113 protein-coding genes and 2 pseudogenes (2 of these 115 running past the window's edge) are annotated in these 114,941 nt (G+C 45.1%); 69 read left to right on the top strand and 46 right to left on the bottom strand.

Annotated elements, in window-relative coordinates; all coding sequences use genetic code 11:
- The 20 genes from ABEW32_RS03120 to ABEW32_RS03025 all read left to right on the top strand — a co-directional run.
- Nucleotides 1-30: the end of a DUF2232 domain-containing protein gene (locus ABEW32_RS03120; protein WP_430184603.1), read on the top strand. It extends 888 nt beyond the left edge of the window; only the last 30 of its 918 coding nucleotides appear in the window; its start codon lies off the left edge, out of view; the stop codon is at nt 28-30.
- Nucleotides 31-41: 11 nt separating this feature from the next.
- On the top strand, nt 42-2,030 hold the full coding sequence (locus ABEW32_RS03115; RefSeq protein ID WP_430184601.1) for a DHH family phosphoesterase: 1,989 nt from the start codon (nt 42-44) through the stop codon (nt 2,028-2,030).
- Nucleotides 2,027-2,470 carry a 50S ribosomal protein L9 gene (rplI, locus tag ABEW32_RS03110; protein ID WP_016822463.1) on the top strand — a complete coding sequence of 148 codons (444 nt, stop codon included), beginning with the start codon at nt 2,027-2,029 and terminating at the stop codon, nt 2,468-2,470. Before ABEW32_RS03115 ends, rplI begins: the two co-directional genes overlap by 4 nt.
- A gap of 2 nt (nt 2,471-2,472) precedes the next feature.
- Nucleotides 2,473-3,831: a replicative DNA helicase gene (gene dnaB / locus ABEW32_RS03105; protein WP_430184599.1), complete on the top strand. Its 1,359-nt coding sequence runs from the start codon at nt 2,473-2,475 to the stop codon at nt 3,829-3,831.
- 377 nt (nt 3,832-4,208) lie between these two features.
- On the top strand, nt 4,209-5,495 hold the full coding sequence (locus ABEW32_RS03100; RefSeq protein WP_430184597.1) for an adenylosuccinate synthase: 1,287 nt from the start codon (nt 4,209-4,211) through the stop codon (nt 5,493-5,495).
- Nucleotides 5,496-5,690: 195 nt separating this feature from the next.
- On the top strand, nt 5,691-6,515 hold the full coding sequence (locus ABEW32_RS03095) for an ABC transporter permease (RefSeq protein WP_068505271.1): 825 nt from the start codon (nt 5,691-5,693) through the stop codon (nt 6,513-6,515).
- 54 nt (nt 6,516-6,569) lie between these two features.
- On the top strand, nt 6,570-7,601 hold the full coding sequence (locus ABEW32_RS03090) for an ABC transporter ATP-binding protein (protein ID WP_430184595.1): 1,032 nt from the start codon (nt 6,570-6,572) through the stop codon (nt 7,599-7,601).
- A 103-nt stretch (nt 7,602-7,704) separates the two neighbouring features.
- Nucleotides 7,705-8,874: an extracellular solute-binding protein gene (locus tag ABEW32_RS03085; protein ID WP_430184593.1), complete on the top strand. Its 1,170-nt coding sequence runs from the start codon at nt 7,705-7,707 to the stop codon at nt 8,872-8,874.
- A gap of 2 nt (nt 8,875-8,876) precedes the next feature.
- Nucleotides 8,877-9,719, top strand: coding sequence for an ABC transporter permease (locus ABEW32_RS03080; protein WP_430184591.1), 843 nt, complete (start codon nt 8,877-8,879; stop codon nt 9,717-9,719).
- Nucleotides 9,720-9,750: 31 nt separating this feature from the next.
- Entirely contained in the window at nt 9,751-11,238 is a 1,488-nt protein-coding gene (locus ABEW32_RS03075) for a hypothetical protein (protein ID WP_430184589.1), read from the top strand.
- Nucleotides 11,235-11,702 (top strand): hypothetical protein, encoded by a 468-nt coding sequence (locus ABEW32_RS03070; RefSeq protein ID WP_430184587.1) that lies wholly within the window; start codon nt 11,235-11,237, stop codon nt 11,700-11,702. The genes ABEW32_RS03075 and ABEW32_RS03070 overlap by 4 nt, the downstream gene beginning before the upstream one ends.
- Entirely contained in the window at nt 11,695-12,705 is a 1,011-nt protein-coding gene (locus ABEW32_RS03065; RefSeq protein ID WP_430184585.1) for a CehA/McbA family metallohydrolase, read from the top strand. Before ABEW32_RS03070 ends, ABEW32_RS03065 begins: the two co-directional genes overlap by 8 nt.
- Nucleotides 12,706-12,764: 59 nt before the next feature.
- Complete coding sequence (locus ABEW32_RS03060; RefSeq protein WP_430184583.1) at nt 12,765-13,460, top strand: GntR family transcriptional regulator; 696 nt, start codon at nt 12,765-12,767, stop codon at nt 13,458-13,460.
- Nucleotides 13,461-13,603: 143 nt separating this feature from the next.
- The gene (locus ABEW32_RS03055; RefSeq protein WP_430184581.1) at nt 13,604-14,257 is read left to right on the top strand and encodes a hypothetical protein; all 654 of its coding nucleotides are present in this window, start codon (nt 13,604-13,606) and stop codon (nt 14,255-14,257) included.
- A gap of 298 nt (nt 14,258-14,555) precedes the next feature.
- Complete coding sequence (locus ABEW32_RS03050; protein ID WP_430184579.1) at nt 14,556-16,079, top strand: peptidoglycan DD-metalloendopeptidase family protein; 1,524 nt, start codon at nt 14,556-14,558, stop codon at nt 16,077-16,079.
- Between the two features lie 232 nt (nt 16,080-16,311).
- Nucleotides 16,312-17,043 (top strand): response regulator YycF, encoded by a 732-nt coding sequence (yycF, locus tag ABEW32_RS03045; protein WP_430184577.1) that lies wholly within the window; start codon nt 16,312-16,314, stop codon nt 17,041-17,043.
- On the top strand, nt 17,040-18,869 hold the full coding sequence (walK, locus tag ABEW32_RS03040; RefSeq protein ID WP_430184575.1) for a cell wall metabolism sensor histidine kinase WalK: 1,830 nt from the start codon (nt 17,040-17,042) through the stop codon (nt 18,867-18,869). Before yycF ends, walK begins: the two co-directional genes overlap by 4 nt.
- The gene (locus ABEW32_RS03035) at nt 18,866-20,203 is read left to right on the top strand and encodes a YycH family regulatory protein (protein WP_430184573.1); all 1,338 of its coding nucleotides are present in this window, start codon (nt 18,866-18,868) and stop codon (nt 20,201-20,203) included. The genes walK and ABEW32_RS03035 overlap by 4 nt, the downstream gene beginning before the upstream one ends.
- 21 nt (nt 20,204-20,224) lie before the next feature.
- Nucleotides 20,225-20,989 carry a two-component system regulatory protein YycI gene (gene yycI / locus ABEW32_RS03030; RefSeq protein ID WP_430184571.1) on the top strand — a complete coding sequence of 255 codons (765 nt, stop codon included), beginning with the start codon at nt 20,225-20,227 and terminating at the stop codon, nt 20,987-20,989.
- A 6-nt stretch (nt 20,990-20,995) separates the two neighbouring features.
- Entirely contained in the window at nt 20,996-21,802 is an 807-nt protein-coding gene (locus ABEW32_RS03025; protein WP_430184569.1) for an MBL fold metallo-hydrolase, read from the top strand.
- Here the strand turns inward: ABEW32_RS03025 and ABEW32_RS03020 are convergent.
- Complete coding sequence (locus ABEW32_RS03020; protein WP_013373883.1) at nt 21,771-21,977, bottom strand: hypothetical protein; 207 nt, start codon at nt 21,975-21,977, stop codon at nt 21,771-21,773. The genes ABEW32_RS03025 and ABEW32_RS03020 overlap by 32 nt on opposite strands.
- A gap of 503 nt (nt 21,978-22,480) precedes the next feature.
- Here ABEW32_RS03020 and ABEW32_RS03015 point away from each other — a divergent pair.
- Nucleotides 22,481-23,716, top strand: a complete 1,236-nt coding sequence (locus ABEW32_RS03015; protein WP_430184567.1) for a S1C family serine protease — start codon at nt 22,481-22,483, stop codon at nt 23,714-23,716.
- 86 nt (nt 23,717-23,802) lie between these two features.
- On the opposite strand, the gene ABEW32_RS03010 is transcribed toward ABEW32_RS03015, so the two are convergent.
- A complete protein-coding gene (locus tag ABEW32_RS03010) occupies nt 23,803-25,524 on the bottom strand; it encodes a cellulase family glycosylhydrolase (RefSeq protein ID WP_430184565.1) in 1,722 nt (573 codons plus the stop codon).
- Nucleotides 25,525-25,736: 212 nt separating this feature from the next.
- Between ABEW32_RS03010 and ABEW32_RS03005 the strand changes: the two genes are divergently transcribed.
- The 4 genes from ABEW32_RS03005 (at nt 25,737) to ABEW32_RS02990 (ending at nt 28,313) form a co-directional block, all read left to right on the top strand.
- The gene (locus ABEW32_RS03005; RefSeq protein ID WP_430184563.1) at nt 25,737-26,501 is read left to right on the top strand and encodes a class I SAM-dependent methyltransferase; all 765 of its coding nucleotides are present in this window, start codon (nt 25,737-25,739) and stop codon (nt 26,499-26,501) included.
- 104 nt (nt 26,502-26,605) lie between these two features.
- The gene (locus tag ABEW32_RS03000; RefSeq protein ID WP_013373879.1) at nt 26,606-26,773 is read left to right on the top strand and encodes a CxxH/CxxC protein; all 168 of its coding nucleotides are present in this window, start codon (nt 26,606-26,608) and stop codon (nt 26,771-26,773) included.
- A gap of 82 nt (nt 26,774-26,855) precedes the next feature.
- On the top strand, nt 26,856-27,797 hold the full coding sequence (locus ABEW32_RS02995) for a DUF6597 domain-containing transcriptional factor (protein WP_430184561.1): 942 nt from the start codon (nt 26,856-26,858) through the stop codon (nt 27,795-27,797).
- Nucleotides 27,798-27,824: 27 nt separating this feature from the next.
- A complete protein-coding gene (locus ABEW32_RS02990) occupies nt 27,825-28,313 on the top strand; it encodes a DinB family protein (protein ID WP_193189552.1) in 489 nt (162 codons plus the stop codon).
- A gap of 79 nt (nt 28,314-28,392) precedes the next feature.
- On the opposite strand, the gene ABEW32_RS02985 is transcribed toward ABEW32_RS02990, so the two are convergent.
- Nucleotides 28,393-28,737, bottom strand: coding sequence for a helix-turn-helix domain-containing protein (locus tag ABEW32_RS02985; protein WP_107733636.1), 345 nt, complete (start codon nt 28,735-28,737; stop codon nt 28,393-28,395).
- A 177-nt stretch (nt 28,738-28,914) separates the two neighbouring features.
- On the opposite strand from ABEW32_RS02985, the gene ABEW32_RS02980 reads away from it, so the two are divergent.
- Nucleotides 28,915-29,775, top strand: a complete 861-nt coding sequence (locus tag ABEW32_RS02980) for a DNA-binding protein (RefSeq protein WP_430184559.1) — start codon at nt 28,915-28,917, stop codon at nt 29,773-29,775.
- A gap of 150 nt (nt 29,776-29,925) precedes the next feature.
- Nucleotides 29,926-30,405: a 23S rRNA (pseudouridine(1915)-N(3))-methyltransferase RlmH gene (gene rlmH / locus ABEW32_RS02975; protein WP_044786744.1), complete on the top strand. Its 480-nt coding sequence runs from the start codon at nt 29,926-29,928 to the stop codon at nt 30,403-30,405.
- 683 nt (nt 30,406-31,088) lie between these two features.
- On the opposite strand, the pseudogene ABEW32_RS02970 reads toward rlmH, so the two are convergent.
- Nucleotides 31,089-31,472: pseudogene (locus ABEW32_RS02970) on the bottom strand (recombinase family protein).
- Between the two features lie 705 nt (nt 31,473-32,177).
- Here ABEW32_RS02970 and ABEW32_RS02965 point away from each other — a divergent pair.
- Nucleotides 32,178-32,993 (top strand): hypothetical protein, encoded by an 816-nt coding sequence (locus tag ABEW32_RS02965; RefSeq protein WP_430184557.1) that lies wholly within the window; start codon nt 32,178-32,180, stop codon nt 32,991-32,993.
- A 53-nt stretch (nt 32,994-33,046) separates the two neighbouring features.
- Here ABEW32_RS02965 and ABEW32_RS02960 read toward each other — a convergent pair whose 3' ends face one another.
- Both ABEW32_RS02960 and ABEW32_RS02955 read right to left on the bottom strand, forming a co-directional pair.
- A complete protein-coding gene (locus ABEW32_RS02960) occupies nt 33,047-34,273 on the bottom strand; it encodes a DNA cytosine methyltransferase (RefSeq protein WP_430184555.1) in 1,227 nt (408 codons plus the stop codon).
- A gap of 19 nt (nt 34,274-34,292) precedes the next feature.
- Nucleotides 34,293-34,847: a tyrosine-type recombinase/integrase gene (locus ABEW32_RS02955; protein WP_430184553.1), complete on the bottom strand. Its 555-nt coding sequence runs from the start codon at nt 34,845-34,847 to the stop codon at nt 34,293-34,295.
- Between the two features lie 613 nt (nt 34,848-35,460).
- On the opposite strand from ABEW32_RS02955, the gene ABEW32_RS02950 reads away from it, so the two are divergent.
- Complete coding sequence (locus tag ABEW32_RS02950; protein ID WP_430184551.1) at nt 35,461-35,904, top strand: cell wall hydrolase; 444 nt, start codon at nt 35,461-35,463, stop codon at nt 35,902-35,904.
- Between the two features lie 466 nt (nt 35,905-36,370).
- Here the strand turns inward: ABEW32_RS02950 and ABEW32_RS02945 are convergent, their stop codons facing one another.
- Nucleotides 36,371-36,793, bottom strand: a complete 423-nt coding sequence (locus ABEW32_RS02945) for a tetratricopeptide repeat protein (protein ID WP_430184549.1) — start codon at nt 36,791-36,793, stop codon at nt 36,371-36,373.
- 183 nt (nt 36,794-36,976) lie between these two features.
- Here ABEW32_RS02945 and ABEW32_RS02940 point away from each other — a divergent pair, with 183 nt between their 5' ends.
- The 4 genes from ABEW32_RS02940 to ABEW32_RS02925 all read left to right on the top strand — a co-directional run bounded on the left by ABEW32_RS02940 (nt 36,977) and on the right by ABEW32_RS02925 (nt 41,357).
- Nucleotides 36,977-37,312 carry a hypothetical protein gene (locus ABEW32_RS02940; protein WP_430184547.1) on the top strand — a complete coding sequence of 112 codons (336 nt, stop codon included), beginning with the start codon at nt 36,977-36,979 and terminating at the stop codon, nt 37,310-37,312.
- 154 nt (nt 37,313-37,466) lie between these two features.
- The gene (locus tag ABEW32_RS02935; protein ID WP_430184545.1) at nt 37,467-39,431 is read left to right on the top strand and encodes a GTP-binding protein; all 1,965 of its coding nucleotides are present in this window, start codon (nt 37,467-37,469) and stop codon (nt 39,429-39,431) included.
- Nucleotides 39,432-39,602: 171 nt separating this feature from the next.
- Nucleotides 39,603-40,982, top strand: a complete 1,380-nt coding sequence (locus tag ABEW32_RS02930; protein WP_430184543.1) for an FAD-binding oxidoreductase — start codon at nt 39,603-39,605, stop codon at nt 40,980-40,982.
- Between the two features lie 138 nt (nt 40,983-41,120).
- Entirely contained in the window at nt 41,121-41,357 is a 237-nt protein-coding gene (locus ABEW32_RS02925) for a uracil-DNA glycosylase family protein (protein WP_430184541.1), read from the top strand.
- A gap of 138 nt (nt 41,358-41,495) precedes the next feature.
- Here the strand turns inward: ABEW32_RS02925 and ABEW32_RS02920 are convergent, their stop codons facing one another.
- On the bottom strand, nt 41,496-42,062 hold the full coding sequence (locus tag ABEW32_RS02920) for a DUF4062 domain-containing protein (RefSeq protein ID WP_430184539.1): 567 nt from the start codon (nt 42,060-42,062) through the stop codon (nt 41,496-41,498).
- 164 nt (nt 42,063-42,226) lie between these two features.
- Nucleotides 42,227-42,918: pseudogene (locus ABEW32_RS02915) on the bottom strand (DUF421 domain-containing protein).
- Nucleotides 42,919-43,156: 238 nt separating this feature from the next.
- Between ABEW32_RS02915 and ABEW32_RS02910 the strand changes: the two are divergent.
- The 3 genes from ABEW32_RS02910 (at nt 43,157) to ABEW32_RS02900 (ending at nt 45,048) form a co-directional block, all read left to right on the top strand.
- Entirely contained in the window at nt 43,157-43,717 is a 561-nt protein-coding gene (locus ABEW32_RS02910; RefSeq protein ID WP_430184537.1) for a DUF4303 domain-containing protein, read from the top strand.
- A 33-nt stretch (nt 43,718-43,750) separates the two neighbouring features.
- Nucleotides 43,751-44,392 carry a hypothetical protein gene (locus tag ABEW32_RS02905; RefSeq protein WP_430184535.1) on the top strand — a complete coding sequence of 214 codons (642 nt, stop codon included), beginning with the start codon at nt 43,751-43,753 and terminating at the stop codon, nt 44,390-44,392.
- Nucleotides 44,393-44,511: 119 nt separating this feature from the next.
- On the top strand, nt 44,512-45,048 hold the full coding sequence (locus tag ABEW32_RS02900; protein WP_430184533.1) for a hypothetical protein: 537 nt from the start codon (nt 44,512-44,514) through the stop codon (nt 45,046-45,048).
- 72 nt (nt 45,049-45,120) lie between these two features.
- Here the strand turns inward: ABEW32_RS02900 and ABEW32_RS02895 are convergent, their stop codons facing one another.
- A complete protein-coding gene (locus ABEW32_RS02895) occupies nt 45,121-45,501 on the bottom strand; it encodes a hypothetical protein (protein ID WP_430184531.1) in 381 nt (126 codons plus the stop codon).
- A gap of 189 nt (nt 45,502-45,690) precedes the next feature.
- On the opposite strand from ABEW32_RS02895, the gene ABEW32_RS02890 reads away from it, so the two are divergent.
- Nucleotides 45,691-47,025 carry an SMI1/KNR4 family protein gene (locus tag ABEW32_RS02890; RefSeq protein ID WP_430184529.1) on the top strand — a complete coding sequence of 445 codons (1,335 nt, stop codon included), beginning with the start codon at nt 45,691-45,693 and terminating at the stop codon, nt 47,023-47,025.
- Between the two features lie 112 nt (nt 47,026-47,137).
- Here the strand turns inward: ABEW32_RS02890 and ABEW32_RS02885 are convergent, their stop codons facing one another.
- Nucleotides 47,138-47,377, bottom strand: coding sequence for a hypothetical protein (locus ABEW32_RS02885; protein WP_430184527.1), 240 nt, complete (start codon nt 47,375-47,377; stop codon nt 47,138-47,140).
- Between the two features lie 212 nt (nt 47,378-47,589).
- The gene (locus ABEW32_RS02880) at nt 47,590-48,678 is read right to left on the bottom strand and encodes a GntR family transcriptional regulator (protein WP_430184525.1); all 1,089 of its coding nucleotides are present in this window, start codon (nt 48,676-48,678) and stop codon (nt 47,590-47,592) included.
- Between the two features lie 291 nt (nt 48,679-48,969).
- Here ABEW32_RS02880 and ABEW32_RS02875 point away from each other — a divergent pair, with 291 nt between their 5' ends.
- The 5 genes from ABEW32_RS02875 to ABEW32_RS02855 all read left to right on the top strand — a co-directional run bounded on the left by ABEW32_RS02875 (nt 48,970) and on the right by ABEW32_RS02855 (nt 55,373).
- Nucleotides 48,970-50,583: a xylulokinase gene (locus ABEW32_RS02875; RefSeq protein WP_430184523.1), complete on the top strand. Its 1,614-nt coding sequence runs from the start codon at nt 48,970-48,972 to the stop codon at nt 50,581-50,583.
- Nucleotide 50,584: 1 nt separating this feature from the next.
- A complete protein-coding gene (locus ABEW32_RS02870; protein WP_016822497.1) occupies nt 50,585-51,280 on the top strand; it encodes an L-ribulose-5-phosphate 4-epimerase in 696 nt (231 codons plus the stop codon).
- Nucleotides 51,281-51,321: 41 nt separating this feature from the next.
- Complete coding sequence (gene araA / locus ABEW32_RS02865; protein ID WP_430184521.1) at nt 51,322-52,746, top strand: L-arabinose isomerase; 1,425 nt, start codon at nt 51,322-51,324, stop codon at nt 52,744-52,746.
- A 95-nt stretch (nt 52,747-52,841) separates the two neighbouring features.
- A complete protein-coding gene (locus ABEW32_RS02860; RefSeq protein WP_430184519.1) occupies nt 52,842-53,705 on the top strand; it encodes a P-loop NTPase family protein in 864 nt (287 codons plus the stop codon).
- 93 nt (nt 53,706-53,798) lie between these two features.
- Nucleotides 53,799-55,373: a sigma-70 family RNA polymerase sigma factor gene (locus ABEW32_RS02855; RefSeq protein ID WP_430184517.1), complete on the top strand. Its 1,575-nt coding sequence runs from the start codon at nt 53,799-53,801 to the stop codon at nt 55,371-55,373.
- 35 nt (nt 55,374-55,408) lie between these two features.
- On the opposite strand, the gene ABEW32_RS02850 is transcribed toward ABEW32_RS02855, so the two are convergent.
- Entirely contained in the window at nt 55,409-55,765 is a 357-nt protein-coding gene (locus tag ABEW32_RS02850) for a hypothetical protein (protein WP_430184515.1), read from the bottom strand.
- A 638-nt stretch (nt 55,766-56,403) separates the two neighbouring features.
- Between ABEW32_RS02850 and ABEW32_RS02845 the strand changes: the two genes are divergently transcribed.
- The 3 genes from ABEW32_RS02845 (at nt 56,404) to ABEW32_RS02835 (ending at nt 59,692) form a co-directional block, all read left to right on the top strand.
- A complete protein-coding gene (locus ABEW32_RS02845; RefSeq protein ID WP_430184513.1) occupies nt 56,404-57,903 on the top strand; it encodes a malate:quinone oxidoreductase in 1,500 nt (499 codons plus the stop codon).
- A gap of 369 nt (nt 57,904-58,272) precedes the next feature.
- The gene (locus tag ABEW32_RS02840; protein WP_430184511.1) at nt 58,273-58,851 is read left to right on the top strand and encodes a TetR/AcrR family transcriptional regulator; all 579 of its coding nucleotides are present in this window, start codon (nt 58,273-58,275) and stop codon (nt 58,849-58,851) included.
- 130 nt (nt 58,852-58,981) lie between these two features.
- Nucleotides 58,982-59,692 (top strand): SDR family oxidoreductase, encoded by a 711-nt coding sequence (locus tag ABEW32_RS02835; RefSeq protein ID WP_430184509.1) that lies wholly within the window; start codon nt 58,982-58,984, stop codon nt 59,690-59,692.
- 100 nt (nt 59,693-59,792) lie between these two features.
- Here the strand turns inward: ABEW32_RS02835 and ABEW32_RS02830 are convergent, their stop codons facing one another.
- Together ABEW32_RS02830 and ABEW32_RS02825 are read right to left on the bottom strand one after the other, a co-directional pair.
- The gene (locus ABEW32_RS02830) at nt 59,793-60,857 is read right to left on the bottom strand and encodes a DUF4367 domain-containing protein (RefSeq protein WP_430184507.1); all 1,065 of its coding nucleotides are present in this window, start codon (nt 60,855-60,857) and stop codon (nt 59,793-59,795) included.
- Complete coding sequence (locus ABEW32_RS02825; protein ID WP_430184505.1) at nt 60,818-61,408, bottom strand: RNA polymerase sigma factor; 591 nt, start codon at nt 61,406-61,408, stop codon at nt 60,818-60,820. The genes ABEW32_RS02830 and ABEW32_RS02825 overlap by 40 nt, the downstream gene beginning before the upstream one ends.
- Before the next feature lie 241 nt (nt 61,409-61,649).
- Here ABEW32_RS02825 and ABEW32_RS02820 point away from each other — a divergent pair, with 241 nt between their 5' ends.
- Nucleotides 61,650-62,729, top strand: coding sequence for an elongation factor G (locus ABEW32_RS02820; RefSeq protein WP_430184503.1), 1,080 nt, complete (start codon nt 61,650-61,652; stop codon nt 62,727-62,729).
- A 61-nt stretch (nt 62,730-62,790) separates the two neighbouring features.
- Here ABEW32_RS02820 and ABEW32_RS02815 read toward each other — a convergent pair whose 3' ends face one another.
- Complete coding sequence (locus ABEW32_RS02815) at nt 62,791-64,236, bottom strand: DEAD/DEAH box helicase (RefSeq protein WP_430184502.1); 1,446 nt, start codon at nt 64,234-64,236, stop codon at nt 62,791-62,793.
- Nucleotides 64,237-64,580: 344 nt separating this feature from the next.
- Between ABEW32_RS02815 and ABEW32_RS02810 the strand changes: the two genes are divergently transcribed.
- From ABEW32_RS02810 to ABEW32_RS02800, 3 genes are all read left to right on the top strand, one after another.
- Nucleotides 64,581-65,537 carry an endo-1,4-beta-xylanase gene (locus tag ABEW32_RS02810; protein ID WP_430184500.1) on the top strand — a complete coding sequence of 319 codons (957 nt, stop codon included), beginning with the start codon at nt 64,581-64,583 and terminating at the stop codon, nt 65,535-65,537.
- 187 nt (nt 65,538-65,724) lie between these two features.
- Entirely contained in the window at nt 65,725-66,276 is a 552-nt protein-coding gene (locus ABEW32_RS02805) for a TetR/AcrR family transcriptional regulator (protein ID WP_430184498.1), read from the top strand.
- Nucleotides 66,276-66,647, top strand: coding sequence for a DMT family transporter (locus tag ABEW32_RS02800; protein ID WP_430184496.1), 372 nt, complete (start codon nt 66,276-66,278; stop codon nt 66,645-66,647). The genes ABEW32_RS02805 and ABEW32_RS02800 overlap by 1 nt, the downstream gene beginning before the upstream one ends.
- A gap of 108 nt (nt 66,648-66,755) precedes the next feature.
- Here the strand turns inward: ABEW32_RS02800 and ABEW32_RS02795 are convergent, their stop codons facing one another.
- Genes ABEW32_RS02795 through ABEW32_RS02785 form a run of 3 tightly spaced genes read right to left on the bottom strand, consistent with a single transcriptional unit; the run spans nt 66,756 to nt 70,390 of the window.
- On the bottom strand, nt 66,756-68,102 hold the full coding sequence (locus ABEW32_RS02795; RefSeq protein WP_430184494.1) for a GntP family permease: 1,347 nt from the start codon (nt 68,100-68,102) through the stop codon (nt 66,756-66,758).
- 25 nt (nt 68,103-68,127) lie between these two features.
- Complete coding sequence (gene gntK / locus ABEW32_RS02790) at nt 68,128-69,666, bottom strand: gluconokinase (protein WP_430184492.1); 1,539 nt, start codon at nt 69,664-69,666, stop codon at nt 68,128-68,130.
- Nucleotides 69,659-70,390 carry a GntR family transcriptional regulator gene (locus ABEW32_RS02785; protein WP_430184490.1) on the bottom strand — a complete coding sequence of 244 codons (732 nt, stop codon included), beginning with the start codon at nt 70,388-70,390 and terminating at the stop codon, nt 69,659-69,661. The genes gntK and ABEW32_RS02785 overlap by 8 nt, the downstream gene beginning before the upstream one ends.
- Before the next feature lie 215 nt (nt 70,391-70,605).
- Between ABEW32_RS02785 and ABEW32_RS02780 the strand changes: the two genes are divergently transcribed.
- Complete coding sequence (locus tag ABEW32_RS02780) at nt 70,606-71,901, top strand: GntP family permease (RefSeq protein WP_430184488.1); 1,296 nt, start codon at nt 70,606-70,608, stop codon at nt 71,899-71,901.
- A 21-nt stretch (nt 71,902-71,922) separates the two neighbouring features.
- Nucleotides 71,923-73,068, top strand: a complete 1,146-nt coding sequence (locus ABEW32_RS02775; RefSeq protein ID WP_430184486.1) for a glycerate kinase — start codon at nt 71,923-71,925, stop codon at nt 73,066-73,068.
- A gap of 163 nt (nt 73,069-73,231) precedes the next feature.
- Here ABEW32_RS02775 and ABEW32_RS02770 read toward each other — a convergent pair whose 3' ends face one another.
- Together ABEW32_RS02770 and ABEW32_RS02765 are read right to left on the bottom strand one after the other, a co-directional pair.
- Nucleotides 73,232-74,227 carry a CdaR family transcriptional regulator gene (locus ABEW32_RS02770; RefSeq protein WP_430184484.1) on the bottom strand — a complete coding sequence of 332 codons (996 nt, stop codon included), beginning with the start codon at nt 74,225-74,227 and terminating at the stop codon, nt 73,232-73,234.
- Between the two features lie 269 nt (nt 74,228-74,496).
- Nucleotides 74,497-75,615 (bottom strand): RDD family protein, encoded by a 1,119-nt coding sequence (locus ABEW32_RS02765; protein WP_430184482.1) that lies wholly within the window; start codon nt 75,613-75,615, stop codon nt 74,497-74,499.
- Between the two features lie 244 nt (nt 75,616-75,859).
- On the opposite strand from ABEW32_RS02765, the gene ABEW32_RS02760 reads away from it, so the two are divergent.
- Complete coding sequence (locus tag ABEW32_RS02760; protein WP_430184686.1) at nt 75,860-76,426, top strand: GNAT family N-acetyltransferase; 567 nt, start codon at nt 75,860-75,862, stop codon at nt 76,424-76,426.
- Here the strand turns inward: ABEW32_RS02760 and ABEW32_RS02755 are convergent.
- Nucleotides 76,398-77,282: a GNAT family N-acetyltransferase gene (locus tag ABEW32_RS02755; protein WP_430184480.1), complete on the bottom strand. Its 885-nt coding sequence runs from the start codon at nt 77,280-77,282 to the stop codon at nt 76,398-76,400. The genes ABEW32_RS02760 and ABEW32_RS02755 overlap by 29 nt on opposite strands.
- 161 nt (nt 77,283-77,443) lie before the next feature.
- On the opposite strand from ABEW32_RS02755, the gene ABEW32_RS02750 reads away from it, so the two are divergent.
- Together ABEW32_RS02750 and ABEW32_RS02745 are read left to right on the top strand one after the other, a co-directional pair.
- Nucleotides 77,444-79,396: a BglG family transcription antiterminator gene (locus tag ABEW32_RS02750; protein WP_430184478.1), complete on the top strand. Its 1,953-nt coding sequence runs from the start codon at nt 77,444-77,446 to the stop codon at nt 79,394-79,396.
- Nucleotides 79,397-79,571: 175 nt separating this feature from the next.
- Complete coding sequence (locus ABEW32_RS02745) at nt 79,572-81,569, top strand: fructose-specific PTS transporter subunit EIIC (RefSeq protein ID WP_430184684.1); 1,998 nt, start codon at nt 79,572-79,574, stop codon at nt 81,567-81,569.
- 89 nt (nt 81,570-81,658) lie between these two features.
- Here the strand turns inward: ABEW32_RS02745 and ABEW32_RS02740 are convergent, their stop codons facing one another.
- Nucleotides 81,659-82,558 carry a DMT family transporter gene (locus ABEW32_RS02740; protein WP_430184476.1) on the bottom strand — a complete coding sequence of 300 codons (900 nt, stop codon included), beginning with the start codon at nt 82,556-82,558 and terminating at the stop codon, nt 81,659-81,661.
- A gap of 109 nt (nt 82,559-82,667) precedes the next feature.
- Here ABEW32_RS02740 and pdxR point away from each other — a divergent pair, with 109 nt between their 5' ends.
- Nucleotides 82,668-84,041 carry a MocR-like pyridoxine biosynthesis transcription factor PdxR gene (gene pdxR / locus ABEW32_RS02735; RefSeq protein WP_430184474.1) on the top strand — a complete coding sequence of 458 codons (1,374 nt, stop codon included), beginning with the start codon at nt 82,668-82,670 and terminating at the stop codon, nt 84,039-84,041.
- 82 nt (nt 84,042-84,123) lie between these two features.
- On the opposite strand, the gene ABEW32_RS02730 is transcribed toward pdxR, so the two are convergent.
- Nucleotides 84,124-84,465: a DUF3243 domain-containing protein gene (locus tag ABEW32_RS02730; RefSeq protein WP_013373818.1), complete on the bottom strand. Its 342-nt coding sequence runs from the start codon at nt 84,463-84,465 to the stop codon at nt 84,124-84,126.
- A gap of 116 nt (nt 84,466-84,581) precedes the next feature.
- Complete coding sequence (locus tag ABEW32_RS02725) at nt 84,582-85,496, bottom strand: phosphatidate cytidylyltransferase (RefSeq protein WP_430184472.1); 915 nt, start codon at nt 85,494-85,496, stop codon at nt 84,582-84,584.
- A gap of 97 nt (nt 85,497-85,593) precedes the next feature.
- Here ABEW32_RS02725 and ABEW32_RS02720 point away from each other — a divergent pair, with 97 nt between their 5' ends.
- A complete protein-coding gene (locus tag ABEW32_RS02720) occupies nt 85,594-86,136 on the top strand; it encodes a hypothetical protein (protein ID WP_430184470.1) in 543 nt (180 codons plus the stop codon).
- 13 nt (nt 86,137-86,149) lie between these two features.
- On the opposite strand, the gene ABEW32_RS02715 is transcribed toward ABEW32_RS02720, so the two are convergent.
- Nucleotides 86,150-87,040 carry a diacylglycerol/lipid kinase family protein gene (locus ABEW32_RS02715; protein ID WP_430184468.1) on the bottom strand — a complete coding sequence of 297 codons (891 nt, stop codon included), beginning with the start codon at nt 87,038-87,040 and terminating at the stop codon, nt 86,150-86,152.
- 146 nt (nt 87,041-87,186) lie between these two features.
- On the opposite strand from ABEW32_RS02715, the gene ABEW32_RS02710 reads away from it, so the two are divergent.
- Nucleotides 87,187-88,056, top strand: a complete 870-nt coding sequence (locus tag ABEW32_RS02710) for an SDR family oxidoreductase (RefSeq protein ID WP_430184466.1) — start codon at nt 87,187-87,189, stop codon at nt 88,054-88,056.
- Nucleotides 88,057-88,205: 149 nt separating this feature from the next.
- On the top strand, nt 88,206-88,547 hold the full coding sequence (locus tag ABEW32_RS02705; protein ID WP_430184464.1) for a zinc ribbon domain-containing protein YjdM: 342 nt from the start codon (nt 88,206-88,208) through the stop codon (nt 88,545-88,547).
- A 118-nt stretch (nt 88,548-88,665) separates the two neighbouring features.
- Here ABEW32_RS02705 and ABEW32_RS02700 read toward each other — a convergent pair whose 3' ends face one another.
- Nucleotides 88,666-89,421 (bottom strand): AIM24 family protein, encoded by a 756-nt coding sequence (locus tag ABEW32_RS02700; RefSeq protein WP_430184462.1) that lies wholly within the window; start codon nt 89,419-89,421, stop codon nt 88,666-88,668.
- Between the two features lie 250 nt (nt 89,422-89,671).
- Between ABEW32_RS02700 and ABEW32_RS02695 the strand changes: the two genes are divergently transcribed.
- The gene (locus tag ABEW32_RS02695) at nt 89,672-90,724 is read left to right on the top strand and encodes an LLM class flavin-dependent oxidoreductase (RefSeq protein WP_430184460.1); all 1,053 of its coding nucleotides are present in this window, start codon (nt 89,672-89,674) and stop codon (nt 90,722-90,724) included.
- Between the two features lie 118 nt (nt 90,725-90,842).
- On the opposite strand, the gene ABEW32_RS02690 is transcribed toward ABEW32_RS02695, so the two are convergent.
- The 4 genes from ABEW32_RS02690 to ABEW32_RS02675 form a co-directional block, all read right to left on the bottom strand.
- On the bottom strand, nt 90,843-91,358 hold the full coding sequence (locus ABEW32_RS02690) for a DUF1036 domain-containing protein (RefSeq protein WP_430184682.1): 516 nt from the start codon (nt 91,356-91,358) through the stop codon (nt 90,843-90,845).
- Nucleotides 91,359-91,438: 80 nt separating this feature from the next.
- Nucleotides 91,439-92,947, bottom strand: a complete 1,509-nt coding sequence (locus ABEW32_RS02685) for an aminotransferase class V-fold PLP-dependent enzyme (RefSeq protein ID WP_430184458.1) — start codon at nt 92,945-92,947, stop codon at nt 91,439-91,441.
- Between the two features lie 135 nt (nt 92,948-93,082).
- On the bottom strand, nt 93,083-93,559 hold the full coding sequence (locus tag ABEW32_RS02680) for a DsrE/DsrF/DrsH-like family protein (protein WP_430184456.1): 477 nt from the start codon (nt 93,557-93,559) through the stop codon (nt 93,083-93,085).
- Between the two features lie 115 nt (nt 93,560-93,674).
- Nucleotides 93,675-94,127, bottom strand: coding sequence for a phosphoinositide-specific phospholipase C-related protein (locus tag ABEW32_RS02675; protein ID WP_430184454.1), 453 nt, complete (start codon nt 94,125-94,127; stop codon nt 93,675-93,677).
- Between the two features lie 76 nt (nt 94,128-94,203).
- On the opposite strand from ABEW32_RS02675, the gene ABEW32_RS02670 reads away from it, so the two are divergent.
- From ABEW32_RS02670 to ABEW32_RS02660, 3 genes are all read left to right on the top strand, one after another.
- Nucleotides 94,204-94,716, top strand: a complete 513-nt coding sequence (locus ABEW32_RS02670; protein WP_430184452.1) for a hypothetical protein — start codon at nt 94,204-94,206, stop codon at nt 94,714-94,716.
- A gap of 295 nt (nt 94,717-95,011) precedes the next feature.
- Nucleotides 95,012-95,974, top strand: coding sequence for a radical SAM protein (locus ABEW32_RS02665; RefSeq protein WP_430184450.1), 963 nt, complete (start codon nt 95,012-95,014; stop codon nt 95,972-95,974).
- Nucleotides 95,975-96,139: 165 nt separating this feature from the next.
- Nucleotides 96,140-97,114 (top strand): aldo/keto reductase family protein, encoded by a 975-nt coding sequence (locus tag ABEW32_RS02660; protein WP_430184448.1) that lies wholly within the window; start codon nt 96,140-96,142, stop codon nt 97,112-97,114.
- Nucleotides 97,115-97,199: 85 nt separating this feature from the next.
- Here ABEW32_RS02660 and ABEW32_RS02655 read toward each other — a convergent pair whose 3' ends face one another.
- The 5 genes from ABEW32_RS02655 to ABEW32_RS02635 all read right to left on the bottom strand — a co-directional run bounded on the left by ABEW32_RS02655 (nt 97,200) and on the right by ABEW32_RS02635 (nt 102,269).
- Nucleotides 97,200-97,583, bottom strand: coding sequence for a hypothetical protein (locus ABEW32_RS02655; protein WP_430184447.1), 384 nt, complete (start codon nt 97,581-97,583; stop codon nt 97,200-97,202).
- A gap of 199 nt (nt 97,584-97,782) precedes the next feature.
- Nucleotides 97,783-99,723 (bottom strand): ABC transporter permease, encoded by a 1,941-nt coding sequence (locus ABEW32_RS02650; protein WP_430184445.1) that lies wholly within the window; start codon nt 99,721-99,723, stop codon nt 97,783-97,785.
- Entirely contained in the window at nt 99,713-100,474 is a 762-nt protein-coding gene (locus tag ABEW32_RS02645) for an ABC transporter ATP-binding protein (RefSeq protein ID WP_430184443.1), read from the bottom strand. Before ABEW32_RS02645 ends, ABEW32_RS02650 begins: the two co-directional genes overlap by 11 nt.
- A gap of 102 nt (nt 100,475-100,576) precedes the next feature.
- Nucleotides 100,577-101,581: a sensor histidine kinase gene (locus ABEW32_RS02640; RefSeq protein WP_430184441.1), complete on the bottom strand. Its 1,005-nt coding sequence runs from the start codon at nt 101,579-101,581 to the stop codon at nt 100,577-100,579.
- Nucleotides 101,574-102,269: a response regulator transcription factor gene (locus ABEW32_RS02635; RefSeq protein ID WP_430184439.1), complete on the bottom strand. Its 696-nt coding sequence runs from the start codon at nt 102,267-102,269 to the stop codon at nt 101,574-101,576. Before ABEW32_RS02635 ends, ABEW32_RS02640 begins: the two co-directional genes overlap by 8 nt.
- A gap of 166 nt (nt 102,270-102,435) precedes the next feature.
- On the opposite strand from ABEW32_RS02635, the gene ABEW32_RS02630 reads away from it, so the two are divergent.
- Complete coding sequence (locus tag ABEW32_RS02630) at nt 102,436-103,065, top strand: YfbR-like 5'-deoxynucleotidase (protein ID WP_430184437.1); 630 nt, start codon at nt 102,436-102,438, stop codon at nt 103,063-103,065.
- 207 nt (nt 103,066-103,272) lie between these two features.
- Here the strand turns inward: ABEW32_RS02630 and ABEW32_RS02625 are convergent, their stop codons facing one another.
- Entirely contained in the window at nt 103,273-104,454 is a 1,182-nt protein-coding gene (locus ABEW32_RS02625; RefSeq protein WP_430184435.1) for an RCC1 domain-containing protein, read from the bottom strand.
- Nucleotides 104,455-104,569: 115 nt separating this feature from the next.
- Between ABEW32_RS02625 and ABEW32_RS02620 the strand changes: the two genes are divergently transcribed.
- Nucleotides 104,570-105,061: a hypothetical protein gene (locus ABEW32_RS02620; protein WP_430184433.1), complete on the top strand. Its 492-nt coding sequence runs from the start codon at nt 104,570-104,572 to the stop codon at nt 105,059-105,061.
- 52 nt (nt 105,062-105,113) lie between these two features.
- Here ABEW32_RS02620 and ABEW32_RS02615 read toward each other — a convergent pair whose 3' ends face one another.
- Nucleotides 105,114-105,821 (bottom strand): phosphodiester glycosidase family protein, encoded by a 708-nt coding sequence (locus ABEW32_RS02615; RefSeq protein ID WP_430184431.1) that lies wholly within the window; start codon nt 105,819-105,821, stop codon nt 105,114-105,116.
- Between the two features lie 239 nt (nt 105,822-106,060).
- Between ABEW32_RS02615 and ABEW32_RS02610 the strand changes: the two genes are divergently transcribed.
- Entirely contained in the window at nt 106,061-107,047 is a 987-nt protein-coding gene (locus ABEW32_RS02610; protein WP_430184429.1) for an aldo/keto reductase, read from the top strand.
- A 114-nt stretch (nt 107,048-107,161) separates the two neighbouring features.
- On the opposite strand, the gene ABEW32_RS02605 is transcribed toward ABEW32_RS02610, so the two are convergent.
- The 6 genes from ABEW32_RS02605 to ABEW32_RS02580 form a co-directional block, all read right to left on the bottom strand.
- Entirely contained in the window at nt 107,162-107,461 is a 300-nt protein-coding gene (locus ABEW32_RS02605; protein WP_430184427.1) for a spore coat protein, read from the bottom strand.
- Entirely contained in the window at nt 107,458-107,670 is a 213-nt protein-coding gene (locus ABEW32_RS02600; protein ID WP_430184426.1) for a hypothetical protein, read from the bottom strand. The genes ABEW32_RS02605 and ABEW32_RS02600 overlap by 4 nt, the downstream gene beginning before the upstream one ends.
- Nucleotides 107,671-107,699: 29 nt before the next feature.
- The gene (locus tag ABEW32_RS02595; protein WP_430184424.1) at nt 107,700-108,836 is read right to left on the bottom strand and encodes a zinc-dependent alcohol dehydrogenase; all 1,137 of its coding nucleotides are present in this window, start codon (nt 108,834-108,836) and stop codon (nt 107,700-107,702) included.
- Entirely contained in the window at nt 108,833-109,213 is a 381-nt protein-coding gene (locus tag ABEW32_RS02590; protein ID WP_430184680.1) for a spore coat protein, read from the bottom strand. Before ABEW32_RS02590 ends, ABEW32_RS02595 begins: the two co-directional genes overlap by 4 nt.
- Nucleotides 109,214-109,253: 40 nt before the next feature.
- A complete protein-coding gene (locus tag ABEW32_RS02585; protein WP_430184422.1) occupies nt 109,254-109,505 on the bottom strand; it encodes a spore gernimation protein GerQ in 252 nt (83 codons plus the stop codon).
- 74 nt (nt 109,506-109,579) lie between these two features.
- Nucleotides 109,580-111,118 carry an FAD-dependent oxidoreductase gene (locus tag ABEW32_RS02580; protein ID WP_430184420.1) on the bottom strand — a complete coding sequence of 513 codons (1,539 nt, stop codon included), beginning with the start codon at nt 111,116-111,118 and terminating at the stop codon, nt 109,580-109,582.
- Between the two features lie 156 nt (nt 111,119-111,274).
- Between ABEW32_RS02580 and ABEW32_RS02575 the strand changes: the two genes are divergently transcribed.
- The 4 genes from ABEW32_RS02575 (at nt 111,275) to ABEW32_RS02560 (ending at nt 114,007) form a co-directional block, all read left to right on the top strand.
- Nucleotides 111,275-111,940, top strand: a complete 666-nt coding sequence (locus tag ABEW32_RS02575) for a ferric reductase-like transmembrane domain-containing protein (protein ID WP_430184418.1) — start codon at nt 111,275-111,277, stop codon at nt 111,938-111,940.
- Nucleotides 111,941-112,010: 70 nt separating this feature from the next.
- Nucleotides 112,011-112,367, top strand: coding sequence for a nucleotide excision repair endonuclease (locus ABEW32_RS02570; RefSeq protein WP_430184416.1), 357 nt, complete (start codon nt 112,011-112,013; stop codon nt 112,365-112,367).
- A gap of 109 nt (nt 112,368-112,476) precedes the next feature.
- Entirely contained in the window at nt 112,477-113,421 is a 945-nt protein-coding gene (locus ABEW32_RS02565; protein WP_430184414.1) for a helix-turn-helix transcriptional regulator, read from the top strand.
- Nucleotides 113,422-113,485: 64 nt separating this feature from the next.
- Nucleotides 113,486-114,007, top strand: coding sequence for a DinB family protein (locus tag ABEW32_RS02560; protein WP_430184412.1), 522 nt, complete (start codon nt 113,486-113,488; stop codon nt 114,005-114,007).
- On the opposite strand, the gene ABEW32_RS02555 is transcribed toward ABEW32_RS02560, so the two are convergent.
- The gene (locus tag ABEW32_RS02555) at nt 113,940-114,476 is read right to left on the bottom strand and encodes a Crp/Fnr family transcriptional regulator (protein ID WP_430184410.1); all 537 of its coding nucleotides are present in this window, start codon (nt 114,474-114,476) and stop codon (nt 113,940-113,942) included. The genes ABEW32_RS02560 and ABEW32_RS02555 overlap by 68 nt on opposite strands.
- 36 nt (nt 114,477-114,512) lie before the next feature.
- A protein-coding gene (locus ABEW32_RS02550; protein ID WP_430184408.1) for an SDR family oxidoreductase crosses the window boundary here: on the bottom strand, nt 114,513-114,941 show its 3' portion. It continues 312 nt past the right edge of the window; only the last 429 of its 741 coding nucleotides appear in the window; its start codon lies beyond the right edge, outside the window; the stop codon is at nt 114,513-114,515.

Below are 114,941 nucleotides of genomic sequence, written 5' to 3'. Positions count from 1 at the left end.
CGTGAAGCTATTACAAGATCAAAGAAATAGGGTGAACAGTCATGCCTAAATTTCTACAAAAACGCTGGCACGGCTATCAGACGGTCTGGGCGTTTTTATTGCTGCTGGTGCTTGTCATATGTATTTCCATGTATAACTGGGAACTGGGTGTGATAGGACTGCTGCTATCATTCTTGCTCGGCGGACTGATGCTGAAGACGGAGCTGGATTTTCGTCGGGAACTGAATCAATATATCAGTGGCCTTTCCTTCCGGATCAAACGGGTGGAGGGAGAAGCGATCAGCACACTGCCGTTCGGTATCATTTTATACAGTGAAAATCGAACGGTAGAATGGCACAATCGTTTTGCCAGTGAGATGTTTGAGGAGCAATCTTTGATTGGAGAGCCCCTTCAAGATTTGTTTCCTCAACTCGCAAACGCTCTAAGCACTAAAAAGGAAACGAAAGAGCCTGCTCGTGAACTAAAGGTGGAACTACAGCATGATGAACGTCATTATCAGTTTCTAATCGTGCCTGATGAGCGTTTGATATATTTGTATGAAGTGACGGAGCTTGCGGTACTGCGTAAGCAGTACGAAAACGAGCGGTTAGCGCTTGGTATCGTTATGCTCGATAATATGGACGAGGCCGCTCAGGGAATGGACGATCAGCAACGCACCGCGCTTATTGCGAAAGTTTCCAGCGAGATTACGTCTTGGGCTAATCAGTACAATATTTATTTGCGCCGGTTGTCATCTGAGCGTTATCTTATTATGCTGAATCATAAAGCACTTCAAGAACTGGAGCAAAGTCGATTCGTCATTCTGGATACCGTAAGGGAAATGACCGCGGATTTGAAAGTACCGATGACATTGAGCATTGGCTTGTCTTTCGGCGCAGAGAGTATCAAGGAGTTGGGCGAGCTGGCTCAATCCAGTCTAGATATGGCGCTTGGACGTGGGGGAGATCAGGCAGCAGTGAAAGCGGGACAGCGTCTTTCTTTTTACGGAGGCAAGTCCAATGCTGTCGAGAAGCGTACTAGGGTGCGAGCCCGAGTCATTGCGCATGCGCTACGTGATCTGATGCAGGAGAGCGACCGTGTGCTGATCATGGGACACAAAATACCAGACATGGACGCAATTGGAGCGGCTATCGGTGTGTGGAAGGCTGCGGCGCTTTACAATGTAGAGGCACATATCGTACTGGATAAATCCAATCCGTCTATTGACCGAATGATGGAGCAGGTAAACAAGGATGAGAAGCTGTCGCAGGCACTCATGACACCGGAGCAGTCGCTTCAGATGATGACTGAGCACAGCTTGCTGGTGGTGGTGGATACACACAAGGCCTCAATGACGATTGAGCCGCGTCTGGTGCAGACGGCCAGCCGGGTGGTGGTTGTGGATCATCATCGTCGGGGCGAGGAATTTATTAATGATTCTGTTCTGATCTATTTGGAGCCATATGCGTCATCGGCCTGTGAGCTGGTGACCGAGCTGCTGCAATATATTCATGAGAAGGTCCAGCTGACACCGCTGGAGGCGACATCACTGCTGGCGGGGATTACGGTGGATACCAAGCATTTCTCCCTGCATACAGGCTCACGCACGTTCGAAGCAGCAGGCTTCTTAAGACGTAGTGGAGCAGATACAGTGATGATCCAGCGCATGTTAAAAGAGGACCTGGATGAATATATTGCTAAGGCGGAAATTATTAAGCATGCTAAAATGATATACGGGCATATCGCAATTGCGGTGACCGAGCCCGGACAAAAAATACCGCAGCTCCTGATTGCTCAGGTGGCGGATTCATTACTCAATATGACGGATGTACTGGCCTCCTTTGTGGTCAGTGAACGTCCTGACGGCCTGGTGGGGATCAGCGCCCGTTCACTCGGACGCATGAACGTACAGGTCGTCATGGAACGGCTAGGCGGCGGAGGACATCTGACGAACGCAGCGGTTCAGCTGGATTGCTCGCTGGAGGAAGCTAAGCGCAGAGTGGTCGACGTACTGGCCGAAATCGATGGGGAAGAGGGGTTATTTGAATGAAGGTAATATTCATTAAAGATATGAAGGGCCAAGGTAAGAAGGGGCAAGTTAAGGAAGTATCCGACGGTTATGCAGCGAATTTTCTGTTACCGCGTGGTATTGCTCGTCCAGCAACGGAAGGAAATATGAAGACGCTGGAAAACCAAAATGCTGCTGAGGAAAAACGCAAGCAAGAGGAAAAGGAAGAGGCACAAGTACTCGGCAAAAAGCTGGAAGAGACTACAATTCAGCTCAAAGCAAAGGCTGGAGAAGGCGGACGTCTGTTCGGCGCGATTACAAGCAAGCAAATCGCAGAGGCTGTTGCTAAAACAGGTATCAAGCTGGACAAACGCAAAATCGAGCTGGAAGAACCGATTCGTACGTTGGGCGTGACTCAAATGACCGTCAAGCTTCATCCTGAGGTCAAAGCTACGCTGAAAGTACAGGTGACTGAAGAATAATTATGGGCGGCGAATTTTTTGATCGGATTCCTCCGCAAAATCTGGAGGCTGAACAGGCGGTTATCGGGTCTATTTTGCTTCAGTCTGAAGCACTGATTACCGCAATGGAGCGGGTGCAGACCGAGGACTTTTACGATAAAGCTCATCAGATGATTTACGAAGCAATGATTGAGCTGGGTGAATCCGGGCAGCCGATTGACTTGGTTACGCTGACCTCGAAAATTCAAGACAAAGGTCAGCTAGAGGATATCGGTGGTGTCAGTTATCTGGCGAAGCTGGCTCACGGGGTGCCGACAGCGGCTAACGTGGATTACTATGCCCAGATCATTGAAGAAAAAGCGATGCTTCGTCGCTTGATTCGTGCAGCTACGCAAATTGTGAGTGAAGGCTATAGCAACGGCGAGGATGTGGCCGGAATGCTGAGCGATGCCGAGCGCAAGATTATGGAAATCTCCAATGGTCGCTCTGGCAGTGGTTTTATCGCCATCCGCGATGTCGTGATGGAAGTGTTCGACCGCGTTGAATTGCTGCATCAGAACAAGGGCAACACAACCGGAATTCCATCCGGATTCGTTGACCTGGACAAGATGACGGCAGGTTTCCAGCGCAATGACCTGATCATTGTGGCTGCTCGTCCATCTGTAGGTAAAACAGCATTCGCTCTGAATATTGCACAAAACGTTGCAGTACGGGCAAAGGAGACAGTTGCCATCTTCAGTCTGGAAATGTCGGCGGCTCAGCTCGTGCAGCGGATGATCTGTGCCGAAGCTAACCTGGACGCGAATGTCATGCGGACAGGTGAATTTAAAGGCGACGAAGATTGGGCGAAGCTTACGATGGGCATTGCAGCCTTGTCGGAGGCAGAAATCTATATCGATGATACGCCCGGTGTCACCGTGGCTGATATTCGTGCCAAGTGCCGCCGTCTCAAGACGGAAAAGGGACTGGGCATGATCGTTATTGACTACTTGCAGCTCATTCACGGACGCGGCAAAGCGGGCGAGAACCGGCAGCAGGAGGTATCCGAAATTTCACGGACATTGAAACAAATCGCCCGTGAGCTTGAAGTGCCTGTAATTGCCCTTTCCCAGCTGAGCCGGGGCGTGGAGCAGCGTCAAGATAAGCGGCCAATGATGAGTGACTTGCGGGAATCGGGTTCCATTGAGCAGGATGCTGACATCGTTGCGTTTCTGTACCGGGATGATTATTACAATCAGGAAACAGAAAAGAAAAATATTATTGAGATTATCATTGCCAAGCAGCGTAACGGCCCGGTCGGTACGGTAGAGTTGGTATTTCTCAAAAATTATAATAAATTCGCTAATTACGAGCGTGCCCATTCAGATGCGTTCGCCGGTTAATATATTAGTATGATTAGAAAAGGCTCTTTCGACGCGGATATCGCGATTTCGAGAGAGCCTTTTTTATAGAATTTATATATTTTCATAGAACGATTGAAACTCTCAATTACGAACAATACTATTTTCATGTAATATAATGTTCGTTTTTTATTTGACTTTAAAAAATGGTACTGGTACACTTATAGTGCTGCTTCAACGCAGTGGGGAGATCATTACGCCCGGGACTTTCCGAACTTGTGGAATGTCTGCGACGGACGTTTTTTCCTGCTGTCCGAGAACGCTCCATATTTGCCCGCTGAGGCGGTTGAAGCCAGATATGCGTTAGCGCGTCAGCTCAAAATCAGAGTGTCTGTGGGCACTCCACGGAGGAATGAAACATGTCAACTGTAGTCGTTGTGGGGACACAATGGGGAGACGAAGGCAAAGGTAAAATTACGGACTATCTGGCGGAAAGCGCCGAAGTAGTGGCCCGTTACCAAGGCGGAAACAATGCTGGTCATACGATTCTCATTGACGGTAAAAAGTATAAGCTGAGCCTGATTCCATCCGGCGTTTTTTATGAAGATAAAAAGTGTGTTATTGGCAACGGCATGGTAGTGAATCCAGCCGCTCTTATTGAAGAAATTACTTATATTCATGATAATGGATTTTCCACGAAAAATTTGGTCATTAGTGACCGCGCACATGTCATTATGCCTTACCATATGACGCTGGATGTGCTGGAAGAAGACCGCAAGGGTCCTAACAAAATTGGTACCACCCGTAAAGGGATCGGTCCTGCTTATATGGATAAAGCTGCACGTAACGGTATTCGTATTGCTGATTTGATGGATGCAGAGGAGTTCGAGAAAAAGCTGCGCCATCTGACGAAGGAAAAGAATCAAGTGATTGAACAAGTATACGGCGGCGAGCCGTTGGATGTTGAAGAAATATTGAAGCAGTATCTGGAGTATGCTGAGTTTATCCGTCCTTATGTAGCTGATACGTCTGTAGTGCTGAATGATGCGATCGACGCTAATCGTAAAGTGTTGTTTGAAGGTGCGCAAGGCGTTATGCTCGATATCGACCAAGGTACGTATCCATACGTTACGTCCTCTAACCCATCGGCTGGTGGCGTATGTATCGGTTCTGGTGTAGGCCCATCCAAGATTCAACAAGTGATCGGTGTAGCCAAATCGTACACAACTCGTGTAGGGGATGGACCTTTCCCAACGGAACTACACGATGAAATCGGCGATTACATTCGCGAAACAGGCCATGAGTACGGTACGGTTACAGGTCGTCCTCGCCGCGTAGGCTGGTTTGACAGCGTCGTTGTACGCCATGCCCGTCGTGTTAGTGGATTAACGGGTCTTTCCCTGAACTCGCTGGACGTATTGACAGGTCTGAAAACAGTCAAAATCTGTACAGGCTACAAATATCGTGGTGAGATCATTACGCATTACCCAGCAAGTCTGAAAATGCTGGCAGAGTGCGAAGCGGTGTACGAAGAAATGCCGGGCTGGAGCGAAGACATTACGGGTGTGAAAACACTGGAGGAACTGCCTGAGACTACCCGTCATTATGTACAACGCGTATCTGAGTTGACTGGCATTCCAATTGCTATCTTCTCGGTTGGCCGTAACCGTGATCAAACAAACCAAGTGCTTCCGATTTATTTGTAAAATAAAATGCTATTCATACACGTTCAAGGAGAGAGGGCTATTAAAGCCCTCTCTTTTTTTATTGTTGAAGTGTAAATCCGTATTTTCACACTTTACATAATCTTATCTTCCCTGTCGATTTGTGATAACAAACCCTCTCTATAATCCAAAATGAAAAGAGATTCGGACGTCTAGACGTCTTGAGAGGGATGAATTATGAACTGGTATCTTCGCTCACTCGGCACACGCAAAATTGTGGAATTCATCGTGCTTGTCATTTTCGTCATTTTTTTCTTGGGGCCTCTGACCAATCTGCTCCTGTTGGCCGTCTCGGGCAAATGGCAATATCCTGCACCACTCCCGCAGAGCTTGTCCCTGGAATGGTGGAAGTTTGTACTTACCCAGGATGATGTGCTCAGTTCGATTTCCCTATCCTTCCTGATTGCTATTACCGTTACAGTCTGCTCGATTATTGTGTGTGTTCCTGCCGCTTATGCCTTTGCGCGGATTTCCTTTCCACTCAGTAAGTGGTTTCTGTTTTCCTTCTTGCTTACACATGCCTTTCCGAAGATGGGTTTGTATGTGTCCATCGCCGTATTGTTTTACCAGTTTGGGCTGATGAACACCTTTGCAGGCATTGTGCTCATCCACATGGTGAACACGCTCATGTATATGACCTGGATTCCATCCTCTGCATTCCGCAGTGTACATCGCGCCCAGGAGGAGTCAGCTAGGGATGCCGGAGCCGGCCCCTTTCGGGTGTTCTGGAAAATCACCTTTCCTATGGCACTGCCCGGCATTGTGGTTGCTTCCATCTTTACCTTTCTGGCTTCACTGGACGAGGCACAGGGGACGCTGCTGGTCGGCACACCAGATTATAAAACGATGCCAGTCATCATGTATTCGATCATTGCCGATTATCCGAGCACGACGGGGGCGGTGTTCTCGGTCATTCTTACGCTGCCCACGATTATTCTGCTTTTGGCCGCCAAGCGGTTTGTAAGTGCGGATGTACTGGCAGGCGGATTTCAGGTGAAATAACGTAATTGGTTAAAAGAGGAGTTTGCAAAAATCCTGAAAAAGGAGCCTAAGCTAATGCCTATTCAACTATCCATTCAAGAGTTAACCAAACGTTTCAAGACAGGAGACGGAGTCAAAGGCATTTCACTTGACGTGATGAAGGGAGAACTGGTGACCTTACTCGGGCCGTCCGGCTGTGGCAAAACAACCGTGCTTCGCTCGATTGGCGGTTTCCTGGAGCCGGATGGCGGTGATATCCAGATTCAAGGCAAAAGCGTACTGAAGCTCCCTCCCGAAAAGCGTCCGACAGCCATGGTGTTCCAAAGCTATAATCTGTGGCCGCATATGACGGTGTATGACAATCTGGCCTTCGGTTTGAAAATCCGCAAGGTGAAAAAGGCGGAAATCGACTGCCAGGTCAAGGAAGCGCTGGCACTGGTGCGACTGGAAACGGCGGAACGCAAAACGCCCGGCCAGCTCTCAGGTGGCCAGCAGCAGCGGGTAGCGCTCGCCCGTGCCTTGCTGCTAAAGCCGGATGTCTTGCTGCTGGACGAGCCGTTCTCCGCACTTGATGCCAAACTGCGGATGGAGATGCGAGAAGAGCTACGCGACATCCAGATGCGGACGGGGATGACTATGGTGTTTGTCACCCACGATCAGGAGGAGGCACTGTCGATTTCCGACCGGATTGTGGTTATGAATGCAGGCCGGATTGAGCAGCTGTCGACGCCGCAGGAGATTTACGACAATCCGCAATCGCTGTTTGTAGCTGGATTTATTGGGCGTATCAACTTATTAAGGGGGGTGAGCAAAGGTCGCAGTGTTTCCGTGAATGGAGTATCCTTTCCGCAAGAGCATGAATATACAGGTGAATCCATGGTAGGTGTAAGACCGGAGGATATTGTTCTGACGAATGAAGATGGTTCTTCGCTTTCTGGGACAATCCGACAGGTGATGGTACTTGGGCATTATGCCGAGGTGTCGCTGGACAGCGGGAGGGATCATCTGAAAATGTTCGTGCCGCGTGACCGGGCTGCAGAGCTGCGCAGTGGAGAGCAGATTAGATTCAGCTTCAATAAAATTATTACTTTTCCAGCAGCACAGTGAATGTGTACCTTCAATCTTCTACATCGTTTCAATGTCAATCCATCATGAACGCATCAGCTAGCGGTATTGCGAACTTGTGCAAACATCTAAAGGAGGAAACAACGTGTTTGGGAAAAAGAAGATGAGTCTGATTTTGGCTGGGGTACTCAGTCTGTCATTATTGGCCGGATGTGGGAACAGTGGCAAGGCCGCAACCACGACAGGAGAGGCCAAGGACACGAAAGCAGGGGCAGCTGCGGGCACGACGGAGATCTCTTTGTACACTGGCGGATCTTTGAACGTCAAAGAGTTGTGGGAAACGTTAATTCAAGATTTTGAGGCTAAAAACGATCATATCAAGGTGAAGCTGGTGTATCTGCCAGCTGGAACGGGGGGAGCATCTACGCTGGATCGTCTGATTGCAGCCAAAAAGAGCGGACAAACCGATGTAGATATCGATCTGTATGAGGGCAGTCTGGACGACATCACCAGAGGCGTAGGCGAACAACTGTGGGACACGATGGATACCAAGAAGGTTCCGAACCTAGCCAATGTGGATGAAACCTATCTAAAGCAAGTGAATAACCAGGCTATTCCATACCGGGCATCCTCGGTAGTGCTCGCCTACAATAGCGCAAAGGTGGCTACGCCTCCAAAAACAGCAGACGAGCTATATACGTGGATTCGTCAGCATCCCGGCAAGTTTGCTTATAATGATCCGTCCACGGGTGGGTCAGGGAGTTCATTTGTAAATACCGTCATCTATAACTTTCTTCCGCCAGAGGCCATGAACAGTAACGATCCGGCTAATATGAAAAAATGGGATCAAGGTTTCTCGCTGCTCAAGGAACTGGGGCCTTCTATGTATCAGAAGGGTGTGTACCCGAAGAAGAATCAGGGTACGCTTGATATTTTGGCAAGCGGAGAGGTGGATATGATTCCAGCATGGTCCGACATGGCCTTGGAGCAATTGGCAAAAGGGCTGCTGCCTGACACGATCAAGCTGACACAGATTGATCCTGCTTTTACAGGCGGTCCGTCCTATCTGATGGTTCCTTCTCTTTCCTCCAAGAAGGAAGCGACACAAGAGTTCCTGAACTATGTGCTGACACCAGACGCGCAGAAGGTTGTGATCAATAAAATGTATGGCTATCCGGGGATCAAGTGGAGTCTGATGCCAAAAGAATTGCAAGAGAAGTTCAATAGTGTATCTTCAGGCTACCGCAGCTTCAACAGCGGCGAGCTCCAGCAGGAGATCTATAAGCGCTGGCAAAGTGAAGTCGCAGGCGGCTAATCATGAGTTCATCTACTAAAAGAGGGATGTTGGGGCTTGCCCTAGTCATCCCGTCTTTTCTCATTTTGCTGATGGTCGTCATTATTCCTATTCTCTATGCCGTGAAGGAGAGCTTGATTGATCAGCATGGAACCGGCTACGGCCTGGCGAACTATATTCGGCTGTTTACGGAGCCTGCCATGCGCAAAAACATCATATATACGATCAATGTGACGCTAGTCTCGACCGCTCTTACACTGATTATCAGCTATGCCTTGGCGATTTACCTGAGATTTGGCAAAGGGATCGTCGTGAAATGGATAGGCCGATTGTATTTTATTCCAATGTTTGTTCCCGGTGTAATTGCAACGTATGCGATTATTACAATGTATGGAAATCACGGCTGGGCTGCACGTCTTTTGCTTCCCCTCGGCATGGAGACGATTCCAAGAATTATTTATGACTACAAAGGGCTGGTGCTGGCCAATTTGTGGTTCAACATCCCGTTCGCCACCATGCTGCTCAGCTCAGCGCTTGCCAGCATTCCGAACGCTGTGATTGAAAGCGCCAAAGATGCAGGAGCCAGCACACTCCAGCTGTTTGGACGCTTTATTTTACCCCTTTCCTACAAAACGATGTGGGTTGCGGTGACCTTTATCTTTATGGGGATCATGGGGAGCTTTACAGCTCCGTTCCTGATTGGTGCCAACTCGCCGCAGGTATTGGGTGTAGCCATGCAGCAGGTATTTTCCAGCTTCCAGGAAACACATACGGCAAGTGCAATGGCTGTGTTTATGTTTTTACTGTGTTCTTTTATGGGCTACTTTTATATTCGAACCATGGTAAAAGATGCGGATGTGGGCTAGGGTGCCGCTATACACTAAGGAGGTTACAAGGATGAACAGCCAAGCAGAAGTGCAGATGACCGGGTTCCGCGGGGAATTACAGGAAAAAGATCTGCTGGATTGCGGATATCGGATTGCCTTACACAAGGCCGAGGTCGAGCTTAGCACAGGAAACGGATTCCGATTTATGTTTTCCATGCCGGAGGACGGATTCGCAGAGCTCGATCTGCTGGCTCGATCGGAGAGCGACTGGGCTGCGACTGACCGGGAATCAGCCTTCGTGCGCCTCTACCTGAACGATGTCTATAATCAGGACGTTATTTTGTATTATGGCAGTAGTTTGGGTGTATACACTCGTTTGTTGGGGTATCTGAAGGAAGGCGAATATGAAGTGTATGCGGAATTCCGCGAATTGGAGTCTGCTCCGCTGGTGTCCAGAGCATGGATCGATGGGGTCGAGCTGCGCTGTGTGGCTGATTCATCGGCCAGATCGCTTATCTATCGCCACACTCCTCTTCTGTATGGCCGCAATCTGTCCCATCCTTATGAAAATCGTTTCACGGATACGCCGCTGGTTTTGTTTTATTCGGTGGCAGAGGAGGAAAAGCGGACGATCATCGAATATCAGATGATGTTCAGCCATGAAGATGAAGGAACGCCAGCCCCCTTGTTAATGAGCAAGTGGGGAAGAACAACAGATATTGAATGGATGTATCGTGTTGAGTTGGATGCTGATGGAAGCGTGTTGAGTGCTGTTTTTCAAGGCCCTCATCATATAACCACTGCCTTTCAGGGAAGCTATGATTTGGGAGGACACCCCATTCTTCAATCAGCGACGACCAATGGAAACTTTACCGATCATATTACGTCAGGCTACCGTTTTATGCTGACACCATCCTTCCAGTGGAAGCCAGAGGAAGAGCCGCGCGAGGCGGTCATGAGCCGTTTTCCTTTTGCCTATCAGGTCACACAGTGGGAAATGGAACGTCAACAGGAGCTGGAAATGCCAGCGCTTGCGTCATCCCTAGCGCTTGCTCCTCAGCGAAGCTATGTCTTTATCCAGACCTCCAAGTACCCTGTGCTTGGTACCGAAGGCGGACGTGCTTTGGCATCCAGACCTGGCTTTAATCGACGTGAAGAGGATGCTTGTGTCGATATTCAGCTTCGCCTGCATGGCTCCGATCAGTGGTATTCATCATGCCATTATGATCTGAGATTCGGGGATTTTAGAGCCGCCTATGAAGGGGCAGAATCATTCTTTTCCACAACGGTCAAGCTATCGGGAGAGCCTGCACTGGATGATATAGCGGAAATCAGAGCAGTGCTGCTGGAAGGTGGTGCCGATCGTATACAGGTAGCGGGGTTGTATGCTTTTATGCTGAGCGAGAATTATTTGCCGCAGCAGCCTGGGATTCGTACAGATCGGGTAATTGAGCTGACGAGGGATACCCCAACAGGTATTCTATGGACAGCGGCAGATGAGGCGGGATCTGTAGCTCACGCTGATGATTCCCAGGCAGGCAAGGATGAACAGATATGAGCAAGCTGCTGCATGTGGAAGGAACGGTTGATCGTTCCTGTACCCAGAGCCATATTACGTATTCTTTTCATATTTCACAGCAGCCAGAAATCATTCACATTCAGTTTTCGTACACTCCCAAGCTGCTGGAGGATCAGGAGCAGGCTCGAACAATAATTGAAGAAAGCATGAGCCGATACGGATACGATGAGCCGGGGCATACGGAGGAAGCGTGGAAGAAGTATACGCCATTGCAAAATTTATTAACGCTGTCTGTTGATGATCCTGTTCGCCATCGGGGCAATGCGCATCGACCCGAGATGCAACAGGAGCATCAATTGGGTTGTTCTGCGGCTTCGCCGGGATTTGTCGCCGGAGACAACCCCGCGGGAATGTGGAAGATAACCGTCAGTCTGCACGCGGTTGTAACAGAGTCGCTGACATACAGCATTCAGGTATGGGGGGAGGATGCTGTACATGGTTAAATGGATTTCGGCGGAGCTTCATACCCATACGCTTCATAGTGACGGCAAGCAAACACTGGAGGAGCTGGCCCAAAGCGCAGCCCATCTCGGGCTTGAATGCATCGCTATGACAGATCATAATACCCAGTCGGCACTTGTCGATCAAGAGCGGGTGCAACAGCAGTACGGTGTTCCAATCATTCCAGGGATGGAATGGACAACCTTTTACGGACATATGCTGACGCTTGGGGTAGACCGTTTTATCGACTGGCGTGTGTTGGGGCCGGATGATATCCACGAGGGGATTCGAAGGGTACATGAGCAGGGGGGAATTGCAGGAATTGCCCATCCGTTCAGGATCGGAAGTCCAATCTGCACAGGATGTTTTTGGGAGTACACCATTCAGGACTGGCATGAGATCGATTATATTGAGGTATGGTCAACGCTCATGCCGTCGATTAAGCGTGACAGCCAGCGGGCATTTGCGATGTGGACCGATCTGCTGAACCAGGGATATCGCATCACGGCGGTGAGTGGTCGGGACTGGCATGTATCCAAACCAGACGATGCCCTGCCAGCTGTCACCTATCTGGGTGTGCAGGAGGAAGCAGGCGAGCTAGACACCTTGGCAAACCGGGCTGTTGAGGCCATCCGCAACGGCTCTGTATCGGTTACGCTGGGACCGTTACTGACAATGCAGGCACAGGTGAAAGGGAAGGACAGACGCTATAAGATTGGAGAAGCTATAGAGTCGATGGTGGAAGAAGATTCACTGTCGGTGACGATACAGTTGGATGTAGAGACCAGAGCAGCCTACTATCGTCTGGAGCCGCAGAGCCTTCGGCTGCTGCTGACCAGCCATCAGGGCACATGCTCTGAAATCCACATTCCTGCACAATCAGGAGAATATACAATAACGCTGCAAGACCTAGCAGAAAAGGGCTGGATACGAGCCGAGCTGTATGGCTGTATGGAATACTGCGTGACCATGATTGCTTTTACGAATCCGATTTATATTGTTTGAATGTTAGGCCATTATGATAGAAAGGCTGGGCTTGGACGGTGTCGACCAAACAAGAGAGCGTGAAGTTGCTCATAGAAGAATATATTCAGGTTAACCAGATTGGTCCGGGTGACCAGCTGCCTTCGGAAGCCGTGCTTTCTCAATCGTTCCGAGTATCGCGCACGACGCTACGTGGAGCTATCCGGCAGTTGGAATCGGAGGGAAAGCTGCTGGTGAAGCACGGGAGTGGTACGTTTGCCACCCGCCCGCTTCCCAGCATTCCCAGTTCATTGGATCGCCTATACAGCATTGGGGATATGATTCGCTCGGCGGGGCTTCGGGAGGATGAGCAGTTAAAATCCATCCAGAGAATTTCGGCGTGCCCACCGGATATTGCGCAGCAAATGGAGCTTTCCGAGCATGAGCCGATGATTGTACTAGAGCGTACGCGTACCGCGGACGGAGAGGCGGTAGCACACTCTATTAACTGGATGCCGGAAAGATTAGCGAGTCCTATTGTGGAGGAAGGGTCTTTTTCGGGGTCTTTATTTCAGAGCCTGGAGCTTCAGGCTGGGGTACGAATTGTAGGGGCATATTCAGAGCTGACCGTTCCAGACGCTCATGATGCTCATGCCACACGTCTGCTTCAGCAATCGCAGGCTACGGTGCTACTGCTCAAGCAGCTTCATTACGATGAGCTGAACCGACAGGTGCTGTATTCACTGGATTACGTCCGCAATGATATTTTCCGTTTTTGGGTGCGCCGTACGCGCTGATCCACTGCCAGAATGCATCTACCATTCAATCGTGCTAGTTTTACATATTCCAAGGGTTAAAAATCGTCATATCTCGTCAATACTGGTCTATATGCACTTCATGATGTACACATGGCAAGATGCGTATAAGGAGGTAACGGGATATGAGGTGGCTTGGATGGCTGCTCAAAAAAGGAATGACGGTGGTGCTGGTGAGCGCGCTAACACTGGCTGTAACAGGTGTAGTCGTGAATGCTTATGTTCAATCGCTGCTGCGGCAATTTAACATTCAGCTCGATCAACAGCCGATATGGGGACTTGGTTGGCTCAATGGAAGCACAGGCGCAAATAAAAGCACGGAAACAGGGAAGAGCAAGACGACAGGGAGCGACTCTGGAAGCGCAACCCCTCCCGATCATGCTTTGCCTGTCATGGGACAGGACCTAGAAGAAAGCGGAAGTAAGATAGGTAGTGCACCCAATGACAAGGGATCTCAGGAGGGGTCCACCTCGGCGAGGACACCAGGCAGCGAGTCGCAGCAGGCAGGTGGTACAGCTACACCCGAAACGAGTATCGAAGGTCATGATTTGGTTATTACGCCTGATCATTTGACGGAGAAGAAGAACAATTTGCCGGCGGACCAGAAGCAGGAGATTTTTACGATTCTGATGAGTAAACTGCCGCCAGAAGAGATGCAGAAAATATCAGCCGCGATGGAAGGCGGTCTCACCGAGCAGGAGCTTCAAGATATTCAGCAGGTGCTAGCGAAGTATTTGACCAAGGAGGAATATAACAAACTGATGGGTATGCTTAAATAATATCGATGAATGTATGGGCAATGTTAATGCTCAAAATAGGACTGTGGAATCCGCGCCGGGCGCGGATTTTTTTGCGTGCAAGGAAGTAATTGGGGTGTAGTTGAATTCTTTGTAAAAGCTATGTTAAAGTAAACTGTGTTGTGAAAAGGTTAAATTTTTGAAACCTTTTACGTAACTATGCAATGATAGATAGCGACTATTATCATAGAAAAGCCTGCAAAATGGCTACTTTTATCGTGTGAAAAAGACAATAATGAACGCATTTATAGAGATAGGGTATGCTGAAAAGGAGAGAACCATGGAGGTTTCTAAGGGGAAGTTATCACCAGACCACGGGAATGGAAATTCAAGTGTTGAAGGCAATTCTGCTGGCAAAGCAGGGAAAATAGCAGCATGGTGGAGCGGACGGAAAAGATGGTTGAGTTGGACGGCAGGCGGCATTGTGATTGTTGGCGGTCTTATTTTTGCTAGCAATCAGTACGTTGGAGCCAATACAGTTCCTTATTATAAAGTATATGTTAAAGGCGTTGAGGTCGGCAGTATCCTGAATGAACAACAGCTTAAGCAGCTATACACAACGAAGAGCAAACAGTATAAAGACAAGTATCCTGACGTGCAAATGGTGCTCAATACGAGCGCGGTAACGACGAGCACGGAAAAGGCATATAAGGCAGATATCGATAGTGCAGCCACGCTGAAGAAGCTGGACGGCATGCTGACTGCCTATGCCAAAGGAGTAGAAATGAAGGTCAACGGACAGACGGTTGGCATTGTAAAGGATAAAGCGACTGCACAAGCGGCTTTAAAGCAAGTGCAGAAGAAATACACACCTGCGGGTGAAGGTACGGCGACAGGCATCAAGGGGCTGGTTCGCAAAACATCCGTGGGGAGTAGCCATGCCAGCGCCAGCACTAAGGCCCCTAAAGCTTGGCTGGAGTCTGCCAGTATCCGTGAAAAGATTGCCTATGAACCGGTAAAAGCAGATCCGAACAAGGTGCTGACGGAGGCAGAAGCGGTTAAGGTACTGACCGAGGGGCGTGAAGCTCCTACAACCTATACGGTGCAAGAAGGCGATTCTTTGTCGTCGATTGCTACGAAGTTCGATACGACGGCTTGGGAGATTAAGCAGAACAATCCCGGTCTGCGTGAGTTGTACTTGCAAATTGGGGACGAGTTAAAGGTCACGGCTCCCAAGGTTCCTGTCACCGTACGAACGGTAGAAAAGGTCGTCGAGCAGATTGCCATCGAGCCTGAGGTGGAGATTCGACAGAGTGATGAATTAAAGGCAGGAGCTACGAAAGTCGTCAGACCTGGACAAGCTGGTCTTAAAGAGATGGACTATCGTCTGACCAAAGAGAACGGTGAAGTTATACAAGAGGAATGGCTCGGTCAAAAGGTGCTGCAACCGTCTGTTACCGAGGTGGTCCTGAGAGGAACGAAAGTCGAGGGAGAAGGCTCGGGTCAATTTGCTTGGCCGACTGCGGGTGCGATCATGACGAGCAGCTTCGGAGGACGCTGGGGACGTATGCATGAAGGTGTTGACTTGGTCGGCAACCATTCGATTCAAGCTTCAGATGATGGCGTCGTCACATTTGCCGGTCAGCAGAATGGTTATGGTAATGTCATTATGATTGATCATCGCAATGGCTATCAAACGGTATACGGGCATTTGAACAGTATTGGTGTTCATGTGGGACAGGTTGTTCAGCAAGGTGAAGCGATTGGTATCATGGGAAGCACTGGACGCTCCACAGGCACACATGTTCACTTTGAGATTCGCAAAAATAATACGCCACAAAATCCAATGACGTATTTAAGATAGATTGGATGTTTAAATCGAGAGTTATGTGATTCGATGAGGATCAAGGAGAAAGACCATGTTTTCTGCATGCTTAACAGCCAGGTGCAGGCATGGTTTTTTCTGCGTAAAGAAAAGGGTCTGGAAAAGTAATGGAATAGCGTACGGGTATGATAGAATAGAATAAGCATCTTATGGGCGCTAACAAACAAAAGTTAATGATAGATGATGATCCGTGAGAAGAGGTGAACGCTGTATGCAGGGGACGATTCTAGTAGTGGATGATGAACAACCTATCGCTGATATTTTGAAGTTTAATTTGGAAAAAGAGGGCTACCAGGTGATTTGCGCCTTCGATGGAATCAGTGCGGTGGATATTGCGGTTAAGCAGCAGCCAGACCTGATTTTGCTAGACCTGATGTTGCCGGGCATGGACGGTATGGACGTATGCCGCGAGGTGCGTGGACATCAGCTTCAGACGCCAATTATTATGCTGACTGCCAAGGACGGGGAAATCGACAAAGTGCTAGGGCTGGAGCTGGGGGCAGACGATTATGTAACGAAGCCGTTCAGCACACGCGAATTGCTGGCACGGGTGAAGGCACAGATGCGTAGACAGCAACGCGGTGTGGGGGGCACATCGGAAAGCCGCCCACAAGAGGATAAACAGGGGCTACGCGTAGGCGATCTCTTTTTTGATGCGGATATGTATACAGCCTATAAAAACGGAACTCCACTTGACCTGACGCACCGAGAATATGAACTTCTATATTATATGGCGAAAAATGCAGGCAAGGTCATGACTCGCGAGCATTTGCTTCAAGCGGTATGGGGGTTTGAATACTACGGGGATGTACGGACGGTAGATGTGACGATCCGGCGGCTGCGCGAGAAGATTGAGGAAAATCCAAGCAAGCCGGAGACGATCCTGACACGGCGTGGCCTCGGATATATCGTTAGCGGGGGCAAAGGTGGCCTGCGGGCATGAGATGGCTGTCCTTCTTTCGCACCATTCATGCCAAGCTGATTATTATCTATGTGCTGCTGATCTTGGTGGCCATGCAGTTGATTGGAGTCTATTTTGTCAGCTCAATGAAGAACTCGTTGACGAGTAATTTTACGCAGGATTTGCAAGCGCGGGCAGAGATGCTGTCTGTGCTGGCGGAACAGGATCTGAGCGGAAGTGATGGCAAAATGGAAGAAGACAGCGTTGAAAGTCTGCGTGCACGCGTAAATAACTTGTTTGACTTTAGCGGCGCGGAAATTCAGGTGCTGGATGCCAGTGGCAAAGTACTGATTACTTCCCAAGGCTCTCATGCCGACTATGTCGGACGTAAAAATACGCAGACAGTGGTTAGCCGCGCACTCCAAGGAATACGTGATAACGAGGAATATATGGTGGACGAGGATAACATCCGCAAGAAGGTCGTCGCCAAGCCTGTCATCAGCCAAGGCAAAATTGTCGGTGCAGTGTACATCGCTGCTTCCATGGCTGAGCTGTACGATACGATGAAACGCATTAACAATGTGTTTCTCTCGGGTATGTTGATTGCGCTGGCGTTGACGGCTGTGCTGGGCGTGGTGTTGGCCCACACGATTACGCATCCAATCAAAGTAATGACACGGCATGCGACGGAGGTCGCTGAGGGCAAATTTGACCAGCAGATGCCAGTGTTTGGCGAAGATGAGATTGGCAGGCTGAGCGTGGCCTTTAACTATATGACAGGACGTCTGCGCGAGGCACTGTCGCAGAATGAGGAGGAGAAGGAAAAACTCTCCTCCATCTTGACCAATATGAGCGACGGCGTGGTCGCTACCGACGATCATGGCCGGGTCATTCTGGTCAATCGCCGGGCCAGCGCCATGCTGGGTGTGAACGAGAATGAGATGACCGGCAGACATATCGCGGTACTGCTCGGGATCGACCCGGAGGAAACCGAGGCCCTGTACAGCGGCTCGTCGGCTTCTACGCTCTTGCAGCTGGAGCCGGCTGGTCAGGATGAACCCATCGTCATCCGTGTGACCTTTACGCCGATTCATCGGCGCGAATTTGGCATTACGGGCACGATTGCTGTGCTTCAGGACGTGACGGAGCAGGAGGAGATGGAGACGACGCGGCGGGAATTCGTCGCTAATGTATCCCATGAGCTGCGCACACCGCTGACGACGATCCGCAGCTATGCGGAAGCGCTGGATGACGGCGCGATGGCTGAGCCGCAGCTTGCAGAGCGTTTTGTGGGTGTCATCCGCAACGAGACGGAGCGTATGATCCGGCTGGTTACGGATTTGCTGCATCTGTCGCGGCTTGATTCCAATGAGGCGCCTTTGCGGATGCAGCCTGCCGATGTGATGGAGATGCTGGACGAGGTCGCGGATCGGTTTTCTTTTCAAATGAAGCAAAAACATATTCGCTCAGGCATGTTCGTAGAGCAGGGGATCGGCAAGGTCGTGATCGACCGCGATCAGATTGATCAGGTGCTGGACAATTTGATGTCCAATGCACTGAAATATACACCAGAAGGTGGGAGTATCCGGATTGAAGCTCGCCGCAACCATGAGGGCATGCTGGCTATTTCGGTACAGGATACTGGAATTGGTATTCCCAAAAAAGATCTGGACCGGATTTTTGAACGGTTTTATCGTGTGGACAAGGCGAGATCGCGCAATATGGGTGGCACAGGACTGGGACTGTCGATTGCCCGGGAAATTGTAAAGGCCCATGGAGGCCAGATTTTCTTGGAGTCCGAATACGGTCAGGGAACGTGTACGACCTTTACGCTGCCTATGCCGGGTGAAGGGAGGGAAGCACAGTGAAAGAACGTTTGAAGTCATGGACGCTTATTCTGCTGGTGGCTTCCAGCCTGGTTCAGACTTATTTTTTGATCTACCGTCTTCCGGGCAGTGATTCTGTACTCACTTCAGAAACGAACTATGTCAAAACTGAAAGCATGGGACAGGAGAAAAAGATTGAGAACCTTGTATTTCCTGATAGAATGCTTATTCATCAAGGTGAGAAGAAACATACCGTTTTTTATCCGGGGGTTACTTTTTACGATTTGATTTATACACGGCTGGAAAGCCGAAGCTTTAACAATTTCCAACGCCGGAGTATCCAGTCAGCGGACTGGGCACGGATTCGCAGTGAGGATGAGGGGATTGAGTTATCATTTTCCGGCGGGGTTCCGGTTTCATTACTGGAGCGGGTCATGCGTCTGACGCCGGATTCAGTATTTCAGGGAGAGACCATTAACCGCATCTGGATCTATATCGACGAAAAGAATGCCAAGCCGCACGCACTCTTTTTCAGTGCCAGAGGCGATGTGGTGTATGAGGCCAACCAGTTCGATATGACTGTAGAAGACATTCGGCAGCATGTGAATTTTGGGAGAAATGCCCCGTTGTACAAGCTGGTGAATAATCAGTATTACATTCCCGTGGATGACCTGGAGACTGTACAGCCTGTGGTATATGCCGGGTTGTTTACAACAGAACAGATGCAGCGAAATTTATTTTTCGATCCGGGCATTACGCGCAATATTCAGGAAAAAGACGGTTCCCAGATTTATACAGATAGCAAGCGTAGCTTACAGATCAAGCAGGATCAACGTTGGATGAGCTATACCGATCCTAGTGCACCGGGAGCGGATGGAAGCAGCCCAATTAGGGACGTGTTGGCCGCAGTTGATTTTGTAAATCAGCATGGCGGTTGGGATGCCTCATATCAGATGAAATTGAGAAGCAGCGATGAAAATCGCACGAGTGTGATGTTCCAGCAGTATTATGGCGCTTATCCGGTGCTGGACACGCCATCGTTCCGATTTGGTACGATCTCATTGCAAATCCAGCAGGAAACGGCATCTGTCTATGATCGTTCGCTGCTGTATCTCAAGGGCGGCGAGCAATCATCGAAGAAGGTATTGTTGCCCGGTGGCGAGGCCTTGGAGAAGCAACTGCAAACGGTAGGCGAAGGCAAGACGATTAGAGATCTGACTCCTGTATATCAGCCGGAGTTGATCAATGACGGATTGAAGCTTGTCCCTGAGTGGCGTATTACATTCAGCGATGGTTCTGCTGCAGAGATTCATGCTGTTCCTGTAACGACAGCATCCAATACAACACCAGCGAAGTTAGGCCAAGAGACAAAGTGATGATAGGAAGGGGGAACGGGAATGGATTGGAGCCGCGCTAAAAACGTACTGATCTGTACATTTTTGCTGCTCAATGTGGTATTGGGTTATCAACTGTGGCATGATGCGCAGGAAACGGCTGGGCCGAATCTGGATTTTACTTCACTGGATGAAAACACGCAGCGTTTAATGGAAGAGAAAAGCATTCAGGTGTTGGCTCCGATTCCCGGAGATACCCCGCAGCTGCCCAAGCTGTCCTACACCTATGTCCATAGTGGAGAAAAAGTTGAACTTGTGCAGCTGCTGAGACCGGTGGACAGCAAGCTGGTATTCACTCACGATGCGCTAGTGGAGGCACTGGAGCCGCAAATCCAGGATATTGATAACTATCAGTATGATCCGCTGGATGTTCAGGAGGAGCTTGTATCCGGACAAGCAGATGCTTTTGTGCTGCATCCGTTGGTACAAGGCAAGTGGCCGCTCTTTAATGTGAAGCTGGCTCTGTTTTACAGCAATCAGAAGATTACAGGATATCGCAAAGTTCAGGTAGAGCTTCAGCCTTCGGATGAGGCCAAAAAAATGCTGCCTGCGTCCAAAGCCTTGGCCAGGCTAATCGACGGCTATTTGCCACGTGACTCCGTAGTGAAGGATATCCGGCTCGGATATTACGGACAGACCTTTAACTCCGATAGTCAGGTGGCTGCTCCGGTGTGGCGTTTTATGCTGGACAACGGAAAAGGTGTGTATTACGTGCAGATGAATGGAGATGTCATTAGTCCAAAGACAGAACATACAGAAGGGTCTTGAACAGATATGGGGATTTCTTTTACCGTGCTGTCGAGCGGTTCGACCGGCAACGCTACCGTTGTGCGGAACGAAGACACGACATTGCTCATTGATGCAGGTCTCAGCGCAAAGCGTATTGACGAATTGCTGAAAGAACGCGATCTGAGCGGAGAGGAATTGGATGGTATTTTGGTCACGCATGAGCATTCCGATCATGTTAAAGGACTAGGCGCCATGGCGCGTAAATATAATTTACCTATATACGCTAATGAGAAGACATGGTCTGCCATCAGCAACGCTGTTGGGCAAATCGTGGATGATAACCGCAGAATATTGGAGACAGGTGCGACACGAGAATTTGAGTCATTGCGTGTAGAGTCATTCGGCATCTCCCATGATGCGGCTGAGCCCGTGGGGTATAGCTTTTATGATGGGGCAGAGAAGCTTAGCGTAGCGACCGATCTCGGCTATGTTAGCGATAAGGTAAAACAAGCGATATCAGATGCAGATGTATTGGTGCTGGAGGCTAATCATGATGTAGAAATGCTGCGTATGGGCCGTTATCCTTGGAACATCAAACGCCGTATTCTCAGCGATATCGGCCACTTATCCAATGAGATGGCGGGTGCGATTCTTAGCGAGCTGCTGACAGGTCGGACCAAGCGAACGTACCTGGCACATTTGAGCCGCGACCACAATATGATGGAGCTTGCGAAGATGACCGTACGTGATGCGATGGAAGACCGCGGCTGTTTTTATAAGGATAGTGAGTTTCGATTGTGTGATACGTATTATGATCGTCCTACACCTTGGGATAAGGTAAGTGAGCCATAAAGCTGTCCAGCTCGGCGGCTTTGCGCTCAACTTCTTCACGGGTCACTATGCCTTTGTCCACCAGTAGTTCAATCAATGTACTTAGCGCCAGTGTATTACGGTAGTGCTCGTCTTTCAAATCCGCAAGCTTGGCTGCCATGCGAACTTCATCCATAGCGGAACGATGGGAATTCATCATATATTCCTCCTGTAAAAATATTTTTAAAATGGCGTGCAATAAGCTTGGTTCTGCCTGTGGTTTTTCCAGGTGCTGTGATACAATAAAGCTAACAACAGAAGGCTTTCTGAAGGAAGGCTCTCATCGAAAGTATAGGCTGCTTTAAGCGGACGGGAACAAGCCAGAACGTCTCTATGAGACGGTCAGTTTGTAATAGAATAGAAGACTTGTTACTATTGTAGTCCATTGGTTTGGAAATCATTCCTCTTTTTTCCTCTATTCGGAGCCAGATTCGGCGTGTATGCTAATTTATGAGATTTGGTTGCTTAGGAAGGCACCGTTTGTGGTGATTAATAAGTAGGCCGGAACGATTAGTTGCTGTAATTCCGATGGTAGGGGATATTCAATCCATTTGAGATGTTCAACGGAGCAGGTTCTCTGTAGCATAGGTTGGCGCAAGCCCGAATAGCCCTAATTTTTTAGTGAGTGTCGGTCATGACAACGAAGGGGAGAGGATTAGCATGGGCTTGTTTGATGATGATTTTTATTCAACGAAGGTGTCCACACGTGCGGCTAAAAAAACGGCATTTAAGGCGCGTCGCGGAGGACGGGGACGTTGGCCGCACAGGAATCGTCGGGTAAGTCCGGTGCAGGCAGCTGTCATTAGTGGTGCGGTTAGTGCAGTGGTTTCCGTGCTGCTGTTCAGCTTTATTACAGGTCTGCCCTCCACTACAGCGGTAACCGGAGCAAGTCATTATCCCTTGCGGCAAGCAGCGGGTGATCCGTATGATCGGATTGTGCAAGCGGCAGCCAAGGTACGCCCAGCCGTCGTCAGCATCGTAAATCTGAAGGGGGAAGACGGTAAAAGTACGGAGCAATCAGCGCTTGGATCGGGCGTTATTTTCCGAGTGAGTTCAGGCAAAGCCTTTATTATGACGAATAACCATGTCATCGAAGGATCGGATGATTTGGATATTGTAACCGTAGACGGTGTCAGAAAAGAGGCAAAGCTGGTCGGAAAGGATCGCATTAGTGATATCGCTGTATTGGCCGTTGATGATAAAGGCATTAGCACAGTGGCGGATATCGGTGACTCCAGCAAACTTCGTCTGGGCGAGACGGTCATTGCGATTGGCAACCCACTCGGATTGGGAGACACACTGACCTCCGGCATTGTGAGCTATACGAATCGCATCATTCCCATTTCCATTAATCAGGATGGCGTATATGATTGGGAGCAGCATGTGATTCAGACCGATGCAGCGATTAATGAAGGAAACAGCGGCGGAGCGTTGGTCGATCTGGACGGACGGGTGATTGGCATCAATACGATGAAAATCGCCGATACAGGTGTGGAAGGACTGGGCTTTGCCATTCCTGCTAATGAGGTAATGAAGACGGTGAATGAACTGGTTGAGGATGGCAAGATCACCCGCCCTTATCTGGGGGTGTACACGGTGGACCTCAATAATGAGTATGCACCTTTGGATGAAACTCAGCGCAAGGAACTCAAGCTGCCTGACAGCGTCAAGGATGGGGCCGTTGTTCTGGAGGCCCATGGTCCTGCCAAGGAGGGCGGCTTGAAGCTGAACGATGTCATTACAGCGTTTGATGGGGAACCGATTAACTCTACGCTTGATTTGCGTCGCTATCTGTATGATCACAAGAAGATTGGCGATGAGCTGAAGGTTACCTTTTACCGGGCAGGCAAGGAAGAGTCGGTGACGTTAAAATTAACAGATAAGCCGGAAGGCTAAGTTTGAGTGGTATACTTAACTATAAAGAAGGCGCTCGCCGGCTCATTTCCGGGAACGCCTTTTTTTGCTTTCTGCTGTGCCTTAGATTAAGATGTCACTCCCGTCACACGGGTTCCGCTCTTGGTAATTTTGTATGTCACTACATCTCCGCTCCAGAAGTGGAACTTCAACGTGACTTCACCATCCTTCACACTGTTGAAAAATTCAGGCAGCAGCTTGATGCCGTTCGTATCATAGGCAGGGGAAAAAGTATTGCCAAACTCTTTATAAGGTGTCCAATCCTGTGGACCGGCATTGCCTCCATTCGTATACACGGCTTCCATGGTCGCAAGCTGGCTACCACGGAAGTCTGTTGGAATGGTAAAGGCTTGTGTAGTCCCTTCGACGGCACTTAATTTTGGAGTATCATACACGACGACTTTAAAATTCCAATCCGCCCCCTTATTAAACTTGGCGTTAATAACGGCATTCTCACCATATTTACCGGAAGTAATTAGGCTGGTAAGTAAGCTGGCTTTAAAGGTTAATGAATCTCCACTCAACGTATAGTCGGTGCCCTGTTTCAGTTGCTTGCTGTCGGCATTGAGTGATTTCAATTGGTTGCCGTTCAGGTTTAAAGTGACCTTGGTATCCTGAACAGGAGAGCCTTTCTTCAAGTGAATGAGATCACTAGCTGCATTGGAGGAACGTCCTTTCAGGCTGGCCTTCATGACATTAAAGAGTTCAGGATCAGACCACTTGTAAGTGCTCCGATTCAAATGCTGGCCGTTATCCCAGAGCATACCTGTTACTTTCTTCTCTTTCATGTAATAAGTCAAAAACTCGAAGAATTTCAGCTTTTCGCCCTGTTCAATAACACCTGTATGTTTATCGAAACCGAGCAGGCCATATTCACCGACAATAACCGGGATTCCCTTGGCTACAAAGGTGTTATAGACATTATCAAAGGTTTGAACAATATCGTTTTGGGTAGCTTTATCAAATGTTGTATTCCCGGCAATGTTCACACTGAAAGGCCAAAAGCCATAATAGTGGACGGTCGCAATCAGATTGGGATCATTCAGCCCAGTAATTGTGTTGTAAAGTTGGCTGATCTTGGCTTGGGCAGGTGCAGCATCCAGACCGGATAGGACAAGGGGACGCGTGGCGTTCTTACCACCGGAGGCGCGAACGATTTTGTGGAAGGATACATTTAGCTCATGAAGCATCTGATTCATTTTCGCTTCATCCGTGGTTCCCCCTTCAGAAAACCGGGGCTCGTTAATACTTTCAAACATCAGTTTGTTAGGCTGGTCTTTAAAGCGATCTGCAATTTGTGTCCATAATGCGTTATAGCGAGCTAATACTTCATCATGCTTGGGCTCCATGCTGCTTACCCACGTCCATGAATCGTGATGGACATTAATCATAACATACAGATTGGCATCCAGTGCCCAGCGAACAACCTCTTCTACACGGTTCATGTAAGCAGACTCAACGGTATAATGGGGTGCTGCTCCAATATGCTTGTCCCAGGTGACGGGAATCCGGATACTTTTGTACCCTTGAGCAGCAATTTGCTGGATCAAAGCTTGGGTAATGCGCGGATTGCCCCAAGCTGTCTCATCCGCCCCGACAGCATCCAGCGAGTTTCCTAAATTCCATCCAGGCTGCATGGCTTCCACATATGACTGCATATTGCTTGTAGCAGCAGCTGGCTGTGCTTGTCCGTCCGTTTCAGCAGCAGCGGCCACGGATGCGAACGTGGATAACAATAGGGTAATGGCAAGCGTCAACGACAGCAATGAAATGGGTCTTCGTTTTAACATAACAGGCCCCTTTACAAAGTTATTTTGAAAGCGCTTTCCACTAAACATTACCATATTATTCTATTCTGCAATACCTGCATAATTCAAGTAAAAATCATGTGTGAATTAGTTATTTTACAATTGTAAGCGTTATTATTGAAAAAACACAGAAATGAGTGTAGAATCTATGACCCTACAAAATCCTCAAATACAAAAGAAAGAAGGAGATGAATATGAATAAGTGGAACACCGAAGAGGCCATTCGGCGCTGGAATATGCATGCCGAAAAATTTACTGCCAAGTACACCGAAGAAGGGGATCGGTCTCGTGAAGTGCTGCTAAATCCTGCTTTGCAAGAGTGTATGGGACTGATCGAAGGTAAAAAAGTGCTGGATGCTGGATGTGGCGAAGGTTACCTGAGTCGGAAAATGGTCAATGCAGGCGCGTTGGTGGAAGCTGTCGATTACTCGACAGAAATGCTGAAACTTGCAAAAGAGCGGACACCATCAGCGTTGGGAATTACATATCACCATGGCAATCTGGAGAAGCTGGAGATGTTCGGGGACCAGAGCTTTGATCTGATCGTGTCCAATATGGTCATACAGGACTTGGCTCATTATGAGCAGGCGATTGCCGAAATGCAGCGATTATTAGTTCCAGGAGGCCGCTTTATTTTTTCTATTCTGCATCCGTGCTTTCTGACGCCTCAGAGTGGATGGGTGAAGGATGAGACAGGGAAAAAGCTGTATTGGAAAGTGGATCAATATTTCAATGAAGGCCCATTGGAGCAAGCGATCCCTTATGATCAGGAGGAAAAGCTTTTGTATTTTCACCGTACGCTGGGCAGCTATGTACAGACCATTGTGGAGGCGGGCTTGTTGTTGGATGGGATGATCGAACCGAAGCCGTCTGTTGACATGCTGGAGAAATATCCCCATTTCTGTGAAGACCTGAACGTCAGTAATTTTCTCATTTTTAAGACCAAACGTCAGGGATAGTGGGCAAGCCCTTTCCTTTCTGCGTCAAGTGTGGTAGAACAAAAGAAGGCGGTTTTGACACACCTACAACAGGAAGAGCTTCAAACGGAAAGGGATGCAACGGAATGTACGTGGTATGTAAAGAGCATGTGGAACTGGCAATTGATATGTTCGTCGATGAATACGAGGATGCACCGGATGTCGTCGATCTCAAAGAAACGAAATTTTCGGATTGGGACCCTCCAGTGAAGTGCAAGGAATGTGAGAAAAAAGCAGAGTTTTTGGTCGTCTAAAAAAACAAGCACGGGCGTTTCGGGCAGAAACGTCCTTTTTGTATATATCCCCACCACGTACTGAGACAGGAGTGAACGTTGGATGGACCCTTTGCTGCATTCACTGTTTCGTCCGCTTCAGGTCAATGGAAGTGATCCCCATACATATTATATTGAGCAAAAGCCGACTGCTGCGCTGAGGGCTTACGTAGCCTGCTATTGGGAGTCGGGTCCGGCTACCAGAGAAGTTTCTGAACGGAATATGGCAGTATCGGATAGAGGTGAAGCTTCATTAGGCTGGCTGGAGGAAGAAGAGGCAGTGGACCGGGTATTACCTGATGGTTGTACGGATATTCTATTAGAATACGACCCGGTGAGTAAGCGTCAGGAACTCTCATACTGCGGGACATTTACGAATCCGTTCGTGTCTACCAGACAAGCAGGGTCCGGGACACGTATTTTTGCGGTGCGATTTTTCCCCGGTGGAGCACATTATTTTCATGGCATGCCGACTCATTTGTTTACAGGAGGTAATTACCACTTGGAAGACATATGGCCCGAGAATATTGAGATCATAGGTGAGCGTATTTTGGAGGCACGAGACTTTAATGAACGGGTGCGCCTAATGGATCAATATCTCAACCAGCTTCTACTGCGTCGTAGGACAAGCGATTGTGACCTGATGAAAAATCTGCTGCATCGCATCTTTGTGAGCGGCGGGAGTGTGGGGGTTAAGGAGCTTGCCGAGCGTGAGGCGATCAGTGAAAGACAGCTCAACCGCAAATTTGGGCAATGGATCGGGGTCAGCCCCAAAAAGTTCAGTGAAGTCGTCCGTTTCCAGAGCGTTCTGCACAGTATTCAGAATGGTGGTTATGTCGATGCGATGGAGCTGGCATTAAAGCACAGCTTTTTTGACCAAGCGCATCTAATCCGTGATTTTCGCAGATTTTATGGAGCTTCCCCGCTTACTGCGGCTAAAGACTTTCGGAAGTTGTCCGATTTTTACAATACACACCCAGAGGCTTCGGCTATACTCAAAATATGAAGAAGAATGCAAAGGAGAGATGAGGATATGAGTGGAACGCTGCAAGTTCGTGATCATCTGCTGAATGAGCTGGAGACTGGAGTACGGACGGGGGAAGCCTTGATTCGTAAAATACGTCCAGAGGATTGGAGCTTTCGCCCACAGGACAATTTCCGCTCGCTGCTGGAATTAGTGCACCACTTTGTGCTTATTCCAGCTTCGGATCTTGCGATTATGCAGGAGAAGTCCGAGGCAGAAGTGGGAAGCATTGAAAATAGCCTGTCCGGGGTGGAAGATCCCGAGCGCTTGGCTACGGCTTTCAGGCAGAATTTTGAGGTATATAAGGCTTACATTCTTTCGCTTAGCGAAGAAGATTATCTGAATCGTTCGACGAAAGCTTTCTATATGGAGCATGGGCATTTACAGGTTCAATGGCAGATTGAGACCGTGACCCATGTGTTCCATCACCGCTCGCAGATCTACAATTATCTGAAGCAACTGGGACATGAAGTGAGCTTTTTTATGTTGTATGCTTGAGTTTTTTATGGAGATTTATGAGGGCACCTGTGCGGTGCTCTTTTTTGGTTTTATTTAAGGCTTTTTAGGGTGGAATGACTTAGTCGAACGCGCGTGAAACTTCTTTACTAACACGTCTAAGAATCCCGATTTGCTCTTCATTCAATCGGCTGGTCAACGCAACAAACTCATCTATGGCCTCTTGCCGAATCATTTCGTCTGCAGTCATATGTTCTTCGGAAAACATTAACTCACTGATAGACACGTTTAAGGCGGTTAACACCTTCTCCAAGGTATCAATCGAAAAGTTTCTTTCTCCTCTTTCTAATGCACCAATATATCTATAGTCCAAGCTTGCAATGTCAGCTAGCTTTTGCTGTGTAAGTCCCTTTGCATTTCGAATAGCCCGGATTCTTGTACCGATTTGCTTGCGTAATTCAGCCATATTACCACCTCATAACAAGCTTATGGAAGATGAAGTGTAAAAGTCAGGTCAAAATATATAGTAAAAATGGTTTATATTGCGCTTTTTAAGTAGTATAATTAGTCTGTTTAGTCACTTCTCACGAGTGGTTGGCAACTCTAAATCGATAAAGAGGATATACTAGAGGAGGTAATATTTTTGCAGGAGGACATTCTTAAATCACTCAAACCAGATGTGATCGTACAACTGTTAAAAATGGCTTATTCCTTCGAAAGCTGGACTCAGGTAAAGACTACATCTGGCATTTTATATAGCCGTGTCCAGCGTATCTACGAAGAACGGCAGTATCATAAAGCAATGAAATTACCCATCCCGCATGTGAATCTAGAACGTCCGTTGGTATATTATTTTGGGCTCAGTCACCTGATGTGCGGAATGGCTCACCAGAATCAGGGTGCATATGAGCAGGCAAGGGAGTGCATCTATAAGTATGCTGAGCTAGGGTGGATGGAGGATTTAGAGGAAGAAGACAATCAAGTTGTCGAGGAATTCAGGTTTTTAGCCAAGACCAATTTATATGCAGTAGATATTTTATCTGGAAATATAGAGCTGATCGAGGAATATGTAGCCTTTTTGCAGGATAATCTAGAGGAAATATTACCGGGGCTAAATACCATATTACAGGCAGCGCTTATGTATCATTTGGATGTGGCAGATATCTTACATACGTTTGCAGAGCAGATTGATGAATTTGAGAGTTATGAAGACGCAGAGAACATATCTTACTATTATAGCTACTGCTATCATTTGGTTTTGTACTATCGGAAGTACGGCAGATTACAGGATGCAGTGGGACTTACTGTGCGGGCGATGCAACTAGCAGATCAGTCAGGTAACGATCGTAATTTTAAGAAATGTACAGCATTGTTCGAATCACTGCGCGGGTCAGCGACAGCGGAGCAAATCAGCGAATATCGACAGATAGTAATGCAGTCTCTTGATGAATACGAAACGAATAGGGATTTCATTGTGAAGAGCGTAAAGAATGATCCGCTATAATTTGAGCAGGGAATAGGCTCATAGTGGAGAGGAAATAGATAGGTAAGAGACGTTTCAGGTGCTAAAATAACTATGTTACAGTTATGTTTTTAGTTTGGGATCGTAAATACGATTTTACATTATCATTCGATATAGATAGGGGTATGGAATTTGTTTATTCAACTTATAGGTGTTGGCAAGTTAAAAGAGAAGTATTTGGTCATGGGCATTCAGGAATACGCAAAACGGCTAGGGCCATACATCAAGTTCCAAATGATCGAAGTAGCCGATGAAAAGGCTCCAGACACACTGAGCGAGGCGGAGGTTCGGCAGGTCAAGGAGCGAGAGGGCGAGCGTATTTTAGCCCATGTGAAAAGTGAGGCACACGTGATTGTACTTGCCATCGACGGCAAACTGTGGAGTTCGGAAGAACTCGCGGAGGAATTGGACAAGCTCGGCACCTACGGTACAAGCCATGTTATCTTCGTTATTGGCGGCAGCCACGGTCTCTCTGACGAAGTCCTCCGCCGCGCCCAACAGAAGCTAAGCTTCGGAAGGATGACTTTGCCTCATCAATTGATGCGATTGGTGCTGGTGGAACAGATTTATCGGGCGGTGAAGATTAATCGGGGGGAACCGTACCACAAGTAGAGGCAAGAAAGGTTGTAAATAAGGTGGGAGTTCGTTTGTTGAAACGGATAAATTAAGAGGGATATTATCTAATTTATCCGTTTTACGATACAATAAGTGCAGAAGTGTAAAAGTTTTTGAGATGTTTATTTCTGAAAAGCCAAATTCGAGTTCAACCTTATCGACTTTACGTGATTCTCCCTCACGATGCTTGATTAGAATATGGCGAATTAATAGTTGAAGTAACTGTTTTTGTTTCTCCCGTGGCGACTGTTCGTATAATATAAGAAATTGCTCCAGAAGTATTTTAATAAGATCAGGTTCAATAATTTTTAAATCACCAGAATTTCGGGTCGAACTTAAATTAATACTTTTTGTTCTAATTGCTCCTTTTCAATTTCAACTTTCTGCATCCGTTCTTGTAATACATTCATGGAAAGTGTCCTTTTCTCAAATGCATCTAAATATCGTTCTCGTAACTCTTGTATTTCTGATAGGCGATCGACATTTTGTTTTAGCAATTCCGTTAATGGAAAAATGACGGTTTCATTTTGTGCGGTATCCCTTCTTATTTAAGTGGTTCGCAATAGCTTTCAACCCCATGTTATTCTCATATGAAAAATAAGTTTGACTATATCCGCTTCGTTCTGATTTATGACAAGTTTCTTTTCGATTAAATCGTAACCCAAGATAATACCATCATTCTACGACCCTTCTAATGCCCTTTGTTTCATACCTAATTTAATATTTTCCGATAACGTGTTTCGTTCCATTTCTGCTATAGAGGTCATTATTTGAACTACTAAGCGCCCGATCGGGCTTACTGTGTCAAAGTTTTCCGAATAGGAAATGAATTTCACATTGTATTCTTCAAACTTATCTAACAGAACGAGAGTATCCAACATATTGCGAGAGAGACGAGAGATTTTCCAAACAAGAACCGTATCAAACTCTTTCTTTTCAATATCAGCCACAAGCCGCTACATTGCAGGACGACCCTTTATGGATTTTCCACTAATGCCTTCATTGATGTATTCTTCAACAATTTTCCAATCGTAAAGTTGTGTGAATTGGCGTAAGGTATCTATTTGAGCGGATATACTGTATCCCTCGGCAGCTTGTTCTTCTGTGGAAACACGAATGTACAGTCAAACTCTCCTTATTTCTACCATAGTAATAACCTCCTTTTCATATTAATAATTATGCACAATAAAAAAAGGAAAGGACGGGTCCTTTCCAGAAAACTACAAGGCTATTAATTTGGGTATATAGAAATTTGTTCGAAAATCCATCTCTATTCATAAATAAATGGAATAATAATTTTTAAAAAATAATTATCTTAAACTTAAGGAATATTTCGAATACCGGTTAGTATAACCGCCTGTCTCTAATTGTTCATCAAACTTATATACTGTAATGTTTAGTTTTCTAAGAAATTGCTTCATTAAATTGACTCTTCTTAAATAATAGATCATTTGAATGAAACATAGGGTTCGTTGTGTGAAAAGGTAATTTGAATAAGTAAACAACTCTTAATAATGCATTATAAGTGTTAATACTCCATCCAACAGATTACACACGAACACTATTTCCTAAGCTCATTTGTTTCCCCAATTTTAACACATGGAATAGTAGAAAATCTATTTTTAGTAGCAGCAATTCTTTCATATGATACCTTATCTGCTTTGTAGCAATACCATAGTGTGTTTTTCTTTCTTTTTAAGTAGTGCTACTATATAATCAGGGCATTTTGACTATAGGTAAAATGTACTACTTAGAGGGGTGGGTTCTATTTGTCTGCAAATACTGACCAATTCGAACGTGATATTGCGAAATCTATTAAGGGCGTTGGGATAATACCATTTGATATTCCACAGTGGATGAGGGATATAGGTATTCGTCCTGGCGCAAAAATTATTGGTATTGAGTGGGTAGGGAGCTCTGGAGCGAAAACTGATATTTTGATTCGTTTAGAAAACTCTGAACCAATTAAAATTTCGGCGAAATTAAGTAGTGCTGATTATTTTGGTAATTGGTATTCTCATGGTCGAGTTATTGAAGAGTTTGGAGCAGATGCTTTTTATAGACTTGTATCTGATTGTACGAAATGGTCTAATCGGTGGAAGACAAATCCGTCTGCATCTTTATTTGTTGGCGTGAGTATTTGTTTTGGAAGACGGAGCGGAAATACAGCAAGGGAGTTTACTGATGTATTTACATATAATGATATAGTGAAGATTGTGGCGGGATATGGTTCAGGCGATCATATTGCCAATTGTTTGTATGTCTCCTCAAGTGTTCCAAGAAGTATTAATGATTTGGTTTTAAAATTAAAGCCTATTGATAAAGAAACTATATTTCAATTAAGTAGTAACTTCAAAATTGCTTATCGACCTATCAATCCTATGACTGAGGGAACTAATAGAGGAAAAGCTATTTATACTCAGTTTAAACCGTACCAACGTCTGTCACAGAAGACTACTATTAAAACACTTTCTCAATTGATACAGCTTGGTGAGTATGTTGAAGTTGAGCCAAATAGTTTAAATCATAATCGCTTATTAAATGAGTTAGAAAGTAATTATAATATTTTTATACCACGTAAATAAATCATATTAGAGCCTTTTGATATAAAAAGGCTCTAATATTGAATTTTCTTTTTTTATCTATTTTCGTAAATCCATTTGGCAATCGGTTGAGCAATGATCCTGGCTAATTGAACTGGAACTGCATTTCCAATTTGTTTATAAATCTTGTCTAAACGACCGTTTTTAGACATTTCATCATTCTTTCCATCACTAAAATTATACCAATCAGGGAAAGTTTGAATGCGTGCGATTTCCTTTACCGATAGTCTGCGATTATTTTCTTCTCCGTCTTGGAAAATCCACTTGTTTTTATCGACCTTCTCCATTGGAAGTCCACCTGGATGAATAGGAGCTTGTCTACCACTTGCTTGAATAGTAAAACTCTGTTCATTCCAATTTTTTTTGCGATTTCGGCTCATAAAGATGGTGGAATATGAACCTGTGAAATATTCGCCAGGGTTTTCTTCTAAGTCTCCTATTGCTTCCGTTAAAGTTATATAAGGATTCAGGAATAAACCGTCTCCATGGGAAGGTTCAGGGAATTCATATTTGAATTTAATATCTTCTCGAACACCTACTAAGAATACCCTTTCCCGAAGTTGTGGAACACCATAATCCCTTGCATTTACAAGTTTGTGATACACACGGTATCCTGCAGCTTCAAAATCTTGACGGATTTGATGGAAAACTTCTCCTTTACCAAGAGTCAGCATCCCTTTTACATTTTCCATAATAAAGAACTTTGGTTGTACTTGCATTAAACAACGAATATAGTGGATATATAAAAAATTTCGAGGGTCATCAACCAATCGTGGTCCAGCCTCGCTAAATCCAGGGCATGGTGGTCCCCCTACGACAACATCAGCTTTTGGAAACTCCTTCACTTTTCGGATGTCTTTATTGTGTATAAAAACAGAATTAGGAAAGTTCTGTTTATAGGTTTCTAGGGCTTCTTTAAAGATATCGTTGGAATAGAGATGATGAAAAATACTCTCTTCTCGAATTGAGTTGAAAGTATCTTTATTTTTAAAAAGTTCGTTGGTTCTTTCTTCCCCAATAATTACATCTAATCCGGCTAATTCGAGACCAAGGTCAAGCCCTCCTGCCCCACAAAATAGACCTAAAACATTAGCTTTGTCAGTTTTAAAAAAAAGATTTTCCATATCGTAATCTTGCGGTTCGTCTATATTTAGATGAGTTTCCTCTTCAATTTTTTTTATAAGGAGATTTTTAACATCATTAATGTCATAATTGGGTGCTGGTTTGAATTTACCCCGCCCTCGTTCTTCCAGTTTTAACATGTTTCATCTTTCCTCCTGATTACAAACTAAAATCCTTTAGTGTATCCTCAATTTCATCCTGCAGAACACCAATATATTTTTTGGTGATACTTGGAGTTGAATGGGAAAAAAATTCTTGTAAGATTGCTAAATTTTTATATTTTTTATAGTGATGATATCCGAAAGTTTTCCGAAGTGTTCTGGAACCAACATGTTTGATTCCAGTTATTTCAGCGGCCTTTTGTAGTGTACGGTATGCTTGGGTAAGGGTGATGTATCCATCACCTTTTCTCGAAGGAAATAGAAGATTTTCAGGCTCCATAGAAGCTGTATATTTGTCTATTTCATTTCGTAAGTATTCATTCAAATAGATGGTACGAAATTCACCTGTTTTTTGCTCTTTTATACGAATATGAGTCTTATCTCGAATATCCTGAACCCGAAGGGGAAGAATATCGGACATTCTCAATCCAACATTAATTCCAAAAACAAAAAGAAAATAATCTCTATAAGAACAATAACGAATCAAAGAGTTTTTCATTTGCTGAATTTCTTCTAATGAACGTATGGGTTGTACGTTCTTTTCTTTTGTCATTTTTTTCACCACAAATAAATAATATGATACATTAAATGTATCATATTATTTATTAACCGTCTATATTACGGTCTATTTCTATTATATTAAGATGTTTAATGTACCAATACATATAAGTTCATACATTCATTGAAATAGAAAAAATCATCTGTTAGCCATAAGGTGGATTCATGAGTGCAAAAGGGGAAAGAGATATTCAAAAGTAAATTGAATTAATTATTAAAGACTTTCCTTTTACGGAAAAAGAGCGAAACAAGTTTCTTGCTTCGCTTTTTCCTTCATCTAATTCTCAATTAAAATAGGGGGTCTATCTCAATTTTGATTACAATTGTTTGCCTCTGTTAATGTTAGGGTGAACCGTACCATAAGTAGCGGCAAGTTTCTTTGGGCTTCGATAAAGGCTTTATATTTGAGAATTTATAAACTTGCCGTTACAGACAAAGCTGAGAACCATATCACATATTTCGGGGGGGAATTTTACCACTGGTACTCAACTAATGGGCTAAGGTTCAGTGAAATGGCTGTTTAATATCGTTTTCTATTTATTTAGCCAGAGTAACACATCCGCTTAGCCTAAAATATGATGAGTCTAGAAATCAAATGAGGTGAGCATATGGCAGTTGTAAAATCCAGGCAACAGGATATCGATATGTTGGCAAGGTTGCTTCGAGCTGAGGCTGAGGCCGAAGGCGAAATGGGCATGCTCCTTGTTGGAGCTGTTGGCATTAACCGAATAAGAGCGAATTGTTCCGATTTTAAAGGAATCCGGACAATTCCCCAAATGATTAACCAGCCGCATGCGTTCGAAGCGCTACAACATGGCATGTACTATCAAAGAGCAAGAGATAGAGAACGCCGTCTGGCACAACGGGTTGTGAATGGGGAACGGAATTGGCCAGCCAAATACTCGCTATGGTACTTCCGCCCAGGATCGTATGAAAACCCCGGACCATGTCCGCCAACTTGGTATAATCAGCCGTTTGTAGGTCGATGGAAGAAACATTGTTTTTATGAACCGACTGCGATTGAATGCGAAAATGTATATAGTACGTTTTAAAATCTGCATAATTGCATCAGACCAAGTTTTATTTCGGCGGGACTCATGCATGACTTTGTAGGTAAGGAATACCTGAATCACAACGCTCCGCCAACCTTACTAAAAACGAACATAACATACTTAGTGGGTGGTTTTTCAGTAACAGTTTGGTTTAATTAGTAAAAAGACAGTTAGGGCACATTGAGTAGCCTTAACTGTCCTTTTATTCATGACTCCAAACAGATTGCAGAAATCGTTAGAAATGACGCCAGCCGCTGTTGACAGCGCCTTGCAAAGAGCCAGAGAACGATGGATAGGGTGAAACTCTGTTCAGAAGAAGAATGGATACGATAGCTAACCAGAACTTTCATGCGGCAGACCTGCACAAGGATGGCATACAGGATGTTTATTCGTGCACCTGAAAAAGTTTACCAAAGCGATGGAGAGTGAGCTTTTTTGATTTCGCCGTTGAATTCGAAAATAAATTTCAAATCTCTATGTTTGTCTCCAAAAACTCAAGATATTTTGGGTCGTCTTCCATAAAAATCTCAATACCGGCGCCCATGTAAGCCCGGGTTAGCTCGTCAGCCGCCTTTTCAAATTTTTCCTGTTCATAATATAACTGCCCCAGCCGAAGATGAATATACGGATTACCCAACCCCTTCGGACACTGTACGGCATTAAAAAAGCACTTGAAGGCCTTATCGAAATTCTTCATACGATAGTGGACATCCCCAATAGCTACATATATCCAGGTAGCGGTCTCCCATTCTTGATGATTTTCAGGCAATAAACGGAGGGCGGCAATATAATTTTGCTTGGCGGCATCAAGATCGCCTACCTTCACTAAGTCATCGCCTTGTTTACATAGAGCCCTAATTGCGGAATAAGTGGAATCTGAGAGCTGCAAAGTGATCTCTCCTGTTCTATTCGATTGGATTAGGCATTCATATGAGAAGTCTACCAAATTTTTAAGCCTATTCATAGATTGAAGGCGCGTTCTAGTTTATGTGGGTACTATTTTCAAGAGGGCCATGTGTGGCATGTATTATTTTAATGGCTTGATTATGGTTTAGAAGAAAGGATGATAGAGATGCCAAATGATAATCAGCAGCTTCACAAGGAATCGATTAAGTACCTAACGACTGCGCCTCTTCGCGAGAATGATCCTAAGTTTATTTGCGCAATAAGTGATGTAGCCTATGAGTTTTTAAGATCTGCCTTCGGATTGCCTCTACTAATTAAAAAATACGGATATCCATGTTTAAAAAAAGTACTTCAACAAGTCGAGAAACAGTATCAGGATATGCCGGAAGCATTTAGGGGGCATTTTACCTTTGATGAAAATGGAAAGGCAGTTCAATTGAGAAGTCCAAGCGAAACGAAGCAAATGATTGAACGCTTTTTCGCATCACAGAACCGTTATTAATCAGCCGGATAAGGAGGTAATTCGGTATCACTCATCACAGTCAGATAACCCCAATCTTCTCCAATTTTAATTGGAGTGTTCCTACCCACTCTCCCAATTTCTATGCTTTAATAAAATGAGTAGTATCAACAAGAAGCGTTGAAAGTGGGATTCTATGAAGCGACTAACGATTGGCCTGTTCGCCCATGTGGATGCAGGTAAGACAACTTTTGCGGAACAGCTGCTGTACCATACGAACAGTATCCGGTCCCGGGGGCGGGTGGATCATCAGGATGCGTTTCTGGACAGCCACGACATCGAGAGGGCAAGGGGTATTACGGTGTTCGCAGATCAGGCGGTAATAGAATATAAAGGAGAAAGTTATTATTTAATTGACACGCCCGGACACGTCGATTTCTCCCCGGAAATGGAGCGGGCGATTCAGGTCATTGATTATGCCATCCTGATTGTAAGCGCAGTTGAAGGTGTCCAGGGTCATACGGAGACGGTCTGGCAGCTGCTGCGTAAGCATCGAATTCCGACGTTCTTCTTTATCAACAAGACGGATCGGATCGGCGCGGATGCAGGCAGAACCGAGGCCGAAATCCGTCAGCAGTTGACGGGGGAAGTATGCTGCATTACAGAAAGCTTCGCTGACGGCATGATCGGTGAGCCGCTGCGGGAAGCCATGGCGGAGCGGGACGAAGCCTTGCTGGAAGCATTTCTGGAGGGGAGAGAGGATGCCGACTTCTGGCTGGAGGCCTTGCAGAGGATGATAGCGGCGGGTCTTCTCTTCCCCTGTGCTTACGGCTCTGCGCTTCAGGATACGGGCATCATTGAATTTCTGGATCAGCTGCATCTACTGACGACATCTAGTTATGACGAGAATGCTTCGTTCCAGGGGCGGGTTTATAAAATCCGGCACGATGCAGGTGGAGCGAGACTCACGTTCATTAAGGCGCTCGGTGGTCGGTTAAAGGTGAGAGAACAGCTTCGTTACGAGAGTGGCGGCGTTCAATATGACGAAAAAGTTACGCGGATCTTCATGTTTAACGGCCTTAAATCGCAGCCGGTGGAACAAGTGGAAGCTGGCGATTTATTTGCAGTTGCCGGCTTGTCCGCCGCCGAGGCCGGACAAGGCCTGGGGGCAATATCAGACAAGTTAGCTTACGATTCGGAGCCGACGTTACAATCGAAGGTATTATTCGACAATTCGATACATGTACAGAAGGTGCTCGGTGCTTTTCGCACGCTGGAGGCGGAGGAGCCGTCTCTGAACGTCGTTTGGGATGAGAAATTGCAGGAGATTTCTATCCGCGTCATGGGGTTGATTCAACTGGAAGTGTTGGAGCAGCTTGTTAGAGAGCGGTTTGGCTTTGCTATCTCTTTTGGACAACCGGAAATCTTGTATAAGGAAACGATTCAATCAGCTGTAAAAGGGTACGGCCACTTTGAACCGCTCAGGCACTATGCGGAAGTACATCTGCTGATTGAACCGGGAGAAAGGGGCAGCGGCATCATGTTCGATAGCAGATGTCATGCCGATGATCTGAATGTCAGCTATCAGAATCTGATTCGGAATCATCTCTACGAACGGGAGCATCACGGACTGCTGACCGGCATGCCAGTCACCGACGTGAGCATTACGCTGCTGAGGGGCCGCGCGCATAAAGAACATACCCATGGCGGTGATTTCCGTGAGGCTGCCTTTCGAGCACTACGGCAGGGTCTGGAGAAGGCGGACAACGTGCTGCTGGAGCCCTATTACGATTTCAAAATCAAGGTCGCTATCGATGAAATGGGCAGGGTACTGTCCGATATTCAGCGTGCTTCAGGTACTTTTAATCCGCCGCAGACAATCGGGACGCAAGCGATGGTCACAGGCAGGGTACCCGTGTCGACCTTCATGAACTACAGTGCCGAATTTGCATCCTTTACGCATGGACGAGGCAGTATCCGTTGCGTGTTCAGCGGCTACGACCGCTGCCATAATACGGAGGAAGTTCTAGAACGAATGGGCTACCGCAAAGAGGCAGACCCACTGTATACATCCTCCTCTATCTTTTGCGCCAAGGGGGCGGGTTACTCGGTGCCATGGAATGAGGCAGAAGCCAAGATGCACCTTGAATTAGAACCTTGAATGATCTATTAGGAAACTAAGCAACTAAGAAATTGGCGTGAGTAGTAAACCTAATAATGTGCCACTTTTACGATTCAAACTGGGCAGTTGCCGTTACTAGGACAGATGTCCCTACATAGAAATAAGCTGATGAGAAAGGCTTATGTCATGAGCAGGGATGGTGTAAAGTAGATGGCACAAAAGCTGCAAAAGAAAAGTACACGATTAACCGGAAGGATCGTAATTCCGGGGAATCCGTCATACAATATGGCCAGAATGGAGTTCAATAGGCGTTTTTCCAAATTTCCAAGGGTCATTGTTTTTTGCCAACGAACTCAGGATGTGATCAACGCAGTCAAATGGGCTCGTGAGCGGGGCATAAGGCTGCGAGTGCGCAGCGGACGGCATAGCTATGAGGGCTTCTCAACTGTAAATGGCGGTATTATTATCGATGTGAGCGAGATGAATAAGGTTAAGGTTGATCGAAAAAATGGAGTGGCCATTGTCCAAACAGGAAATCCACTTGCCCGTGTGTACAAGAAGCTGTGGAATAAGCGTGTGGCCATTCCGGCGGGGACTGCACCCGACGTAGGCGTAGCTGGGCTCACTCTGGGAGGGGGCATTGGACTTCTTTCCCGCAAATATGGACTTACGTGCGATAACTTGAAACAAGTGAAGATGGTCGTAGCTTCGGGGCGGTATGGGGCAAAGACGATTGTGGCAGAGAGCAAGAAACATTCCGATCTGTTGTGGGCATCACGAGGCGGAGGGGGCGGAAACTTTGGTGTTGCTACCGAATTTACATTTCGGATTAGACCGATTTCGAAGGTTTCTATATACAGTATTACGTGGAAATGGAGTGACCTTGAGAAGGTATTACCGGCTTGGCAACGCTGGGCCCCATCGGTCACAAACCGCTTAACCTCAACCATTGAGGTGGCTGCCAAGCAGGTGGGAACGATTGTATCTACTGGGCAATTGCTTGGCGGTGCTGAGGAGCTGCGTCGATTGATTAGACCGCTCTTGCGAGCAGGCACTCCGGTGAAGGTGATGGTGAAGACAGTACCTTTTATTGAAGCAACCCAATTTTTTGCCGAGTCAGACCTGAATTTGGAACCAAAGTTTAAAATAACCGGGGCCTACGGGTTTCAACCTTTGCCGCCTGAAGGAGTACGAATTATACGCGACTTTTTAGCCAAAGCACCCAACAGGCATGCTAGCGTGTGGAGTCAGAGCTTAGGTGGTGCGGGAAGCGCGGTGAGTCGAGTATCGCCTACTGCAACGGCCTATCCTCATCGGAAGGCTGAGACAATCTACGAACTGTCAGCCCGCTGGAGAAATGATGGGGAGCAAGAGCGGAATATTCAGTGGGTGGAAAGGTTCCGTAAAGCGGTACGTCCCTTTGTTAAAGGGAATTATGTGAATTTTCCCGATCTGCAGATTAAGAACTGGCCCAAGGCGTATTATGGCGTGAACTTTGGCAGATTGAAGCAGGTGAAACGAAAGTATGACCCTCATAATGTATTTCGTTTTGCTCAGAGTATTCCAGTGGGTAAACAGGTCAGAAAATGACAATACACACACCATATCGAAAATAAAACAAGGAGCTGCCGGTGGCAGCTCCTTTAGCAATTCCACTGATAGCGACGATAAGTTGAACCGTATCATAAGAAGGACAAGTTTTTGCTTGAGGTGGGCATAATAGATTCATTGTGTGAAAGGAAGGAGCTGCACGACAAGGAAATGGACCGTCCCTATGTAATTTTACCTGAAGAACAAGCGCCCAATGGTATAGAGCATTGTGAAATTTGCGAGCTATCCAAGCAGCGGAATCGTGTCATCTGGGGTGAAGGAAATCCGAAAGCTCCACTTATGATGATTCTGGATAATCCCGGAGCCCGGGAGGATCGGGAAGGAGCAGCTTCACCTATCACCCGCTTGCAGTAAGAAGACGACCCAATTTACTTAGGTTCTTTGTAGCAGATTTAAAAGCTTTGAAGGAGAAGTGGAAGGAGATTCAACCCAAGCAGGAAATAGATTAACGAGAATATTATAGGAAAGGGGCTGGTCGTGCCAGCCCCTCTTTCATTTCATTTTCTCCAACTCCTCCTTTAATCTTGCATTCTCTTCCAACAGCTTTTGAACGTCCGGGACATCCTTGCCCGAAACCCAGCCATACAAATCATTTCTTGCTGCATACTCTGACAATTGATCACGAAGTACCATTTTAATGTGCCGTACATCTTCAACATAATAGATCGGGATATGTTCCATGACTGATTGCTTAAACTTTTGAAACTTCTGATAGTGTTCAATTGCTGCGAAGTCGTATGGCTTTTGTCTTAATGCTTCATCTGTGACAACAAAGGCAAACCTAGGTTTGCCTGCCTCTCCGGCATACTCATACTCCCAGTGCGTATAGCTCTTCGATTCATCAGGAAGCGTTAAACCATAGAATCCTCCGAGAATCAGAAGATATACATCGGACTCGTCAATCCATCTCTTCCTAATTTTCATTGGACTTTCCTTGAAAAATTGCTCGATTCCAGCAGGGATATGACCAGCTTGAAGTATGGCTTCAACAGCGGTATGTCTTTCCTCAATAAGATCGTTGAAAGTAGACGATATGTAAATTTGCAATTTTCTCCTCATAGGCCCACCCAAATTAAAGAATTAGTTTAAAAAGAATCTACCACTCTCTCACTTTATTTGTCAAAATGCAGAAGTAAAAGCCCCTCCGTTTTTTAGTTGGATGGGACTAATTTTTAAAGTTGTTGAAGGTTGGATTGAACTTAAGTATTCGCTACCGGGTATTTTTATGGGATTGAATCCTGGTATTTGTCGATATACAGCGTCCCGTCCAATTGAAGCTCTGCGTAAAATACTTGATCCAATGAATGAATGCTGGCTTTCTTTAATTGTTGGTTGAGCCAGGCAACGGAGACATCGATTTTTATAAGATTTTTTCTACGATTTTGCCATCAATGATAAGCTCAGTCGGAATTCTTTGAATAGGCGTAACAGTTGCTTGTATATCTTTTTTCGTTGCAGGCAGCAGTTCTTCTTTTTTTAACACACTGAGTTTACCGTCAGGTTCCAGAAGTGCGAATTCGACTTCTTCGGGTGAGAAGACATCCTTGTTCCGAAGCAACATGCTTAAATCATCAATGTTGAGGTGTTGTTTACCCAACGCCCTTTCCAAAATCTTTCCTTTCTTAATGAGAATCGTAGGCTGGCCGTCGAGAATTTCACGAGCTTTGACGGAGTGCAATCCGATCAATGCGATGATGAACGCCAAGAGCGACCATAAGACCAAGCTAGATATTCCTTGCAGTAGCGTGATTTGTCTGTTGACGATAATCTCGGCAGTGGTGGAGCCGAAGGTAATCCCTGTTACATAATTGAAAAACGTTAGATGTCCGACTTGTTTTTTACCGAGCAGACGTGTCAAAACGAGTAGAGCAACGAAGGATGTTGCCGTACGAAATAGAATTTCTCCATACGTCATGTGCTGAGCTCCTTGCATAACAGATAGTTTTAGATTGGCCTTTATTTCCATCTCCTATACTTGTTAAGTGAAATGAGCCTAATGAACATGAACGGCTGAAAGGTCGTCTTTTACAGCGTAACGAGGGAGTGAATCGCGCATATTCCAGGATTCAGGCAAAAGGTAGGTAGATTTAGGATGAACAATCTTTATAATGGAAATAAGATATAAACCTTTATAGGGCTAAGGGGCGATTGCCATGAAAACGACGCAAGAAATAGAGACACTGGCGGCAGAGATTGCCGGTGTGGCTAGGACGTCCTTTCGCACTCTTTTTGAAAATGGTGAACGTTACTATTACTGCACGCCATTTACGACTGGAGAGGGACATGCGCCAAGCATTTCCGCTTGGTCATGGGAGGCCTTGGAGAGGGAAGCCGCCAGGCAAGAAGACGAAAGCGAAACGCCGGGATCAACGATTGCAGAACTCATCAAATGGTCCTATGCCGATTCGCCTTATTGCTGTTTCAGGGATGAGGACTTCGATCATGTTAAACAATTGTTTATGGATCGCCCTTCCATTGCGGAGCTTGCGGCTGACGAATGGAATCGTGAATTTGATTCGAGGCTGAAGGCCATGGAGCTGGCGATGAAAATGCTCGATGATGAAGGCATGTTTGCCATGAATCAACCGCGAGATTCCGTGTGCGTCCTTGTCGAGGTCATGCCGCCGGATGAGATCAATACCCAAATCGCCTTGCGTTTGAATCGGGCGGAGTCTCCGGCTATGCAAGCATGGCTGGCAGAAGCGGCGGAGTAAGGGCATTCGTGTTTCTTGAGGGAGAGTTGTAAGATGCCTAATGAAAATCAAATGAATATTTTAATTGAGAGAACAGATTGTATTCTTTATTATGCGAGACCGGTCCTATCGAACGAACATAGTGCAGGCTGGATTGGCGGGAATGCACCCGAATTTTTTGATAATCAATCAGACCACATCCACGAAGGTAACCAAAAGTATGTTTTTTACTTGAGCCTCGTCCATCCCTTTAAACCCGAGAGCATGATTTCGATCTTTATCCCTGAATATTATGAGGAGTATTTAGAAAACAACATTTATCCTAATTGCTCGATCAAGGTGATTGAACATCCCATGTCAGCTGAGAGCGTTAAAAATATGTTTACTAACTCAGGCCTTGTAAAGCATGCAATTTCAGACGGGGAACTAAGTCATGACGAAAAATCGATGGATCAGCCTTTTTTGGTCAAAATAGGTGGAAACCCGAGACTTATTCAAAATGAAGACTATTATTTTACGAAGCTGAAGGATGAATCATTTTCTTTTTTCTTTCAAGTAGATGAAGATGGTTATCCTGAAACGTTGCTTCAGGAGGATTACAATTATCCTTTTGGTTTTGGATCACTATATGTTTTTGCCAAAATGGGGGCGACTGAGATACAACATCCAGTAGCAGGTTTTTGGCAATTCTCTTGATTTGGCGTGGGCTAACGAGCCCGTCAAGCGATTTTTGGCGTGCGTATGCCCCATTCGCACAAGCAGGCAGCCCGCCCCTGGCGTAAACTGAATTAAATCAGTGAGCGAGGTGAACTTCCATGGCACAATCGAAAGAGATGCGTGCACGGGCTAAGAAGTTTCAAGGCCGTCCGGTCTGTGTCACCCTGCACAGCGGAGAGACTTATGTCGGCTACATCACCGACGTGAATCGCGGCGGGTTGGTACTTTCCAGTGCTGGGGCTCCCGCGCGTGCTCCTTCCAGGAAACAAGACTCCCGACCTCTCAAACGCAGGGCTGGTGCGCATGGCCCGAGCGCCCGTCTTGGCAACCGGAGAAGCGGCGCACGCAAACCGTCTAGCCGTTCGCGCTCCCGCAAGCCGGATGCCAATGTATCTGCATTCCTACCGATGATGGGCTCGCTGTTGGGCGGGCTGGGTGGGCTTGGCGGTGCCACTGCGGGCGCAGGTGGGCTTGGAGGTATGCTCGGCGGCGGCCTGCGGCTGTTCGGCATGATCCAGAAGTTTGTTCCGGTCGTGAGAATGGGCTACGGCATGATCAAGTCCATTCGCCCGTTTCTCGGCGCTGTTAAAGGCTTGATGCCCTCGACTAGTCCGACCACGCCGAATAACGAATAATCGTACCCCTCTGGACTTTAAGCCCCCTTTGAGTGGTCAGATCAAAGGGGGCTAGCCCACAAGCCATTAGGACTACCACTGTCTAATCCAAATTGGATTTAGCTCGGAATAACCCATTTCTTTTAATAAATCCCAGGCATTATCCAGAACCTGAGGCTTCCCCTGGGTCCAAAGCTCTTGTCGCTTTGCCATCAAGTAAGAGATAATTTCAGCGATATGCTTGGGTTTACCCAGATGGAGGACAGTTTCCATGTTATTATTTTGTGCTGAAATATCATGAAAGGCCCAATAAGTACGAGGCTCTTCATCGGGAGGATCTGCCTGGAAGATGAGCGTGACTTTGATGTTTTTATTCTCTTTGGGAGATAGGTTTAAGACGAAGCGTGACCCGCCTGAATACCAATAAACGAATGCATAACCGTCGACCGTAATATTTCTTAATTGGCTTTTCATTATTTTCCCCTCACTATATGTTGGTTAAAAGTGATCTGCGTTTGATGAGTTAGTTAATGTAATCAGCGCGAGTGTACCCTATACAATAATACATAGGTTTGTAAAGAAATAAGATCCACAGAAAAAGTACTGCGTTGCTGGATAAGCAAACAACGGAAACCCAGCTATAGTCAACAGGAGGATTCAAATATGTGGTTTAGGAAGAATGAAACGCAACTGGATCGAATAAAAAACAAACTGAGTCAAGCCATGCACAAAGATGCGGATTTCTCAGTGTTTGGAGCATCCTCACATCAATATAGGGTTAAAGAGAAGCTTACAGCAAAAGAGCTGGCGGACTGGCAGGCACATAATCAGGTCACCCTTCCTGAGCCTTACGCGCTGTTTTTAACGAACGTCGGCAATGGTGGCGCCGGACCCTATTATGGAATTTATTCAATTGAAAAGGCAACTTCCTACACCGAGCGTCAGGCACTCCTTGCAAAATCCGTTCTGCATCCCGGAATGACCAAAGAGGAATGGAACCATCTGACGGAACCACTGACCTCGGATGAGGATATCCCCGATGAGGAATACGACGACGCCCGTAATCGGGTGCTGGGCGGCATGTTGTGCATAGGCACACAAGGCTGCGAATACGACATGTACCTCGTACTTGAAGGGAAATATAGAGGGAGAATTGTGTACACCTCCGATTTTCATCCCGATCACCCTTTTTTCTTTGTCTATGAAGATAGCTTTCTGGACTGGTATGAGCGCTGGCTGGATGAAATTATTTTGGATTATGATATCGGGTGGTTTGGCAGTCGAATGCCAGGTGATGAGAATGCGCTGATCCAGATTTATCAGAGCGCTTCAAACGAAGAAATCCAAGCCAAAGCGCTTGATGGAATGTTCAAGTTTAAGGAAGTCTCTCAGATCACTCTTGATTTCTTGAAAAGTATAGTGGAGCAAAGCTCAAAAAATCGGGCCACAGCCGTTCGGCTAATCTGCAAAACTTCTTTTGACACGGGTAGAAAATATATTCTGGAACTGTTGCAATCAGATGAATATGAGGATTTTCTGCAAGGTTTAATGATTCTGCACGCTTCCAGTAAAACAGCAAATTTAACGGAATTTATTCCAGTGATCTTGCAAAGACTTGACAGGATCGACGACCCAGAAACGTTGCGTTATGCAGGGTATATTTTGGAGATATACGGTGCGATTACGCTTCAGAACTTTGCGCCTTTCTTATGTCATGCCGACCTGAAAATGCAAACCACTGCCATCTATGCCGCACGCAGTTGCGAAAATAAGCTGGAAAGCTGGCAGATCATTGAGAAGATGTTAAAGAGCGGCGACCCGCAGGTTATGAAAAGCTCAATTCTATACTGGGGCGTTATTCCACATGAGAAGATGCTGCCTTACTATAAAGCGGTATGGCCAGAATATAGAACAAATCCAAATTTCATAGAAAAATTTATTGGTTGCTTGCGAGAACTGCATTTGCCAGATGATTATTTCGACAATGAGGAATCGTGAGGAAGGTGTACATGAATCACCCACTCGTCATTGAATGAGCGATTCATAAGAGCAAGAAAGGGCTGACTTTTCGGAGTGTCTGGGCACCGGAATCGTCAGCCTGTTGTGAAGATTATCCTACACCATCACTTTCTAACAAGGAATAGAAATGATCACGGTCTTCGTTATCAAATTTGCCAAGTGCCCGTACCCTAACAAATTCATGTCCGCCATACATATCTACTTCCTCACCGTACTTATTGTAGAGCGCGATCATATTGCCATCTGGATTCAATTCCAGATACCCGTAACATTTTGTTTCAGGCGCTTCACCGTAAAAAAGCGTAAATCTGATCTTGATCACTCTGTGCATGCAGATCCTCCTCTTTTGCCATTCGTATTGGCTTTGAATTTATACAGTATCCCCCACAAAATGTCAACAGATTTAGTTTTCACGTGATAATGGTGAATAAGTTATTTCGCTGCGCATCTGCCAAGGAATCCAAAAAAGGCAAAAACGCTACTGACATCTTGTCAGTAGCGTTTTTGTATATTACGAGTATGTGAATTTCGCAAATTTCCCCTTCACTTCAGTTTCTTCTTTACCGTCTCTCCTTCAATTAACACGGGCTGATAATAGGTTTGGTTGCTTAGATCCTTCTTCCCTTGCAGTTTCTTAATAACCCAATCGGCGGCATCCCGGCCCATTTGTTCCTGTGGGTGTGTCAATGTCGTTAGTTTGATGTTCGCATTTTTGGAGATATAGGAATTGTCTTGGCCAATAATGGACAAATCTTCGGGAACCGATATATCAAGCTGTCTGCATACATGTACAACTTCTAATCCCACCTCGTCGTTATAGCAGACAATTGCGGTTAAATCGTCCCTTTGTTCGGTCAGAAATTTCTTTAAGTTAGTGGACAGTTCCTGCTTCGTTTCAGTATAGAATGAGAGCACTTGCTCTGGGTGGAACCGTAATTTGGCTTCTCCAAGCGCTTTGATATAGCCCTTCATTCGATACTTTCCTTGTAAATCGTCCATTTTGGCAATGATGCCAATCTGTGTGTGCCCGTTAGCGATCAATTCTTTGGTTGCCAGATAGCTGGATTGTACGTCATCGAGACAGAAGTAAGGAACCTCCAACTCTTCATAATAGGCATTAATCATGATGAATGGAACATCCTGTTCCTTGAACGTCAGATAGTAAGCGATATTGGGATTATATAGATTGCTCTTCGTAGGCTCAATGATCAAACCATCGACACCAAAGGACAGCATCATCTCCAAAGCTTTCTTTTCCTGTGCGACATCATTATTGGTACTGGCTAATAGTAATGAATAATTATCTTCGTTCAATCTGGCTTCAATCCCACGAATAATAGAGGGGAAGATGTAATCAGAGATGTAGGTCGTGATGACCCCGATGGTTTTATTGGTGGAATTGCCACCGGTTTTTGATCGGAATTGGTTGCTGACATAGGTGCCAGATCCTTTTTCACTTCTTAAAAAACCTTCGTTGGATAGTTCCAAAATAGCCTTTCGAACTGTCTGGCGACTAACTTTATACTTATCCTGCAAAGCCAATTCCGTTGGAATTTGCTCTCCTACGCTGTATGCTCCTGAAAGAATGTTGCTTTTTATATCCTCAAGGATGACCTGATACTTTGGTTTCACTTTATTCCTTCTTTCCAAGTTGTTCTAATACTAATTGCCATAACCGTAATATTTGTATGTACATATTTTAGCATAATTATGAGCTTATTATAATCTATTGTCCTGTATGTATAAATACTAAGAATAAAATAGAAAAATACTCGGTTCACTATATTATTTGTAAGTATAACTATGGTTTTATGTTGACAAATGTACGCACAAAAAATTATACTAATGCTGTAAACAAAAGAAAGCGCCTTCTTTCAATTATTGCGATTATAACAGTTGTTCAGAGAGAGGAGTAACGTGAGCATGGATCAAGACATTAAACAAGCGATTACTAAGGGAGAAACTTCACTTGGTATCGAATTTGGATCCACACGTATCAAGGCAGTGCTGATTGATCATCGTTTTGAAACAATCGCATCTGGAAGCTATGAGTGGGAAAACCTCTTGGTAGATGGATATTGGACGTACAACTTAGAGAGCATTATTACAGGTCTACAAGAGGCTTATCGTGAAATGAAGCAAGAGGTTGAACAAAAATACGGAATCACCCTTCATACGGTTGGTTCCATAGGATTCTCTGCAATGATGCACGGCTATATGGCTTTTGACAGCAAGGGCGAGTTGCTTGTTCCGTTCCGTACTTGGCGGAATGCGACAACCGGTGCTGCAGCAAAAGCTTTAACTGATAAATTCCAATTCAACATTCCTGAGCGATGGAGTATTGCTCACTTGTATCAAGCGATATTGAACGAAGAACAACATGTTCCTCATATTGATTTTATTACGACGTTGGCTGGATATATTCACTGGCTGCTGACTGGCAACAAAGCCATTGGCATCGGAGACGCTTCGGGGATCTTCCCAATTGATGAGACTACACATGATTATAACGAGTCGATGGTTAAGCAATTTGATGAACTCATTGCAGCCAAAGGCTACGATTGGAAATTACAAGACATTATTCCTAAAGTTCATATCTCAGGCGAACAGGCAGGTGTACTAACCGCAGCGGGAGCCAAAATCTTAGATAAATCCGGAGATTTACAACCAGGTATTCCGCTTTGTCCTCCAGAAGGTGATGCGGGAACAGGAATGGTCGCTACGAATAGTGTGAGAAAACGTACTGGCAACGTGTCTGTGGGAACCTCAGTTTTTGCCATGATCGTATTAGAGAAGGATCTTTCGGCGGTATATCCGGAAATTGATCTGGTGACCACACCGAATGGTAATCCGGTCGGAATGGTTCATGCTAACAACTGTTCAAGTGATCTCAATGCTTGGCTGGGCTTGTTCCGTGAATTCTATGAGGCCATGGGGCAAAAGGCGGACCCGAATCAATTATTCAGCGTGTTGCTGAATAAGGCCCTGGAAGCAGATCCAGATGGCGGCGGCTTACTTAGCTACGGCTATTTGTCAGGTGAGAATATCACCGGAATAGAGAAAGGCCGGCCATTGTTTGTCCGTTCTCCTGAGAGTCGTTTCAATTTGGCCAATTTCATGCGCACTCATCTGTTCACTGCATTTGCTGCTTTGAAAATCGGGATGGATATTTTGACGAAGAGAGAAAATGTCGCAATTGACAGCATTCTGGCTCACGGCGGTTTATTCAAAACCCCTATCGTTGGACAAAAAATTGTCGCGGCAGCTATGGATGTTCCGGTGTCCGTGATGGCAACAGCTGGAGAAGGCGGAGCGTGGGGTATGGCTATTCTGGCTTCTTACATGATGAACAAGGATCAGCAAGAAAGTCTGGAAGACTTCCTCGACCAAAAAGTATTCAGAGATGTTGAGGGACAAGAAATTCATCCTGATCGTTCTGATGTTAAGGGATTCGAAACATTCTTGGAACGCTACACACAAGGCCTGGCGATTGAGCAGGCTGCTGTAGATAATCTAGTGGAAAACTGGAGGAATTGACGTGTTAGAGCAGCTGAAAGAAGAAGTATTTCAAGCCAATCTGGATTTGCCTAAACATGGACTCGTGAAATACACCTGGGGTAACGTAAGCGCGGTTGATCGTGAGCGTAGCTTATTCGTTATCAAACCGAGTGGTGTTAGCTATGACACGATGAAACCTAGCGATATGGTTGTTGTTGATTTTGACGGCAATGTTGTTGAAGGAGAGATGAGACCTTCATCGGATACACCGACTCATGCCGTACTTTACAAGCACTACGCTGAAATCGGTGGTATCGTGCACACGCATTCGACCTGGGCGACCGTTTGGGCTCAAGCCGGCCTGGATGTACCTGTAATGGGGACTACTCATGCTGACACCTTCTATGGTTCTGTTCCTTGCGCTCGTTTTTTGACACAAGAGGAGATTGATCGTGGCTACGAAGCCGAAACCGGCCGTGTCATTATTGAAACTTTTGAGCAGCGTGGGTTGGATATTTTAGCAGTGCCAGGTGTCCTGCTTAAAGGTCATGCTCCCTTCACTTGGGGAAAAGATGCGAAATCCGCAGTTATGAATAGCGTCGTATTGGAAGAAGTTTCGAAAATGAACCTATTCGCGCGGGAATTGAATCATTTTGCTGAAGAATTGCCGCAGCGTATTCTAGATAAACACTATTTGCGCAAACATGGGAAAGACGCTTACTACGGGCAAAAATAAGACCAACTAAACTAACAAACGAAGAAAAGAGGATGAATGTTATGTCAACAGTAGGTACAAAACAGTTCTGGTTTGTCGTAGGCTCACAACATCTGTATGGGGAAGAAGCATTAGCAGAAGTGAAAGCACACGCACAAGAAATGACCGATGCCTTAAATAAAAGCGGTGTTCTGCCTTATCCGCTCGTATTGCAGGATCTGGCAGTTAGTGCAGACAAAATCACCAGCCTCATGAAAGAAGTCAACTATCGTGACGAGGTTGCTGGTGTCATCACTTGGATGCATACTTTCTCACCTGCAAAAATGTGGATTCGCGGTACGAAATTGCTGCAAAAACCGCTGCTTCATTTGGCTACTCAGTATAATGAAAGCATTCCTTGGGCTACAATTGACATGGACTTCATGAACCTCAACCAGGCAGCTCATGGTGACCGTGAATATGGATTTATCAATGCCCGTCTGAAAAAACAGAATAAAGTGGTCGTAGGGTATTGGGAACGCGCGGAAGTGCAAAAGCAAATCGCAGAGTGGATGGATGTAGCGGTTGCTTATAACGAAAGCTTCAATATCAAAGTTGCCCGTTTTGGCGACAACATGCGTAACGTTGGTGTTACGGAAGGGGATAAAGTCGAGGCCCAGATCCAATTTGGATGGACCGTTGACTACTTCGGAATTGGCGATCTTGTTCAGTACGTCAATGCTGTGAAGGAAGAAGAAATTGATGCTTTATTCGCGGAATATTCCAAACTGTATGAATTTGATTATGGTACTTACAGCAAGGAAGCTTGGGAATCCAGCGTAAGAGTGCAAGCAAGCTATGAAATTGCTATTAAGCGATTCCTGGATGATGGCGGTTATACTGCCTTCACTACAAACTTTGAAGATCTCTACGGTATGAAGCAGCTTCCTGGTCTGGCCGTTCAACGTCTGATGGCACAAGGATACGGATTTGCTGGTGAAGGTGACTGGAAGACTGCAGCGCTCGATCGTCTGCTTAAAGTCATGAGCCATAACCAATCCACTGGCTTTATGGAAGACTACACCTATGAATTAGCAGCTGGTCAGGAATCGATCCTTCAATCCCACATGCTTGAAGTTGACCCAACGTTGGCAAGCAACAAGCCTAAAATCATCGTTTCTCCGTTAGGTATCGGCGATCGTGAAGATCCAGCCCGTCTAGTATTTGACGGCAAGGCAGGAGACGGTGTGGTTGTTTCCATGGCTGACTTTGGCACACATTATAAACTGTTGATCAATGAGGTTACTGCATTTGAACCAACAGTTCCTGCTCCCAAACTTCCAGTGGCCCGTGTACTGTGGAACGTGAAGCCAAACTTCCAAGATGGAGTTAAAGCATGGATTGAGAACGGCGGCGGTCACCATACTGTAGTTTCCTTGAATCTAACCACAGACCAAATTGTTACTTATGCCAAACTAGTTAACCTGGAATACGTAATTATTAAGTAATTATAATTCATCTATACAAGCATTGGGTCAGTCCTCAGGACCCAATGCTTTTTATTGTTTCTCAGAGGATTTTTAATTCATGAGGATGTGATACTATGGCGAATTTACCATCTGCGGCAACAAAATTGGTTATCGTTGAAGGGATACCTGGCTCTGGAAAATCTACATTATCCCAATATATACAGGACACCTTAAACACGCATCGAATAGAATCGGAGCTATTTTTAGAAGGGAACTTACGACATCCCGCTGATTATGAATCGGTTGCATGTGTGCCGAATGAGGAACTTAATAGGCTCCGGTCTAGCTATGCCGATGTATTTCATGATATTGATCCATTTGTATCGCTAAGCGGTAACGAATCATTAATCGCATACGCGCTTGCGCAGCAATCAGCTCAAAATGAAATTCCCTCTAGTTTGTATGAGGAAATACGGCGCTATGAAATCTACGATGGGATACCTGTAGAAAAATATTGCGAGTTGGTGGTTCAACGTTGGAGTTCTTTTGCTAAAGATCAGCGAGAAAAGGAAAAGCTGGTCATACTCGAATGCTGTTTTTTACAGAACCCAGGGTGTGCATTACTCGCTCGACATGATGCTGGAAATGATCGATTTGTTCAGCACGTATTACAGATTGCGGAGCAAATTCAGGACCTTAATCCAATTTTGTTCTATCTGAAGCAACCTAGTGTCCGTGAGACGATTGAGCGAGTGAAAACGATGAGGTCCCAAGAGTGGCTAGATTTTGTGGTTTGGTACCATACGGAGCAGGATTATGGAAAGAATAAGGGACTACACGGGTACGATGGATATATACAGTTCCTTGAACATCGACGAGAGCTAGAATTGCACATTATTGAGCAGCTTCCTTTTCAAACTTTTATAATGGATAACTCCGATTATGATTGGGAAAATCAACAGCGGACTATTTCGAACGTCATGATGAAGTATTTATAATCTCGGGAAACGATAGTTTAATTAGACAAAGTAACCATTTGCAGCCTTACCGGCACTTATATATAGAATTTACATACAGAGGAGGTGCAAGAGGTGCAGCGATGGATTGGGGAAGCTCGGCTAGGCGACCAAATCGCATGGGAGCAAATTGTACAGCATTTCAGTGGGATGGCTTTTTCAGTAGCATATACGAGGTTAGGGGATTGGGGTCTGGTTGAGGATACAGTTCAGGAGGCGTTCGCTGAGGCTTTTGCCAATCTCCATAAGTTACAGGAAGCAGAGGCGTTCCCTGGATGGTTCAAGATCATTGTCGAACGTCAATGTCATCGTCTTCTACGCCGGAAGAAGCCCACGATGATGCCGTTGGACGAAACTATAGTCATGGATGTAGAGAAATTTGATGTGGAGCTTATCGCTGAAAGAAGGGAATGGCACCAAAAGCTTCATCAATCCGTCGAGGGTTTATCTGACAAGTTAAAACTGGCAGTTCAGCTGTACTATTTTCAGGGATATTCGATCGGTGAAATATCAAGCTATCTAAGCGTATCTCCATCCGTGCTAAAGAAACGGCTGTTCGATGCCCGCAATAAGCTGAGAGCTTCGCTGCTTGTTACCGACTTTGTATCCATGTTTAACGACATTTATGAAGGAGGAGAGTCGGTGCTGCATATAGTTAACGGAGATCATGTCGGTGACAAGCTCAGGAAAGGGAACATTCGTGGAGATATCTTGGTCTGGAGAGAAGTGTATCCGATAGGCCCTGTTTTTCTTGAAATGGGCGAGCCCTCATCGAGAGCAGCTAGAGTGGAATATTTGGAGAGGACTCTCGGGATTCCGGTACAAGACTATGTATCTAATTGCGAGGCTCAGGAGCAGATTTTGCATAACTTTCATAAATATGATGAAGTCGTACTATGGTTTGAGCACGATTTGTTCGACCAGCTGATGCTAAGCTACTTGTTGTATTGGTTTTCAAAACAGACCTTAGGCCAAACCAAACTGAGCTTGCTGTGTATTGGCAACTACCCAGGTATTGAACCGTTTAGGGGCTTGGGACAGCTTACAACGAAGCAGTTAGAAAAATTGTCAGGCACGTGGCAGCAGATTGGCCAGCAGGAGCTTGAGATGGGCAAAAGAATCTGGGAAGCATATGCCTCCCCGGATATAACACGGCATATTGATATTTTGCATGAAGACACATCTGCCCTGCCTTTTGCTCATGCGGCACTTGAACTGCACCTATCTCGTCTACCTTCTACCGCCAATGGGCTGGGCATCGTAGAGCAGACAACTTTGGAACTCATCCAGCAAGGAGTAAATACTCCACAAGAATTGTTTAAGCAGATCGGGAACCGAATAAATGATCTAGGAATGGGTGATTTGGAATTTTGGTATCGTTTAAGGAGTATGTCGGAACGACCACATGCACTATTAGAGGTTCAAGGGTCACATTCATTTCCTGATCATCAAAAGAAAATAACGTCGTCCTTTGACCAATGTGTTATTGCCTTAACGAAGGTAGGGAGGAATACAGCGGCGGGAGCACATGACTGGGTGAAGATGAAGGGAATAGACGAGTGGTACGGCGGTCTGTGGCTGCAAGGTGATTTGTCATGGCGCTGGGATTCAGGGAGTAAGCAGTTGGTGTATACGGACACCTTATTGTAAATGACAGCAGGTTCTGGATGTGGAGCGGGCTTAGTTTATATCAAAAGCCCAGTCACATCCTGATACCCCATACTAACCAACAATTCATTACCATTTAGCTCATGTACTTTCTTTACTGTCACATCTAACTCCATACCAAGTATATATTGCAACACTTCAGCAACATATTTAGGCTGGTTAAGGTTAATAGAATATTGCTTACCCTCTTTCATCACCCGTAATCCTTCATTCAGAGGGCTACCAGTGATAATTGTATCTTTAGTAGTAAACTGAATTATAAATTTTATATCTCTATTTTCAGAAATAATAGTCAACTTGGATCTACAGTAAATATCTCTAACCGTTCTATAATTCCACCAATATGTATTTCCACTAACTACTATTTTTCTCATAGCAATCTTGTCCCCTTTCCTACAAGGAAGCAGAATCATTGCCGATTCTGCTTCTTAGATTAAGTCGCTGCGGAGTGATCGCTCGGCTTCACAAAAGCCCCAGAGTGGCATTGGTATCGTAGGTGAGCCGTTAATGCTTCACCCAGGCAGAAGTCCAGCTCATGAAGAGGGCGACAGCCGGTGACGGAGCCGTGGTCTTGCCCTGGCAGCATGCTTCAGTATTTCATCCGTTAACTCGTATCTTGGCCCCATGTCCCTTATTTTAATTGATTTCTACGTATTGTACAGTTTGTGTACAGCTCCAAGATGAATCGCGCGATAATTCTTAAAATTCTACATAACAATTTCTAGTTATTCATATACATAAACTGTTGATTTAAATGATCACAAAGCTGTAGTTCTCGGATGTATCTTGTAAAAAAACGGAGTTCAATTGTTATTTTCGCGAGGAAATTCTCACTTTTTAGCAGAAATGATTTATAATTATCAGATAATAGTAGATATAATTTTTAAAAGATTATATTTTAGGTATAATGGAGATAGAAAAGGTATGTTCCTGAGTGGAGCCTTGCTTCTTGAGTCAGTTAAGCAGGAGGGCCTGCTCTTTTTTGCAAATATAAGAGATAAGGAAGGTTTTTATGAATAGTATTCAGAAAAATACAGACGTTATCTTAATCGGTGCCGGAGTCATGAGCGCGACTTTGGGATCATTGCTGAAAGAGTTAGCACCGGAATGGGAAATTAAAGTGTTTGAGAAACTGGCAAGTGCAGGAGAAGAAAGCTCTAACGAATGGAATAATGCAGGTACGGGTCATGCTGCACTGTGCGAGCTGAACTACACATCTGAAAAAGCGGACGGATCTGTAGATATTCGTAAAGCGGTTAATATCAACGAACAGTTTCAGCTCTCAAGACAGTTTTGGTCTTTTCTTGTCAACAGTAATTTGATTCGTAATCCACAGGACTTTATCAGGCCAATACCTCATATGAGTTTGGTAATGGGTGAAAAAAACGTATCTTTTTTAAAAAAGCGCTTTAAAGCGCTTTCAAGTGTTTCTCTGTTTCAAGGCATGGAATTTTCCGATGACCCTGAAAAGCTGAAGGAATGGATTCCGCTAATTATGGAAGGCCGTGCATTGAATGAACCGATTGCAGCAACCAAAATCGACTCTGGAACAGATGTTAACTTTGGTGCTTTAACACGCATGTTGTTTGACCATTTAAAAAGCAAAAATGTCGAAATTAAATACAAGCATAGTGTAAAGGATATTAAACGTGCGAGCGACGGCTCATGGAGAGTCAAAGTGAATAACCTGGATAACGGTAAAGTTGAATATCATAATGCCAAGTTTGTCTTTATCGGTGGTGGGGGCGGAAGTCTGCCTTTACTGCAAAAAACCGGCATTCCTGAGTCCAAATATATCGGGGGTTTCCCGGTAAGTGGGCTATTTATGGTATGTAACAATCCTAAATTGGTTGCCGAGCATCATGCAAAAGTATACGGTAAAGCTAAGGTGGGTGCTCCTCCCATGTCTGTTCCGCATCTGGATACAAGATATATTGGTAACCAAAAAGCATTGCTGTTTGGACCATTTGCCGGCTTCTCACCAAAGTTCTTGAAAACGGGATCAAACTTGGACCTGATTGGTTCCGTAAAGCCCAATAACCTCATTACGATGTTGGCGGCAGGGGCAAAGGAGATGGCGTTGACCAAATACCTGATTCAGCAAGTGATGCTATCGAATGAAAAGCGTTTGGAAGAATTACGCGAGTTTATTCCCAATGCGAAAATTGAGGACTGGGAGATCGTGGTGGCGGGCCAACGCGTGCAAGTGATCAAAGATACGGAGGGCGGCAAAGGAACTCTTCAATTTGGTACGGAAGTGGTTAGTTCGGCTGACGGATCAGTAGCTGCTTTGCTCGGTGCTTCTCCAGGGGCTTCGACTGCTGTGCACGTTATGCTGGAAGTATTAGAGAAATGCTTCCCACAGCATATGGAAGAGTGGGAACCGAAAATAAAAGAAATGATTCCTTCTTATGGCGTGTCGCTGGCGGAAAACCCAGAGCTTTACCAAGAGATATATAACACCACAACAGAGGTGCTGGGTCTGGGCGAAAAAGAACCGTTGCATCGTTAATTTTTATGGGGCTAGTATCTGGATCATCCAAATATTTTTTTAATAAAATGTACAGTAATCTTACAATTCGTATTCAAATCGCATAAGCAGCAACGTAAAGCGGTGGGGAGTTCTCCACCGCTAAAAATAATTTCGTTGGAGCGCTGATCTTTGTAATCTTCTGTGTTTATTTGGGCCAACTATAGTAATCACAGTAATTATGAAGCAGGCTATAAAGGGGAAAAACCATTCTTTACCGATCGTTCCCGATATGATAGGATAAAGCCAGACAGAGAATAAAGATATGCGATGACCAATGGAGAATGATCGTTTCCAAAAGGTCTTTTCATTTAATCCAGATGTATTCTAAATGGTCAGGAGGTAGATATAATGGCCAGGAGCAAAGAATTTGATGAAAACGTTGTTCTGGAAAAGGCCATGAAGCTGTTCTGGGAGCAAGGGTATGAGAAGACCTCGATGAATGATCTTGTCGAACATATGGGCATCCATCGAAGAAGTATCTATGATACCTTTACCGACAAGCACACCTTGTTCCTCAAAGCGATGGACCGATTTGGAGAGCGAATTAGCGGTAGATGGACGGCAGGAATCAAGCAATCTCAGACGGCTAAGCAGGCGCTTCAGTACATTTTCGACTTCATTATTAACGGTGAAGAGGACGTACCTTCCGGCTGCATGTTCGTGAATTCGGCTGTCGAATTAGCGATTCGGGATGAGGAGATTGACACGATCGCGAAGAGTTCCTTTGCGAAATCGGAGGAACTGCTTGCAGAAATCGTCACGTGGGGACAGCAAAACGGCGAATTCACACAGCAGTACGAAACGAAGGAATTGGCTGAGTATCTGCAAAATTCCCTAGCGGGACTGCGGGTTATGGTACGGACCTCCGTTCCGAAAGAAAAGCTGCAACGGATTGCTGAGCTGAACCTGCGTATTTTAGAGATATAGACAATAAAGGAAGGCAAATTTTTTTCACATTTCTAGAACGATCGTTCTCAATATTGTGCACCGTGCGTCATGTCCAAGCGTGTCTAATTTGATCGCAATTAATAAATAAAAACCGAGGAGGAAATGAATTATGACAAACAAAATCGCGTTAATTACGGGTGCAAGTAAAGGAATTGGTCTAGAGGTTGCAAGACAACTGGGACGGCAAGGGATAACGGTGTTGGTCGCTGCGCGCACGAAAACAGCAGCAGATGAAGCAGCAGCCGGGCTGTTGCAAGAAGGCATTCAGGCAGTCGGCGTGAAGCTTGAGGTGACGAATTCTGCACATATCGCGGAATTGGCCCAATTCATCGAGGATACTTACGGACGGCTGGACATTTTGGTCAACAATGCAGGCATTTTGGCAGAAAAAGCGGGTTATGACGGGGATGCTTTCAGAGATACTTTTGAGGTGAACACAGTCGCACCCTATTTGATTACAGAAGCACTGTTGCCGTTACTGTTAAAGAGCAAAGCAGGCAGAATCGTCAATCAAAGCAGCGCCATAGGCTCGATTCAGTTCCAGTTGACCAATGAACGGGTGCAGCAGCTTGCTACCCCGGCTTATGCGGCATCTAAAGCAGCCTTGAATATGCTGACAGCCTACTGGGCGCAAAAAAACAGTGGGACGCATCTGAAGGTCAATTCCACACACCCCGGCTTGGTCAAAACGCAGATGGGTGGGGAAAAGGCGGAGCTGTCGGTGGAGGATGGAGCGAAAACGGCGGTTCGGCTGGCGACCCTGCCGGAGGATGGTCCAACAGGCGGATTTTATTATATGGATGACCAGCTTCCGTGGTAAAGCGTGTCGCACGAAAGAAATAGGTATCAAAACGATTACTTAAAGAGAGACCGTCCTTAGTACAGGATAGTCTCTCTTCAAAACCTTTCTACGACATCTATTAAGATGGACTATTAAGCAAATCCTCAGCTATTTTAACTAAATCTTTTTTGGTCAGCGGGCTGTCTTGGTTATCGGATATGTTGTAGTGTAAATGTCTTTTTTCATCGAGCCATCCCAGTCGGTTTTTTCCTGCTTCCAAGGGCTTGCTTGCTTCACTTGCCCTGATGTAATAGACCTTGGTTCCTTTGATTGTCACTTGCTCAGCCGAATCCTGTTCATTTTGCATGATGGTCGTCTTCGTGACTTCCGGAGTATATTTGGCGACGGTAATATTTACATAGTCGTTTCCTTTCGCATACCGGGCAAAAGAGAAGTCTGACTTGTCCCAGCACAGCTTTTGAATAAACAGATTTTCGCCCTCCGGTGCAGCTTTAGCCTGTTGCATCAGTTGATCGGTTAAAGCCTGATATTCCTTTTTATCTATCTTCCCAGGATATGCAGCGACTGGATAGATGTATCCGTAATCAAACTTGTAGCCATCCGGTAGATGAGTGGGATTGCTGAGTAATGGAGCCTCAGTCCGCTTGATTTCATCTTGTAAGCTGTTGAAGCTTGAGAGTTCAGCCGGTTTGTACGCAAACAGGACCGGATTAGATAGGTTGTTTTGATTCATGGAATCGTCTTTGACGTAATAAGCAGCATATTCTCCTGGTTGCAAACGGCTCTTCACCTCTTCATTCCACCGTTCGTAGGTGGAGGTATACGTTTTGGAGGCGTCCGTTTCGGTAGGTGTTTTGGCGGTATTTAATACAACGGCGCCCTTACTGTTGCGGAACTCAAGATATTGTGAAGCCGCGTATCCAGTCACAGAGGCCCCTACTACAAAAAGCAGAATCATGATGGGGACGGTGACGCGAGGCTGAAAATGGATTTTTCTGATATTTACCTTTTTGGGCGTCGCCTTTTGGTAGACTTTTTCCATCACTTTGTCAGAGACGTCAAAAGCCTGAATTTTCGAAGCGTTCTCTGGCTCGGTTAGCTTGTCCATGTTTTTGAATCCTCTGTCTTGCAGATCGGTGTATTTTAGGCTTTGTTTTTGAATTCTGTCTTGTAACTCACGCATTTTTGGTCCTCCTTTAGGGGCTCCATTATTTTCTTGAGCTTTGTTTTTGTTCTGCCGTATTTTTTCTTGGTAGCGTCCTCGCTTTTGTTCATGATTTCCGCGATTTCCCCAAACGTTTTTTCTTCAAAAATGCGCAGCACCAACAGGTTACGCTCCTCTGCGTTCAATTGATCCAACGCCCGACTCAGTGGTTCACTAAAAAGCTGACGTTCCATAATCTGCGCTGCACTGTCTGAAGTTCCATTAGTTGAGGTGAACAGGCTAAGTCTGAATTTGCGCTGTAGCTTCTTCCTGCGAATCAGGTTCAGGCAGTGATGATAGGCCATTTTATACAGCCAGGAGGAAAAGCCCGCTGCCGGCTTGTACCTGCTGATTTTCTCAAAGGCATTGACGAAAATATCCTGTACAGCCTCTTCCGCCTCCTGCTCATTTCCTAATAGCCTCCAGCAGTACACAAAAATCTGACGTTGATACTCCTGTACAATGTAGGCGTAATCCTGGATTTCGCCAGCTTGAACTTGTTGGATTCTGTATTCGATTTCCTTATTCAAAGATGTAGGCACCCCCTCTGATCAAAAAGAAAACTATATCTATATAACAAACGAAGATGACCAAAAGGGACACCTTGTCTAAAATTTTTTTAAGTGTTGTAGCGACTCTTTAAGAGAATACGATAAAGCAGATCAATTATCACCCACGTAATTAGTTTTATAGAGTTAAAGGTATATTGTGGAAGTGAAGAGATGGTAAAATGAAATTAAGAATTGATAAGAAGGAGGTCTACAGTTTCTGGTGAATGAAAGTGCTAAGAAATATAATTTTGATCATGTGATGCTTTACCTTCATGATCAAATGAAGTTGCTGCCTAACTTAGAATCAAAATACATTGGATTAACCATGCCGTTTCCTCCACAAGCTGCGCTACGGAATAGGATGGTTGAAAGTATTGAGACATTAATAGCACACGATGAGGACGTTTGTATTGCTGTTCATTTTAATCAATCTGATGCTGGGGCTATTGAATATGAGAAAATAATTTTTATAGGAACGGATTACTTGCATCTCAAGAGAATCGCTGATTTTATGAAAAGACAAGATGTTAACCTGAGCATCAAAGACACCTGCATACTCTATAGAGAATGTACTGCTGACTTGAACATAAATTTAAAAGGCAATCATTCCAGAATAACAAGTTTGAATGACCTATTTGCAGGAGTTGAAATTCATATTGATCGTTTAGAGGCTGGAATGGGATATCGATATGAAAATAAACAAGTGAATGAGGATATTATCCATTATTGCTGTCATAAAGATGATGAGGAAGGTAGGGAGCTTGGATACCAATTATTTGTAAAATCGTTGGATTACTTTTCCAAGAAATTATTAGCTGAAGGATTTGTATTAGGGTATCCTGCTGTAGATTCTAAAATTAGAATAATGAAGGCCTCTTGTTCAATGTGTTTTTATCGAGATTATTATTACATTAGTGGAGCACATATATCACTCAAAACCGCCATGCAGCAAGCAGATTGGCAAATATGCGAACCTTTGATGCAGGTCCATATGATCTGTAACAAGCTATATTTTGAAGAGAACTCCTTTTTTAGAGGGGTAGAAAATCTATGTATATTCGAGGACGAAGATGATTATAAGTTATCGTTTAAATCTAGACTTTCCACAATCATTGATATTCTAGAAGAGATGTATAACCATAAAAATGATGTTTCGGACTTCCATATAGAATTGGACAGCTACGTGCCAGTTGAAGGTGTTACTCAGTTAAAAGAGAAATTCAAAGTCATTTATAATATCGATAAATGGAAAGATGAGTTAGAGGAGCAAGAGATGAACTCGGCCATCCCGCCTGTATAGCTTACGAAAACCTTCGGCTGTTCTGGACGGGATGGCCTCACTCTTTTTATGCAGGTACCTTCTACTTATGCCCTTTGCGTACCTTTAACAGCTTGCCCTTTACGGTCGTATTCTTCATTATTTCAAGCACCAGTGGGCCCTTGCCATTCAGAATCTCAACATCTGTCACATTATCCAGAATCGTAATGATGCCGATATCATCTGCCGTTACCCCGTCAAGCTTAGCGATGGTACCCACAAAATCGACAGCTCTAAGTTTTTTCTTCTTACCACCGTTAAAATTGAGCTTCATAATCTGTTGGTTTAATTGCTTGCGCTTGTCGTTTTTGAGTACAGTTTTTACATGTAGGTTCCGCTCGAAATCTTCTCTGCGGAGATCTACAGCCTCTTCCGAGGGGGCTTTTACTTGCGGAATTGCAAATCCAATATATGTTTCAATATCAGCTAATCGGTTGTTATCTTTAGGAGTGATTAGAGTAATGGCTTTCCCCGTTTTGCCAGCACGTCCTGTACGGCCTGTACGATGAACATAGCTTTCCTTTTCAAGGGGAATATCGTAGTTGATGACATGGGTGATATTCGTGATATCAATCCCTCTGGCGGCTACATCCGTTGCGATCAAGTAACGGAATCGTCCCCTTCTGAATGCGTTCATTACCTCAAATCGCTCATCCTGCTCCATGCCGCCATGAATGCGATCACATGGATATTCGAGGTCAGCCAATGCTCTGAATAGTGTATCTACATGCTCTTGCGTACGGCAGAAAATGATGCAGCTGTCAGGGTTCTCAACAATGAGCAGATCCTGCAGCAGAGCCAGCTTGTCCGCCTCTCGCACCTGGATAAGAGAGTGATCAATCGTGGCAGTCGTTACACCTGTCGCCTTAATCTCAATTTCCACAGGATCGTTCATATATTTACGTGATAGTTTGGCTACATCTTCGGGAAAAGTAGCGGAAAACAACATCGTAACCCGGTCACTAGGCAGCGCCTGAATAATCGACTGAACCTGCTCGATAAAGCCCATATTCAGCATCTCGTCAGCTTCATCAATCACGAGATAGGCAATTCGATTTAAGGATAGCGTGCCTCGTTCAATGTGATCCAGTACACGTCCAGGCGTACCTACAGCCACATGTGTTCTTTGTTTTAGCTCGGCCTTTTGTATATGAAAAGGATGTTTCCCATAAAGGGGCGTTGCTTTGATCCGCTTAAAGCGTCCAATATTCGTGATGTCTTCAGTAACCTGTAATGCGAGCTCACGAGTTGGTGTCAGGATTAAAGCTTGGGGTTTATTTTCATTCCAATCTACTAGCTCACAAAGTGGAATACCATATGCTGCTGTTTTGCCGCTGCCTGTTTGCGATTTGGCTACAAGATCCTTCCTCGCAAGCGCAACGGGAATAACCTCCGTTTGAATCTCTGTTGGCGTCTCATAGCCCAGGCTATTCAGAGCCCTCACAATTTCTTCACTTAATGGATAATCTGCAAAATGCTTCTGACTCATTCTCAACCTCTTCTGCGCTGTATTTAAGAACCATTACATATATCATGTCATCGTGTATCGAACTTATACTCATCTAGTATACTCTATATCCAGAATCACTCTAATACATATTAGCGATTAACATGTTGTTTTCCAGTAAGGCAACTATACTTTTCAGGGGCGAAAAAACACAGTTTTTTGGGATTCATGTTGTAGCTATCCTGCAATGATGTAAGATTTTTCGGGTAAAATCTATACTTTCACATGTAGCAGAAAACAACTATTCATTCTTATAATTGGAAATGTAAGCGTTTAAATTATTGAGGAAGAGTATTATCAAACTATATGTGTGAGGAGGAGATTTTATGTTGAGAGTTAGAGTGGGCAAGTTGGTGAGCAGCTTGGCGTTGGCGGGTGTGTTGTTATCGTCTGTTCTGGTCAACCAGGCTGATGCTGGCCTGGCAAATGGAAGCAAATTTTTGGGGAATGTCATTGCGGGCAGTGTCCCTCCTAGTTACGGAACATACTGGAATCAAGTGACGCCAGAGAACTCGACTAAGTGGGAATCGGTTGAAGGCAATCGTAACAACATGAACTGGTCGCAGGCGGATACTGCCTACAATTATGCGCGTAGCAATGGCTTCCCGTTCAAGTTCCATACGTTGGTATGGGGTGCCCAGGAGCCAGGTTGGGTTAGCGGACTGCCGGCTGCTGACCAGAAAGCGGAAGTGACTCAGTGGATTAAAGCAGCAGGTCAACGCTATCCGAATGCGGAGTTTGTAGATGTAGTGAATGAGCCGCTGCATCAGAAGCCGTCCTACCGCAATGCCATTGGTGGCGACGGGTCGACCGGATGGGATTGGGTCATATGGTCGTTCCAACAGGCCAGACAAGCTTTTCCGAATGCCAAGCTACTTATAAATGAATATGGAATTATCAATGACCCTTCATTAACCGACCAATATGTCAATATTATTAATCAGCTCAAGAGCAGAGGTCTGATTGACGGAATTGGCATTCAATGCCACCAGTTCAGTATGGACACCGTCTCAGTCAACACGATGAATAGTGTACTAAATAAGCTGTCGGCGACCGGGCTGCCGATCTATGTGTCGGAACTGGATATAACTGGAGATGACAACACCCAACTTGCCAGATACAAAGAGAAGTTTCCGGTACTCTGGCAACATCCTTCAGTGAAGGGAGTTACGCTCTGGGGGTATATCCAGGGACAAACCTGGAAGGCGAACACACATCTGTTGAACTCGAACGGCTCAGAACGCCCTGCACTCCAATGGTTGAGACAATATCTGCAGAGATAAGCTATAGGTGGCACTTAAAACCCAACAGATGCGAACTTTTGTCAAATGTCTGGGCTGGGTAGTTATTTATTAGAAGAAGTCTTGGCTGAATTTGTATTCCCAAGGCTTCTTTTTATTTAGCTTAAACATATTTTTTTGCTTGAAATAAAACCGTCTGGACGGTATAGTTAAATGGGTGGTGATCAGAATGAGTACAACTAAAAAAACATTAAAAAGGGAATTAATACTTAGAGCGGCTTCTATGATTGTCCAAGAAGCAGGAGTAGAAAAGTTAACGTTAGAAGCGGTTGCTAAGAAGGCGGGAGTAAGTAAGGGAGGATTGCTTTACCATTTTCCGAATAAAGATGAATTGATTCTGGGGATGGTTGAGCAGCTATCGACCAGCTTTATCACTGAATTTAATGAAAGGGCAGAAAAAGACACGCATTCCCAAGGTAGATGGACTCGCGCTTATATGAATACGTCATTTTCCGGGGATCAGGATGCAAGTGACCTGTATACCGCTCTCTCGGCAGCACAATTTACGAACCCTCATATGCTCAAGCGGCTTCAGGATGAGTATGCGAATATCCAAAATAAAATCGAAAACGACGAATTGGACCCGGTCCGTTCTACGATTGTCCGATTAGCTATAGACGGTTTGTGGTTTGCCGAAATGTTTGGGCTTGCTCTTCCCAATGAAGAGCTGAAGCAAAAAATTATAGAAGAATTAAAGACATATATAAAGGAGGATGAATAATGGCTTATCTTTTTTTGGCAATCTCTATTGCCGGTGAGCTTATTGGTACTTCAATGCTTAAGGCTTCAGAAGGTTTTACGAGACTGTATCCGACTTTATTCACGATTGTCGCGTTTGTAATCTCTTTTTTCTTTATTTCACTAGCCCTCAAGACACTTCCTCTTAATATGACTTATGCTATCTGGTCAGGGGTAGGGGCTGTTGCTACAACAGTGATCTCAGTATTGATTTGGAAGGAGAAAATTAATACCGGAAGTATCGTAGGGATTGCTTTAATTGTTATCGGCGTGGTGGTATTGAACCTATTTGGTGCAGGACATGGTGAGGCCAAAGGAACAACAGAAGTAACCAGTTCAATCGTTCAAAAATGAAATAATATGATATCACTTCAGTTCGCAAATAGGCGGTAGATCCTCATTTATCGACTTAGAAGATTCTAAGAATGATAAGTGGGGAATCTACCGCCCGAAAATCATGGTTTATACGAATAAGCTTAGTAATAAGATAAATCCTAATCCGGCTACAGAAATGATAGTTTCGAGCAGTGTCCATGTGGCAAAGGTTTCTTTCATGCTTAAACCGAAATACTCTTTAAACATCCAGAACCCGGCATCGTTAACATGGGAAGCTATTAAACTACCCGCTCCCGTGGCAAGCACGACTAAAGCAAGATTAACGTCGGATTGGCCTAACATTGGAATCACTAAACCAGAGGTTGTTAAGGCTGCAACTGTTGCAGAACCTAAGGAAATACGTAAGATTGCAGCGATGATCCAAGCCAATAGAATTGGTGATAATGTAGTTCCATTAAATAAATCGGCTACATAGTCACCTACGCCGCCATTAATCAGTACTTGTTTGAAGGCTCCGCCTCCCCCAATGATTAAGAGCATCATCCCAATATGAGTAATAGCAGTCGTACAGGACGCCATTACATCTTTGATTGGAATTTTTCTTGCGATTCCCATGGTGTATACGGCAACCAGTAAGGAAATTAGCATGGAAGTTGATGCATCACCAATAAAACGGATCGCTGCCAGTAAACTATTATCCGCAAATCCCATTGTTTTTTGAAGCAAGGTAATAATCGTAGCAATCGACATTAAGATGACAGGAAGCATTGCCGTAAATACGCTGATTCCAAATCCAGGTGTTTCCTCGGACTTAAATACTTTTTGCTCACCTAAAGAGGAAATGTTACCGGTTTTCGTAAATGATGCAGGCACAAGCCTTTTGGCAAGCTTCGTAAATACAGGTCCCGCCAAAATAACGGTTGGAACGGAAATAATGAAGCCATAAAGCAATACCTCGCCAAGGTTCGCACCATACTCGCCAGCAATTACGGTTGGGCCTGGATGTGGAGGCAAGAAACCGTGTGTGACAGACAAAGCCGCAACCATCGGAATACCGAGATGTAGAATAGAGACCTTTAGTTCTTTTGAAATGGCAAATACGATGGGAATTAACAATACTAATCCTACTTCAAAAAATAATGCAATCCCAATAATGAATGAAGCTGCTACGACCGCCCATTGAATATTTTTTTCACCAAATTTGTCAACGAGGGTCATGGCAATCTTTTGGGCACCCCCAGAATCCGCGATTAACTTCCCTAACATCGCTCCAAGTCCAAAAATTAACGCTAAGTGACCCAGTGTTCCGCCTAATCCGGCCTCAATGGTTTTGACAATTTCCTCTAAAGGCATTCCAAGTGCTAAGGCCACGCCGAACGATACAATGATTAGGGAAATAAAGGTGTTTAGTTTGAAGCCCATGATTAAAATGAGTAATGCTAAAATTCCAATCGTTACAACGACTAACGGCATTGTAATTACCTCCTCTATTATCCTTTTAGTGTTTAATTAAGCCTCTTTGGTAGTTAGCAATCCGTGTATAATCCTCTTCTAATACTCTGGATAGGTTAATGAAAATCGGCAGCAGCTTCTTATACTCCTTGGTTGCTTCTTCTTTGGGTGCATGTTTGTTGGTACTACCAATCATTTCAGAGACGACTTCAAAGGATTGGATTTTGCCAGTGGCATACAAACCTAAAATACAAGCTCCAAGACAAGAACTTTCGTAGCTCTCTGGTACGACGACTTCAGATGAGAATATATCAGACATCATTTGCCGCCAAACAGCTGATCTTGCGAAGCCTCCTGTAGCTTGAATTCGGGTCACAGGACCGTCCATGCATTCAGTTAGGGCCAAAAATACGGTGTACAAATTGTAAATGACTCCTTCTAGAGCTGCACGAATCATATGTTCTTTTTTATGTGACATTGTTAAACCGAAGAATGAGCCACGTACGTCTGGATTCCACAATGGCGCACGTTCACCAGCAAGGTAGGGGTGGAATAGCAATCCATCAGATCCTGGTCTTACACGTTCAGCTATCTTGGTCAGTACATCATAGGGATCAATGCCTAGTCGTTTGGCTGTTTCTACTTCGGATGAGGCAAGCTCGTCACGAATCCAGCGAAGAACCATCCCGCCGTTGTTGACCGGCCCACCAATGACCCAGTGCTTTTCCGTTAAGGCATAACAAAATATTCTTCCCTTTTCGTCTGTTTGAGGCTTGTCTATGATGGTTCGAATGGCACCGCTTGTCCCGATGGTAACGGCTACTTCGCCTTTTCGTATCGCATTTACGCCCAGATTAGAGAGGACTCCATCGCTGGCTCCAATGACAAACGGTGTCTGTGGATCGATCCCCATCTCTTTTGCTATATCTGAATTACAGCCGGTAAATATTTTGGTTGTGGGTACGAGCTCAGACAGTTGAGAAGGGGTTATGCCCGCAATTTTTAAAGCTTCTTCATCCCAATCTAGTTTCTCCAGATTCATCATGCCCATAGCTGAAGCCAGGGAATAATCAACAACATATTGGTCAAAGAGCTTTTTAAAAATATATTCTTTAATGCCAATGTATTTTTTAACCCTGACAGCGGTTTCAGGAAGGTCATTCACAATCCAGGCTATTTTCGTTAAAGGTGACATGGGGTGAATGGGTGTTCCTGTCCGTCTATAGACTGCTTGGCCATTCAACTGAACTTTTATGTGATGTGCCCATGCCTCACTTCGATTATCTGCCCAGGTGATACAGGACGTAAGTGGCTGATCATGTTCATCCATCGCAATGACACTATGCATGGCACTGCTAAATGAAACAAACAAAAGCCTTTTTTGTGAGTGACGTTTCATGATATTCGAAGTCGCTTGTAGGACTGCTTGAAAAATCTCCTCTGGATTTTGTTCGGCAGTCGCTATATCCGGTGTATAAAGCGGGTACCCAATATTTTCTTGTTGGATGACTTCGCCTTTTTCACTAAATAAAACAGCTTTCGTACTGGTGGTTCCGATATCTATACCTAACATGTAATTAGTCATTTTGTGGTACGGCTCCTTTGGACAGCAGTTGTTGGGACATCCATAAGTCTTCTACTTTACCTTGAACATCATCAAAGTTTTTATGTAAAGACTTAATCATAAGGTCTCTATCTTTTACCTGGATTGCTTCGATATAAAGCTCATGATTTTTTACAATCCGTGTGAAGTCTTCATACTTTTCTTTGAAACGCATACGCATCGACAACAGAATGAGGCTTTCCATCACGGGCTTTAAATTATTCCAGATCATCAGGATGTATGAATGATTAACTGCACGAATAATCGTTTCATGAAACAAGACATCTTGATATGAGAACTCATCGGCATCACTATACTTGACTGCGACTTTCATCATTTCGAGTATTTTACTAAGTTCCTTTGCTAAATCATGAGTGTCCATTTGTATTAGTCGTTCAAATACAAAGGACTCTATAAGTAGACGAACATCATAAATTTCTTCAATTTCTTTCTCTGATAGACCAATAACGACCGCCCCCATTCTTTCGAGTCGGATAATATTTTCAGAAGCCAATATTTTTAACGCTTCACGAATGGGGGAGCGACTTACAGCAAAATCAGCAGCTAATTTATTTTCAGAAAGTATGGTACCGCTTTCAATAGCGTTAGAAATAATACGCATTCTAAGCTCGGATGTTACACGATCACCAGCAGAGGCCTTTAGAAGCCATTTGGAGGGATATAGGAAATCACTGGATTGATCCATAAATTCACCTTCTCATTAATCAAGTATACTTGTATACAAGTATTATAATCTAAAATTTTAAATTTGCAAGCGTATTCATTAAATTGGTTTTGTAGGCCTATTCGGGCTTTTTTTGTGCAAATGCACAATCAATTTCGTCTGTTCTTCAATAGGATTCACGCGCTGCAATCGATATAATGAAAGCGTAATCAAAAATTGCCCGGGGGGTTAGACAGATGGAAGGGTTAACGATCAGTTGGATAGGAGCTCTGGCAGGGCTAGCTATTGCAATTATTTTGATATTGAGAAAGCTGAATCCGGTTTACGCTTTATTTTTGGGAGCCATTGTAGGCGCTTTATTGGGCGGAGCCAATCTGGAGCAGACGATCAGCGTGCTAATTAGTGGTACACAAAGTGTGATGGGGACGGTCATTCGTGTGCTCGCCGCAGGTGTATTGGCAGGCGTGATGATGGAGTCTGGGGCAGCGGAGACGATTGCACAGGCTATTGTAAAGAAGTTTGGCGGTAGTAAAGCGATTCTCGCACTAGCGTTAGCGACGATGATTATTACAGCGGTAGGCGTATTTATTCCCGTTGCAGTGCTAATTGTGGCACCTATTGCCTTGTCTGTTGGGAACAAAATGGGAATTTCCAAGCTGGCTCTTCTGTTGGCCTTGTCTGGAGGCGGAAAGGCGGGGAACATTATCTCTCCGAATCCCAATACGATTGCGGCGGCGCGTGGGTTTAATCTGGATTTAAGCCACGTTATGTTGGCGGGTGTGGTACCTGCGATATGCGGATTAATCATGACGGTTCTAGTGGCGTCTATGTTAAAAAACAAAGGTGTGAAGGTATCCGACCAAGAGACGATGGACAGTGATGTCGATACATCGAAGTACCCGGCATTGGGACGGGCAATTGTAGCTCCGGTAGTAGCTGTTATCTTGTTAATGATTAACCCGATTGGTTCCATCTCTGGTATTGAAGCACTGTCGAATTTCAAAGTCGACGCGATGTACATTTTGCCGATCGCCGGGATTGTGGGTATGCTGGCCATGGGACAAGGGCGCAATATCCTGAAGTATTCGGCTTCGGGTTTGAATAAAATGACGGCAACCGTGCTCATCTTGATCGGTGCAGGCGGAATTGCGGGTCTGATCTCTGCGTCTAATTTATCTGCTCAGGTGGTTGGCTTGATTGAGGCTTCGGGTGCTTCTGGCACATTTTTGGCACCGCTTGCAGGAATTCTGATGGCAGCTGCCACAGCATCGACCTCGACGGGCGTTATTTTGGCGACTGGGTCGTTTGGGGAAGCCATTCTCAACATGGGGACAGCTCCGTTAGCCGCCGCTGTAATGGTGCATACAGGAGCTACCGTCATTGACTCCTTACCACAGGGCAACTATTTCCACGTTACGGCAGACAGCATGAAAATGAGCATTAAACAACGGATGGGATTAATCCCTTATGAGGCTATCGTGGGCGGAACTATGGCGATTGTAGCAACCATATTGTATGGATTCATACTTTAATATTCACGATGGGGTGACAAAATGAGAGAGAAAACATTTGTACTGGCACCGGATTCTTTTAAAGAAAGCATGACGGCAAAGGAAGTGTGCATCGCAATGGAGAAAGGATTACGCAAGGTCTATCCGACAGCCCATTATGTCCATGTTCCGATGGCAGACGGTGGTGAAGGAACAGTGCAGTCACTGGTGGATGCGACAGGCGGGCAGCTTCGTTACATGGAGGTGACAGGACCGCTTGGAGAACCTGTAAAAGCGGCATACGGCTTGCTGGGAGACGGCACCACTGCGGCAATTGAAATGGCATCTGCCAGTGGAATCCATCTGGTTAATAAGGACAACAAAAACCCGTTAAAGACAACAACCTATGGTACGGGTGAGTTAATCCGTGAGTGTCTGAACCAGGGAATTCGGAAAATTATCATCGGCATCGGCGGAAGCGCAACCAACGATGGTGGTACAGGTATGGCGGAAGCGTTGGGCGCTAGATTTCTGGATGCAGCAGGCAATACTCTTCCACGCGGCGGCGGCAGTCTGGGCGAGCTGGCCAGTATTGATATTTCATCACTGGATGACCGCTTGCAGCAGGTACAATTGATTGTGGCCTGTGATGTGACGAACCCGCTGTGCGGGGAGCATGGGGCGTCCCATGTATTCGGCCCGCAAAAAGGCGCAACTCCGGAAATGGTGCAGCAATTGGATGCCAATCTTGCCCATTATGCGGATGTGGTAAAGCAGCAGATGGGCAAGGATGTGCGTGATCTGCCGGGAGCAGGTGCAGCTGGCGGATTGGGTGCGGGTTTATTGATTTTTACTCAGGCCGCGCTGCAAAAAGGCATTGAAATTGTGATTGAATACACTGGCTTAAAGCAGAAGCTTGCCACGGCCGATATCGTATTGACGGGCGAAGGCGGCATTGATTTTCAGACCAAATTCGGTAAAACTCCGTATGGAGTAGCTCAGGCAGCCAAACAATCGGGCAAAAAGGTCATTGCGGTTGCAGGTTATATCGGGGAAGGGATCGACACGCTATACAAGGAAGGAATAGATGCGGTGTTTGGCATCGTGCCGGGAGCCTCGGAGCTGGGTAAGCTGCTGGCTGAAGGGCCGCAAAACGTAGAGCGCACATGCGAGAATATCGCGAGAGTGCTTCAATTCAGTGAGAAATAAACAGATGATAAGCGAGAAGCATAAAACGGTATCATACAAATAAGGTATAATCGAGCGCTCGCCTGTAATCCCGGTTTTCTTTAGCTGATGGAGATTGGCTGAAAAATTTGGGAGTGACGGCGAGCGAAAACTATTACAGTGTGCTTTGGCGTGACACAGCAGTTTATTGATACAGCGCCAGTAGGCCGTGTGTAAGCTCAAAAAGCTGAAGGAGATTCCGAGGATCTTTGTCAGTTAAGGTATGGATGCGCTTCAGGCGGTATTGCAGTGTATTCCGGTGAATGTTTAATTCATCTGCAGTAAAGGAGACACTGCCATTATGGTTAATAAAGCTCCGCAGCGTATCCAGCAAATCCACGGTATCTTCCAGCTTGCTGACCAGATGGATTGTGTTAGTCAGGTTGGTTTGGCTTAATTTGACCAAAAATTCGACTTCTGCAAAAGAAACAATCTGCACAGGTGGGCGCAGTGCTAGTACAACATTCATAGCGGACTTGGCTTGCATATAAATATCCGCAATACTGTGTTCTTGTCTGCTAACGGTAATCAGCACATCGGGATGGCTGCGTACAAGTGGCTCCAGCAGCTTGGCGGTCGGCTCCTGATTTTGCATCAGGATGAGATAGCTGTCTTCTTCCATGCGAAAGGATGGATGCTGCATGAATATATTGGATAAATCCGCTAAATGGGTAGAATCGGAAGGAAGATGCTTTACATATACGGCCGAAGTTTTGAGAAGCAAATCAATGTGATATTGAGCAGCTTCTTTTTTTATTTTTTGAGTGTAGGCTCCCTGATGGTTTAGCAGCATCTCCAATACAGATTTTTTGCGGTTAGCCTCGTCGGCCAAATGTTCCAAGGAAATGCGTTGTTCAATCAGGAGAGATACCGTAGTTTTAACAATATTGCAAAAAGGACGAACTTCGTCAGGATTGCCTGAAATACCTATGACACCGACTAGCTCATGATGGATCACAATCGGTTCATTGGTTCCTTTTTTCTCGTAATGTCCGTCCTGCCACACTTCAATCATTTTCCCAGTTTCGAGCGCCTGAACAGCCCCTTGGTGAATGGTTCCGATTCGTTCACTCTCGCCGCTGCCAATGATGATGCCTCGTTCATTCATAATATTGATGTTGTATGGAATATCCTTCATCATTTTGTCTACGATGTCTTGGGCTTGTCTTTCGGAGAGCGGAAACAGATCAGGATTCCTCCTTTATCTAGTGATGTAAGGTGTATTACTGCATCTCATGCTTGAAAGGGTTTTCAAATTGTTGTGCATCTGAACAACATGATAAAGCAGAGCGCCGAGCATGTCAGCCTATTTTATCATAGTTGTGAAGAATAGTTGTATGCAAAAAACAGGGCTCCAATCCAGGAGCACCTGTCTTTTGTGTCTCATTCTTTCATCAACCGTCACGCTGTCTAAGGGCGAACCTCACGGAAGCTATAGGTAATATCATGAAGTTCTTTCTTCAAACGGCTATATTTTGATGCAGGCGTATACCCGATGATCTGATAGAAATTATTTTCAGTCTCAATAATAGCTACGCGGGTGACATAATGGTTTACATCCTTCTGTCCTTTAATTGTGAATTCAAGGGCCGGATATCCTTGAATCGTGGTGTTGGATGAGGGCCCTACCGTAGAGAGGTTAAACTCTTTGGTCATGTTGTTTTGAATTTTCTTTGTGTAGTACTGGAGCGTTACATCACCTAATTTCTTTTTCGAACTGGACAGTACGATAACAGACTTTTGAATGTACGGATTGAATATCGCAATATCTGCTTTTCCTTCCCGGTCCGGGTCTGTTGACCAATCTAACGGAGCTGAGAGCTGAACATGTCCATCTCTACTTACAAAACTCTGCTCCTGCTTGCTTACCGGAGCTTTATTGGACTCGTAACTGTTTGCCAGTACAAAAATAGCATTTACAAACGAGGCTCCCAAGATCACCATTGCGGTAAAAAATATGAAGAGCGACCGTCTCATCGCCCTTTTGCTAATCGGCTCTAAATCCCGTACCTTTACAACATATGTACCTGCAGCTAAATCACCAATTCGTTGTCTTGATGAAGTTACTAACACGCTGATACCAGCAGGCAGTGAACCCATGAGCAATGGATTGGTGTCTATTAACCTGAGCAGCGTACGAATGAGTGATTTAAGAAAACCAGGAGGTCTTCCTTCTCCGTTAACCACCTTAATACGAAAAACGAATTTGCCAAGCGTATAGCCTGTGTAACCTTCCAAGAGCAAATAATAGCAGAAGAAAGCTATAATCAGAATGCAACGGGAAGCAATCGCTAAGGGCAACAACCATCTGTCTGTTATCTGAATGACTGAGATAAAGAAACAAATATACCCGATTATAAAAAATATAAAATCAAAAAGGGTTGCTCCCCAACGTCTAAACAAAATAGACGAACCGTAGGTTTTGGATATTTCGGCCATTCTGTTTGTCTCTCCATAATTTTGCCCATGCCGAATGTACCTCTCTCTTGCTGTTGCCTGTGAAATCTGTGGTAAGTGCTGGTCTTCCAAATCATACACCTCATTTTAATAATCCATAATTTAAAACACACTCCTTATATAACGGTTATTTTATCATCCATGCTTAGGAAAATATTTTATAAACAAGGAACTAAACACAAATATTCCTTTATAGGCATTCTTTCATTTGCTTTATAATTGGAAGAAGCAAGTAATGATCATCGAATATGAACTTAGCGGCGTAGGTATGCAAGGAAAAGCTTGCGAAAGTGAACAACGGAGAGGCGGCGAGAATATGAAACAGGAGTTTCCGGTTATAACAACCGAACGTCTTGTATTACGAAAAATGGTAGTGACGGACAGCAAGGACATGTTGGAATACTTTTCAGATGAGCAGGTGATGAAGTTTTACGGGCTGAGCCCATTTGAGTCTGAACAGGAGGCACTGGATGAGATCCGTTGGTATGATCGGATTTTTGAGACAGATCAGGGAATCCGCTGGGCTCTTCAAACGAAGGAAGGTAAAATCATCGGTTCTTGCGGATTTCATAACTGGGATCAACGTCATCACCGAGCAGAAATGGGTTATGAATTGTCCAGAGCTTATTGGGGCCAAGGGTTAATGTCAGAGGTACTTGCAGCTGTAATCGACTATGGGTTTAATACCCTCCTCTTGAACCGCATTCAGGCACTAGTAGAGCCGGAGAATACACAATCCTTGCATTTGCTTGAAAAAGCAGGCTTTCGGCAGGAAGGAATCCTGTCCCAGTATGAATTTACGGCCGGGAAATATGATGATCTTTGCATGTGCGCAATCGTTAAATCAGAATATATCAAACGTTATCAGAAATGGAAGATATAGTTGGAACAAGCGGCATACACATTTCATATTGCTCAATAGCATCCTTCGAGAAGCCTGCTTTTTGGATAAAGCCTTCAAGAGAATTGTTGTCAGACAGGCAGATATACACCTTCTCGACCTTTTGGGTTTCTGCCGCTTGATGAAGTAGGGTACGTCCAAGGCCTTGGTTTCGATGTTTGGGATCGACCCAAAGAAAGTTGATTTTACCTTGAGCACTCATAGCAATCATGCCAAGTCTGGTTTGGTTCACTGCGTAGATGCCGAGAAAAACTTCTTGTGTGCTGTTGGCGTAATAAGGTGGGTCACTTTGCCAATGGATGTGACAGTCGGTGAGGATTTTACGAAAAGCTGCAATATCATCAAATGTTAGTTTCTTAAACATGTACGGTGATGAGGGAGCGGGAGAGATTGATGGGACAGTACCGTTGTAGTATTTTAGCGTATAGCGTACCTCATAGCCGTGCTTTTTATAGAACTGGACAGCCCGATCATTATCCGTAATGACTTCGAGCCATAGCTGCTGACAGTTCTCGGAGATGGCCGTTTGTTTATGCAATTCGAGCAACCTGTTGCTAATACCCTGGCCACGGTAAGCTGGACCGATGCATAGCGTGCCACAACGCATGGTTTTATCCCCGTCAAACTGCCGGATACCGCCGAGAATTAAGCCGATTGGCTGATTTTCATCCATGGCAAGGAAAGAGTGGTTCCGTGAATTACCCTCTGGACCGAAAAAACGTGTCGCGAAATCGTCCTGTTCCATGGTCAGGCGAATGGAATAGTCTGAGAATCCGAGCGAAAATGCCTGGAAAATGTGCTCCATGCTGACTTCATTGCATCTCAAATAGGTGATCACTGTTCTTCCTCCTGAAAATCCAGTATATTGGGATTGTCTTATTATACACTCCGTATGTTGCTGTAGGGTTACAATTAGTATATCGATAAGCTAATTGGTAGCTAACAAAATATAACCCGATATGCCTGAACATTCTTTATTTTGGAAGATAGGAGATTGGAATGAACCAAAGGCAAGTAGAAATTTTTCGCAAGTTGTTAACTGAATCGAACCGACTGTGGTTAGTGCAGGATCTGGCCGATCAAACGGATTGCTCAGAAAAGACGATTCGTAACGATCTAAAAGTAATTGAAGAATATTTAGTTAAACACTCTGATGCTAATCTGGTGAGAAGACCGGGGCGCGGCATTTATTTGGAGATCAGTGAAGCGGAGCAGGCTGATTTATTTCACCGGCTGTATGCAGGCGATAGTACAACCCAGCATGAATCGGATGAGGAGAGGGTGCTGCATCTCGCCTATCGGCTCTTGATGGATGCCAAGCCTGTAACGATACAAGATCTGGCCTCTCAGTATTATGTGAACAAAACGGTGATCCGTAGAGATATGGAGAAGATTGATGACTGGCTGCACAGCTTTGATCTTGCCTTGATCACCAAGCAGCGCATTGGCTTGACCATTCAGGGCACAGAGAAAAACAAACGAATCGCCTTGGCGCGGATGAACCAGCTGATTGATAGTCCTGAGTTAACGGGACAGATGATGCGTAGGCAGTTTGAGCCACATGAAATTGCAACCATCCATCATGAACTAAAAGTATTTCAAAAAAATCATGAACTCAGCTTTACGGATGAAGCTTTTGAGGGTCTAATGCTCCATATTCTCCTAATGGTCAAACGTACCAAACTGGGACAGCCCATCTCTCTCTCCGAGCAAGACATTTCCTTTTTGCAGGAGAAGGTTGAATTTACATGGGCGACTTCGTTTTTACAGCAGCTGCAAAAGCTGTTTTCCGTACCGTTTTCCAAGGAAGAAACGGCCTATCTAACCCTGCATTTGCTGGGTGGAAAGTTTCGTTACCAGCAGGAGGATAGCAAGGGGAAGCACAGCGACCTGGCAGACAGCCATCCGCTTTTGCCTAAATTGATTGAGCAGTTAATCCGGCGGATGTCAGAGCTGAACATGATTGACTTTTCCAAGGATAGGATGTTGTTGAAAGGGTTAAAGGTCCATTTATACACAACCCTGAACCGGCTTCAATATGGGCTGACGGTATCAAATCCTATGCTGACTGAGATCAAGAAGATGTACCCTTACATGTTCGACCGGGTTATTATTACGCTGGAAGAGGTAGGGAATTTATTTCGGTTATCGTTCCCCGAGGAAGAAGCGGCGTATTTAACGCTACATTTTCAGGCATCCGTGGAGCGACTTCACCAAAAAGAGAGTCACCCTCAAAGGGCCATCATCGTGTGTCACATGGGCATCGGTATGTCCCAGCTACTGCGTACAAAGGTGGAACGTAAGTTTCCGGCTGTACATGTGGAGACGACCCTCTCGAAGGCAGAAGTCCAGGACTATCTCGCAACCCAGGAGGTGGATCTGATTATTACAACCGTGGCCCTTCCAGAGCTTAGCGTTCCACACATTCTCGTTTCTCCATTGCTGGATGCCAAGGACGAGCGCCAACTGGAGCAAGTGATCAGACGGCTGGATGAGCCTGAATCTAGAGTCGCAGATGAATCTATATTTTTTAAGTACACAACACCTTTTTTAGTCTTTCCCCAGCAAGAAGTGCAGCGTCCAGAACAATTGATTTCCAAGCTGGCGCAAATACTGGAGGACAAAGGATATGTGGAGACAGGTTATGTGGACAGCGTATTGGCGCGAGAAAAAATGTCGGCTACAACGATTGGAGGAGGCATAGCCATCCCGCATGGCGGCTCTGAGTGGATAAGACAGTCCACCATTGTAGTCGCTACCTTAAAGAAGCCACTTACTTGGGGAACAGAGAAGGTAGAGCTTGTCTTCTTGCTTGCGGTAAAACAGGATGGGCGGGAAGAAATGCGACAGTTATTTAAGGAATTATCCCTAATCAGTGAGCAGCCAGCTCTAGTTCATGCTTTATCCAAGGAGACAGATGCGATGAGACTATTAGGGAAGCTGAAGGGATAAAGGTAAACTAAATTTAAAACATTACTTTGGAGCAGGACTTATAGATGAGTCCTGTTTTTTTATTAGTATTATTCTATTTTTCCGAAACTTCCGGTAAAAAGTTCACCCGATAACAGCAAAAAAGGCGGTTATACTATCAATGTAAGCGGAAACACCAGAGAGAAGGGGAATGACTATGAAGATATTGGCGATTACCTCATGTCCTAACGGAATTGCACATACGTATATGGCAGCTGAGAATTTGCAAAAGGCAGCAGCTAAGCTCGGTATCGAGATGAAGGTCGAGACACAAGGCTCCATTGGAGTAGAAAATCAACTCACGGAACAGGAGATCCGTGAAGCGGATGGCATTATTATTGCAGCGGATAAGACGGTGGTCAAAGACCGCTTCGTCGGCAAGAAACTGCTGGTGGTCGGAGTACAGGATGGGATTCGCCGTCCAGAAGAATTGATCCAGCGGGTGATGAAGGGCAATGTGCCTGTGTACCAGGCAGAGTCACGTGCTTCCGAGGCTAGCTCACAGGAGAACAAACCGAAGCAAAATCCTATCTACCGCCACTTGATGAATGGGGTATCCTATATGGTGCCATTCATCGTCATTGGGGGATTGCTCATTGCCATTGCATTGACGATTGGCGGTGAGAAGACACCAGGCGGTCTGGTGATACCGGACGGTTCATTTTGGAAGACGGTTCAAAATATTGGTTCAGCTTCGTTTACCTTTATGATCCCCATCCTCGCTGGATTCATTGCGATGAGTATTGCGGATAGACCGGGGCTTGCACCTGGTATGGTTGGCGGATTCATTGCTGCAAACGGCAGTTTTTATGGAAGTGAGGCGGGAGCCGGATTTATCGGCGGAATTATCGCTGGTTTCCTGGCAGGTTATGTTGCACTGGGTATTCGGAAATTGAAGGTTGGGCGAGCGTTACAGCCGATCATGCCTATTATTATTATCCCTGTGTTGTCATCTTTAATTGTAGGATTAATCTTTGTCTTTATCATCGGTTCTCCAGTCGCACATTTGTTTGAGGCCTTAACGGGTTGGCTGGCAGGTATGCAAGGTACAAGCTCAATTCTATTGGCACTGATTCTAGGTGCAATGATCTCCTTCGATATGGGTGGTCCGGTCAATAAAGTAGCATTTTTATTCGGCTCGGCCATGATTGGCGAAGGAAATTATGAGATTATGGGACCGATCGCCGTTGCGATTTGTATTCCACCGATTAGCATGGGACTTGCCGCAATGATCAACAAACGTAAATTTGCACCCGCAGAACGAGAGGCTGGGAAGGCGACATTCACGATGGGATTATTCGGTATTACTGAAGGAGCGATTCCCTTCGCTGCACAAGATCCATTGCGTGTTATTCCTAGCATCATGGCTGGGTCCATGGTCGGATCAGTCATTGCCATGTTGGGGAATGTAGGAGATAAGGTAGCTCATGGTGGGCCGATTGTAGCTGTGCTTGGTGCAGTGGACAATGTAATCATGTTCTTCATCGCCGTTATTGTTGGCGCAGCCGTGTCAGTTATCCTGGTGAGCCTGCTGAAAAGAGATATTACAACTGCAAATCCGGCTGTTGCCGGAGAAGCAATATCTGAAAATTCTGCCGCAGTAGCGGAACAATCTACAATTACTACAACTGCCACCGAGTCGTCAGCTTCAGTAGCTGCCAATAACGAGCCAGTAGTATCCTCACAGGTCGTTCACATTGAGAAGTTGACGGATATCGTAACGATGGATCTAATTAATCTGGATCTGGAAGGAACGACACAGGATGCTGTGATTGACGAAATGATCGGAGCACTTGAGAGAACTGGTGCCGTAAGCTCTGCGAGTGGCTTTAAACAGGCTATACTGGACCGAGAGAAGGAAAGCTCCACAGGCATTGGAATGAATATCGCTATCCCTCACGGTAAATCGGAAGCTGTTCTGAAGCCAAGCGTGGTCTTTGGGTTGAAGCGGAGCGGAGTGGATTGGAAAAGCCTGGACGGAAGTGAAGCGAAACTGATCTTCATGATTGCTGTTCCGCGTAATAGCAAGGACAATGCACATCTGAAGGTGCTGCAAATGCTGTCTCGTAAGCTGATGGACGATCATTTTAGAGAAGCGCTTCTAGCGGTTACGACCAAGGAAGATGCATATCAATTGCTGAATCAGGTGCATTAATCCGTGTGCTAAGAAATCGTATCCAAGAAAAGAGGTTCCCGAAGTTACAGTAGGGAGCCTCTTTTCTTTAAAAAACAGCGATGCGAGAGTCAGCGGCGTTCATCGTGTGACATGAGCAGAATGCCAAGAAAGACAAAACCTGTACCTGCCAGATGAGCAAATGAGAAGGACTCACGGAGGATGATATAGGACAGCAGCAGTGTACTGACGGGAATACACCCCGTGTATACAGCGGCTGTACTAGCCGGTACCCTTGAGACGCCTCGGAACCATAAAACGTAGGCTAATGCTGTGACAAAGATACCATAATATAAGACAAGCCCAATCTCTCCTACACCAACTTGGTTAAAATCGAACTGTTGGGTCTCCCCGAAAGAACATGCCATAAACATAAGCATTGCAAAGAGTGTTATATACATGGTTCCAAGCAGGGAAGAGACATGGCTGGATAGCATTTTGCGTAATACTGTTAGTGCAGCTTCCCCGAACACGGCAGCCAGAACAAGCAACATGCCCATAAACGAGGTTGCGTTGGGAGCATTAGACCGGAGCCCTGTTAGATGAGGCAATTGCAGTGCCAAAACACCGAGCAGCGAACAGGCAATACCGAGCCCGGGACGCAGCGAAATTTTTTCTCTCAGCAGTACATACGAAAGAAGTGCAACGATGGCTGGTGTCAAGCTTGTTAGAATTCCACTTTCGGAAGCAGAGGCGTAGGTCAGCCCGTATAGCATCAGGACCCGGAAGAGAAACATGCCGATCAAGGCCTGTATGAATAAAATTAAGGCATCTCGTCTACCGATTCTAAATGAAGTTTTCTGGATGAGCACTATGGGCACCAAGAACATAAGGGCAACGGCCAGACTGGCTGATTGTGATAAAAAGACAGGCAGCCGCATTACGACCAGTTTACCGACTACCACAGAACTACCAACAATAGAGGTTGCGATCACTAATTCCATGTAAGTCGAAAAGGTAGGTTTGTTCATTTCATGTCTCCTCTTGTACAGATATTGATATATACTGTAGCAATAGAAACTGGGCACTTGTAGATCCAGTTGAACAGGCTTTTAACAGTACCGCTTGAGGGGGCAGCCTATGTGGATATCTATCGATAGAAATGTGACGGTCCCGATGCTGCGTCAGGTGCATCAAGCCATACGGGACCAAATTTTAACTGGAGAACTGCAGGCAGGGGATAAGCTTCCTTCCACTCGGGTACTGGCCTTACAGTTGAATGTCTCCCGTAATGTTATTCTCGAAGCTTATGAAATGCTGCTGGCCGAAGGTATGACCATTGCTCACCCTGGTTCAGGTACCTATGTAGCTGAGGGGGCTGTCCTGCCGGGTTACGTATCTACACCGCCTGTTGAAGCATCTGAGCCTGCAATGAATGCCCTATGTTCAAATGGGGAGTCAGTCATTTCCTTCCGGACAGGCCTTCCCGCGCTGGGATTGTTCCCGCGCAAATCATGGGCTGACTTGTTTCAGAGTGTATGCAAAGAGGCTCCCGATCTAGCATTGGGTTATGGAGATCCTGCTGGAGAACTGGAGCTACGAAGGGAGCTGGCTGACTATTTGGTTCGTACCAGAGGAGTGAAAGCAAAGCCAGAACATATTGTAATCACTAGCGGAGCAGTGCAAGCGATTCAGCTTGTCACCCGTCTGATGCTGTCCGTGGGGGATGAAGTCCTAGTTGAGGAACCGACGAACGAAGATTTAAGAAGCATTCTATCGGCTACAGGGGCGACTCTACGGAGCATGCCTGTGGATGATTCGGGAATGATAACAGCCAATCTGCCGCAAAAAGGATGCCCCAAACTGGCATATCTGACACCTTCGCACCAGTTCCCTTTGGGCGGCATCCTGCCAATTCAGAGGAGGATCGAGCTTATTCAGTATGCAGCCCGCACAGGGTGCCTGCTGCTCGAGGATGATTATGACAGTGAATTCCGGTATGATGGTGCGCCCGTTCACTCCTTGCAAAGTCTGGACCCAGAACGTGTGCTATACGTGGGGACATTTAGCAAAATCCTGTTCCCTGCATTGCGGATCGGCTATATTGTTCTTCCACCATCACGAGTCGCTGATTTTATCCGGTTAAAGCAACTGGCAGATTACCAGACGGCGAGTCTGGAGCAAATTGTGTTGAGTCGGTATATAAGGAAGCGACTCCTTCATAAACATGTACATAAGATGAAGAAAGTATATGCCAAGCGTCGTCAAGTGCTGCTCGATAGCCTTGAGCAGCACTTTGCAGGACATTACCGAGTGTGCGGCCGAGCGGCTGGTCTACATTTGGTAGCAGAGTTTCAGTTCCCGTTCCGAAAGGATTTGCCAAAATGTCTCCGTAGCCAAAATGTGTTTGCGGTACAGCTTGAAGGGAACCGGCTGCTTATGGGCTATGGGCATCTACATGAAAGCGAAATACGTGAAGGGGTGCGCAGAATTAGGGACGCGCTGCAACGATAGTAAACGCAAGAGCAGTCTATCCTCATCCAAGGATAGACTGCTCTTTTATAGTGAAATATTATTTTTCATCAATTAAATATTTCTACGAGGATTGAGCCACGCGTACGAGCATATGAGCAAGCGCGTGCTGCTGCTCTTTGTCCCCTACCTTCCACAATTCCTGAAGAAGTTTCTCTTCGCTATTGCGCGGTTCTTCCTTGGCTGCCAGATAGCCTGCGATCTTCTCAGCTGCTTTTGCCATCACTTCTTCATTCAAGCCGATTTTTTGAGCCATTTCAATTTTGTCGCTCAAATAACTTTTGAACGAATCAAAGCTGCCCAAAATGTCATCCTTTTTGCTGTCGTCTATCCGATTTAACGCGTCATCTACTTTGTTCAGTGCCACTTCGCCTTCCTTATTCACAACATGATTGTGCTCTGCCATTTCTAACGCCTCCTCAAGATTGCTTTCTAGGATAAGGACTGCTTGCGGTACAGTAGTACTTACCCCGGCTCACTAAAATGAAAACGGTGAGAAGCGGAGTGCAGCAGAAACAATTGCTACATAAAGTCGAAAAAATAACGAATTACGTGAAAAAAGACGGGGGAGGTGTAGGTCAAGCTATCCACCCGGCTTAAGTAGCTTTTTTTCAAAGCATCGAACTTATCATCATCACCGATTAATAAATCTCGCTTCAGCACGGAAACCGTTAAGCTCCCGAAGAAACCGCTCAAGCTAATCAACATACCGAAAATAACCCCAAATTTCAAATCAAACGGCGTCAGGTACGGATAGATTAGATAGGAGGCCGCTATGGTTATGGGAAAAGCGAATGCAAAGCCTTCCCAAGTGATGTTGGGATTGGATGTCGGGACGATTTTCCGCTTGCCGAAATAGAGCGATGCCAGATAGTGTGCGACATCATTGAGCTGTGTCAGTACCACTAGAAAAAGTACAAGTTTCGCTCCGTATTGCGGGGTAGCAAACTGAAAATAAGCCAGGTGACTCAGTCCAAAAACCATCAGCATGAGTCCCCATTGAGTCGAGCTGACACTGCGCAAGAAACCAACGGTTCCTTTATTGATCAATCGAGGGAGTGGCAGCAGCAAGAATACATAGATAGGGATAAAGACAATAAACATTCCATACCACCCGATATAAATCCAATAAAACTGTACAGGAATCGCCAAGTATGCCCATAAAAACAATCTGCGGTCAGCTTTTCTGGATCTAATCATGGAGAAGTATTCTTTTAACGCAAAGAAAGTAAGTACCATCAAGGAAAGCAGTGAAACGATCGGATTGAAAAGTGTTGCCAGGCAAAAGATAAAGAACATGCCCCACCAGGTCTTAATGCGAAGTCCAATAGCTGCATAGTCTTTGTTTGGCTGTGTTTTGACTACCACTATATAAATCAGATGGATGATTAATAAGGCTATACAAATGAGGGTTAACGTTAATAATGAACTGTCCATTGCGACTCACCAACTTATAGCAAAATAGGATTCCATGAAGGGGGTCCTATGTTATTATGAAGGAATAATTCAAACTTGATAAGGGGAAATTTCGTAAATGGTAGCTGATCAATCGGTTTTTATCTTGCTTACGAATACGGGAACGTTTCTTACGAGAGTCATTAAAAGCTATACAAGAGCGCCCTACAATCACGCCTCCATTTCCTTCAACCGAGAACTTTCGGAGTTATACAGCTTCGGGAGAAAGACCCCCAGTAACCCTCTGGATGGTGGTTTCGTGAAAGAGGATATTAAGACAGGTACATACAGCAGATTTCCGAATACAACATGTGTTATCTACGAGCTTCAAGTAACCAATCGCGAAGTCGAAAAAATGAAGAGAGTTCTACACGTTTTTATCCGAAGTCGACAAAAATATATGTATAACTTACTGGGGTTGATTGGCGTTGCCCTCAAAGAACCAGTCGAGTTCAGTAATTCTTATTTTTGTTCGCAATTCGTCGCGGAAATATTGCAGCGATCCGGCATAAAAATATGGAACAAGTTGCCCGCCCTTATTACACCAGACGATTTTCGGCAAAGTGACCGATTCCATTTGATCTACGAAGGAAAACTGAGCGAGTATGATCCTCAAGCTTGAGGATCAGCCCTAATTAGTCCTCTTCGGGTATAATTACCTCGATATAACGCGGTAAAATACCAAGTTCGATAGGCAAAGTCGGCCCTCTCTCCCCATCTACATTCGTACTGACCGATGCTGCGGAGCTGACACTTACATGCTTTGCGGTAAAGTAAACGACATCTTTATGATTCTTCAGGTTGCCCCAAAATAAGGATATGCTGGCGGTTACCGTGTTCAATATATTGAGGTTTTTGAAAATAAAGCAGTGAAGCAGGCCATCATCAACAGCAGCCCCAGGCGCCAGTTTCTCGAATCCGCCAACGGAGTTGGTTAATGCGGCAAGAAAGAGTGGAGATTCGCCTTCCCAAGTCTTGTCATCGTAGCGAATGGTAAGCGGATGGACAGGATGGTTGATCAGTTCTTTCATACCTTCTTTAACGTAGGCCAATGTGCCAAACATAGATTTATCGTCTGACGACACAGCGGATAGCGATTCGGCAAGTGAGCCAGTGGCAACAACATTGGCAAACATTCGGCCATTTAGGAGACCCATATCTACGGCTTTCACGCGAGCTGAGGTGAGTGCACGGATCGCCAATTCGGGACTTAGCGGAATTTGTAAGGCACGGGCAAAATCATTGACCGTTCCAAGAGGGATGACCCCCAGCTGTGGACGATGGGGTTGATCCATGAAACCATTAATGATTTCGTGAAGCGTGCCATCTCCACCGAGGGAAACGACTAGATCATAAGTATCCTGACATGCCGCGGCGCAAAAACGGGTGGCATCAAGTTCTTGAGCCGTCTCTTCGACTGTAACGGCGTATCCTTGCTCACGTAGAATTCCTTCTACGTTTCTGACATGTTGCAGGGATTCCTCTTTGCCGGAAGATGGGTTGACAATAACCATAGCTTTCTTCATACACATACTCCTCTCTTTGGAAAAAGTCTGATGGTGAGGCTATCAACCTTTACCCGAAAAGCATACCTTTAGACTCTAAATTAGACATGTGTTATATTTTTAGTTACTATATAAAAGTAAATAAAAATATGAATGGAGGATTTCGTATGAAAATCGCAGTAACAGGAGCAACGGGGCAACTGGGTTCCATTGTCGTAGATACGTTGCTTGCATCCGTCCCGGCACAAGATCTTATTGTTAGCGTAAGAAATCCGGAAAAAGCAGAGGGGTTACGTAATCGTGGCGTTGACGTTCGTCATGGCGATTTTGACAAGCCAGAAACGCTGGACCAGGCATTTGCTGGTGTAGACCGACTGTTGATTATATCCGCAGACGGGGATAATGATACCAGAATTCGTCAGCATAAAGCGGCTGTTGATGCTGCTGTGCGTGCGGGAGTAGGCTTCATCGCGTATACCAGTGCTGCCAATGCCGCTGACAGCACTCTATTTCTTGCGCCTGTACATCGTATTACGGAGGAGTTCATACGTGAGTCGGGTATTCCTTATTCCTTCTTGCGTAATAATTGGTACCTTGAGAATGAAGCAGGCACGATCCAATCCGTACTCGCGGGAGCTCCATGGCTAACGTCGGCAGGGTCCGGTAAGGTAGGTTGGGCTGCCCGCGCCGATTATGCGCAAGCGGCTGCGGCCGTGCTGTCTGGCGAAGGGCATGAGAATACAATATACGAGCTCTCCGGTAAGCCGATTACCCAAGAAGAGTTGGCAGCCATACTTGCTGAGGTCCTGGGTAAAGACGTTCCTGTACAGCAAGTGGACGATGCAGCGTATGCCGAGATTATGCTCGGTGCGGGAGTACCGGAAGGTGCCATCCCTATTGTGGTAGGCATTCAACAGGCGATTCGCGAAGGAGCCTTGGATATCGCAAGCAACGATTTAGAGATGCTGTTGAAGCGTCCCCTTACACCGCTAAACCAAGGGATTAGTGAACTGGTCAAGCAAATTCAAGCATCATAAATGTATTGTACAACGGATGCTGCCTAGAAAGGCTAGCATCCGTTTAGTTATATTCATAAGTGGAATCATTGCTGATTATCCAATATACTTGTAGGGAACTCCAAGGTAAACTTGGAATAGAAATACAAACGAATGGAGTACATAATACCATGTCTAATTTGCCAAACTGTCCTGAGTGTAATTCAGAGTACACTTATGAGGACCGCAGTCTGTTCATTTGCCCGGAGTGCGCTCATGAATGGTCTGCCGAGTCAGAATCTGAAAGCAGCGAAGATATAAAAGTCGTCAAAGATGCGAATGGTAACATTCTGAAGGACGGTGACTCTGTAACAGTCATTAAAGACCTTAAAGTGAAGGGAAGCTCTTCCGTCTTGAAAATCGGCACCAAAGTAAAAAATATCCGTTTGGTAGAAGGCGATCACGATATTGACTGCAAAATCGATGGTTTTGGAGCAATGAAGCTAAAATCGGAGTTTGTCAAAAAGAATTAAAGTTATAGCAGTGAAACTGTACAGTTCCATGACGATAGGAAAAGGAGAAGCCTCGGCTTCTCCTTTTTTATTAGCATTTGGCATCATTAGGCTTCCAATGCTCATGCCCACATAAATGTCATAAGGGTGCTAGCCATACGGTTCCTGTTCCCCTGTATACATTGACCAGCCCTTCGCCGGAAGCGACCGAGCCCATTTTGGTTTTTCCCGATTTTTCGACGGTGAACTGGAGGGTGTTGGACCACATAAGGGCAAAGTTGCCATCCACCTTGAGCACATCATTTTGCAATTCGATAACGACTGCTTCTTCTGAAGGAATCGGCGCTTGAAGTGCCAGCACTCCTTTTCCACGGGCACTTAAATTAAATAACCCTTCTCCGCCCAGTGCAGCAGAAGAAAGAGTACTGCGGGCAACGACGGATATGTCCAGCGTGGTATCGCAAGCTAAAAACAATCCGTCTTCGATGGCAATGTCATCATGATCGACATCAATAAGCCAAATATATTGGTAGGTAGGCTCCAGCATAATGGTACCTGTGCCTCTATAGTGCGGCTTAATGGCACCTGTCCCTGTCACAGCGCCGGACACCAGGTTCCGCATTAAGCCTCCGACACCTTTTACACCTGTAGTCATTTCCATGCTGCCTACGGTATATTGCATGGCTCCTGCCTTCATCATAATCTCACTGTTGTTGATTTCAATCATGAGCTGCTTGCGGCGCATGTTACTTTTGCTCATATAGTAATTGTTTTTCGCCTCCGCAACGGAGGTGCAGCTCAAATCTGTTATGTATTCCAGTACCGTGAATCCACCTAATTGGTCAGTGATGGCAACATTGCTGTTATCCTTTAAATTATTAATAACAAAAGCCATAAATGTATGTACCTCCTTGTTGTTCTCATGGTGTGAGGATGGAAATTTTATTGATTCCATACCATAATTCGACAAAGATACTGCTTTTCCTGCGCGGATTTCGGCAATTCTCTCGCCTGATTTTCAGACTCAGAAAAGGAGAGCTTGAAAAAGACGTAAAAAAAGTTCAATATAAAGATATCGGTTTTTAAAATGGTTTATTCTGAAAGCAGCCGAGTGAGATCGAAACATACGATAGGGGGTAGGACAAGTGGAGATAGGGATCAGTACATTTGTAGAAACAACACCGGATCCCCAAACCGGTGAGGTCATCAGTCACGCGCAACGGATACGTGAGGTGGTCGAGGAAATTGTACTTGCTGATCAGGTAGGACTGGATGTGTACGGCGTGGGGGAGCATCATCGTAAAGATTATGCTGCATCTGCTCCGGCTGTTATACTGGCTGCTGCAGCAGCGCAGACCCAACGGATTCGCCTAACCAGTGCGGTTACGGTGCTTTCATCGGATGATCCGGTGCGTGTGTTTCAGGACTTTGCTACGCTGGATGGTATTTCGAATGGACGAGCTGAAATTATGGCAGGCCGAGGTTCTTTTATCGAATCGTTTCCGTTGTTTGGATATGACCTGGATAACTACGATGAGTTGTTTGATGAAAAGCTGGAGCTGTTATTGAAAATACGGGAATCTGAGAAGGTCACCTGGAAAGGCGGACATCGGCCAGCGATTAACAATTTAGGCGTGTATCCGCGCCCAGTGCAAAATCCCTTGCCTGTATGGATTGGAAGTGGAGGTAATCAGGAATCTGTGGTTCGTGCAGGCTTGCTTGGATTACCGTTGGTGCTAGCCATTATTGGAGGCAGCCCTATGCAGTTTGCACCATTGGTCGAGCTGTACAAAAAGGCAGCTAAGCACGCAGGTCATGATGCATCGCTGCTGCCAGTTGCGTCCCACTCACATGGTTTTATCGCAGAAACCACCGAGCTTGCAGCAGAAAAGTTTTTCCCTTCCACTCAGCAGAGCATGAACGTGCTTGGGCGTGAACGCGGTTGGGGGCCTTACACTCGTTCCAGCTTCGATGCTGCGCGCAGCATCGAAGGAGCATTATATGTAGGCGATCCTGATACAGTTGCCAAGAAAATTATTCATCTCCGTAAACAGGTAGGCATTACACGTTTTCTGTTGCACGTGCCCGTCGGCACGATGCCGCATGATGATGTCATGAGAGCTATTGAGTTATTGGGAACAGAGGTAGCGCCACGGGTGCGTGAAGAGATATCCAAGTGGGAATCCGAAAGCAAATAAATAGTTCTACTTCAAAAGGTAAGCGTAAAAGGAGCAGACCATAGCATACGGTCGCTCCTTTTACTCAAACATAGTACTGTCTTCAATCTCCTGCAATATTGCTTATAGGAATTCTACCTCAATTCTTTCTCAGCTTTGTGGGTACGGCAACACGATTGGATGATAAAGGTTTTCCCTGTTTTAATTTTTTAGCCGTTCTAGGTATTCTTACGATTAAGGATTCTTTTGTGCTTTGTTTGGTAGGTAGGGCTAAGCGGGTATTCCCAGTTTGAGGCGCGCTTTGACTAGCGCTGGTAATCAGGTTGATGGTGTAACTTTCGTAGATTGAACTGACAGGAATCCGCCGCATACCTAAGTTTCTACAGGTTGTACATCCTACGTTCCAACACCAATGGAAGGCTTGGCTAGGAAGCTGGGTAAAATAGGAACCTGACCATGTGCGTCCAAAGCTGCTTTCGGCATAGTAATAGAACGTATTGCCACCGGCATATCCACTCCAAACCTCTCTGGTCTGCCCAGGATCTACACGATACCAGCCAATCTTGGCATAGTTGACAGGACTACAGCTGAAGTTCGGATAAGCGTAAGCAATATAGATAGCCGCATTGGTACTATTGCGAAAACTGAGACCCATTGTCATCACTTCTTTCCTCATATATTAATCTTACAGTGTATCTTATGAGAGTTTTGAAAGAAGGAAACGGACAGGAGCTTTTAATTGCTAAAGTTGAACCATTTGCTGATATCTATTTTGTTATGTTCATTCATAGATTGCCATTCGTTGGACTCTGGTTGATAGGTATAATCTTTTTGCCAGGCCATGATGTTCTCTACGATAGCTCGTATGGCAGAGGCCATATAGGAGACTTCCTGATTCGTCATCATGGGATGGAGCGATAGACGCACCCAGCCTGGTTTTCGCGATAGGTCTCCCGCATGAATAAGGTCTGTCATTTGCTTAGATGCTTGCTGATCGATGCCCAGCAAATAATGTCCATAGGGGCCTGCACATGAACAGCCGCCCCGGACCTGAATGCCAAATCGATCATTTAGTAGTTTTACAATCAGGTTATAGTGGATATGACCGACAATAAAAGAGACGATTCCCAGTCGATCTGGGCTGCTTCCCCCCAAAATATGCAGGCCTGGTATGGTACCCAAGCTTTTTAGCAATAATGAGGTCAGCTCCTTTTTACGCTCCAACATGCGGTTGTATCCCATTTGTTCCTTCAGCTGAATACAGAGCGCAGCTCGAACAGTCTGTAAAAAAGGAGGGGTCCCTCCATCCTCACGGGCCTCAATACTATTTTTATACTCGTATCCGCCCCAGGGATTGGTCCAGCTTACCGTGCCGCCTCCAGGCTGATCGGGAGCATAGTTGAGGCACAGCCGTGAATCCATAATGAGAACGCCGCTTGTACCGGGACCACCGAGGAATTTATGAGGAGAAAATACAATCCCGTCCAGCTTCTCGAGGGGATCTGTAGGGTGCATGTTGATCTCCGCATAAGGTGCGCTTGCCGAAAAATCAATGAAACATACGCCGCCATGCTCATGCATTTTTCGGGATAGCTGGTGAATCGGCACTTCGAACCCTGTAACATTGGAGCAAGCGGTAAAAGCACCGATCTTGATCGAGCGATGCCGAAATTGATACAGTAGTTGTTCAAGATGAGCTGGATCGACCATTCCTGCGGGGCCCGGAGGAAGACATACCACGTCTCCAATGGTTTCTGCCCAGGAAATATGATTGGAATGGTGCTCCATGTGAGTGACAAAAATAAGGGGGCGGTCTTTTTCAGCGATGGGGTAGAGGGGCTTTAATTTTTCATGTATTTTCAATCCTAATAGCCGCTGAAGCTTATTCACCGCACCTGTCATCCCGGACCCGGCGAATAGAATGATATCATGTTCGTTGGCATGAACGTGGTTTTTAATGAGTTGTTTCGCTTTTTCATAGGCTTGGGTCATCAGAGTACCTGTCAAATTAGACTCCGTATGTGTATTCGCCACAAAAGGACCTAATTCATTGGCGATTTTTGACTCGATGGGTCCATACAGACGGCCGCTGGCTGCCCAATCCGCATAAATCAGCTTTTTAAGCCCATATGGAGATTCAAAGGTCTGGTGATAACCGATTGTATTTTCACGATATTTTTGGAAATAAGCCTCGTTAGAAGGCTGATACCTACAATTGTTACTTCCAATTCGAGCCATAAGCATACGGCGCCTCCCAAGTCGTTCTGTCTTCTTAGGGTACGTAGGTAGGCCGGAATAGGTTAAAAAAAATAGGCGAATGTCATCATTTAGTCAAAACAAAAAGCCTCATCCAACAGCAGGATAAGGCATGGGCATATATTAGATAAAAAGCTGCATATCCGATTCGAGTGCATCCTTCAGGTACGTCTTGGCCTCAATGATTTCCAGTTCAGGTATGAATTCCTCCGGTTTGAAACCCATAATATCCACCGATAGCTTGCAGGCATAAAATTTGACGTTTTTCTTCCTGGCTCCTTTCAGGAAATGGATCAGCTTCGGCGCCTCATGGTCTTCCAGCATTTCCGTCAGCATCAGCTTGCCCAGACCGCTAAAATTCATATGGGATAGCGGTAAGGCTTCAGGTCCTTTGGGAGTCATCAGATCCATAAGTTTCTCGTAAATGGTCTTGTCCTCCAGCGTCATTTTGTCGGGATCACGAACCAGTGATAATCCCCAGAATGCAAAAAACATCGTAACCTCGACATCCAGTTCTCGAGCTGTATTAGCTAAAATCAACCCAGCCATGGCCTTATCATAATCGCCGCTGAACATAAGCAGATTCATCCTTTTATCCACGATCTTCCGCCTCCATTACCAACAGATATAATCAGTATGGATTTGGAAAAGAGAACTATGCCCAGTTCACATATTGATCACAATTGTGGAGGGGAGTGTGTGCTAGAAGTAATACCTAATCAAAAGTTAAATTATCTTTTGATTTATCTGTATTTAGTTCTACTAGCCACTGGCCATCTTTATTTTTGGATAGAAAAACCATATCGTATTCTTCACCTTTTTGTATTACATGAGTAAGGACTTTATAGGTGTCATTAGACATTTTTTTACTGTCAACCATGGTGAAAGAAGATACTGAACTTGCTTCAACAGATTGTCGGAATTCTTCTAGAGGAATTGACGATTTGTTAGAGAGTAGACTAAGGGCTTTGTTGCTATCTTTCTTTTTTATGGCTTCCAAATAATCTTTAACAGGTTGGGAAATCTCCACATTTTTGGGGTCCTCATTTTTTATTTGCTTGGCAGTAGCAGGTACTTGATTATCAACAGACTGGGGGTGACCACATGCAGAGAGTAATCCTACAGGTAGTATAGCAGCAACAAGATAGAATATAACTTTTTTTACCATATTGCACCTTCCTTTTTGGTATATTCTATGACATTGTAATATATGTGATCAAAGAAACAATTTAAAGGAGGATATTATGTTAGTGAATAAAGCTTTGAAAAAGGTACTGGTAGCAACTCTTTTAGGGAGTGTGCTCATTCCGTCAGCAGCCTTTGCTGAGTCGGACTATGAAAAGCAACTAGATCAGCAATACGGGCCTGAAAATGGCTACTCCACTTTTTATAATGCTCCACTCCATGATGAAAAAACTTTACAGTCTGTGCAACCTTCAAGTACAGGGTTCAAATGGTCCGCAAATTATGAAGTAACTACTCATTATCAAATTCCACGTAATATTCCATTGAGCAACGGCGAGAGTATTCAGGTTATTTCAACAAGCTCTAGGAATACTGGTAGTAATTCAACTTATGATTTAGGAATGGGGTATTATGACTCTTGGGCTGGAGGATGGTATGGAAGCAATAGTATGACTAAAACAGCTGATGTGGGTAGTACATCTTATCTACATTGGGAGCATATGGACGGTAAAGATTATCGAGTGCGGGTAAAAGGGAATGTAAAAGGATCAATGACTGTGAATGTTTATTAATTAGTTTAAGAAGCCTAGGATCAAAGACACAATATTAACTTACATAAATTATATGATCTTGAACTTCGAAAATTTATATCAAATTATCTGGAATTATAAAATATTCCGTTTATCTAATAAAGGTCGTCCTTTGCACATAAATGTGAAGGATGACCTTTATTATGATGGTTTAGATAGTCATTTTCTGCTCTAAAACTTCCGCCGTTACCAATGTCATATCTATAAACCGCTCCTGTTCTGTATAATTTCAAGGGAATTCAAGACACAAGCCTGAGATCGGGAGGACAATAAGAAAGTGAGTATAGAGAATAAATATAAAGCACTTGAGCTGGAGAAGCCGGGCCTATATGAGCTAGAGGGGCTGGAGGTCGGAGTCACCTCTAATTGCAACTTCAAGTGTGATTACTGCTGTGCATATCAGCGGAATGACGGACAATGCATTAGCAGTAAAGAGGTCAAGAGTATTATTGATGACATTCCAACGTTAAAACGTGTGCGACTGTCCGGAGGCGAAGTTACCTTAAAGTATGACGATTGTCTGGACATCGTGGCTCACTGTTCAAGCAAGGGGATCGCTACCCAGCTTAATACCAATGCGAGTTTGCTCAGCCCTGAACGAATTGAGAAGCTGCGTGACGCAGGGCTTTCCAATATTCATATCTCCTTTAACTTCACGGATGCCGATAAATATGCAGCCTATTATCATGTTCACCCTCGTATGTATGAGAAAATCGTTCAAAATATTCGGTTATGTACTGAAGCCAAGCTGGAAACGGTGCTGGAGACGTTGCTATTTGAAGAGACGCAGAACAACATGCCAGCGATCAGTGAAAAAGTATACGAACTCGGTGTGCGCATCCACGAAATTCAAAACAGTATCGTGATGGATCATACAAATTGGAACGCCATTTCCACCAAGGAAGCACTGATCCGTTCCGTTCATGACCTGATTGCACATAAAAAGGACGATACCGTGCTGTATTTCACCTGTATGGACCGTTTTGCTGAGGCACTGGGCTTCAAGGAGCAGCCAGGAGTGTATTTTTCCAACTGTGTTGACGGTAAGAAGCAGCTCCATCTTCACGGGAACGGGGATATCCTGATCTGTGAACTTTGTCATCCTGTGGTCATCGGTAATATTTATAATGGAACGTCCCTAAAGGATATTTACAAAAATAAGCCGAAGCAGCTTCAGGAGTTTCTCGACAAATTGCCTTGTCCTGCATATGATGCGCTCTTCCCTGAAGGAAGCATGTAGGCATGGTTTGAGATGATGAGGCGATAAACATCTACTACCCTAAACATGTAGGGTGGTGGATGTTCTTCATGTAACTCCATGAGTCCTTTATTATTTGTTTTAATGAAAGGGTTTACATGCTAAAATATATAAAAATGCGAGCTTCTTAGGAAAGAAGGAGTAGATATGAGATATAGAAATGTAGGCAACAGCGGTCTTAAAATTAGTGAAATCGGTCTGGGGAGCTGGTTGACGTACGGTACAGCCGCCGAACAGGAAGCAGCTCATGCCTGTATTGCGAAAGCCATGGAACTTGGAATCAATTTCTTTGATACCGCGAACGCGTATAACTGTGGAGAAGGCGAGAAGGCTATGGGAGCCGCTTTGAAGCCTTATCGCAGAGAGAGCTATGTGCTTTCTACCAAGGTATACTTCCCTATGGATTCCGGTCCCAATGACAGGGGACTGTCACGCAAGCACATTATGGAGCAATGTGAGGCGAGTTTGAAGCGCCTCGGCACAGATTATATCGACATTTACTTTTGCCATCGTTATGATCCAGACACTCCGTTGGAAGAGACGCTGCGGGCGCTAGATGATCTTCAGGCTCAAGGAAAAATCTTGTATGCTGCGGTCAGTGAATGGAGTGCCGCCCAGCTCACGGACGCCTATGGTATCGGAAAACGGCTGAATCTGCGCCCGCTGATTGCCAACCAGCCGATCTATAATATGTTCGAGCGTTATATCGAGCATGAGGTACTTCCCGTATCCGGGCAGGTAGGCATCGGCCAAATTGTATTTTCGCCTCTGGCCCAAGGCATCCTCACAGGTAAATACAAGCCAGGACAGCCCATACCTACAGGTAGCCGCGGAGCTGATGCGTCTGTCAATAACGTCATCAGCAGTTACATGAACGATACCGTCCTGAACTGTGTTCAAGAGCTGGATCAGCTGGCGAAGGACTTGGGTGTCACCCTGTCACAACTCGCGCTTGCCTGGATTCTAAGAGAACCGGGGATCAGCGCTGCACTGATTGGGGCCACTAAACCGGCACAAATCGAAGAAAATGTGAAAGCAGTCGAGGTGGCCTTGCAACCGGAGACCTGCGCGAAAATTGAGCAGATTCTGAAGCAAGCAGAGGGATTTGAGCCTTTGCGTTAAGCATTCACACGAGTCTCTCTAGAGGGAAGCTATCAATAAACAAAGTCTCGCTCTTCCTGTCCTTAACAGACAAGAACGAGACTTTTTAGCTTGCTTCAAGTATGGCATAGATCCCTGAAATCACACTAAATGCAATCCCGCTCACTAAAACAAGGATTTGCTTCTTACTGAGATCCACCGGATCAAAAAAGATGGGCAACAGCCATTTTAGGGTGATAACAGCCCATAGACCTTCTGCCAACCCCAGAATCAATACCTTTTGCCCCCAGAGAAGCTTCATCTGCGGTGTTAGTGGGCCTTCAAGAAACAGGTCGCCTGAAGTATGAATATTCCAAGAAACAATAACTACGAATATAAGCAGAGTTAATAGTGTTGACATAATATAAGTGACGTCTTTTTTAGCCTTTTTCGTAAGTTTCGGCGATTTTTTAAACTCAGGCAAGCCAATCAGGAAAAAAACGATTCCCATAAATATAGCCACGCCTATAAAGGCACCGAGTATAATATTCGCTATGATGCCGATGCCATTGATGATTAATAATAAAATAAGCTCTCCCCCTTTGGGGTTACGATGATAGTTATTTTATTGTACACACAGGAACGAAAATGCTCAAATATTTGGAAAAGCCCCTGGCACTTTTGCCAGGGGCTTTTGGGATTTTTGCCACTTATAATGCAGATTTAATGACCTTTTTATAATACAGAATGGATAGCACCCCGAAAATGGAGTATAAGGCAGTGTATAGCACCATCACGAGGATCATAGGCATCCAAATTTCGGTTCCAAACAAGAACCAGCCAGATTGGACGGCGAAATAGCTGTGTGATAGGCCGATTACTAACGGAATGCCGAAGTTAAAGAACTGTTTGATTTTAATGCCTCGCAGCAAGTCACTCTGGGTGAAGCCTAACTTTCTCAACACAGTATAATTGGCCTTTTCGTCTTCGCTCTCGTCCATCTGCTTAAAATAAAGGATGCAGCCTGATGTAATGAGGAAGGTCAGTCCCAAAAAGCCAACGACAAACATGATCACTCCCATAGTTCTCTTCTGATCGCTGCTCATTTCAAGGCGGGATGTTTGTTGATCATTAAAATGCGCAGCTGCAAAGAGGCGATCGCCTTCTTCAATCTGTGCTGCATCCAGCATATCAATGCCAATATACAAGGATGACTTCTTTTGAATCTCTGGATTTACATCTTTCTTTAACCGCTCAAAGATGGTTTCGTCCACAATGACAGTGGGTAGTCCCCCGGCTGCAAAATAGTACGGAATGACATAATCCTTTTTTAGACCCAAATACTGTTGATGGATGACTTCTGTTTTCCCCTTCAAATCTAATGGACCAAAGTCTTTTAAGGACATGAATTTCTGTAAAAAATCATTATAGCCTGTTAAAATTGTCTGGCCTGGAGCCACATCCGTACCCTCTACAGATTGATCGCTAATGACAGGCAGTGTCATGGAGTCGGCATCGACATTGAGATCTTCCACAGGGGTGTCCATGATTTGCGCTGTGTTTACACTGACTTGGATCACTTCAATTTTCTTTTCTCGATACTTTATATCATGCTTATGAAGTAAAGTCTTGAATTTCTCTGCATCCGGTACATTGGTCATAGCAAAATGGGAAGGTACATTGTCCTCGGCTGCTTGATCGGCAGAGTAATAGGTGATATAGCTTAAGGATAGTAACCCAATGGCGAGAGCCGATACGGTTGTAATAATGGTCAGCAACAGAGCGTTGGATTTCATGCGGAACATGATAGATGAGAGAGACAGTACCTCATGAATGTTTAAGTAGCCGCCTTTGCTTTTTCTGATGATATTGGAAATAAAGCGGATAGACCCTTTATAAAAAAGAAATGTTCCGATGATGACAGAGCCCAAAATAAACACCATAGCCATAAATAATTCATTCATGGATGTAAAGTCTCCACCAAATAATCTGGAGGAAACATAGTAGCCTAATGCGATAAGTGAGATGCCGATGATCCCGATGATCATCTCAAAGATCGTTATTTTTTTGATTTTCCCTTCGGTGGTGGAGGTCACTCGAAATAGGGACAAGATACTCTGTCTCTTGATAAAAGAGTAATTCACGACCATGATCAGCAAGTAAATAACAACAAAAACAGTGAGTGTTTGAGTCAGCGCTTGGTTAGAGAAATATAGAGTGGCAATGGCTTCAACCCCTGTCGTCTTAAATAAGATCATAATCACTAATTTGGAAAAGGAAAACCCAACTCCAATACCAATGAATAGAGAACCGAAGTATAAAATAAAGTTTTCAGCACTTAGAATGCGAAAAATTTTACTTTTAGTCATCCCGATCAATTGAAATAAGCCAATTTCTTTACTTCGTCTTTTTATAAAAATATTATTAGCATACATAAGGAAAATGCAGACAATAGCGACCAGTAAAACGGAAGCTGCCCGTATGGAAGCTACGCCTTTAACAGAGCCCTTTACTTCATCCATGGAGGGATCGTACTGTAATGTGACGAAGGCGAAATAGAGCGCAACACTGAAAATGAGAGCAAAAACATAAAGATAATAATTGCTCAGGTTTTTTTTCAGATTTTTTAGAATAAGTAGATTAATGTTCATGTTGAACCCCGCCTAAGACCGCTTGGGTTTTCATGATGTCCTGGAAGAAGCTATGTCTATCCTGCATGCCTTTATGAAGCTGAGTATACATTTGCCCATCCTTAATAAAAATGACTCGGCTGCAATGGCTGGCTGCAACAGGATCATGCGTAACCATAATAATTGTAGCCCTACGCTTTTGATTCAGCTGCCCCAGCTTGTTTAATAGATCGGAAGCCGATTTCGAGTCAAGCGCACCCGTAGGCTCATCGGCAAAAATAATTGTAGGCTCATGAATAAATGCTCTAGCCGCAGATGTACGCTGTTTCTGTCCGCCTGAGATTTCATTGGGATACTTGTCCTTGAGCTCATAAATCCCCAGTTCTGTAGCCACCTCTTGGAATCTTCGGTTGGCCTCTTTTTTAGGCGTTTTGGTAATAGATAGGGGCAAAAGGATATTCTCCTTCACGGTGAGCGTATCCAGCAGATTATACTCTTGAAAAATAAAGCCTAAATGCTGTTTGCGGAATTCAGCCAGTTGTTTTTCTTTCATTTTCGTCATTTCGATGTCATTGATTTTAATGGAGCCGTGACTCACTTTATCAATAGAGGAGAGGACATTTAGCAGTGTAGTTTTACCTGAACCGGAGGCTCCCATAATACTGACAAATTCCCCTTCTTCAATAAGGATATCTATTCCCTTCAAAACCTCCTGCATATTTTGCTTATTGCCATAGCTTTTATGAATCTTATAAGCTTCTAAAATATTCACTTCCATGCACTCCTTATTGTTCTTGTAGCCTTATTATAAAAATTGGGCTGTTGTTTTTCCTTTGGTTGGGCGAACAATATATAAAAGCATGTGACATCTCTGTCACATGCTCACCGTACTCACGAAATCATTCCGTTTGGGGAAAATCAAAGTGAAGGTCGTACCCGCGTTCGGTTGGGAGTGCACATCTATATGTATGAGCAAGGACTGTGCTGCCTTTTTCGTCAAATATAACCCCATGCCTGTTGAAGTATGATCAGCGTGTTGGGTGGTGGATGTAAAACCTTTCTCGAAAATACGAGGTATATCCTTCGGATCAATCCCGCGTCCAAAGTCTTGAACCTCAAGTTGTATTCGATCCTTATGTTCATAGCTGTGAATGATAATATCACTGGCATCGCTATATTTGATGGCATTGGTTAGGAGCTGTCTGATGATAAAAGCCAGCCATTTGGCATCACTCAGCACTTCCATTTGCTCAAGTTGGATGTCAAAACCGATCCCCTTTTGGATGCACCATGACTGTAATGCTTTGATCTCTTTAAAAACCAGAGATTTTAGATCTACTTGCTCAACATACAAATCGTTCTCAATAAAAGATATGCGCTTCTGATGCAATTGCTGGTCCAGCAGTAAATGAATTCGCAGCCATTCATAGGTTAGCTGAGACCTAAGGGATTTGTCATCCAATCGCTCAATCATCAAATGCATAGCGGTTAAAGGTGTTTTCACCTCATGAATCCAGGATAATAGCTCATCCTTTTCCTGTTCCAGGGTCCATTGATTTTGTGAGATGATCTGTTGTAGTCGTTCGGTCTGGTGCATAATTTTGTGTTCAATGATACGCTCAAACGGACTATCGGGTTCGCCCATGCCGGTTAATTGGAGAGGACCTTCCCATTCTTCCAAAGCCCTATAGAACCTGGTTTCTCGGGGATAGCGGACGATCAAAAAAACCAGGAATACCAACATAGATAAGAAGACGACATAGAGAATTGGCGCCAACGGAATTGCCGTATCCACATATGCGATGAGGAGAATCAGCATCTGTTGGCATACAAATAGTAGAATCCAGCTCCGTCTTTCTTTCAAATATTTATTAATCATAGGCAGATGCCTCTTCTATGGCCATATAGCCTTGCCCCACCTTCGTTTCAATAAAACGGCCCAAGTCCAGCTCATCCAGCTTTTTTCGCAGGCGATTCAAGTTGACGGTCAGGGTGTTATCGCTGACAAAACGTTCATCATCCCATAGGCTTTTAATTAATTCCTCCCGAGAGACAATTTTGTTTTTTTGCTCAATCAGCAGCTTTAGTATATAAATTTCGTTCTTGGTTAATTCGATGGAACCAGCCTTATGGGTCACGATATTCTTTTCATAATCGACCGTGGCTCCACACCATGTTTTGAGGGAAATGGGCTCTGTATTGTAATTGTATACGCGGCGAAGCGTCGCCTGCAATTTTGCAATCAGTACATCAAAATGGAAGGGTTTTTGGATAAAATCGTCCGCTCCAAGCTGCATTGACATCACTATATCTGTAGGATGATCCCGCGATGATAAGAAGATGATTGGGACATTAGAGTGGGATCGAATCATTCGACACCAGTGAAAACCATCAAATTTCGGCAACTGAATATCAATGACGACCAGATCAGGCTTTATCGTTGTGAATTCTTGAAATACTTTACTAAAATCCTGGATGCCATGCACATCATAGGCCCATTGAGTTAACCTGTCCTTTATTTCATGGAACAAAGTTTCATCATCTTCAATCAGCAAGATTGTGAACAATAATTTCACCACTTTTTACATTTTTATATAAAGTGTATAGTAAAATTTGTGTATGTGCTATATGCGGTTGAGCCAACTTGATATTGCGATAATCTGCTGTTAATAGTTGAGGGTTATAGTTGGTTTATATCTACGATGTCATATCGTTTAAAGGATGGATGCATGGATGGGAATTCACACCTATTTTCGATCGCTAAATGAGTTGGAAAGAATTATTCGTTGTCCAGGCAAGTTTAAATTTGAGGAACATAGTGTATCGGCTCATTCTTGGAAAGTAGTACAATATGCCAAAACGCTAGCTGATATCGAAGAGAGAAACGGCGTCAATATTGACTGGAAAAAGCTATACGAGATTACCAGCAGTCATGATTACGGGGAGATTTTTATTGGAGATATTAAAACGCCTGTTAAGCATTCCTCCAAGGAACTCCGGCTATTAATCCAGCAGGTCGAGGAAGGTATGATTGAGTATTTTATTGAAGAGAATATTCCCGAGGATTTTAAAGCAATCTTCCGCAAACAGCTAAGGGAAGGTAAAGATGATTCTGTCGAAGGTTTAATTTTAGAGGTTGCAGATAAAATGGATCAGGTGTATGAAGCGTTTGCCGAGCTTCAGCGGGGGAATACCGAAAAGGAATTTGTCGTGATGTATCGCAATGCGCTTGTAAAAATCAAAAATATTAATTTGAAATGCGTTGAATATTTTTTGGAAAATATCCTGCCAGATATGGTTAAGGAAGAAACGCCTTCATCCATTGATATTAAAAAGATCACGGAAGAGGCTTTAGCTCTGTAAATGAATTTTCTCGCCGTCTTTCAGAAGCCGCGAAGCGCTTCTGTTCATACATAACAATAGTTTGGATGTAATTAAGAACCTCAAGCTCATAAATGTGAACATAAAAAGCAACAAGTAGAGTCGATGAACTGCTACTTGTTGCTCTTTTGAATTCGATAATCATAAGAGACTATGCGTATTCCTTGAACAATATACTAAAGATATTATTTACTTTGAAAATGGATTAGGGAAGTTGGTTTTAGTGGCAGCATTTTGCTGCTTGGTATTGCCAATTCCCAGTTCACCATTTCTGTTAAATCCCCAGGACCAGACTGTTCCATCGGCTGTCAAAGCATGGGAGTGGGTTCCTGCTGCACTGAATGCGACTACATCGGTCAGAGGTGTATTCATCTCATCTACAACCTGAGTCGGGACCTTAATCGAAAATACATCGGTCCCGTCACCTACTTGCCCTTCATTATTGGTTCCCCAGCCCCAAAGAGTGCCGTCATTTTTCAGCGCGAAAGTTTGGGTTTTACCTGCCTTCAGTCTATTTACATCGGAAATATTGATCAATACGGGTGATCTTCTAAAGGTAGAGGTTCCATCCCCCAGCTTACCAGAAGTATTGCTACCGGAAGCGTATACTTCTCCGCTATTCGTTAATACATAAATGCGGTCAGCTCCAGCGGTAAAGGTTTTGATATCATCAATTCGATATTGAACAGGGGTAAGTTGGTTCTCTTTATCATCCTGTCCCAGAGCGCCGTCAAAGCCACGTCCCCATACCCATAACTGATTGTTTTTGTCTAGAGCCGCACCAAAGCTATCACCAGCGTCAATGGCTACAATATCTTCTAAGCCTTGAACCTGAACGGGCTTAACGGAAAAGGCGGAAGCTCCTTTTGTGCCAATGCCCAGTTGGCCAAAATTATTTTCGCCGTAGGCCCACACCGTGCCGTCATTTTTGAGGGCGAGTGTAAACTGACCCCCGGCTCTCACTTCCTTAACATGATCAATGTATTTGTTTTTGACAGGGACTCTTGCCGTATCCCGCTTGTTCCCTGTCCCTAGTTCGCCGTAGCTTGCAAAACCCCAAGACCAGATGGTTCCGTCCTTTTTGAGCAAGGTTGAGTGCAAATCACCAGCATCAATCATAGCGATGTCAGATACATTTGCTTGCATCGGACTTGTTTTGTTATTTCCACCGCCATCGCCTACACCGAGCTTGCCATTGCCGTTACTTCCCGTTGCGTAAAATGAAGATCCATCTTCCATAGCCAGGTAAGCGTTAGTAGTCCCTGCTGAAAGCAAATCGTCGTAATTTGCAGGGTCGGCACTTGCTGTAATGGAGCTCCCCACTAGAAGTGTTGAAGCAGCGAGAGCTGTTAAAGCGAATTTTTTTAACATATAATTGCACACCTTTCAGAATGTAATAGATAAATACAGATTAAAGCAACCAAATTGTTCCTGCCCACGTCTTAACAGTGAACATACTCTATAAACCAGATAGGGAGGATCACTGATGAAAAATAGAGCTTCTGCTCTTGTTTTTGCCTTGCTTGCGGCAGCTTTACTGCCTGCATGTTCTACAAAAGAATCGGCTACGCCGGTTAACAAATCTAATGGGGCGGTGGTTCAATCTATTTTTGACTTGGATCGTCTGGAAAGTACAACAGTATATACAGGGCGTGCCAAGATCGAAAGTATTGAAAGGATTGAAAAAGAAGTAGAACAACCCTTAGCAGCCCCTACCATGGACTATTTGATCCGATTTGAACGGCCTGTTCAATTTGCTAAAGAACTACCCCAAAGTGATGATCCAACGGAAAAACCTATCCAATCAGTCTATATATCTATCCCAGATACACATATTTATAAGCAGATGGATGGTCAGCGGAGGCAATTAATCAATCCAGCACAATTACAAGCGGGGCAACCGATTGAAGTTTCTTATGTGTACCCTGTAACACCTGTTTTCCTGGCATTGGAAATTGTTGTGCTGGATGATTTGTAGAGGAGGCCGATAGGCCTCCTTACTCCTATAAAAGCACGTTATATCATAAGGCTTAGGTGATATTAATGAGTTTTACCATGTTGTAGATATAACGTGTTTGCTCATACTTAACCATAGTGCCTGCAGAGTTTTTGACTTGAATACCGGACGAGCCTCCACCATCCAGAAGAATGGCTTCAAAGCAATCCTGTTTAATAAAATAATTGCGAAGTTGTTTTAGCGTTGCATTTTCATGAACGACCAGGTAGACCTGCCAAACATTATTTACGACTTTGAAGCCCAGGCCAGTTCGACCGGTGGAATCGGTGTATCGCAACGTTCCGTTCAAATCAAATTTTTCAATATCTTTTAAATCCTTAAGCCATGCTTCTTCCTCTTTCTTCAGCGACAAGCTGCCGCCGCTAATAATAGACTTATACGCAAGTGAAGTCCCCATTTGTTTTTTGAGATCCGTTACGCTTGAAGCACGGACAATTCCCATTTTTGTTTTGTTGCTATCTGTGTAGATAAATGCCGTACCACGGCTGTTTCCTTTGGCATTTGCCTTCGTATCATGGGTATTATTAGGTGTGACCGCGATAGACAAACATTCGGTCGGCGCCTTGGTTGTGCTGATGGGATTAAAGAAGCCTCCATTAATTCCATAATCGGTTTGCTGCGTGATCCGGCTTCGAATATTTTTATTTTGAATATTCGAAGCTGGTGTGATGATTACATGGAAACCATCGGACGTTTTGGTGTAAGAGTAGTTTGCTGGCATGTTAAACCTCCAATTGGATGATTTTGAAACGGAATCTCGCGCGATAATTCGTTTCTCATATATATAGGAAATTTACAGCGGCCTCTTACAACCCTGAAATTAAATTTTCCTAAAAAAAATTTGAAATAGCGTATACAAGACACCACTTGACTTAAAGTTAACTTTAAGTAGTAACATACTGGGTGTGACGTGGTCATTAGGGAATACGTAACTATTCTGACAATTTAGGAGTGATAAAATTGGAAAAGAAGCAATTAGGTAACAGCGACCTTCAAGTATCTGCTCTGGGCCTGGGCTGCATGGGAATGTCCGAGTATTATGGTGAGTTGGATGATCAGGAATCGATTAGAACGCTTCAGCGTGCGTTGGAGCTGGGGATCAACTTCTGGGATACAGCAGATGTCTACGGTGTAGGAAAAAATGAAGAGCTGATCAGTCAAGTCCTGCAGAGCCACCGGAATGAGGTAGTGTTGGCTACCAAATTCTCCATTATGCGTGGAGAGGATGGGGGATTCCTGGGTGTCAGCGGTCGTCCTGAGTATGTAAAAGAGGCATGTGATCGCAGTCTGCAAAGACTGGGAGTAGATGTGATTGATTTGTACTACCAGCACCGGGTCGATCCGAATGTGCCTATTGAAGAAACAGTAGGGGCGATGAGTGAGCTGGTTCAAGCGGGCAAAGTCCGCTATCTGGGGTTATCCGAGGCGTCTCCTGCACTGATCAGACGTGCTCACAAGGTACACCCGATTACAGCGTTGCAGACAGAATACTCCTTATGGAGCAGGGAAGCGGAAGATGAAGTGATACCGACATGTAAGGAGTTGGGCATCGAATTTGTGGCCTACAGTCCACTGGGACGCGGATTTTTGAGTGGGCAAATTCAGAAGTTTGATGATTTTGCAGAAGATGATTTCCGTCGCACGGTGCCGCGTTTCCAGCCTGAGAATTTCCAAAAGAATCTGGATCTCGTGCAGCATGTTAAGGATCTTGCGGCTCAAAAGGGAGTTAAGCCTTCTCAGCTTGCTTTGGCCTGGCTGCTTGCACAGGAGGGAATTGTACCGATTCCCGGCACCAAACGGGTCACATATTTAGAGGAAAATGCAGGAGCAGTGAATGTGGATTTGTCCGCAGAGGAAATGGAGTCTATTAACGCCATCATCCCCAAAGGAATGGCTGCGGGCCTTCGTTACCCGGCTGAGCGGATGCCAAATTGGCAAGCGGAATAACGAGAATTACGGGATCAACGCTACAGCCGTCTTTACGCGAATCGACGTAAAGACGGCTTTAGCGATTTCATAGATCAGCAGGAACGTGCATCGTATAATGCCGAAGGCATCCTTTTACAAAACAGGAGCTTGCAATGCAGTATTGATATTTTGTAAATCCATCGATAGCTGCTCGCTTACGTTCCATGGGTGATACCAGCCGCGTTCAATCATGTACGTTGCAATTTGCTCATGTGTATCGATAGCTTCATCCAGTTGTTTTGTAAGCATAGCCTTAATTTCTGGAGTTCCCGCTTCCATTACGGCCATAGCGTAATTTCTCACACCGCTTTTGGCGGTGTTTAAAAAATCGGCAGCAATCACTTGGTCTGTTAAAATATTCAATCCAGTCAAATGCTCCAGGAGTGTGTTCATTGTTTCACCTCCTGTGGTGGCGAGGCTTGATCTAAAACGCTACCCAGCTCTTGTAATTGCCGTGCTGTTAGGTCAATATCCTGTTGCAAAATAGCTTTGAGAACTGGATCAGAGATCAATGCTTGCATTGTTTTGGATTTGGTGAGACACACTGTTTTGAATGCTGACAATTCATGGACTTCAAGTGTTTCGTGCAGGCCATACACCATACGACATGTACCTCCAATCCAATATATAGTTAAGGTTTAAGTACGACTTTGATGCAATTGTCTTGTCTGGTATCGAAAATTTCATATCCATGTTTGGCGTCGCTTAGTGGAATAACGTGTGTGACCACGTCCCCAGGGTCAACCTTCCCCGTATCTATCAGTTCATACATATAAGACATATAGTGAATAACGGGAGCCTGTCCCGTACGCAAATTAACATTTCGCTGAAAAATGTCCCCCAGAGGAAAACCGTTATATCGTCCGCCATATACTCCGGTAACTTGAATGGTCCCGCCTTTGCGGACAGCCTGTGTAGCTATGACTAAGCCTCCCAAAGCTCCACCCTGAAGTTTAAGACCGGAAGCTAAGGATTCCAGTGGAGACATTTTGCCGCTCATGCCGGAGCAGTCAATAACCACGTCCGCGCCTCCTTTGGTTATCTCCTTGAGGTAGTTGCCGACGTTTTCTTGCGATTCCACATTAACGACCTCTACGTGATTGGTGCGCTTCGCGTGTTGTAGACGATAATCCAGATAGTCTGCTGCAATCACTCGGTGTGCCCCTTTGAACCAGGCGAATTTCTGCGCCAACAGACCTACAGGCCCACAGCCAATAACAATGACAGTATCCCCAGCCTTCACTCCGGCGTTATCGACGCTCCAGAATGCAGTGGTCATGGCATCAGCGATCAGGCAAAGTTTTTCATCAGAATGTTCGCAACTCTCCGGAATTTTGAAGTGAGTGAAGTTGGCAAAAGGCACACGTAAATATTCAGCTTGTCCACCTGGATATCCACCGGTTGTTCCGGAATAGCCGAAAAAAGCACCCATTTCTCCATTTTCATTCGAATGATCACATTGGCTTTCCAGCTGGTTTTTACAGTAAAAGCACTCACCGCACGCGATGTTGAACGGGATGATTACACGATCTCCCTTTTTCAAGTGGGTCACGCCGCGGCCGACCTCTTCTACAACACCCATCGGCTCATGCCCAATTACAAAATTCTCTTGTAAGTTCGGAATCATTCCATGAATCAGGTGCAAATCTGAACCACAAATGGCGGTTGTCGTCAGTCTGACAATCGCATCGTCGGCTTTTTGAATATGTGGGTCAGGAACGTCTTTAACGACAACATTTTTGATACCTTGGTAGGTCACCGCCTTCATGCCTGGTTTCCTCCCATATGTTCGTCCGGCGTGCGGTCAAACATACCTTTGCGGGTAGTATCGTCTGGGAACAGTTTCACCTTGCTAATGTCTACCGTCTTATTGGCTGACAGTTGATCCAATTGATATTGCTTTTGCAGATCATAGGGGTGGAACCATTTTTTTCGTACCATAAGATCGGTAATCTCCTGATGAAGCGCGATGCCTTGTTGCAGTTGATCACGCAATAGGGTTCTGGCATCGGTAGAGACGGTTTCTGTCAAAGCTACTGCCGTATTCCGAACTCCTTCCTTGACGCGAATCAGAAAATCCATTGCAAATGTCATATCTGCCATTTCCGGCATATTTAATGAGTTTTTTGGGTCTACATAATCCATTTTGGCCGACTGGGTCTGGTTAGACGTCACATCATTCACCTCAATTTAAAATTGGTGTTGGGCGGAAGTCAGGAACAGCCGTTTGAAACGGTGCTCTAGCATAGATTGCCTGCAAATCGGCAATAGCCTGTATAGATTGCTGCACATCTTTTTCCATTAAATCCTTTAGCTCCTGATCGAATACGAGGCCTTGCATTAATTTGGACTTGGCTAAACATAACGTTTTGAAGTTAAGCGCTTCGTGGATTTCTAGGGACTCGTGCGCCGCTAATGTAGGCTGTTGGCTTATCATAGGATCTCCTTTCTTTTTATGTATCTCACAGGTATGTTGTCCAGCGTCACTAGGTTTATTCCGAAAAGATCGTGCTATTCGGCTTCAACCTTGCCAAGTGATTTTTTGGCAGGTCCTTCAATTACTTCGCCATGATATGAGAAGCGTGAGCCATGACAGGGGCAATCCCATGTTCTTTCTGCCTCGTTCCAATCGACTTCGCAGCCCAAATGAGTGCATGTTGTGTCCACTAGATGTAGTGTTCCTTGTGAGTCTCGGTAAGCGCCTGCTCTTTTGCCATTCACCCGGACGACTGCCCCTTCGTCTTGCTGGAGTTCTTCAGCTTTTTTATAGCTGATTTCGAGCTTCCCGGCGATCAAGTGTTTCGCCACATTCGCATTTTGGGTTACAAATGTTTTAATGTCAGGGTCTGCATGAAATCTTGAAGGGGAGAAAAGTTCCTGATACGGGCTCTCCTTTTTGGTAATCAGATTCGTATTTAATAAAGCCGCTGCGACACTTGTGGTCATCCCCCATTTTCTATAGCCCGTAGCCACGAGGATGTTAGGAGCATCGGATAGTTCCTGCCCGATATAAGGGAGCTTGTCTAACGAATACAAGTCTTGGGCCGACCAGCGATAGGTGATTTCCTTTAATCCAAAGGTTTGCTCTGCGAATTTTTCTAAAGCTTCATAGTACTGAAATGTGCAGATTCCTTGCCCTGTTTTGTGGCCTTCGCCACCGATGATGACTATCGGTTCACCGTTGATTCGTACGGAGCGAAGCGAACGTTTTGGGTTTTCCGCACTTAGGTACATACCACCCGGATAGGCTTTGTCCGTCTTGACCGCGAGTACATAAGACCGCTCGGCATGCAATCGCGCAAAATAAAGACTGTTGGGATCATTGAACGGAAAATGAGAGCAGGATACGACATGGCTGCAGGTAATCTTATATCCGTCGCTTGTATTAATAATGGAGGGAGTTCCTTGACCTACACCAACAACAGTGGTTTGCTCATAAATCTTCCCGCCTTGGCGGATGACTTGATTTGCCAAATACCTTAAGAAAGGAATCGGATTGAACTGAGCTTGATTTTCCATCATAACAGCCGCTTTAGTTGAAAAGGGCAGAGGCGTTTGTTCGACATAACGCCCTGGGATGCCAAGCTCCTTGTAAGCTTTATATTCGTCGGCGACTTTTTCTACATACGTATCAGCACATGTATAAACGTAGGCATCTTCTTCTGTAAATTGGCAATCAATATGATACTCGTCTACCGTTTCTCTGATAAATTGAAGAGCATCGCGGTTGGCTTCGTAATAGAGCCGGGTTTTCTCCTTGCCAAAATGCGAGAGAAACTCGCTGTAGATCAAATCATGCTGAGCGGTAATTTTGGCGGTTGTGTGGCCCGTCGTTCCATGAAGTATCCGCCCTGCATCCACGACTGCGACGTTTAGTCCTTTTTTAGAAAGTAAATAAGCAGTGGTAATCCCAGTGATCCCTGCACCTACAATGGCAACATCTACCTGAATATCTTCACTGAGCTTGGGAAAACTGGGGATGTCAGTTGAAGCTAACCAATAGGATTCTGGAAATTGCGGAAAGGTGACATGATTTTCATCTTGTTTCATTTTTCAAACACCTCTTTGATTACAATTTATGTATACATTGTTATCATTGTAAGATTTTATATACTCTGAAAAGGAATACTTTCAGCCAACTTTAATCTTATTTTCAGCTTGACCGGGTACAATCAAGGCAATTTTCCCGGGGAGGATGCATAACGAATGAAAAAGAAAATGAAAAAGACGGTTTGGATTCCGGCAATCATCGCAGTTACGGTAGCAGCTCTACTCGTAATCTACTATTACTACATGTCCTCGGTTTCCGGCGGCAAGCCTGGCATGCGACCTCCGGGAGGCAATGTACCAGGGCACATGGGCGGACACCCTGGTGGAAAAGGAGGCGGGGGCAATGGGGAAATATTTAAAACCTTGGGAACCATCTCCGTATTCTTTGGGGCAGCCACTTTCTCTTGGTTCTGGTTTAAGAAGAAGCTGAGATCACCGTCAATGTTGGTTCGAAAGGTCGGGAAGTTGTTTCACTCTCTGCATAAACTGCTGGGTTGGGTGACCTTGCTTCTTATTGTCATTCACGGTGTCTATTTCTTGATTACCAAATTCCAAGATCACAAAACCTTTTCCGGACTGGCGGCCTTTGCTATTATACTGGCTATCTCCGGGTACGGCTTCTATATTAATAAAGTACGTAACAAGTGGATGCGAACCATCCATCGTATACTCGGACTGCTGTGGGTTCCCGTGCTGCTACTGCATGTCGGCGGAACCGCAATTATGGCGGTCATCGCCACTCTTGCCGTGGGGGGACTTGTCTGGGCACTCGACAGAATGGCGAAGAGAACGATGAAGCCTGTACCGGGGGACACTCTATAATTTTATGGAATGGTGTTACCTTCATCTTTGTGGTAATATTTACACCTATATAGAATGAGGAAGTGACACAGTGATTAATATTACGATTCCAATTCCGGATATCACAATTACCAAACAGGTTAACCCTGAGCTCAGCCATATTTATGGTTTTACAGATTTCCACCTAATCCCTAGAGATAAGGCTGGTATCTTTATGTTCTACAACGCACAGGAGGAATTGCTGTTCGTTGGTAAAGCAAGAAAGCTAAGACCAAGAATCAAAAAGCATTTTGAAGATAACGTGTCTCCGATCAAGGCTTATCGGAACGAAGTGGCGATTATTGAGGTCTGTATTGTGGAGGATGCGGTAGATCGTGAAATTTATGAAACCTACATCATCAATTCGCAAAAGGCCAAATATAACGTGGAAAAGGTGTTTTTTAAATAAAGAAGCAACTGCTTTATGATAAAAGAGCAATAAGCCGCAGTGGTGCACTGCCCTTATTGCTCTTTTATATTCGTGCACGCAGATCCTGTTAAAGACGGAGCGATGTAGTATGAACAAAACCGACCGGATGCTGGCCATCTTGCTAGAGTTACAACGTAAGGATATTTTACGGGCCGAGGATTTAGCGGCGATTTTTGAAACAAGTGTGAGAACCATCTATCGAGATATTCAGGCTCTCAGCGAATCGGGCGTGCCGATTGTAGGAGCACCGGGTATCGGATATTCCCTGATGGAGGGGTACTTCTTGCCCCCTGTAAGCTTTACTGTAGAGGAAGCTGTTGCGCTGCTAATCGGGACAGATTTTGTCGAACAAAAATTTGATACAGACTATGGCATTAAAGCACAGGCTTCACGTAGGAAAATCGAAGCTATTTTACCAGAGGACGTCCGCAGGGAAGTTTCTCAGGTGCGGACGACCATTAGACTGCTGGCGGTGGGTAAAGGGACAGATCCTAGAGAGAAAACGTATTTGGAAACGCTGCGCCTCGCTGTACTAAATAAACGGAAGGTTCGGTTTGGCTACTCCAAAAAATTGCCAGAGGCTGATGGGAATCGCCAAAGTGTGCGTGTGGTTGCACCCTATGGTCTTGTACTGCTTCATGGTTCATGGGTTTTGATTGGGCAATGCGAATTGCGGCACCAGCTGCGCCATTTCCGTTTGTCCCGTATGGACGAGCTGATCATGCTGGAGGACAATTATCAGCTGCCTCATGATTTTAATTTGCAGGATTATAAGCAAACCGATGATCGCCATGTAAATGTTCACATCCAGGCCCGTTCGGGTATTGTAGATAAAATAAAGGAAGCAAACCATTTTTATATGGAGTCCATGGAGGAGCGTGAGGATGGAATCCATGTGTTTCTCCGTGTTAGACACCCAGAGGAAATACTGTCATGGATACTTGGGTGGGGCGCAGATGTGGTGGTGGTGGAGCCTGAATCTCTTCGCAAGCGCGTCCGTGCGGAAGTGGAAAAAATGCTAAAATGCTACTGACATAATGCTGTCAGTAGCATTTTTGTATAGTAAAGCTACTTTGATAGAGAGGGGCATTTACTATATGAATACAAGTGAAACATTGCAGCGTTTTGAAGAAACGGCACAGCACTATCTTGTTGAATTGGACAGCTTTACCCTGGAGCAATTGCAGTACACACCACAGGAGGGACAATGGTCGCTTGGACAAATGTATCTTCATTTGGTGAACTCTGCTCTTTATATGCATCTTAGGAACATAGAGCTTTGTCTACAGTCTAATGGGGAAAAAGGGACTAAAACGGAGGCGGGCACAACTGCATTTAACTTGGGAAGCTATCCACCCATACGTATCCAAGTCCCACCATCTCCGCAGTATACTCCCCCCCAACCGACAAGCAAAGAAGAGATTGTAGAGGGATTAAACGTGGTGATCCGTAAAATGAGAGAGGTTGAGCCAACCGTTGAGAAATCAACAGGGTCGTCTACTTCTCCTCATCCCGGATTTGGCGCGTTGAATGCGGGAGAGTGGTTTAGACTCATCGAGATGCATTATCGTCACCATCTTTCGCAGATGGAGCGCCTGAAGCACGCAATAGCCGGTTAATCGTCTCCCGGCGTAGCCCGATGAACTGTCCGATTTCCTCCTGCGTCAGTACGTCTGTTAACGTAGCGGGTGCGATGTAGGAGTGGAACCAGCGTTGAAGCTTCCGAAGCTTCTCGGCAGGCGATACCTCCGTGAGCTGGTCAATTCGTTGCTGCATCATGCGCAGCTTATCCTGTAGCTGCAAAGCGATTGCCCGGCATTGAGCCGGGTCTTGCTCCAGCTTCAGGTACCATTCTTTTTGCGACAGCACCTCAACCTCAGAGGTGACCAGCGCCATCGCGGTACCATAATAGGGATTGGGACTGATAAGGGAGTGGTGCGGGATGGTCTCATCGGGCACAATTACATTAACTAAAATTTGCGAGCCGTCCTCATGGACTCGGATAATTTTTAACAAGCCGCTCTTTAAGTGATATAAAGGGCCAGTTTCCCCTTGTCGAAATAAGGTCTCGCCTTTGTGTAATATCATGAACGTGTATAGCCTCCATTTCATGTATTCCAGCTTTTAGATGAACCCGCCATTGACGCGGATCGTCTGCCCGGTAACCCATTGCGATTTAGCGCTGACCAGAAACTCAATCACATCAGCGATATCTTCCGGTTCACCGAGACGTCCCATAGCATTCATTTTCTTCAAGCCTTCGATCTGCTGCTCTGTTTTTCCTGCTTGAAAAAGCTCTGTGTTGACAGGGCCGGGAGCCACCGCATTAATTGTAATTTGTCTGCTTCCGAACTCTTTCGCCAGCTGACGGGTAAACTGCTCCACCGCGCCTTTCGTACCTGCATATACGCTATAAGCTGGGAACATTTGTCCGATCACAGACGTGGACAGATTCACAATTCTCCCACAGTTCTCCATATATTTCATCGCTTGCTGACAGGCAAAGAAGGTACCCTTTACGTTCAGTGCGAATTGTTGGTCAAAATCAGCTTC

Source organism: Paenibacillus jamilae, from assembly GCF_050482105.1.
Taxonomy (GTDB): domain Bacteria; phylum Bacillota; class Bacilli; order Paenibacillales; family Paenibacillaceae; genus Paenibacillus; species Paenibacillus jamilae_B.
The sequence above is the reverse complement of the archived record's forward strand: the minus strand, read 5'-3'. Positions and strand labels throughout refer to the sequence as shown.

Excerpts from the sequence above, each read along its gene's own strand:
- ABEW32_RS03115 (WP_430184601.1), top strand. The coding sequence starts at position 42 with ATGCCTAAATTTCTACAAAAACGCTGGCACGGCTATCAGACGGTCTGG.
- rplI (WP_016822463.1), top strand. The coding sequence starts at position 2,027 with ATGAAGGTAATATTCATTAAAGATATGAAGGGCCAAGGTAAGAAGGGG.
- dnaB (WP_430184599.1), top strand. The coding sequence starts at position 2,473 with ATGGGCGGCGAATTTTTTGATCGGATTCCTCCGCAAAATCTGGAGGCT.
- ABEW32_RS03100 (WP_430184597.1), top strand. The coding sequence starts at position 4,209 with ATGTCAACTGTAGTCGTTGTGGGGACACAATGGGGAGACGAAGGCAAA.
- ABEW32_RS03095 (WP_068505271.1), top strand. The coding sequence starts at position 5,691 with ATGAACTGGTATCTTCGCTCACTCGGCACACGCAAAATTGTGGAATTC.
- ABEW32_RS03090 (WP_430184595.1), top strand. The coding sequence starts at position 6,570 with ATGCCTATTCAACTATCCATTCAAGAGTTAACCAAACGTTTCAAGACA.
- ABEW32_RS03080 (WP_430184591.1), top strand. The coding sequence starts at position 8,877 with ATGAGTTCATCTACTAAAAGAGGGATGTTGGGGCTTGCCCTAGTCATC.
- ABEW32_RS03075 (WP_430184589.1), top strand. The coding sequence starts at position 9,751 with ATGAACAGCCAAGCAGAAGTGCAGATGACCGGGTTCCGCGGGGAATTA.
- ABEW32_RS03070 (WP_430184587.1), top strand. The coding sequence starts at position 11,235 with ATGAGCAAGCTGCTGCATGTGGAAGGAACGGTTGATCGTTCCTGTACC.
- ABEW32_RS03065 (WP_430184585.1), top strand. The coding sequence starts at position 11,695 with ATGGTTAAATGGATTTCGGCGGAGCTTCATACCCATACGCTTCATAGT.
- ABEW32_RS03055 (WP_430184581.1), top strand. The coding sequence starts at position 13,604 with ATGAGGTGGCTTGGATGGCTGCTCAAAAAAGGAATGACGGTGGTGCTG.
- ABEW32_RS03050 (WP_430184579.1), top strand. The coding sequence starts at position 14,556 with ATGGAGGTTTCTAAGGGGAAGTTATCACCAGACCACGGGAATGGAAAT.
- yycF (WP_430184577.1), top strand. The coding sequence starts at position 16,312 with ATGCAGGGGACGATTCTAGTAGTGGATGATGAACAACCTATCGCTGAT.
- walK (WP_430184575.1), top strand. The coding sequence starts at position 17,040 with ATGAGATGGCTGTCCTTCTTTCGCACCATTCATGCCAAGCTGATTATT.
- yycI (WP_430184571.1), top strand. The coding sequence starts at position 20,225 with ATGGATTGGAGCCGCGCTAAAAACGTACTGATCTGTACATTTTTGCTG.
- ABEW32_RS03025 (WP_430184569.1), top strand. The coding sequence starts at position 20,996 with ATGGGGATTTCTTTTACCGTGCTGTCGAGCGGTTCGACCGGCAACGCT.
- ABEW32_RS03020 (WP_013373883.1), bottom strand. The coding sequence starts at position 21,977 with ATGAATTCCCATCGTTCCGCTATGGATGAAGTTCGCATGGCAGCCAAG.
- ABEW32_RS03015 (WP_430184567.1), top strand. The coding sequence starts at position 22,481 with ATGGGCTTGTTTGATGATGATTTTTATTCAACGAAGGTGTCCACACGT.
- ABEW32_RS03010 (WP_430184565.1), bottom strand. The coding sequence starts at position 25,524 with ATGTTAAAACGAAGACCCATTTCATTGCTGTCGTTGACGCTTGCCATT.
- ABEW32_RS03005 (WP_430184563.1), top strand. The coding sequence starts at position 25,737 with ATGAATAAGTGGAACACCGAAGAGGCCATTCGGCGCTGGAATATGCAT.
- ABEW32_RS03000 (WP_013373879.1), top strand. The coding sequence starts at position 26,606 with ATGTACGTGGTATGTAAAGAGCATGTGGAACTGGCAATTGATATGTTC.
- ABEW32_RS02995 (WP_430184561.1), top strand. The coding sequence starts at position 26,856 with ATGGACCCTTTGCTGCATTCACTGTTTCGTCCGCTTCAGGTCAATGGA.
- ABEW32_RS02990 (WP_193189552.1), top strand. The coding sequence starts at position 27,825 with ATGAGTGGAACGCTGCAAGTTCGTGATCATCTGCTGAATGAGCTGGAG.
- ABEW32_RS02985 (WP_107733636.1), bottom strand. The coding sequence starts at position 28,737 with ATGGCTGAATTACGCAAGCAAATCGGTACAAGAATCCGGGCTATTCGA.
- ABEW32_RS02960 (WP_430184555.1), bottom strand. The coding sequence starts at position 34,273 with ATGTTAAAACTGGAAGAACGAGGGCGGGGTAAATTCAAACCAGCACCC.
- ABEW32_RS02955 (WP_430184553.1), bottom strand. The coding sequence starts at position 34,847 with ATGACAAAAGAAAAGAACGTACAACCCATACGTTCATTAGAAGAAATT.
- ABEW32_RS02950 (WP_430184551.1), top strand. The coding sequence starts at position 35,461 with ATGGCAGTTGTAAAATCCAGGCAACAGGATATCGATATGTTGGCAAGG.
- ABEW32_RS02940 (WP_430184547.1), top strand. The coding sequence starts at position 36,977 with ATGCCAAATGATAATCAGCAGCTTCACAAGGAATCGATTAAGTACCTA.
- ABEW32_RS02935 (WP_430184545.1), top strand. The coding sequence starts at position 37,467 with ATGAAGCGACTAACGATTGGCCTGTTCGCCCATGTGGATGCAGGTAAG.
- ABEW32_RS02930 (WP_430184543.1), top strand. The coding sequence starts at position 39,603 with ATGGCACAAAAGCTGCAAAAGAAAAGTACACGATTAACCGGAAGGATC.
- ABEW32_RS02920 (WP_430184539.1), bottom strand. The coding sequence starts at position 42,062 with ATGAGGAGAAAATTGCAAATTTACATATCGTCTACTTTCAACGATCTT.
- ABEW32_RS02910 (WP_430184537.1), top strand. The coding sequence starts at position 43,157 with ATGAAAACGACGCAAGAAATAGAGACACTGGCGGCAGAGATTGCCGGT.
- ABEW32_RS02905 (WP_430184535.1), top strand. The coding sequence starts at position 43,751 with ATGCCTAATGAAAATCAAATGAATATTTTAATTGAGAGAACAGATTGT.
- ABEW32_RS02900 (WP_430184533.1), top strand. The coding sequence starts at position 44,512 with ATGGCACAATCGAAAGAGATGCGTGCACGGGCTAAGAAGTTTCAAGGC.
- ABEW32_RS02895 (WP_430184531.1), bottom strand. The coding sequence starts at position 45,501 with ATGAAAAGCCAATTAAGAAATATTACGGTCGACGGTTATGCATTCGTT.
- ABEW32_RS02890 (WP_430184529.1), top strand. The coding sequence starts at position 45,691 with ATGTGGTTTAGGAAGAATGAAACGCAACTGGATCGAATAAAAAACAAA.
- ABEW32_RS02885 (WP_430184527.1), bottom strand. The coding sequence starts at position 47,377 with ATGCACAGAGTGATCAAGATCAGATTTACGCTTTTTTACGGTGAAGCG.
- ABEW32_RS02875 (WP_430184523.1), top strand. The coding sequence starts at position 48,970 with ATGGATCAAGACATTAAACAAGCGATTACTAAGGGAGAAACTTCACTT.
- araA (WP_430184521.1), top strand. The coding sequence starts at position 51,322 with ATGTCAACAGTAGGTACAAAACAGTTCTGGTTTGTCGTAGGCTCACAA.
- ABEW32_RS02860 (WP_430184519.1), top strand. The coding sequence starts at position 52,842 with ATGGCGAATTTACCATCTGCGGCAACAAAATTGGTTATCGTTGAAGGG.
- ABEW32_RS02850 (WP_430184515.1), bottom strand. The coding sequence starts at position 55,765 with ATGAGAAAAATAGTAGTTAGTGGAAATACATATTGGTGGAATTATAGA.
- ABEW32_RS02845 (WP_430184513.1), top strand. The coding sequence starts at position 56,404 with ATGAATAGTATTCAGAAAAATACAGACGTTATCTTAATCGGTGCCGGA.
- ABEW32_RS02840 (WP_430184511.1), top strand. The coding sequence starts at position 58,273 with ATGGCCAGGAGCAAAGAATTTGATGAAAACGTTGTTCTGGAAAAGGCC.
- ABEW32_RS02835 (WP_430184509.1), top strand. The coding sequence starts at position 58,982 with ATGACAAACAAAATCGCGTTAATTACGGGTGCAAGTAAAGGAATTGGT.
- ABEW32_RS02830 (WP_430184507.1), bottom strand. The coding sequence starts at position 60,857 with ATGCGTGAGTTACAAGACAGAATTCAAAAACAAAGCCTAAAATACACC.
- ABEW32_RS02815 (WP_430184502.1), bottom strand. The coding sequence starts at position 64,236 with ATGAGTCAGAAGCATTTTGCAGATTATCCATTAAGTGAAGAAATTGTG.
- ABEW32_RS02810 (WP_430184500.1), top strand. The coding sequence starts at position 64,581 with ATGTTGAGAGTTAGAGTGGGCAAGTTGGTGAGCAGCTTGGCGTTGGCG.
- ABEW32_RS02805 (WP_430184498.1), top strand. The coding sequence starts at position 65,725 with ATGAGTACAACTAAAAAAACATTAAAAAGGGAATTAATACTTAGAGCG.
- ABEW32_RS02800 (WP_430184496.1), top strand. The coding sequence starts at position 66,276 with ATGGCTTATCTTTTTTTGGCAATCTCTATTGCCGGTGAGCTTATTGGT.
- ABEW32_RS02795 (WP_430184494.1), bottom strand. The coding sequence starts at position 68,102 with ATGCCGTTAGTCGTTGTAACGATTGGAATTTTAGCATTACTCATTTTA.
- gntK (WP_430184492.1), bottom strand. The coding sequence starts at position 69,666 with ATGACTAATTACATGTTAGGTATAGATATCGGAACCACCAGTACGAAA.
- ABEW32_RS02785 (WP_430184490.1), bottom strand. The coding sequence starts at position 70,390 with ATGGATCAATCCAGTGATTTCCTATATCCCTCCAAATGGCTTCTAAAG.
- ABEW32_RS02780 (WP_430184488.1), top strand. The coding sequence starts at position 70,606 with ATGGAAGGGTTAACGATCAGTTGGATAGGAGCTCTGGCAGGGCTAGCT.
- ABEW32_RS02775 (WP_430184486.1), top strand. The coding sequence starts at position 71,923 with ATGAGAGAGAAAACATTTGTACTGGCACCGGATTCTTTTAAAGAAAGC.
- ABEW32_RS02770 (WP_430184484.1), bottom strand. The coding sequence starts at position 74,227 with ATGATGAAGGATATTCCATACAACATCAATATTATGAATGAACGAGGC.
- ABEW32_RS02760 (WP_430184686.1), top strand. The coding sequence starts at position 75,860 with ATGAAACAGGAGTTTCCGGTTATAACAACCGAACGTCTTGTATTACGA.
- ABEW32_RS02750 (WP_430184478.1), top strand. The coding sequence starts at position 77,444 with ATGAACCAAAGGCAAGTAGAAATTTTTCGCAAGTTGTTAACTGAATCG.
- ABEW32_RS02745 (WP_430184684.1), top strand. The coding sequence starts at position 79,572 with ATGAAGATATTGGCGATTACCTCATGTCCTAACGGAATTGCACATACG.
- ABEW32_RS02740 (WP_430184476.1), bottom strand. The coding sequence starts at position 82,558 with ATGAACAAACCTACCTTTTCGACTTACATGGAATTAGTGATCGCAACC.
- pdxR (WP_430184474.1), top strand. The coding sequence starts at position 82,668 with ATGTGGATATCTATCGATAGAAATGTGACGGTCCCGATGCTGCGTCAG.
- ABEW32_RS02730 (WP_013373818.1), bottom strand. The coding sequence starts at position 84,465 with ATGGCAGAGCACAATCATGTTGTGAATAAGGAAGGCGAAGTGGCACTG.
- ABEW32_RS02725 (WP_430184472.1), bottom strand. The coding sequence starts at position 85,496 with ATGGACAGTTCATTATTAACGTTAACCCTCATTTGTATAGCCTTATTA.
- ABEW32_RS02720 (WP_430184470.1), top strand. The coding sequence starts at position 85,594 with ATGGTAGCTGATCAATCGGTTTTTATCTTGCTTACGAATACGGGAACG.
- ABEW32_RS02715 (WP_430184468.1), bottom strand. The coding sequence starts at position 87,040 with ATGAAGAAAGCTATGGTTATTGTCAACCCATCTTCCGGCAAAGAGGAA.
- ABEW32_RS02710 (WP_430184466.1), top strand. The coding sequence starts at position 87,187 with ATGAAAATCGCAGTAACAGGAGCAACGGGGCAACTGGGTTCCATTGTC.
- ABEW32_RS02705 (WP_430184464.1), top strand. The coding sequence starts at position 88,206 with ATGTCTAATTTGCCAAACTGTCCTGAGTGTAATTCAGAGTACACTTAT.
- ABEW32_RS02700 (WP_430184462.1), bottom strand. The coding sequence starts at position 89,421 with ATGGCTTTTGTTATTAATAATTTAAAGGATAACAGCAATGTTGCCATC.
- ABEW32_RS02690 (WP_430184682.1), bottom strand. The coding sequence starts at position 91,358 with ATGGGTCTCAGTTTTCGCAATAGTACCAATGCGGCTATCTATATTGCT.
- ABEW32_RS02685 (WP_430184458.1), bottom strand. The coding sequence starts at position 92,947 with ATGCTTATGGCTCGAATTGGAAGTAACAATTGTAGGTATCAGCCTTCT.
- ABEW32_RS02675 (WP_430184454.1), bottom strand. The coding sequence starts at position 94,127 with ATGGTAAAAAAAGTTATATTCTATCTTGTTGCTGCTATACTACCTGTA.
- ABEW32_RS02670 (WP_430184452.1), top strand. The coding sequence starts at position 94,204 with ATGTTAGTGAATAAAGCTTTGAAAAAGGTACTGGTAGCAACTCTTTTA.
- ABEW32_RS02660 (WP_430184448.1), top strand. The coding sequence starts at position 96,140 with ATGAGATATAGAAATGTAGGCAACAGCGGTCTTAAAATTAGTGAAATC.
- ABEW32_RS02655 (WP_430184447.1), bottom strand. The coding sequence starts at position 97,583 with ATGGGAATCGTTTTTTTCCTGATTGGCTTGCCTGAGTTTAAAAAATCG.
- ABEW32_RS02650 (WP_430184445.1), bottom strand. The coding sequence starts at position 99,723 with ATGAACATTAATCTACTTATTCTAAAAAATCTGAAAAAAAACCTGAGC.
- ABEW32_RS02640 (WP_430184441.1), bottom strand. The coding sequence starts at position 101,581 with ATGATTAATAAATATTTGAAAGAAAGACGGAGCTGGATTCTACTATTT.
- ABEW32_RS02630 (WP_430184437.1), top strand. The coding sequence starts at position 102,436 with ATGGGAATTCACACCTATTTTCGATCGCTAAATGAGTTGGAAAGAATT.
- ABEW32_RS02625 (WP_430184435.1), bottom strand. The coding sequence starts at position 104,454 with ATGTTAAAAAAATTCGCTTTAACAGCTCTCGCTGCTTCAACACTTCTA.
- ABEW32_RS02620 (WP_430184433.1), top strand. The coding sequence starts at position 104,570 with ATGAAAAATAGAGCTTCTGCTCTTGTTTTTGCCTTGCTTGCGGCAGCT.
- ABEW32_RS02615 (WP_430184431.1), bottom strand. The coding sequence starts at position 105,821 with ATGCCAGCAAACTACTCTTACACCAAAACGTCCGATGGTTTCCATGTA.
- ABEW32_RS02605 (WP_430184427.1), bottom strand. The coding sequence starts at position 107,461 with ATGAACACACTCCTGGAGCATTTGACTGGATTGAATATTTTAACAGAC.
- ABEW32_RS02600 (WP_430184426.1), bottom strand. The coding sequence starts at position 107,670 with ATGGTGTATGGCCTGCACGAAACACTTGAAGTCCATGAATTGTCAGCA.
- ABEW32_RS02595 (WP_430184424.1), bottom strand. The coding sequence starts at position 108,836 with ATGAAGGCGGTGACCTACCAAGGTATCAAAAATGTTGTCGTTAAAGAC.
- ABEW32_RS02590 (WP_430184680.1), bottom strand. The coding sequence starts at position 109,213 with ATGGATTATGTAGACCCAAAAAACTCATTAAATATGCCGGAAATGGCA.
- ABEW32_RS02585 (WP_430184422.1), bottom strand. The coding sequence starts at position 109,505 with ATGATAAGCCAACAGCCTACATTAGCGGCGCACGAGTCCCTAGAAATC.
- ABEW32_RS02580 (WP_430184420.1), bottom strand. The coding sequence starts at position 111,118 with ATGAAACAAGATGAAAATCATGTCACCTTTCCGCAATTTCCAGAATCC.
- ABEW32_RS02575 (WP_430184418.1), top strand. The coding sequence starts at position 111,275 with ATGAAAAAGAAAATGAAAAAGACGGTTTGGATTCCGGCAATCATCGCA.
- ABEW32_RS02565 (WP_430184414.1), top strand. The coding sequence starts at position 112,477 with ATGAACAAAACCGACCGGATGCTGGCCATCTTGCTAGAGTTACAACGT.
- ABEW32_RS02560 (WP_430184412.1), top strand. The coding sequence starts at position 113,486 with ATGAATACAAGTGAAACATTGCAGCGTTTTGAAGAAACGGCACAGCAC.
- ABEW32_RS02555 (WP_430184410.1), bottom strand. The coding sequence starts at position 114,476 with ATGATATTACACAAAGGCGAGACCTTATTTCGACAAGGGGAAACTGGC.